The organism is Flavobacterium sp. FlaQc-48 (assembly GCF_044007335.1).
Taxonomy (GTDB): Bacteria; Bacteroidota; Bacteroidia; order Flavobacteriales; family Flavobacteriaceae; genus Flavobacterium.
In genome coordinates this window covers 230,262-345,604 of record NZ_JBIPCR010000006.1, presented here as the reverse complement: position 1 = coordinate 345,604, position 115,343 = coordinate 230,262, and the positions used below count along the sequence as shown (strand labels likewise).

Below are 115,343 nucleotides of genomic sequence, written 5' to 3'. Positions count from 1 at the left end.
TGTAGATGTTGGAAACGTAAATACATATCAGGTAACAGGTTTGGCAGCAGGAACAGTATATTATTACAGAATAAAAGGTAAAAATGGATGTGGTAATAGTGCAGCTTATTCAGCTACTCAAAATACAACAACAATAAGTACAGTTCCTACTGTTCCGGGATCAGTAACAGCATCCGGAAATTGGTGTACTCAGTTTACAATGTCATGGAATGCAGCGACTAATGCTATAACTTATGAAGTACAAATTTCTACGAATAATACATTTCCTGCTACTGCAGTTACTCAAACCTATACCGGAATTACCGCTACAACCTATACCTTTACAGGGTTAACACCCGGAACGGTTTACTATTACAGGGTTTTGGCGAGAAATGGTTGCGGACCTAGTGTTTATGGGGTGCCATCTCCAACATCTACTAGTACTATTGCAATTCCTGCAGTACCTACTATATCGGCTTCCGGGCCTTTGAATATTTGTCAAACCAGTAGCGTAACCTTAACTTCAAGTTCAGCCTCAAATAATGTATGGTCTACAGGCGAAACTACACAAAGCATTGTGGTTACATCAGCCGGAAGTTATACCGTAAAAGTAGTAAATGCCGGAGGTTGCGAAAGTGCTTTTTCTGTAGCAACAAACGTTACAATTTCTAGCTTACCAACAGCTACCGCCGGAGGGAGTACAACGATTTGTTCTAATAGTTCAGCCACAGTAACAGGTGCTTCGGCTGCAAATGGGACTATTCAATGGACTTTTAGTGGCGGTTCGGGCACATTATCTAACCCAACAACACTTACGCCAACGTATACCCCATCTTTAGGGGGAGCAGCACGAACAGTTATTTTAACCATGACGGTTACAAGTAATAATGCATGTTCTCCACAAATAGCAACAGCAAATTATACTATTAATATTCTGGATGCTCCAACAGCTACTACCTCAGGTTCCCAAACAATTTGTGCTAATGGATCTGCTACTGTTAGCGGAGCTTCTGCAACAAATGGAACTATTTTATGGACACACAATGGTGCCGGATCTTTGGTAGACGCTACAACACTTACACCAACTTACAATTCTGCAGCTGCAGACATAGGAAATCAAATTACATTAACAATGACAGTTACGGCGTCGCCAGCTTGCTCGACTCCTTATCTTGTAACAGCAACTTATCCAGTAATAGTAAATTACATTACTGCTTCTCCACAGTACAATTCTTCAGTGCAGCCAACTTGTGCCGTGCCGACTGGTACTATAGTTTTAAAAGGGCTGCCAAACAGGAACGATTATACAATTGTTCAAAGTGGTACTGTTTCAAATACCTATACAGGTGGTATAGGTGCTGATTTAACAACTTATACAATTACGGGACTAATTCCCGGAAGCTATAATTTTACTGTTAAATATCCGGGAAGTTGTACTTCGGCACCATTACAAAATCTTGTAATCAATTCTTTGGTAACGAATACCTATACAATAGCAGGAGGATGGTCAAATGGAACACCAACGGCAGAACAAAATATTATATTCGCAGATGATTTTTCTTCAACGGGTGATATAAATAGTTGTACGTGTCATATAAACGGAGGAAAAAACGTTACCATAAACACATTAAACACACTAGTAATTACGAATGGACTAGTGGTTGATGCGGCAGCAGGAACTACATTGACATTTAAAAACAACTCTAGTTTAGTTCAGGTTAATAATGTGGCAAACTCAGGTAATATTAGTTATGAACGTATAGCCCCGCCAATTTTCCAGAAGGATTATATTTACTGGTCTACACCGGTAAACCCTCAAAAACTCATTGATGTTTCGCCTTTAACAACCTACAATAAATACTTTGGTAACGATGGTACACAATGGGTAGTGACCGATAGACAAAGTAATATGGTTGTAGGTAAAGGGTATATTATTAGGGGTCCGGATACCTATAACAATAGCACAAAGCAATCTTACACTGCTCTTTTTAACGGCGTTCCTAATAATGGAGATTTAGAAGGAGAACTTCTGGTAGCTGGAAACTATTATGTAATTGGAAATCCATATCCATCTGCTTTAAGCGCTGATGCCCTCATCAGTCAAAATTCGATTCTAAATGGAACAATTTATTTCTGGACACATAATACCCCGGCAAAACCTACGCCAACTCAACAATATACTCCTGATGATTATGCCAGTTACAATCAGAGTGGTGGAGTATCAGCAAAATCAGACCCATTACATTCTGATATTCCAGGCAATGATAATGGTAAAAAGCCAACCGGGAAAATAGGTGCAGGACAAGCATTTTATGTAAATGCTGTAAGCGGTGGAAAAGTTAAATTTAACAATTCAATGCGATTAGGAGGGGCCAATAATAGTCAATTTTTTAGAACCGAAAATACGTCAAAGGCAACCGTTTTAGAAAAACATCGCATTTGGCTAAACATGACTAATACGGGTGGAGCGTTTAAACAATTATTAGTAGCATACATAGAAGGTGCAACGAATGAATATGATATCAGATATGATGGGGTTTCGCTTGATGCTAACCCATATCTGGATTTTTACAGTGTAAATAATGGAAATAAATATATGATTCAGGGCCGTGCCTTACCATTTACAAATTCAGACGTAGTTCCCTTAGGATATCGCACTATCATTCCAGGAGACTTTACCATTTCTATTGATGAAGTAGATGGGGATATGATTAATCAGGCAATTTATATAGAGGATAAAACTACCGGGGTAATACATGATTTACGTGCCTCAAACTATACGTTTACAACTGCTGTAGGAACTTTTACAGATCGTCTGGTTTTAAGATATACGAATACAACTTTAGGAAACGAAGATTTTCAGAATACTGAAAATGGTGTTCATGTTTCCGTAAAAAACAAAGTGATTGATATAGTATCCTCTAATGAAAACATAAAAGATGTTGCTGTTTTTGATGTATCGGGGAAACAATTGTACAACAAAAAGAACATTGAAAATTTAGAACTGTTAATATCTAATTTGCCATCGGGCAATCAGGTTTTGTTGGTCAAAGTAACTTTAGAGAATAATTATACAGCAACTCGAAAAATTGTATTCTAAATATTTAAAAACAAATAAAAAAGCAGTTATGGGATTATAAACCATAACTGCTTTTTCATTACTAAGAATCTTTATCAGGCACTCTTTCGCAAGTTTTGATTGGTATTCTGAATGGCCTTCTCATTTTTATAATCAATCCATTTCTGGCCTTTTACTTTTCGCATCAAAATATCAAAATAGCGCATAATGAGAACATTGTAAACGGCTTTTGATAAATGGGTAATATTCTTTGGAAATGCCCTTAAACTCATAGAAAATCCCGGTGTAAGATATTTCATATAGTGCCAGTATCCTTCCGGCATATATAACATTTCGCCGTGTTTTAGATTGGTAATAAATCCTTCGGCGTTTTTCAGGGCAGGGAATTTTTCATAATCAGGATTATCGAAATCAATGTCTTCCCTGGAGATTAAGGCATGAGGTACTTTGTACATATATTTAGACTGATCCGGGGCAAAAATCATGCATTGCTTTTCGCCATGAAAGTGAAAATGCAGAATATTCGAATAATCAATGTCATAATGCATAAATACTTTCGAGTTCTCTCCGCCAAAAAACAACATTGGCATCTGCTTTACCAGTTTTAAGCCAATATCCGGCCATAAAAAGTCATTGTTTAATGAAGGCACCTCTTTCATTAAATTATAAAGAAAGATTCGGTAGTTCGTAGGTTTTGATTCTAAAAGAGCAATGTAATCGCTCATTTTCATTTTGGTATGGGCTTCATTAAAACCATCTTCATGATTCACCGGTCTGTTATCGTACAAAGGGACAATAGTGTCTCCTGCGATTTCATTAATATAAGATAATTTCCATTTATGATAGGCAGGCCAATCTTCCGTTAGCTCTTCGACAACAACAGGTATTTGTTTTTTTACATATTGGGATATAAAATCAGCTTTTGAGATTTTTTTTACCCTTTCAATTTGCTTTAACTTCATATTTATAAATAAAAAAATTGCTTATAACTCTGGTCATAAGCAATTTAAAAATATTTATTAAGATTTTTTAACTCTATGAATTAAATTTTTGATCTAATCGAAGCTTCAAGATTTTTTTCAATAGTATGTCCCGGTCTTGACCATTTCGGTTTTTCTCCTAATGAAGCAAATTGAGAATCGGCAGCTTCGACGGTTTTAGGCTGAGAAACTTTCGTAAATGGTTTCTGCGGATTCAAACCTAACATTTCAAACATTTTCATGTCTTCGTGAACATCAGGATTTGGCGTAGTAAGCAATTTATCTCCTGCAAAAATAGAATTGGCGCCGGCAAAAAAGCACATAGCCTGTCCTTCACGGCTCATGGTGGTTCTTCCGGCGGATAAACGTACTTGTGTATCCGGCATAATAATTCTGGTAGTGGCTACCATACGAATCATTTCCCAGATTTCAACTGGTTTTTCCTCTTCCATGGGCGTTCCTTCAACCGCAACCAAAGCATTAATGGGCACAGATTCCGGCTGGGGATTTAATGTCGAAAGCGCTACAAGCATTCCGGCCCTGTCTTCGATACTTTCTCCCATTCCAATAATTCCGCCGCTGCAAACCGTAACATTCGTTTTACGAACATTTTCGATCGTTTGTAAACGGTCCTCAAAACCACGGGTCGAAATGACATCTTTATAATATTCTTCAGAAGTATCTAAATTGTGATTGTAAGCATATAAACCTGCTTCGGCCAGACGTTGCGCCTGATTTTCGGTAATCATACCCAGTGTACAACAAACCTCCATATCTAGTTTATTGATCGTACGAACCATTTCCAAAACCTGATCAAATTCTTCACCATCTTTTACGTTTCTCCAGGCAGCTCCCATACAAACGCGGGATGACCCGTTTGATTTTGCGCGTAAAGCCTGTGCTTTAACCTGGCTTACGCTCATTAAGTCATTTCCTTCAACACCTGTGTTGTAACGTGCAGCTTGCGGACAATAACCACAATCTTCCGGACAGCCTCCGGTTTTGATCGAAAGTAAAGTAGATACCTGAACTACGTTCGGATCGTGTTTCTGTCTGTGAATTGTTGCTGCTTCATACAGCAGGTCCATCATAGGTTTATTATAAATGGCGATTATTTCGTCTTTGGTCCAGTTGTGTTTGGTAATGCTCATAGATACATTGTTTTTGAAGCTTCAAAAGTAATTAAATTGTTCTAACCGGCAATATTGATTGCTTAAATGAAGATTTAGCAGGTATTTTCAAAAAACAAGCACTCTAAAATCATATAATTGTAAAATTTTATGATTTTAGAGTGCTAAAAAGTTTGATTTATTTTAAAAAATTAATCGGCGACATATTTATTATTCCAATACAACATCATCATTAAAGTGACAATTACTGACGAGGCTACGCCTTCAAACAATAAACAAATGCAATAAGTTGGAACGGATGGATTTCCTCCAAACATAAAAGTTTCAGATAATGTTTTTACATACGCATCTCCACCTCTGGCATAACTGTACACTAATAATCCAAAAACGCTCAATGCCACGCCAACTACAGAAGTTGCCATTGCAGAAACGGCATTTGACACAAAATTAGTTTCGCCTTCATGAAGGTTCATTCGCATCGTTTTATTGACACCGTAAAATATAAAAAACACATTTAGGGTACGTAAATAAAATAAATGAGCTAAACCTAAAACGTTCATCAATAAAAAATAAATGCCTATTCCGAGGAATATCAAAAAACCGTTGGTAATTTCTTTAGGTAATTTCATCGTGGTTATTTTTAAAGAAGTTAATAGTAAACATTTGATAAACAGAATTATATATCAAATTTACTAAAAAAAGAACTACGATGATTTGAAAAGGGTAAAAATATGAATGGATTGTTTTTTAGAGCTGGCGTATAAATGCCAAAGCACTTGTTTTGTCCTGATTTAATTGTGCTTTTAATAAATCTACCGATCCGAACTTTTGTTCTTCGCGAAGATATTGTAATAAAGAAACTTCAATTTTTTGGCCATAAATATCAGCATCAAAGTCAAATAGGTTTACTTCGATTGTTTGTTTTTGTCCGTTTACGGTTGGATTAAACCCAATGTTCATCATTCCAAAAACTTCTTTTTGATCTACAAGCGCTTTTACCACATAAACACCATTTTTGGGAATTAGCTTGTAATCTTCGTCAATCTGAATGTTAGCTGTTGGAAAACCAATCGTTCTTCCTAATTGTTTTCCTTTAACGACTTCTCCGGATAAAAAATAAGCATATCCTAAATATTCGTTGGCCAAATCCATATTTCCTTCGTTAAGCGCTTTTCTGATTTTGGTTGAACTTACAGAGACATCCTGAATTTCCTGTGCCGAAATTTGCTCCACTTCAAAACCGTATTCGGCCCCAAAAGCGATTAAATCGTCAATATTGGCAGTTCTGTTTCTTCCAAAACGATGATCATGACCAATAATTATTTTCTGAATATGAAATTGTTCCACTAAAATAGAATGCACAAATTCTTCTGCAGTTAATCTGGAAAAACTTTCGTTAAAAGGATGAATTACAAGGTTTTCAATTCCCGTTGCTTCCAGAAGCTTTGTTTTTTCAGCAATTGTATTTAAAAGCCTGATTTCTGATTTTTCCTGTAAAACCATTCTTGGATGCGGAAAAAAAGTTAATACTAAACTTTCATATTTTCCGTTTTCTGTGTTTTGAGTAATTCGTTCCAGAATTTTTTTGTGACCAATATGTACGCCGTCAAAGGTGCCAAGAGTTAAAATTGTTTTCTTGGTTGACTGAAAATCGTTTATAGAATGAAAGAGCTTCAAAACAAATAATTTAAGATGCTGCAAATTTATGTTATCTATTTTAAATTTTATACTAAGCTTAATTGATTTTTAATGAGATTATATTTCTTTTTGTGAAAATGGGGTTACTCGTCGATCAAAAAGCATTAATTGTCTTATAATGTGTAAGAATTTAATTTAATTCACTTAATTTTGATTTTCAAATATCACGAAGTATGAAAAAACAACTACTCCTATTAGTTATTATTTTTTGTTGTGTAAAAATTCATGCTCAAAGCGATGATTTGTGGCACAAGGTTTCTTCTGTTGCTACGGTAAAAAGAGCCAATGCTTCTGACCCGCAAAGATCATATTACAGACTTAATTCAGATTTTTTAAATATAAAACTCAATACATCAACAAATAAGTCATCCACTAACAGTACTTCAGAAATTACAATTCCAAATTCGAATGGGGTTATAGAAAGATTTACCGTTTGGGAATCTTCAAATTTTGAACCTGAACTGCAAGCAAAATATCCCGAAATACGAGCTTATGAAGGAAATGGATTAGACGATAAAACAGCTAAGATTCATTTTAGCCTGGACCCGGGCGGAATACAGACAATGGTACTTCGTGCCGATAAACCGTCTGAATTTATAGAGCAAAATCCGGAGGATAAATCCGTTTATGTTTTATTTACCTCAGAGAATAGTCCTAATTTAACTTCTCCGTTAGTTTGTAATGTTAATGATATTGCTAATACAAATAAGAATACTACAACTGCAAAAACGGCTGCAAATAATAGAGTTTTCAGGACATTCAGGCTAGCGCTTTCCTGTACAGGCGAGTACACCACTTTTTTTGGTGGCACAAAAGCCGGTGCATTGGCCGGAATGAATGCTACATTGACAAGAGTAAATGGTGTTTTTAATAAAGATCTTGCCGTAAAAGTAGTTTTAATTGCAAATAACGACGCCGTAATTTATGCAGATGCTGCCACAGATCCATACTCTAATGCCGGTAAGGGAACATCGACAGATAATTCAGATGGCAATGATTACTGGAGTAAAGAAGTTCAAAGTACGTTGACAAGCGTGATAGGAGAAGGAAATTATGATATTGGTCATTTATTTGGAGCCTCCGGCGGTGGCGGAAATGCAGCTTGTATAGGTTGTATTTGTGATAGTCCGACCCCATCAAATGTGATAGGAAAAGGAAGTGCTTATACCTCTCCATCTGATGGTAAACCTCAGGGTGATACTTTTGATATCGATTTTGTAGCACATGAAATGGGCCATCAATTTGGTGCCAACCATAGTTTTTCTTTTGATGGTACCGAACGCACAGGCGTAAATGTGGAGCCAGGAAGCGGATCTACTATTATGGGCTATGCCGGAGTATCTAAAGGGTATGATGTTCAGCCAAATTCAGATGATTATTTTGCGTATGTCAGTATTTTGCAAATTCAAAATAATCTCGCCTCAAAAAGCTGCGGAGTTAATTTACCACTCACCAATAATCCTCCTGTGGTCAATGCCGGTTTAGATTATACAATCCCAATGGGTACTGCATTCTTTTTAACCGGTACAGGTTCAGATCCTGATGGCGATACCCTAACTTACACCTGGGAACAATTTGATAGTGCCACATCGTCGACAACCGCAAACAGTAATAGCGTAGCTTATCCAACAAAACCAGACGGGCCTTTATTCAGGTCTTTCAATCCGGTAAGTTCTCCGGTTCGCTATTTTCCGGCTTTAAGTACAGTGCTTCAAAATAAATTAACGACCACCTGGGAATCTGTTTCGTCTATTGCAAGAACCTTGCATTTTACGTTAACAGCAAGAGATAATGCTCCTTTAGGAACGGCTCAGACGAATACGGATACGATGACTTTAAATGTAGTGGCTAACGCCGGGCCATTTACAGTTTCGTCTCAAAATAGCGATGATGTAAGCTGGCAAAAAGGATCAAGTCAGACCATAACCTGGACAGTTAATAATACAAATACTTTACAGGGTTCTTCAACGGTTAATATTAAATTGTCGTTAGATGGAGGTTTGACCTATCCAATTCTTTTAGCTTCAAACACGGCAAATGATGGTTCAGAAACCGTTCAGATTCCAGCCAGTATAGAGGCTTCAACCAATTGCAGGGTTTTGGTTCAGCCAACGGCCAACGTTTATTATGCTGTAAACCGCAAATCCTTTTCGGTTGGATATACTTCAACAACAACTTGTGATTCCTATAGTTTCGGAAGCGCTTTTGATATCCCTTATACCTCCACTTCAACTTTTACTACCAGAACGGTAAATGTACCGGCTTCCACCGGGACTGTCTCGGATGTAAATGTTTTGGTAAATGTAACACACGATAAACTATCTGATTTTGAACTTCAAATAGTAAGCCCGCAGGGAACAATTGTAAATTTGTACAATAAAAGCTGCGGAGGTATTCAGTCTACTTTAGCACTTCAGTTTGATGATGCGGGAGTTGAGCTGGATTGTTCTAAAACAACAAGTCAAATTGTTGTTCCGGTAGATTTATTAAATGCTTTCAATGGTCAAAATCCTCAGGGAACCTGGACTTTTAGAGTTCGTGATGCTGTTGTAGGGAACTTTGGAAAAATAAATTCGGCCTCAGTAAATATTTGTAACCAGACTTTTACCCTGGGAACACCTGTTTTAGAGGATGTAGAATTTGTTCTTTATCCAAATCCAAACAAAGGAAATTTTACAGTACAGTTTACAAGTGATTCTTTAAACAGGGCTCAGGTTTATGTACATGATATATTAGGTAAAAAAGTTTATTTTAAAACATTCGACCCTACATCTTTCTTCAATCAGAATATTCAGTTGTCAGATGTGGCTTCAGGAATTTACTTTGTAACTGTTATTGATGGCGACCGCAGAACGGTTAAAAAGATAATAGTTAATTAAATTCAGATAGAAAAATTCCAAATTTCAAACGGCGCTGTTATCCGATTGGAATTTGGAATTTAAAAATATTGGAATTCTAAGTTATGAGTTCGCTATTGCCATACAAACAATACTGATTTTAGCTCCCGGAATTTTTTGTAAGGCCCTGGAACAGGCTTCAAGAGTAGCACCTGTAGTTAAAACATCATCAACAATTAAAAAATGTTTATGCTGATTTTTTTCTATACAAGTTACATCAAACAGATTGTCAATATTATCAGATCTTCCTAAAAGATTTTTTTTAGATTGTGTTTTAGAGTATCTCTTTCGATACAAAATAGAATCGTTAAATTCAATCTCTAGCCCTTCTGCCAATGCTTTTCCAAAAGTAGTTACCTGATTGTACCCTCTTTCCTTAAATTTTCTTTTATGGAGCGGAACCGGAATTATAATGTCAAAAGGAATTTCTAAACCCAGTTCTTTCAAATCTTCGACATACCAATTTCCTAAAAGAGTTCCAATCTCTTCATGGCCTTTGTATTTTAAATTGTGAATGAGTTCCTGTACGATTCCTTTTTTATTAAAATACAAAAGTGCCGATGCATGCTCAATCGCAATCTTTCCGTAAAATTTCTTGACAGCTTCATTTTTTGGATCTAAATAATATTGGGTAAGAGGCATTTCATGACGACAAATGGTACATAAAACGGTTTCGTTATGAATTAAAATGGAACGACATCCCGCGCAAACTTTAGGGAAAAACAGGTTGATAATATAATTAAACACAAATAGAAGGAATTTAGTTACAAAAATAATCAAATCAAGGGCTCAATCTTTATAATTTTTCTTTTTTTTAAACGGACTTTTTATATTTTTGCATCACTATGGCAAAACAAGAAGATATATTTAAGAATGTGGTTTCGCACGCAAAAGAGTACGGATTTATTTTTCCGTCAAGCGAAGTATACGATGGATTGAGTGCAGTGTATGATTATGCACAAAATGGTGTCGAGTTAAAAAAGAATATCCGTGAATATTGGTGGAAATCAATGGTTCAGATGAACGAGAATATTGTAGGCCTTGATGCTGCAATATTAATGCATCCAACAACCTGGAAAGCTTCAGGTCACGTTGATGCTTTCAATGATCCGTTAATTGATAATAAAGATTCGAAAAAAAGATATAGAGCTGACGTTTTAGTAGAAGATTATGCTGAAAAGTTAAATCAAAAAGCTGAAAAAGAAATTGAAAAAGCAAAAGCCCGTTTTGGTGATGCTTTTAATAGAGAAGAGTTTATTACCACAAATGCTCGTGTTGTAGAATATCTTTCTAAGAAAAAAGAAATTCTTGAAAGACTTGCAAAAGGGATGAGCGAAGATCTTCAGGATGTAAAAGCCTTAATCGAAGAATTAGAAATTGCCGATCCAGAAACCGGTTCCAGAAACTGGACAGATGTAAAGCAATTTAACCTGATGTTCGGAACTAAACTTGGAGCTTCTGCAGATTCTGCAATGGATTTATATTTACGTCCGGAAACAGCTCAGGGTATTTTTGTGAACTTTTTAAATGTTCAGAAATCTGGACGTATGAAAGTTCCCTTTGGAATAGCTCAAACCGGTAAAGCATTTAGAAACGAAATTGTGGCCAGACAGTTCATTTTCCGTATGCGTGAATTTGAACAAATGGAAATGCAGTTTTTCGTTCGTCCCGGAGAAGAAATGGAATGGTATCACCATTGGAAAGAAACCCGCTTAAAATGGCATTTGTCTTTAGGATTAGGAAAAGAAAATTACCGTTTTCACGATCACGAAAAATTAGCACACTATGCAAATGCTGCTGCCGATATCGAGTTTAATTTTCCGTTTGGTTTCAAAGAATTAGAAGGTATCCACTCCCGTACTGATTTTGACTTGAAAGCGCACGAACAATATTCAGGTAGAAAATTACAATATTTTGATGCTGAACTGAATCAAAACTACGTTCCGTATGTAGTAGAAACTTCAGTTGGTTTAGATCGTATGTTTTTAGCTGTTTTTGCAACTTCATTACAGGAAGAAACTCTAGAAGACGGTTCAACAAGAACAGTCTTAAAATTGCCATCAGTTCTGGCGCCAACAAAAGCAGCCGTTTTACCATTGGTTAAAAAAGACGGATTACCTGAAATTTCTAAAAAAATCATCGAAGATTTAAAATGGGATTTCAATGTAGCGTATGATGAAAAAGATGCGGTAGGACGTCGTTACAGACGACAAGATGCTCTTGGTACCCCGTTTTGTATTACAGTAGATCATCAAACTATTGAAGACGAAACAGTAACCATTCGTCATAGAGATACAATGAAACAGGACCGTGTTAAGATTTCTGAATTAAAAGATATTATCGAAAACGAAGTTTCAATGAAAAACTGGTTGATGAAAATGTAGTTTTTTCTACTAACAATATGAAGATCCCAAATTCCTTAACGGAGTTTGGGATTTTTTTAATCCCAAAAGAAGTATTTCGTCGGTTTTTTTGGTAATTCATCTTTATGTTTTAACATTTGTTTGCTATATATTAACAATAGAATAGGAAAATAACTGAAATTCGTATTTTTAATTGCGAATAAAATGCTAAATAAAGTTTTTCAAAAGTATTGATGAAGCTAAGGTGATAGTCGTTGGGGATTTAGGAAAAATCAATAAAAATTAAAGTTGAAAAAGTATTCGTATATTATAATTGATGATGATGCTGAAAGCGTTTTGAAAACCAGAAATATTGCAGAGGGTTTTTCAGAATTGACTTTTATAGCAGCAGCAGCGAATTATCAGGAAGGATTAAGCCTGGTTTTAGAACATCGTCCGTCGATTGTTTTTCTGGAAATTGATCCCAAAGACATCTCCAGTAATTTATCGCTTGCTTTTATCAACGAACTCTATCGGTTTTTATCGCATTTGCCTAAAATAGTTATTACAACAGTTCAGAAAGAATTGGCTTTTGAGGCCATTCAATATGGGGTTTTTGATTATATATTAAAACCTCTTGTTTCCGTCGATTTGCTCAAGACCATTTTAAAGCTTAAAAAAAGTAATGTAGAAACAGATCCGGCCGAAGTAACGCCTGCAATACCTTCTTCAATAGTGCCATTTGCACAAATACCGTCAGGTATCGAAAAACCTCTTGTTATCTGTATTAAGTCCTATGGCGATTATCGCTATATAACATCAACAGATATTTGTTATTTCCAGGCTGATAATAACTCGACAGATATTTATTTGAATTCCGGTGAAATGATAACCGCTTTTAAAACATTAAAGCACTTTGAGGGCTTATTATCATACCCATTTATAAGAATTCACAATAGTTATATTATAAACCGAAATTATATTTCGAGAATTCATAGCGGAAATTCCCTTTGTTACATCAAAAACTCAACTAAAAAAATTCCGTTCTCTAAAACCTATAAATCAAATGTCGATTTAATTATCGCTGATTTTGTTGCAGGAAATTACTTAGAAGTCTAATAATTAAGCAATTACATTGATTTGATGCCCGTTTACTACCAATTGGGTACAGTTTACCATAAACTAGATTTTTTGTATAAATTTTTTTCGAATGTGGGTGTAGTTTTACACCATGATTAGCAATAGGCAGTCATTAAACCCATAACAAAAAAATCAAACATAAACACCTCAAATCATGAAAAAAGCAGCTTTAACATTCGGATTATTTTCTTTAGTAATGGTAGCAACTTCGTTTGCAACTCCGGAAACATCAAACGGGACTAGTCTAGAAACAACAATTCAGGGGGGTATCGCAAGACAAAACAGTGAAGTTGATCCAAGTGGCGGAAATGTTGTTGGAAAAAATAAAAAAAGAGATGACTTTCAGTTAGTTACTATTAGAGAAACAAATAATGTTGATCCAAGTGGCGGAAATGTTGTTGGTAAAAACAAAAAATTAGACTAAAATAAAATACATATAATTTTCAAAAAGGTTGTCTATCATGGGCAACCTTTTTTTGTGTCAATAGTTTTACTATTTTTGATGAAATGTAAAATTATAGTTGAAAAAAAATTACTCCATATTATTTTTTTCTATATTGTTTTTTTTTAGCTGCACTAAGAAAACACATACTAACGAAAATGATTCAGCCCTTAATCGAAACCTTAAGACTTATCTGTCTTTAGCCCAGGATGACAAATTACCTCTTGAGTATAAAATAGACTATAGCAAAAAAGCTTTAGGAATTGTTATGGATCAGAATAATGATTCTTTAAACAGAGCCAATTTGTTTAAAGTTGCTAATAGATTTTATAATGCTAATGATTTAGAAAGTTTTAAAAAAACAGTATGGATTGTCTTAGACAGGTCACAGCAGAGTAAAGATTCTATTTATATTGCTAAGGCATATACCTATCTTGGAGATTATTATAGTGATAAAGCCTTGTCTGATAGTGCTTTTGTGTACTATTTTAAAGCTGAAAAAATTTATTTTCGCCTTGACAGCAATTCTAATCTGGCAAAAATAAGATTGAGTAAGGCTTATTTGCAATTTGCCGAAGGAGATTATTTAGGAAGCGAAAAAGCCGTTTTTAATGCTTTGAAGGTGGTAGGGGGCAAAAACAATAATGAGATTGTGTATGAGGCCTATAATTTATTAGGGGCTATTTATAATCAATTAGAAGAATATAATAAATCTCTTGAATTTCATAATAAAGCATTGATGAGTATCGATGATCGATTTATCCCTGTCGAATTTCAGTCAAGAGCTACTTCATTAAATAATATTGGATATGTCTATAATAATATTAAAAACTATCAAAAGGCTAAGACATATTACGAAAGCGCATTAAAAGAAAAGAATCTGAAAGAGGATAAACCTTCTTTGTATGCTACGTTGATAGATAATTTAGCGTATGCAAAGTTTAAGCTTTCGGATAAAAAAGGCCTGCCGGATATGTTTTATGAATCAATTAAATTTAGGGATAGCCTAAAGCTTCCGGGAGGAGTGGTTTCAATTAAGCTCCATCTTTCTGAATTTTATGCTTATAATAAAGACACGGTAAAAGCCATGGAGTTCTCATTAGAATCCCTCCATGAATCAAAAAAGCTTAAAAGTTCCCGAAACGTTTTATCGTCTTTGAAGCAATTGGCTACAATTGATCCCAAAAATGCATCTGTTTATTCTGAAGAATACATTAGAATAAATGATAGCCTCCAAAAAGGAGAGAGACAAATGGGCGATAAGTTTACCCGTATCGAATATGAGACCAGCGAAATAAAAGATCAAAATTCAAATCTTCAGGAAAAGAATAAAACCCTGATATATGTTTTTAGTATCTGTACTTTAATAGGATTGTTTTTCTATGTTTACAAAACGCAGCAGGCAAAGAATCGCGAGTTACTTTTTAAGCAGCAACAGCAAGTTGCCAATGAGGATATTTACAACCTGATGATTTCACAGCAAAACGATATTGAACACACTCGTATTAAAGAAAAGAAAAGAGTAGCGCAGGAATTGCACGATGGTGTTTTAGGCAGGATGTTTGGCGTGCGGATCAGTTTGGATAGTTTAGATAAAATAGACGAGGCAGAAGCAGCTCCCAAGAGAAAAAAGTATCTAACCGAACTTAAGCATATTGAGGAAGATATACGGGAGATTTCGCATGATTTAAACCGGGAGAAAACAGAATTAATTAATAATTTTGTAGCTATTTTGAACAAATTGTTCGAAAACCAGCAAAATACGTATGAATCAAAATTAGTTACTTATTTTGATCCTCATATAAAATGGGATTTGGTAAGTAATGCCATCAAAATCAATTTGTACAGAATTGTTCAGGAAGCCCTTCAGAATTGTAATAAGTATGCAGATGCCAATACGATTACAGTTGAATTTAAAAGTGAGATTGATTATTTACTTTTATCAATCGCTGATGACGGAGTTGGGTTTAATGCCAAAAGAACAAAAAATGGTATAGGATTACATAACATAGAATACCGGGCAGCAGAATGCAATGGTACAGTAAGCATAAAATCTGTGAAAGGCCAGGGAACTCTTGTGATAATAAAAGTCCCAATCGATCAAAAAATTAACCTACAGAATAATGACAAATGATTCACAAAATCCTATTCCGCAATTAAGTAAGCGAAACATATTAATTGTTGACGACCATCCTTTTATTATCGAAGGATACAAGAATGCTATAACGCGCTACAACCCTAAGGAATATGAATTTCTTATTTCGCAGGCACATGATTGTAAATCGGGATATGATTTAATCGAAAACGAGAAAACCCCTCATTTTGATGTAGCTTTTCTGGATATTAGTATGCCTGCTTACGAAGAAAAGGATATTTTTTCAGGAGAAGATTTAGCAAAGTTAATCCTGAAAAAGATGCCCCATTGCAAAGTAATTCTATTAACAATGTATACAGAATTACTAAAAATCAAAACCATCATCAGAACGATACAACCTAATGGGCTGATCATAAAGAACGACCTTACTTTTGATGAATTGCTTTTTGCATTCGATAAAGTGATGAAAAATGATAAATATTACAGCCAGTCGGTTCAGAAAATGTTAAACCAGTCGGTTCATAATTCAATTGAAATTGATGAGTTTGATAAGCAAATTTTATTTCATCTTTCAAAGGGAACCGAGGTTTATGATATGCCACAGTACATACCCATATCTTTAAATGAAATTGAAAGACGAAGAGTGAGTCTAAAAGAACTGCTTAAAGTAAGATCCGGTTCTGATGATGACTTAATAAAAGAAGCCAGAAGCAAAGGCCTTTTTTAAATATATTCCAAAATAGAAAATCCCAAATTCCAATACATAACCGGCATTGGAATTTGGGATTTTCTATTTTGAATTTTAAATAAATTACTCACTCAAAGCATCCCAGCCACGAGCTTTTAAAGCAATTTTGGTATTGGCACGGGTTACCAGATGAATTCCTTCACTTTCGTCGGCCATGTGACCAATGATGGAAAAGTTTGGATTTCCTTTTATCTTGTCAAAATCATTAATGTCAATTGTAAACAGCAATTCATAATCTTCGCCGCCATTAATAGCAACTGTTGTGCTGTCAATATTAAATTCCTCACAAGTCGAAATAAACTGCGGATCTAACGGAAGCTTATCTTCGTATAAATTACAGCCCACTTTTGATTGTTTACAGATATGAATAATTTCTGATGATAAGCCGTCTGAAATATCAATCATCGAAGTTGGCTTAATTTCAAGAGCGTGCAATAAAGTACGAACATCTTTTCTCGCCTCAGGTTTTAACTGACGCTCGATTAAATAACTGTACATATCCAGATCCGGCTGACTGTTTGGGTTTACCTGAAACACCTGTTTTTCGCGTTCTAAAACCTGTAGCCCCATATAAGCAGCACCAATATCTCCGGTTACCACAAGCAAATCCGTTTGTTTGGCGCCATTTCGGTAGACAATTTCGTCTTCATTTGCTTCACCAATTGCAGTAATGCTTATAATTAGGCCTTTTTGTGATGAGGTGGTGTCTCCGCCAATAACATCAACTTTATACTCTTTTGCAGCATGCGTAATTCCTTCAAATAATTCTTCCAGGGCTTCTAACGGAAAACGGTTAGAAACGGCAACAGAAACCGTTATTTGCGTTGGTTTGGCATTCATGGCACAAATGTCAGACAGATTTACAACAACAGACTTATATCCTAAATGTTTTAAAGGCATATAAGCCAAATCAAAATGTACGCCTTCAATCAGTAAATCAGTCGAAACGACTACTTTTTTATCTTTGAAATCAAGAACCGCAGCATCATCGCCTATACTTTTTAAAGTAGATTCCTGAGTGACATCAAAATTTTTGGTTAAATGTTCAATTAAGCCAAACTCGCCTAATTGCGCTATACTGGTACGTTGCGGATTTTTATCTTCGATCATTTCTTTTTAAGTTCCAAAGTTTCTAAGGCGCAAAGGTACAAAGGTTTTATCGAATTAATGGGATGTTATCTCTGAACCTCTATTTATATGTAAAGACGCACTGCAGCACCCTCGCCTGTGAGAAATAGATAATTTATAAAGGTTTTCCAGATAAGTTTCTGCAACAGCACAAAAAAAATAACTATTTGTATTTCCTGTTGACAAACTGTTGTCACCAACCCTCAATACTTTTGAAGTGTTAAACAAATTAAAACTTTAAAATCATGAAAACATTAGCTGCCCAAGTAATTACTCCCGAAGATTTATTGAAACACTGGCAAGGTCATCGTGCTCTTACCCGTCGTGTGATTGAAGCGTTTCCTGAGAAAGATTTCTTTGAGTTTTCGATAGGAGGAATGCGACCTTTCTCTAAATTGACTGACGAACTTTTAGCAATTGCGGTTCCCGGACTAAAAGGAATTGTAAATAAAGAAGTGAAACCATTTACAGAAGAATCAGAGAAACTGATTTTTAAAGCACAATATCTGGAAAAATGGGATGAAGCAACTGCAGAAATTAATCAGTATTGGGAAAAATTATCGATTGAAGATTTTAATGAGACGTTTAATCTTTTTGGCCAGTATGAATTTCCGGTAATTCAGAATATCCTGTATTTTATAGATAATGAAGTGCATCACCGCGGACAAGGTTACGTATATTTAAGAGCCTTAAATATTGAACCTCCTTTTTTCTGGGAAAGATAGATTCTGAAAATCCCTAAATAAAAAACTCCTGAAGATGAAATTAAAATTCACTTTAAGGAGTTTTTTTTTATGACAGTCTTTTTAGGTAACTTTCAAGTAATTCCAGTGTTCTGGCCTTCAGTTTTTCAGGTTCCAGAATTGTGGCGTAATCGCCAAACATCAGGAACCAGCGCGGAAAACCTTCCTGAATATCACGGGACATAAAAGTCATTTCTACCTGGTCATCGATTTCTTTTTCAGAAACATAACCGTGATATTTTTGTTCGTAACGAAGATAGTTGACGATTTTTTTGGAGACTAAAATCCGGACTTTTGTTGTGGGAATTGTTTCGTTTTTTTTCAAATAAGTTTCCAGAGAATCATGTTCAATGGTAAAATCACATTCTGTTTTTTGAATTCCCTGAATTCTGTCGGTTCTAAATTGTCGGTAATCTTGTCGCAAATGACAGTAGCCCAGAAAATACCAGTTGTTATGATCATGAAAAACGCCAACAGGTTCAATATTCCTGCTGCTTGGTTCTTCTGCCTCAAGGGTTTTGTATAAAAGTAAAATTTGTTTTTTTTCTGCAATACTTTCAAACAAAATAGCCAAAGTATTAGGCGAACTGTCATGAAATAAGCGTTCATGATTTTGCATTAAAATTTTAGATTCAATATTCGAAACCCAGTCCTTATCAGAACTTTTTAAAACCGATTTCAATTTGTACATGGCCGAGGCATAGTGGGCCCCAAGAGCCGGATCAGTAAATTTTTGCATCAGTTTTTCGGCAGCGATAAAACTGCTTACTTCTTCGCGTGTAAACATGACAGGAGGCAAACGATAACCATCCATTAAAGCATAACCAACCCCGGCTTCACTGTAAATAGGAACTCCCGAAGCTTCAAGAGTTCGAATATCCCGATAAATAGTTCTTAAGCTAACTTCAAAACGGTTTGCCAATTCCTGAGCTTTCACAATTTTTTTAGATTGTAACTGAATTAGGATAGCGACAATTCGGTCGAATCGTTTTGGGGTTTCGTCAAGCATTTTTTTCTTTTAAAGGTACAATGGTTCAAAGATACAAAGGTTGAGAGTTTCAGGAATTAGAAAAGCTGTTACAAATTGGGACAGATTAATTTGTTCTGTGCACAAGATAACTTATAGCTCTAAAAGGGTAGTTTGTAATTTTGTTTTTTAACAAATAATTGTCTGAAAAATTGTACTTTTGTTCAGGGCACAAGTGGGCTAAATCACTTGGTAAAAACCATTTTGTACATATCTTACCGTAGACATGATGTATGATACAGAAGTCTTATTTTTTATTCATAATTATTTATCTTTAAGCTATGAGTATAGTAACAAAACCAAATCATATAGGGCGAAATCATATAGGGCGAAAAATTAGCCGTATTCGTGAACTAAGAGACATGAAACAGGAAGCTCTGGCACAAGCATTAGGGACAAACCAACAAGTCATATCTGCAATGGAAAATAGTGAGAGTGTTGAGGACGAAAAATTAATTGAAGTGGCAAAAGCCCTTGGTGTAACTGTTGAAGCTATTAAAAATTTTTCTGAAGAAGCTGTGCTGAACATTATTGGCAATACGTATCACGATAATGGTATTGTTAATGCCGGAACCAATTATAATTTTTATCCTCTTGATAAAGTGATCGAACTCTATGAGAGATTAGTACAGGTTGAAAAAGAAAAAAACGAATATTTAGAAAAATTACTAAAATCGAAATAAGGTTTTAGATTTGAAATAAAAAAGCTGTCTCATTGAGACAGCTTTTCTTATTATCGATATTTATATAAATCTAGAATCTGTATAAAAGCCCAAATTGTGGCTGATCGAAAATGTTTTCAAATAAATTAATATTCAAATTAAAAGTATCTGATGAAGGACCATTTTCAGGAGCAACGCTGTTGTATGCCAATACATTAGCTAATGTAAAGGTTACTGCAATGTTTTTGGTTACAAAATAATTCAGGCCAACAGTAATATCTGCTGTTACACTATTGCTGTCATCTGTATTTACCGGAGTTTCGATTTTATTGCGTCCGTAACCTAAACCGGCTTCAGCAAAAGCTTTAAAACGTTTTTTGTCTAATTCTAAAAAATAGTAACGCGCAAAAGCACCAATTCCGAATACATTGGTTTTTATGTCCGTTGCTTCTTCTTTATTGCTAGAGTAATTTAGTTTTGCTCCAACCGCAAATTTGTCATTTAACAAATACCCAAATTTTGGACTAAAGCCATAAAAATCATTATCACCGCCCGTGCTAATTTTAATAGAACCTTCGAGAAACATATCACCGTTTTGAAAAGTAATACCTTTCGCAGAGTTCATTTCAGAGTCTACCTCACCTTGTTGCGCATTGGCAAATGAAAAAGTTAACATCGATAAAATAATAAAAAATTTAGTTTTCATAATAATTGCTTTTAAATGTTGTAAGATTAAAGTTATGTTTTAATCATAAAACTTCCGGCAATTGTAATCAAATGGATCAAAAATGAAGTTATTGAGTTAATAATCCTACTTTTTTATAAGTATTTACGTGTTTATTTTAGCGGATTAATTAGTGGGTATTTGTGGGATTAAAAGATTTTTCAGAGGTATAATGGGTGATTTATTTAAACAAAAAACCCGATAACGTAAGTCATCGGGTTAAGTCTATATTCTATTTTCTAGATAAAAAACTTAGTCATTCAGTTTCAAAACAGCCATAAACGCTTCCTGAGGAATCTCAACGTTTCCTACTTGTCTCATACGTTTTTTTCCTTTTTTCTGTTTTTCAAGCAATTTACGTTTACGCGAAATATCTCCACCGTAACATTTTGCGGTAACGTCTTTACGGAGGGCTTTAATCGTTTCACGGGCAATAATTTTAGCCCCAATTGCAGCCTGAATCGGAATGTCGAATTGTTGTCTTGGGATTAGTTCTCGTAATTTCTCGGTCATTTTTTTACCGATGTTATATGCATTGTCTTCGTGAATCAGGGCTGAAAGTGCGTCAACCGTTTGCGCATTCAAAAGAACATCCAGTTTTACTAATTTCGAAGTTCTCATTCCAATAGGCGAGTAATCAAAAGAAGCATATCCTTTAGAAACTGTTTTTAAACGATCGTAAAAATCGAATACAATTTCGGCAAGAGGCATATCAAAAGTCAATTCAACACGTTCAGTTGTTAAATACGTTTGGTTGGTAATTAAACCACGTTTTTCGATACACAAACTCATTACGTTTCCAACAAAGTCAGCTTTTGTAATAATTGTTGCTTTAATATAAGGTTCTTCAACCCGGTCTAAACGGGATGGTTCAGGTAAATCTGAAGGATTGTTTACTACGAATGCAGTTTCAGGATCTTTTTTGGTATAAGCCAAATACGAAACGTTAGGTACGGTAGTAATTACAGTCATATCGAACTCACGCTCTAAACGTTCCTGGATAATTTCCATGTGAAGCATTCCTAAGAATCCGCAACGGAAACCAAATCCTAAAGCAGCAGAACTTTCTGGAGTAAAAACTAAAGAAGCATCATTCAGTTGCAATTTCTCCATAGAAGAACGCAGATCTTCATAATCTTCCGTATCTACAGGGTAAATTCCGGCAAAAACCATTGGTTTTACATCCTCAAAACCTGTAATCATATTGGTTGTTGGCGTTTTGGCATCAGTCAGGGTATCTCCAACTTTTACCTCTTTGGCTTCTTTAATTCCGGAGATTAAATAACCAACATCACCTGCGGAAATTACATTTTTAGGAACCTGATTTAATTTTAAAGTTCCAATTTCGTCAGCAAAATATTCATTGCCGGTAGCCATGAATTTAATCTTTTGCCCTTTTTTGATTTCACCGTTTACCACTCTAAAGATAACCTCGATTCCACGAAACGGATTGTATACCGAGTCAAAGATCAAAGCCTGTAATGGCTCGTCAACATTTCCTGATGGCGGCGGGATTTTTTCAATAATGGCAGCTAAGATATTCTCAACACCAAAACCTGTTTTTCCTGACGCATGAATAATATCTTCTAATTTACATCCTAATAAATCAATAATATCATCACTAACTTCTTCAGGATTAGCACTTGGTAAATCGACTTTATTCAAAACCGGAATAATTTCAAGATCATTCTCCAGTGCTAAATATAAGTTAGAAATCGTTTGTGCCTGAATACTTTGCGCAGCATCAACAATCAAAAGTGCGCCTTCGCAGGCAGCAATAGATCGGGAAACTTCGTATGAAAAGTCAACGTGACCAGGAGTGTCAATCAAATTTAAAATATATTCCTCGCCTTTGTAAGTGTATTCCATTTGAATGGCGTGACTCTTAATGGTAATTCCACGCTCACGCTCCAGGTCCATGTTGTCAAGCAATTGAGCTTTTTCTTCACGAGCTGTAACGGTTTGTGTAGCGCCCAATAAGCGGTCTGCCAGTGTACTTTTACCGTGGTCAATGTGTGCAATAATGCAAAAGTTACGTATCTTTTTCATTTTAATATATCAATTCTCTTAGCGAGTTTTAAGTAATTTCCGGGTATCAATTTGCGCTGTAGCAATTGCCTTAGAGCATGTTATTAAGGCGCAAAGATAGCGCAAAGTTTTGGATTCTGGAATGTTGAACGGCGATAGTTAGAATCTTGAATTTAAAACGGCTTCTAAAACTCAAAATTAAAGCCTTTTTCAGTCAGTTTTTTGTAAATTTCAGGATCAAATTTGTACAATTTGGCGGCACGATGCGAAACATCTTGTTGTTTTTCATCCAGCGGAACGAGCAACTTCATGTGAAGGATTTTTCTGCGAAAGTTGGATTTGTCCAATTCAACGCCTAATATTTCTTCATAAAGATGCATTAATTGCAAAAGAGCAAATTTTTCAGGTAAAAGATTAAACCCAATAGGAGCCTGACGAACCTGATTGCGTAGTTTCATCAAACTAAAATCCAGAATTTCATTGTGGTCAAAAATAAGATTCGGTATATCATTAATTTTAAACCACTTGGCTTCTTTTACAGTAATACTTGCCTTGATATTGTAATCTTCGCGATTGACCAATGTATAATAACCAATAGTTACCACACGTCTTTCCAGTACACGATTAGGATTTGTAAAAGCTTTTAGTTGTTCCAGGTATATGTTATCCAGACTGGTAAGTTCGTATACAATTCGGTGAGCGGCATCATCGGCACTTTCTTCTTTTTTCATATACCCGCCCAGAAGTCCCCATTTTCCAATGCTTTCCCCTTCGGCATGTTGTACCAGCAATACTTCAAGGCTCGCTTTGTTAAAACTGAAAATGGCGCAATCGATCGTGATTCCGTCTATTGCAGGCTGATGAAAGTCTGTAGTTGAATTCGTTTCAGATGTCTCTTTTGAAGGTAGGAATGCCATGCTTTTATAAGCGAATATTAAAATTCAAAATTAAATCCTTTTTCAGTAAGTTTAGTATAAATTTCAGGATCAAACTGGTATAATTTTGCAGCTCTGTGCGAGACATCTTGTTGTTTTTCATCTAAGGCAACCAATAATTTCATGTGCAGGATTTTGCGTCTGAAATTAGATTTATCCATTTCAACTCCCAAAATTTCTTCATATAAATGCATCAGCTGCAATAGCGTAAATTTCTCAGGTAAAAGGTTAAACCCAATCGGAGCCTGACGTACCCTGTTGCGAAGATGTTGCATACTATAGGATAAAATCTCATTGTGATCGTAAATCAAATCCGGAATACTGTCAATTTTATACCATTTGGCATCAGAGGCCGTAAAACCGGCTTTAATATTATAATCCTCTCTTTTTACCAAAGCATAATAGCCTATAGTAATCACACGCCGAAGCGGAAAACGGTCCGGATCTCCAAATGCTTTCAATTGTTCCAGATAAATATTGTCAAGACCCGTAAGTTCATTCAATAAACGATGTGCAGCATCATCCGTGCTTTCTTTTTTATAAATCCAGCCTCCCGGAAGTCCCCATTTTCCTTTACTGATTCCTTCTCCGTGTTGTACCAGAAGTACCTCTAAACTTCCTTTATCAAAACCAAATATGACACAGTCAATCGTGATCGCGTTCATTGCGGTTGGCTCGCTTTTTAAAGCTGAATCGTCGGATACATTTTTAACCATATACTATTTAAATTTTGACAAATTAAATAAATTAAATGAATAGTTGTCGTACTATAAGCTTTATATTTTTCTTAACAGATCAAATTTCTGACAATCAAGGATTTGAAATTTGATTAAAAAGGGTATTAAAAAATAATTATTCTTAAATGTCTGACTGTCAAATCGATAATTCGTTATTTTTTTGATATTTTTTTCTTCAATTTAAGGACTTATTTTGTTGTATTCATAAAAATTCAGTTGTAATAATCAGAATTGAAAAAAATTAACCCTAATATTTTGTTAATATAGAAAAAATGTTTTACACTTGTAGTCAAAATAACCATAAGATAAGTTCAGTTTGACTATAAGTTTTAAATGGACAAATCCTGGACTAACTTAAAATACCACCAAATGTTTTTTTTAGGAATTGATTTAGGAAGCTCTTCGATTAAATTATCAGTTTTCGATCCTGAGAACGGAACAACAATTGGTGCTGTTAGTGTTCCTGATTTTGAAATGCCAATTGTGGCCCCAAAATTTGGCTGGGCAGAACAAGATCCTGAATCCTGGTGGTCATATGTAAAAGACGGAATCAAACAATTGGGCACAAAATCTACTATTGATTTAAAGAAAATTGCCGGAATTGGTATTGCCTATCAAATGCACGGTTTGGTCTTAACCGATGAAAATTTAAATCCCGTTCGTTCTTCGATTATCTGGTGTGACAGTCGTGCCGCTGGTATTGGAGATGAAATTTATAATAAAATGGGTGCTGAAAATTGTCAAAATCAAATTTTAGGAAGTCCGGGAAATTTTACCGCTTCAAAACTAAAATGGGTCAAAGACAATCAGCCCGAAGTATTTGCAAAAGCAAAATACATAATGCTTCCGGGCGATTTTATAGCAGCGAAATTATCAAAAGTAGCCCAAATTAGTACTTCAGGATTATCAGAAGCCGCTTTGTGGAATTTCTCAGAAGGAAAACTGGCAACTGAAATCCTTTCTCAAATGGGATTGTCAGCAGATATTGTTCCTGAGATTGTTTCGAATTTTGGTATCCAGGCGATAATTCACTCTGATATTGCCCAGGAATTAGGATTAAATCCTGAGGCAAAAATAACGTACAGAGCCGGAGATCAGCCCAACAACGCCTTGTCATTAAATGTCTTAAAACCGGGAGAAATTGCAACAACAGCCGGAACTTCGGCAGTTGTATACGCCGTAAGCGACCAGGATGCTTACGACAAACAAAACAGAATCAATACTTTTTTACATGTTAATTATACCCAAACCGAAAAACGCAACGGAGTAATGTTATGCATAAACGGTTCGGGAATTTTATACCAATGGTTACGTAAAATTATGTCGGTTGACAGAGCTGAATTAATTGCTTACGAAAAACTAAATGCCGAAGCTGCAAAAGTTGACGCAGGAAGCAACGGACTTCGTTTTTATCCTTTCGGAAATGGTGTTGAACGTATTTTCAACAACAAAAATGCTACTTCGGGAATTCAGAATTTAAATTTCAACATACATCAGCCATCACATTTGGTACGCGCTGCCTGCGAAGGAATCGTGTTTGCAATGAATTATGGTTTTGATGTGATGAAAGAAGTGGGAGCTTCAGGAACGGTGGTGAGAGCAGGAAATTCAAACCTGTTTTTAAGTCCGGTTTTTAGAGAAATCTTTACCAATACAACACAAACCACTTTAGAATTATACAATACTTCAGGGGCCGAAGGTGCCGCAAGAGGAGCAGCTTACGGTTACGGATTTTACAATTCGCTTGAAGAAGCTTTTCAGGGACTACAATGTTTAGACCGAATTGAACCCAACAAAATCCTGACCACCCAGTATCAGGATTTATATCAGGAATGGAAAAATCAAATTAAAATAGAACAATAATAATGAGTACAACTAATCAATATTTTAAAAACATAGACACGATTAAATTCGAAGGAAGAGAAAGTGACAACCCATTAGCGTTTAAATGGTATGATGAAAATCGTGTCGTTGCCGGAAAAACGCTAAAAGAACATTTACGTTTTTCAATGGCCTACTGGCATACACTATGTAACACAGGAGGAGATCCCTTTGGAGCTTCTACTGAAACATTTGCATGGGATAAAAATGAAAATGTGATTTTAAGAGCCAAAGACAAAATGGATGCGGCTTTTGAATTCATGACCAAATTAGGACTGCCATACTATTGTTTTCATGATGTAGATGTGGTAGATGATGCTCCAACTTTGGCAGAATTTGAAACCCGTATTCAGACTATGGTCGAATATGCCAGACAAAAACAACAGGAATCAGGAATTAAATTGTTGTGGGGAACTTCAAATTTATTCAGCAATCCGCGTTACATGAACGGTGCAGCCACAAACCCAAACTTTGATGTTTTGGCGTATGCCGGAGCTCAGGCAAAAATTGCCATTGATGCAACGATAGCCCTTGGTGGTGAAAATTATGTTTTCTGGGGAGGACGCGAAGGGTACATGAGTTTGTTGAACACAGACATGAAAAGAGAACTGGACCATTTAGGCCGATTCTTAAATACGTGTAAAGATTATGCCCGTAAAGAAGGTTTTAAAGGAAACTTCCTTATTGAACCAAAACCAATGGAACCAACCAAACACCAATACGATTATGATGCTGCGACTTCATTAGGTTTCATTAATAAATACGGGCTTCAGAATGATTTCAAATTAAACCTTGAAGTAAACCACGCAACGCTTGCCGGGCATTCTTTCGAGCATGAATTGCAGGTAGCTGTTGATGCCGGAATGTTAGGAAGCATTGATGCCAACCGTGGAGATTACCAAAACGGCTGGGATACAGATCAGTTCCCAATCAATCTTCAGGAAGTGACCCAGGCGATGCTGGTTATCCTTGAAGGCGGTGGAATTCAGGGTGGTGGTGTAAACTTTGATGCCAAAGTGAGAAGAAATTCAATCGATTTAGAAGATAAATTCATTGCACATATTGCAGGAATGGATGTTTTTGCAAGAGGGTTAATCTGTGCCGATCACATACTACAAAATACAGATTACAGAAAATTACGCACGCAGCGTTACAGTTCATTTGACGGCGGAAACGGAGCGAAGTTCGAAAACGGGGAATTATCTCTTGAAGATCTTAGCAAAATCGCCCGTGCAAGTGGAGAACCTCAACCACTAAGTGGAAGACAGGAATTATTCGAGCAGATTATTTCGAATGCATATTAAAATTAAATGATAAGGTAACTAACTAAATTTAACCAATTCTTAATTATTATGAAAAGCAAATATTGTATAAAAACAACAATGCTTCCGTTTTGTATGGCGCTGCTGCTGAGCATCTTTACAACACAAACTGGTTTCGCTCAGGATGCCAAATTTGTAAGCGGAAATGTAACATCGGCAGATGACAATATGGGAGTTCCGGGTGCTACTGTTTTGGTTCAGGGAACAAAAATAAGTACTGCAACAGATTTTGACGGACTATATAAAATAGAAGCTAAAACCGGCGATGTACTGGTATTTAGTTTTATGGGATATAAAACACAAACCATTACTGTTGGAACTCAAAGAAAAATTAATGTTACGCTTAAGGCTGAAACTGCTGAACTTAAAGAAATTGTAGTGATCGGTTACGGTACACAAAAGAAAAAGGTAAATACAGCAGCAACTTCATTAGTATCCGGAAAAGATATTCAAAATGTTGCCAGTCTTGATGTAGTAAATGCTTTGCAGGGTCAGGCTTCAGGGGTAAATGTTACTTCGGCTTCAGGACAACCGGGTGCCGGAATGGTAGTAAACATTCGTGGAGTTGGAACCGCAGGAAACAGTACACCTCTTTACGTTGTAGACGGTGTAGTAGTGGATAACGGAATTGGCTATCTGGATCCTTCTGCAATAGAAAGAATCGACGTTCTTAAAGACGCTTCTGCAGGATCAATTTATGGGGCAAGAGCCGCAAACGGGGTTATTTTGGTAACAACAAAAAAAGGAAAAGAAGGCAAAATAAATGTAGCTTTTAATACCTACACAGGTTTTCAACAAGTAGCTAAAAAACTGGATTTATTAAACACTCAGGAATATACAACTATTATGAATGAAGCTCGTGTAAATTCTGGTTTAACACCTTTATACACGCCAGCACAAATCGCAGCTTTTCCAAATCATGATTGGCAGAAAGATTTATTTAATAATGGTGCAATGAAACAAAATCACTCCCTTACAATTAGTGGTGGTGATAAAAAATCTACCATTTCTACCGGATTATCTTATTACGGACAAGAAGGTTTAATTGGAGGAGTAACAAATCAATCAGATTACAATCGTGTTACTTTCAACGTAAACTCAACTTCAGAAGTAATTGAAAATCACTTGAAAATTGGAGAAAATTTCTCTTTCGCCAACATTAAAAGTTCAGGAGTTGCAGATCAGGGAATTTACAGCAATGGTATCAGAAGCTTTTTAAACGCAGCTCCAATCGATGCAGCTTACGATGCAAATGGCGATTTTGCTCATTCTGTTATTTCTGCAGATATCAGTAATCCATTAGGCTCATTGTACTACAATAACTTCAATGAAACTAAATCGAACCGTTACGTAGGGAATATTTTTGCAGAATTAAAATTCTTAAAAAACTTTACGTACAGGACAAGTTTCGGTGTTGATATGACGGATAGTAATTACCGTTCCTTCAGACCGGTTTATTCTCTTTCTTCAAACGACAACAATACGGTTTCAAGTGTGACACAAAATGCTACTAAATCATTAGGATGGATTTTTGAAAACACCATTCAGTACAAAGCTACAGTAGCCGGAGTACATAATTTTGATGTATTAGCAGGTACTTCTGCTAAAAAGAATACGTCAGATTTTATGGAAGGAACAGGCAGAAACTTAACTTTTGATGATTTTGCACATGCTTACCTAAGCAATGCTACAGATCAAACATCAAATACAGTAAAAGGAAACCGCGCAGATTATGCGATTCAATCGTATTTCGGACGTTTGTTGTACGATTACAATAACAAATATTTATTTACAGCAACCATCAGAAGAGACGGTTCGTCAAACTTTGCAGATTCAAACAGATACGGAAATTTTCCATCAGTTTCTGCAGGTTGGAATGTGGATAAAGAAGGTTTCTTCCCTGAAAATAAAGTAGTAAACAATTTGAAACTGAGAGCAAGCTGGGGACAAAATGGTAACGACCAGATTCCTGCTTTCTCTTATATGTCTACTATTAGTACATACAATAAAAACTATCATTTTGGAACTACTGATGAAACGTTACAAACAGGTGCGAGCCCGGATCAGCTTTCAAACAGAAACCTGAAATGGGAAACATCAGAACAATTAGATTTTGGTTTTGATGCTACCTTGTTCACTAATTTTACAGTAACGTTTGATTATTACGACAAGAAAACAAAAGACTGGCTGGTTCTGGCTTCTATCCCAACTTATGCAGGTGCAACAGCTCCTTATATTAACGGTGGAGATATTCAAAACAAAGGTGTTGAGCTTTCACTTGCTTACCGTACTAATTTTGGAAAAGACTGGAGTTTTTCTGTAAACGGAAATATTTCGCACAATGAAAATGAAGTTCTAAGAGTTGCAAACAGCGAAGGAATTATTCACGGAGAAACAAACTTATTGTTTCAGGGAACAGATGAGATGAACCGTGTTGAAGTAGGACAGCCAATAGGTTATTTCTACGGATTAAAAACGGCTGGAATTTTCCAGAATGCTGCTGAAGTTGCGGCAGGTGTACAACCTAATGCAGTACCGGGAGATGTACGTTTTGTAGATTTAAATGGTGACGGAAAAATTGATGCTGATGATAAAACTAAAATTGGAAATCCAAATCCTGATTTTACTTACGGTTTAAATTTTGACCTTTCATATAAAGCATTCGACTTATCAGTTTATACGTATGGAGTTGCAGGAAGTCAAAACGTTTTTGGAATTCACGATCCAACTCGTGCGTACACAAATTATACAACAGATGTGTTAAACAGATGGACTACAGAAGGAAGTTCTGACAGGGTTCCAAGAGTAACTTACGGAGCAGATGCGAACGGAAATTACACGAAATTCTCTGATTTGTATGTTCAAAATGCAGATTTCTACAGAATTAAAAGTGCAACTATCGGATGCGACTTGACAAAATTATCAAACAAGTTAAACTTCTTTAGTAAATTTAGAATATATGTTGCTGCTAATAACTTATTCACGTTTACAAAATATCAGGGAATGGATCCTGAAATTGGATTTGGAAATACTAACAGAGATAGTAATGGTAACTTAACGCAGCCATGGGCAAAAGGCATTGACGTAGGTTATTATCCACAGCCAAGAACATACATGATGGGTCTTAATGTTAACTTTTAAATGATGAAAACGATGAAAACATATATAAAATTATTTGCTGTTTCAAGCTTGTTCGTTTTAGGAGCTTGTTCGACTGATTTTTTAGACACAGAACCTTCTACAACTAAGGTTGAAGAAAATTTTTATAAAACCCCAAATGATGCTTATCAGGGACTAATTGCAATTTATGATGTATTACAACGTGAAGCTTACGGCGGACCCTTATTGATTAGCGAGCAGGCATCTGATGATTGCTTTGGAGGATATGGCGTTGCCGATGCACAGGCAGATATCGAATGGGACCGTTTTTTATACGTGACCAATAAAGATATGAATGCAGATGTTTGGAAAAATTCTTATTTAGGAATTTACAGAGCCAATATTTTATTAGAAAACCTAAGTAAAATAAACTGGGGAACAGATACAGCACTAAAAACAAGATACGAAGCAGAAGCTCGTTTTTTAAGAGCGCACTTCCATTTTCAGGCCGCTAAAATGTTTGGAGACATTGTTCCTTTAGATCATACTATTAAATCAACTGAGTTTCAATTGCCAAGACAAGGTGCTGAGGTAACGTATGCTTTAATCGCTAACGATTTGAAATTTGCTGCAGATAATTTGAATAATGATAATTACTCCCAAAAAGGAAATGCAAATTACGGACGTATTACAAAATGGGCTGCCGAAGCTTATTTGGCCAGAACCTTTTTGTTTTACACCGATTATTACAAAAAAGCTGATTTGGCCGGTGTAGTGACTAAAGCACAAGCTACAACCTATATTAATGATGTTGTGAGTAACAGCGGACATGGTTTGGTTACTGATTTTGCCAATCTTTGGTTAGCAGCTTCATTTGAAAATTTTGCAGGAGAAGACAATACCGAAATGGTTTGGGCTGTTCGTTTTAACGGTTCAGGAAAAGGAAACTGGGCGTTAAATGAAGGAAACCGTTTTCAGGTAAATATTGCACCTCGTGGAGGATCAATAGGAAGATATGCAACAGGTTGGGGCGGAGCAACTGTAAACCCAAAATTGTACAATGCGTATGAAACAGGAGATACACGCAGAGATGCTACAATTATTAATTATGCAGGTGAAGGTTTAAATTTTAATGCCGAAGCCAGAGAACAACGTCAATACACAGGTTATTCATGGAAAAAATATTGTCCGATCACCGATGCAGCAGGAACAGCAGTTGTAGAAGCAAACGGAGGAAATTTCCAAATTGATAATTACCAGGATTACGCTATTATTCGTTATGCCGATGTATTATTAATGGCAGCTGAGTTAAATTTAGGTACAAATGGTGCATTGGCTCAAGCCGATTTAGACAAAGTTCGTGACCGTGCTTTTAAAAGTACAACACATAGATTAACTGTTTCAAAAGCAGTTATTATGAATGAGCGTCGTTTAGAATTAGCGCTGGAAGGGCAACGTTATTTTGACTTAATCAGACAAGGTGTTGATGTTGCAAAAGCTGCAATAGACAATTCAGCAACTGATTCTCAATTTAATGTAACTTTTAGAACCGAAACTTTGGGGTGGTTACCATTACCACAATCTCAAATAGTTCTTTCAAACGGTACGATCACACAAAATCCAGGCTGGTAATTAACTAAAAACAAATCACTATGAAACGTATATTATATATCATAATAGCTGCACTAACCATCAGCTCAGGATTATTTTCCTGCGAGCCTGCAGAAGATCGCGATAGTTTGCCGGCAGTTACACTTACACCGGAAACCATTAAATTTTCGGTAACAAAAAGTGCGACCAATGCAAACGAAGTAACGTTAAAAAACGAAGATCCAACTGTAATTCCGTATTGGAAATATGTTGACGCAACAGGTAACGAACTGGGACATTCTAACAAAAGCGATGATCAGGTTACCTTTCCTTTTGCCGGTAAATATACCATTTACTACACCGCTTATACAAGAGGAGGTTCTGTAGAGGCAGCACCGGTAGTTGTAGATATTGCAAAAAATGACGAAACCTATTTCAGGGATCCAAAATGGGCAATGCTTACCAATGGAGTAGCCGGAAAAACATGGGTGTTAGATTTTGTAGACCCGGTTGGCTGGGCCGGATTAGATTTTCCATATAATCCAAAAGGTTCTGATTACTGGAACTGGTTTCCGGATTACGCCAGTAATTCCTGGGTAATGCCAAACAAAAATTGGGGTGAAATGCATTTTGACCTAAACGGTGGTTACAATACAAAAGTAACACAAACTGCTATTGCCAATGAAACACAAACCAACAAAACGGGAACATACTCGTTTGATATCGCCAACAATAAACTGGCTTTTAACGGAGGGGTAGAAATGCTTTACGGAGGAGATTATTACGGTGATGTAAGCAATTGGTACAGTGTAAAAGTAGTGGAACTTACTGCAACATCATTGCGATTAGGTGTAATTAGAGATAAAAGTAGAACTGGAGAAGGAATTTGTCTGATCGTTTTTCATTACAAGCTAAAGCCATAATGACTAAAAAAGTATAAAACAACCGGTAGGGGATTGAAACAGTCGCCTATCGGTATGTTTATATTTGTTTACATAAAAACTAAAATCTCTCGAAATGAAGCATAAAAGACAAAACTTAAATACAGCATTGGCCTCAGTAATGCTCATTGGAATTATCTTATTGGGGGCTTGTACTAAAAAAGAAGATGCTTTTGCTAACCGAAAAGTCTCTTTTAATTCAGATTGGAGTTTTCATTTAAATGATAGCATACAGGACAAAGATACTATTGGCGCTTCAACCAAATGGAGAACGTTAAGCGTTCCTCACGATTGGAGTATCGAAGGAAAATTTGACGAAAAAAGCCCTGCCGGATATGGAGGAGGAGCCCTTAACGGAGGTTTAGGCTGGTATAAAAAAACATTTAAAGTTGCTGCAGAAGACAGTACAAAAATAACATCAATTACTTTTGACGGCGTTTACAAAAACAGCGAAGTTTGGGTAAACGGACATTATTTAGGAAAACGCCCAAACGGATATATTGGTTTTCAATATGAAATATCTTCCTATTTAAATTATGGAGACAAAAACAACGAAATAATTGTTAAGGTTGACAATTCAAAACAACCCAATTCACGTTGGTATTCAGGATCAGGAATTTTTAGAAATGTCTGGATCGAAACCACAGATAAATTGCACGTTGCACAATGGGGAACTTACGTGACAACACCAAAAGTTACTGCCGAAAAAGCTTCACTGCATTTTGAAACGATAATTCAGAATCAGAACTCAGCTTCAAAAAAAGCAAACGTAACGACAACTATTTTTAAAGAAGATACCAAAGTAACATCGGTTACCCAAAATATAACAATTGCCGCAAACACGAATCAAACCATCAAACAAGAGACTCAGGTTGAAACCCCAATTTTATGGTCGGTTGAAAAACCGGAATTGTACACAGCGGTTACCGAAATTTCTGTTGATGATCAAATTGTAGATCAGTACAAAACCAATTTCGGGATCAGAGATTTTAAATTTGATGTCAATAAAGGTTTTATTTTAAACGGAAAACAAGTTAAGATCAAAGGAGTTTGCATGCACCATGATTTAGGCGCTTTGGGTTCTGCAATCAACACGCGCGCCATCGAACGTCAGTTAGAGATCCTGAAAGAAATGGGCGTAAACGGAATCAGAACTTCTCATAATCCTCCCGCTCCGGAACTTTTGGATTTATGTGATAAAATGGGTTTCATTGTCATGGATGAAGCTTTTGACATGTGGAAACAAAACAAAACCAAATATGATTATGCAAATGATTGGGACAAATGGCACGAAAAAGATTTAGTAGATCAATTGCGTCGTGACCGTAATCACCCAAGTATCTTTATATGGAGTATTGGAAATGAAATTCCGGAACAATGGAATGAAACGGGTGTTGAAATCGCAAAAGAATTGGCTGGAATTGTACGTCTGATCGATAAAACACGACCGCTTACAGCAGCGATGAATCCGCCGGTAAACATGAATATTGATGCCGTAACGTTACAGTTCGAAAAAAAGAATGTTCAGTTTAATGCCATTGCAAAATCAGGTGTTTTAGATCTTATTGGCTATAATTATGCGCATCAAACGTATGAATATCACCAAAAGAATTTTCCCGGAGTTCCTTTTATAGCAACAGAAACCACTTCAGGTTTACAAACCCGTGGTTATTATGATGCCGTTTCGGATACTATAAAAAAATGGCCGGTACGTTGGGACCTTAAATTTACAGGAGGAAATCCGGGCAATACTGTTTCAGCTTACGATCAGGTTCAGGCACCTTGGGGTTCTACACACGAAGCAACCTGGAAAGTGATTAAAAAATATGATTTCCTTTCCGGAATGTACATCTGGACAGGTTTCGATTATATCGGAGAACCAACTCCGTACGAATGGCCATCCATCAGTTCGTATTTCGGAATTGTAGATTTAGCCGGTTTTCCAAAAGATGTGTATTATATGTACCAAAGCGAATGGACAGACAAAACCGTTCTGCACATTTTCCCGCATTGGAACTGGAAAGCAGGACAAACTGTAGACGTTTGGGCCTATTACAACAAAGCCGATGAGGTTGAACTTTTCCTTAACGGAAAATCAGTTGGAGTTCGCAGCAAAAAAGGAGATGATTTACACGTGATGTGGCGAATACCTTTTCAAGCCGGAACTTTAAAAGCAGTTTCCCGTAAAAACGGAAAAACAGTTCTGGAAACCGAAATCAAAACAGCCGGAGATCCATCAAACTTAAAACTAACAGCAGACAGAAGCACTATCAAAGCCGACGGGAATGATTTGTCGTTTGTAACCGTAGATATTCTCGATGCAAAAGGGACTTTAGCTCCAAATGCGAATAATGAAATCAATTTCTCCTTAAAAGGAAATGGAAAAATCGTAGGCGTTTGCAGTGGAGATCCGGTAAGTCACGAATCATACAAAGGTTCGAAACACACCGCTCTTAACGGAAAATGTTTAGTCATTGTTCAGTCTGATATTAAAACAGGAAGACTGGAATTAACCGCTAAAGCAAATGGATTAAAACCCGCCACAATTGTAATTACGGCAGAATAATAAGTTACGTTCCTAACAGGTTTCCAAAACCTGTTAGGTATGGGTAGATTTTTATTAAAATATTAAATAAAATACCTAACAGGTTTTGGAAACCTGTTAGGATAACTAACATCTAGAATTAGTAACCAATGAAAAACTCAAAACTAACCGCATTGTTTTCGATCTTCCTGTTTGGATTTCTTGTAACGCCAAAAGCGTCTGCACAAATCCAAAATGCAGATGTGCTTAATGCTCCAATAGATATCAGCAAGGATTTTCAGAATTACCTGAACACCTTTTATTTCGCTGATGAATTGACCGCTTTTGATCCTGCAACAGGAAAAGGAACGATTAAATACCTGAGATACAATTATAAAACACGTCAGGCCTTCAACAACATGATGATGAAACCTGATACTGTTGCAGCAAACGAATTTCCAACTACAGAATATGAAGCTTCGCCATTATTGCCGTTTGAAATTCAGTTTGTTTCAGACAGAACTATCAGAATCAAAACGACTTCAGGGCCACAATTTCATCCTCAAAAAGAATCCTTAATGCTGGTTAATGGCGTTGCGCCAAATCACCCTGAATTATGGAAATATTCTAAAATCGAAGGCGGTCATAGTTATACCAGTAAGCATGGAAGAGTAGAGATTTTGACAAAACCGTGGCACGTAAAAATTTACGATGAAACCGGAAAATTACTAACAAGTACACTTCACGATTCTGATTTTAAAAATACCTATACACCAACACTTCCGTTCTCGTATGTGCGCAGAAACAGCGATTATTCCAGAAGCATGGGTGCTGCATTTAGCTTAGAGCCGGACGAAAAAATATTTGGTTGTGGAGAATCTTTTACCCAATTCAACAAACGCGGACAAAAAGTAGTGCTTTGGACAGATGATGCCAATGGAATCCAAAACGAAACCATGTACAAGCCCGTTCCGTTTTATATGAGCAGCCGCGGTTATGGCGTTTTCATGCACCATTCAACACCTATTACCGTTGACTTTGGAAGATATTATTCAAGTGCCAACGAAATGTATATTGGCGATGATGAAGCCGATTTGTTTTTCTTTATAGGAGAACCAAAAGACGTTTTAGACCAATACACAGATTTAACCGGAAAAGCGGCCATGCCACCACTTTGGTCATTTGGTTTCTGGATGAGTAGAATCACGTATTTCTCTGAAAAAGAAGGACGTCAGGTAGCTAAAGATTTACGCAAATATAAAATTCCAACAGATGTTATCCACTTTGATACCGGTTGGTTCGATGTAGACTGGAGAAACAATTATGAGTTTTCTAAAGACCGCTTCCCGGATGCTCAAAAAATGATGTCAGATCTAAAAGACGATGGTTTTCATGTGTGTTTATGGCAATTGCCGTATTTTTCCCCGAAGAATACCTTGTTCAACGAAATCATGGACAAGAATTTAGCCGTAAGAGATCGCAAAGGAAATCTTCCGTATGAGGATGCTGTATTGGATTTCTCAAATCCGGAAACGGTAACCTGGTATCAGGCAAAACTGAAACATTTATTTGATCAGGGCGTTTCGGTTTTCAAAGTTGATTTTGGAGAAGCGGCACCACCGGACGGGATTTATCATTCAGGAAGAACAGGTTTCTACGAACACAATTTATATCCGTTACGATACAATAAGGCTGTAGCCGAAATTACCCAGAAAGAAAAAGGTTATACTTTAATCTGGGCAAGAAGTACCTGGGCAGGATCTCAGCGTTACCCGCTACATTGGGGCGGAGATGCCGAAACTACAAACGGCGCAATGTCGGCAGAATTACGTGGCGGACTTTCATTAGGATTAAGCGGATTTAGTTTTTGGAGCCATGACGTGGGAGGATTTGCCACAAAATCACCGGAGAATTTATACAGAAGATGGGCGCCTTTCGGGATGTTTACTTCTCACGTAAGAAGCCACGGAGAACCTCCGCGCGAACCGTGGTTGTACAGCAAAGATTTCCTGGAAGGATTTAGAAAAGCCGATAATATGCGTTACGAATTAATGCCATACATCTACGCCCAGGCAAAAGAAAGTTCGCAAAAAGGATTACCAATGATGCGTGCCTTATTTGTAGAATATCCAAATGATCCGGGAGCATGGTTAGTTGATAACGAATATTTATTTGGATCAAGCATGTTGGTTGCTCCACTTTTTGAAGAAGTTACAGAAAGAGATGTTTATCTTCCGGAAGGAACATGGATTGATTACCAAACCAAAAAAGTGTACCAATCAGGCTGGCATAAAATAAAAGCCGGAGAAGTGCCAATCGTAGTTTTAGTAAAAGACGGAACCGCATTGCCTCACATCGCGTTGGCACAATCTACAAAGGATATGGATTGGAGTAAATTAACTTTGAAAGTATATGCAAGCGACAAAACAACTTCGGCGACAGCCAAAGTATTTTTACCGGACGGCGATACAGTACAAGAAATAAAAGTAACCAAAAACGGAAACAATTTTGACGTAACTTCAAACCCACTAAACGGAAAAACAACTCTAAAAACAGAGTGGATAAAATAAATCATTTGCTTTTATACCATAGCGATTTAATATCGGTAGATAAAACAGAAAACCGATTTCAATGTCCCGTCAGGGACGACATGTTCTTATCAGGTATATTCCCTAACGGGAAAAATGACTATGATGCTTGATATTGCTACCGATATTAAATCCCTACGGGATAAAAAATGATAAAAAAATTAAAAATTGGTTAATCTGTCAGATTTGCTTGAAAAAAAATAAACACATAGAAACATAGGATTTTGCAAACTTTAAATAAGTAAACAAAAAAGCACACTTTCACACATAGCTATGTGTGTTAATACAAGTGAAACGCCTGTTATAAGATTACAAAATACTATGTCTCTATGTGTTAGAAAATATTTCCAATTAGAATAAAAATAAGTTTTTGTTGAGTTTCTAAATCGGGTGAAAGCACAAGCAACACCCGATTTATTAAAAATGAATTAAGAAAAATATCATGAAAAATTACCTGCTTCTTCCCGCTTTAATCCTTTCAGTTTCGATTGGATACAGTCAGAAAAATAAAAATGCTTACGAACTGGCCTCGCCAAACGGGCAAAACAAAATCAAATTTGAGTTAGTAAAAAACGCTCCCAAATATGCCGTTTCACACGGAAAAACCGAAGTGATTACACCATCAGATTTAGGATTTTTACTAAAAGGAAATGAAGATTTCAGTTCCAATTTCGAAATCAAAAATGTAAAAAACTCAACCTTTGATGAAACCTGGGAACAAGTTTGGGGAGAAAAGAAAAATATCAGAAATCATTACAATCAATTAGTAGTAGAGTTACAGCAAAAAAGCGGTAACAAACGTAAACTTGAAATTCAGTTTCGTGCTTTCGATGACGGAGTTGCTTTTAGATATGTATATCCAAAACAAAATGTAAAAGACAGTATTTTCATTATGGATGAAAAAACGACTTTTAACTTAAAAGAAGATGGAAAAGCATGGTGGATTCCGGCCAACAGAGAAAACCGTGACGAATATTTATTTGAAGAAGCACCGGTTAGTAAACTGGATACCGTTTTGACCCCATTAACAATCGAAAGCAAAAGCGGATTGGCATTAAGTTTTCACGAAGCCAACCTGATTGATTTTGCGAGTATGACTTTGGTAAACAATGTTGGAACTCAATTAAAATCGGATCTTGTGCCTTGGTCAGACGGCGTGAAAGTGCGTGTAAAAGATACCTTTACCTCTTCATGGAGAACGATTCAGATTGGAGAAAAACCAACAGATTTAATTACATCATATTTGATTCTAAACCTTAACGAACCAAATAAACTAAAAAATACAGACAGTTATTTTAAACCCTACAAATATTTAGGAATCTGGTGGGGAATGCACATTGGGAAATATACTTTCTGGGAAAGTGATAAACAAGGAGCAACCACAAAACACGCCGAAGAATATATTGATTTTACGGCAAAAGAAGGATTTCATCATTTACTGATCGAAGGATGGAACAAAGGATGGACACCGGGTTGGTATGAAAATCGTATGCACATGTTCAGTTTTACGAAAAATGCAGACAATTTCGACCTGGAAAAAGTAGTAGAATATGCAAAGAAAAAAGATATCGAATTAATTGGATATCATGAAACAGGTTCAAACCTGATTAATTATTTACAACAAGTTGATGAAGGTTTTGCCTTATATAAAAAACTTGGAATTCATACCGTAAAAATTGGTCATGTAGGTTCTAAATTAAACATGAAAGAAATGCACTTCGGGCAATTTGGAGTAAACTATTTCAGATACATTTTAGAAAAAGCAGCACAATATGATTTAGCCGTTTTATACCACGAATCAATCAAAGATACCGGAGAACGCAGAACTTTCCCTAACATGGTTTCGAGAGAAGCAGCACGCGGACAGGAATACAATGCCTGGAGCGAAGGAAATCCGCCAAATCATTTAAGTATCATTCCGTTTACAAGATTACTTTCAGGACCAATGGACTTTACACCCGGAATTTTTGATGTTGAGGTAAAACAAGGTTATCCCGGAAAAAGAATTCAGGGAACAGTGGGGCAGCAATTGGCCATTTATGTAACAACATATTCTCCAATTCAAATGTTGGCCGATCTTCCTGAAAATTACGAAGGAAAACCAGCATTACAATTCCTGAAAGATGTACCAACAGACTGGGAAGATACAAAAGTATTAAACGGAGAAATTGGTCAATACATTACAACCGTTCGTAAAGACAGAAACAGCGCCGATTGGTTTTTAGGAAGTATCACAAATGAAAACCCAAGAGATCTTGAAATTTCATTGTCATTCCTAGATAAAAATGCCACATACGAAGCACAAATTTATGCTGATGCCGCAGGAACAGATCAAAAACACAATCCGGAAGCAGTAGCAATTTCAAAGAAAACCGTTAAAGCTTCAGACTCGCTAAAATTACATTTAGGCGGAGCAGGAGGAACAGCAATTAGATTCAAAAAACTATAATTTAAGAGATATCCTAACAGGTTTTAAAAACCTGTTAGGTATTATTATTACAGGGTATTATTACTATAAAGATTAGTTTCAAAAAATATAATTTATAAAAATTTCAAACCCGACACCTTTTAAAGTTGTCGGGTTTAATAACCACAATTTTTTTAAATGAAAAACCTCTTTCTACATATTATTTTTCTTTTGTCGGTCAATTTGGTGTTATCACAGCAAAAGCAATATCCTTTTCAGAATCCTCAATTAGATACTGAAAAGCGTATTGATAATTTGTTATCGCTGATGACGCTTGATGAAAAAGTTCAGGCTTTAAGCACGAATCCGTCGGTAAAAAGATTGGGAGTTGTGGGTACAGGACATGTAGAAGGATTACACGGTTTAGCACTTGGCGGACCGGGAGAATGGGGCGGAAAAAACAAACAACCCGTAACAACCACCACTTTTCCTCAGGCTTATGGTTTGGGAGAAACCTGGGATGTTGATTTGTTACAAAAAGTCGCGAATGTTGAAGGTTACGAAACACGTTATGCATTTCAAAGATACCATCGTGGCGGCTTAGTCGTTCGTGCGCCAAATGCTGATATCGCAAGAGATCCGCGTTGGGGACGTACCGAAGAAAGTTATGGCGAAGATGCTTTTTTTAACGGAACCATGACCGTTGCTTTTGTAAAAGGATTGCAGGGAAATAATTCCAAATATTGGCAAACAGCTTCGTTAATGAAACATTTTCTGGCGAATAGCAACGAAGATGGCAGAACCTATACGTCATCTGATTTTGATGAAAGACTTTGGCGTGAATATTATGCGTTGCCTTTTCAAATGGGCGTTGTCGAAGGAGGTTCGCGCGCTTATATGGCGGCGTACAACAAAGTCAACGGAATTCCGGCAATGGTACATCCGATGCTGAAAAATATTACCCAAAAAGAATGGGGACAAAACGGAATTATTTGTACCGATGGAGGTGCATTCAAATTATTACTTTCAGATCATAAATATTACGCAGACAAATATCTTGGCGCTGCCGCAGCCATAAAAGCAGGAATTAATCAGTTTCTGGATGAATTTACAGAAGGCGTTTACGGAGCACTTTCGCACGGATATTTAAAAGAAAAAGATATCGATGCCGTTATTCGCGGTGATTACAGGGTGATGATTCAATTGGGAATGTTAGACGTTTCAGATGAAAATCCATACGCAAAAATCGGAACAGAAAAAGATACAATCGATCCCTGGAAAACCGAAGTACATAAAAAAATCGCTCTCGAAGCCACACAAAAATCGATCGTTTTGCTTAAAAATGATTCGGGATTATTGCCTTTACAAAAAGACAAATTAAAAACAATTGCCGTAATCGGACTTCATGCAGATGAAGTGTTGTTGGATTGGTACAGCGGAACTCCGCCTTATACCATTTCTCCTTTACAGGGAATTAAAAATAAACTGGGCAGCAATGTTGAAATTCTTTACGCTAAAAATAACATTGATGGCAAAGCAGTCTCAATTGCTAAAAAAGCAGATGTTGTGATTGTAATCGCAGGGAATCACCCGGTTTGTAACGCAGGTTGGGCAGATTGTCCCGTTCCTAGTGAAGGAAAAGAAGCTGTCGATCGTCAATCCTTGACATTGGAGCAGGAAGATTTAATAAAACTCGTGTATCAGGCGAATCCTAAAACGATTGTCGCTTTGATCAGCAGTTTTCCGTATGCGATAAACTGGACACAAGATCACGTTCCGGCCATTGTACACATGACGCAAAACAGTCAGGAAACCGGAACCGCTTTGGCCGATGTTTTATTTGGAGATTATAATCCTGCGGGCCGTTTGACACAAACTTGGGTAAGAGATATTACCGATTTGCCTGAATTATTAGATTACAATATCCGAAATGGCAGAACCTATATGTATTTCAAAGGAAAACCTTTATATGCTTTTGGCTACGGATTGAGTTATACGACTTTCAAATACAATGCTGTTGAAACCAATTCAGAAAACAGTACTAAAAATGGAGAAATAAAAGTAACCGTTTCTGTTACCAATACAGGAAATAAAGATGGAGACGAAGTAATTCAATTGTATGTAAAACAATTAAATTCAAAAGTAGAACGTCCGGAAAAAGAATTAAAAGCATTTCAGCGGGTTTTCTTTAAAGCCGGAGAAACCAAAAATGTTTCCCTGACTTTAAAAGCGAAAGATTTAGAATATTGGAACACAGCCAAACAGCAATTTGAATTAGAAAATAATTCCATTGAAATTCAGATCGGAAGTACTTCGGATAACATTCATCAAACTAAAAAAATAACAGTTAAATAATTCTAATGAAAAGAAATTTAATACTACTGTCTGCTTTATTTTGTCTCATCAATATTAATTTGTTTGGACAAAATGCGACTGCTGAAAACCGAATCATAAAAGTCGATTACAATAAAACTTCAGGGGCATTAAACACCATGTTTAAAGAATGTATCGGCGCCGGAAGAGCAAATGAAGGTTTGCGTGCCGACTGGCAACAACAATTAGCGATGACCAAAAAAGAATGCGATTTCAAATACATCAGAATGCACGGTTTATTGTCTGATGATATGGCAGTTTACAGCGAAGATTCAAAAGGAAATCCCCAATACAATTACCAATACATTGATGCTTTATATGATTTTTTATTGAGTATAAAAATGAAACCTTTTGTAGAATTGGGTTTTATGCCGTCAGCGTTAGCGAGCGGAAATCAAACCATTTTCTGGTGGAAAGGAAATGTTACGCCTCCAAAAGATTATAAAAAATGGGAAGATTTAATTCGAAATTTAACCCAACATTTTACGGAACGTTACGGAGCTGAAGAAGTAAAAACCTGGTATTTTGAAGTTTGGAATGAACCTAATTTATCTCCGGGTTTCTGGACAGGAACTCAAGCCGAATATTTCAAATTGTATGAGACCACAGCACGTGGTATAAAAAGCGTAAATCCGGTTTACAAAGTGGGCGGTCCGGCAACAGCAGGAGCAGCATGGGTTCCGGAAACAATAGATTTTTGTGCGAAGAATAATGTTCCGTTAGATTTTATTTCCACACATACGTATGGTGTAAAACAAGGATTTCTGGACGAATTTGGGACTACGGGAACTGTTTTAAGTAAAGACGAATCAAGTATCAGCGGCGATGTTATAACCTCACGTAATCAAATTTCAAATTCGGCTAAGCCAAAATTAGAATTGCATTATACAGAATGGAGTTCTTCGTATACTCCCGCAGATCCTGTTCACGACAGTTATCATTCGGCAGCTTATATTTTGCAAAAGCTAAAACAAGTGGGCAATGCGGCAAACTCGATGTCGTATTGGGTTTTTACCGATATTTTTGAAGAAGCAGGACCAAGATTTACGCCATTTCACGGAGGTTTTGGATTGTTGAATACACAAGGAATCAAAAAACCGGCTTATTTCTCGTATTCCTTTTTGAATAAATTAGGCGAAACAGAACTTCAAAACAAAGACACTTCTTCATGGGCAACTAAAAATGCAAAAGGAGATGTTCAGTTGTTGTTTTGGGATTTTACCAATACACATCCGGGAGATTCCATGAATAATCAAACGTATTACATAAAAGATTTGCCATCTCAGTCAAAAGGAATTGTAAAAATTGAAGTAGCAGGTTTGCAGAAAGGGAAATATAATTTAGAAATTTACAAAGTTGGATATAAAGTCAATGATGCTTACGCCAATTACTTAGCTTTGGGGAAACCAAGTCAGCTAACCCGCGAACAAGTAAAAAACATAAAAGATAAAAACAACGGCGCTTTGATTGCATCAGAAAAAGTAACAATTGATTCAAAAGGAACTTTTAGCAAAGACTATAAAATAAATGAAAATGATGTTGTTTTATTCAATTTTGTAAAATTATAATACTTTAAAAACGAACTATCTAAAAACTAAAAATAAATTATTAAGCATGAAAAACAAAATTATATACCTCTCAGTAGCGATTGCTTTTGTAGCATTTACTTCTTGTAAAAAAAGTGAAGAGCAAAGTTCCGGTTCTGATGCTGAAAATTCAGTTCAGAAAGAATATAAAGGCAAAGAAATAGGTTCAGAATTCGATGCCGAAATTGACAAATTAGTTTCTCAAATGACATTGGAGGAAAAAATTGGAATGTTGCACGGAAACAGTATGTTTACCAGTGGCGGTGTAAAACGTTTGGGAATTCCAGAACTTAAAATGGCGGATGGGCCACTAGGCGTTCGTGAAGAAATTTCTCGTGACAACTGGGCTCCGGCAGGTTTAAAAGATGACTTTGCAACGTATTACCCAGCCGGTGGAGGACTAGCTGCAACATGGAATGCTGAAATGGCATATACATTTGGTAATAGTGTTGGACAGGAATTGCGCGCCAGAGATAAAGACATGTTACTTTCTCCGGCGATTAATATTGTGAGAACACCACTTGGAGGAAGAACGTATGAATATATGTCTGAAGATCCATTTTTAAATAAAAAAATTGCAGTGCCGTTAATCGTTGGTTTACAAGATAATGATGTAATGGCTTGTGTAAAACATTTCGCAGCAAACAATCAGGAAACCAATCGTGATTTTGTTGATGTAAGAATGGACGAACGTACACTTCGTGAAATTTATTTGCCAGCTTTTGAAGCTTCTATAAAAGAGGCGCATGCTTATGCTGTGATGGGTGCTTACAATAAATTCAGAGGCGAATATTTATGTGAGAACGATTATATGCTGAACAAAATCCTTCGTGACGAATGGGGATTCAAGGGTGTTGTAGTTTCAGATTGGGCTGCAGTTCATTCAACAGTAAAATCATTACAAAGCGGATTAGATATTGAAATGGGAACACCAAAACCATTCAACGAATTTTTCCTTGCCGATAAACTAATTGCTGCCGCAAAAAACAAAGAAATCTCAGAAGCAGAATTAGACAAACACGTAAAAAGAATTTTACGCACTTTATTCCAGGTGAAAGCAATGGGCGGAAAAGACCGTGTAAAAGGAAGCATCGCAACCGAAGCACATTATCAGGATGCTTATAAAATTGCTGCAGAAGACATCGTTTTATTGAAAAATGACAACAATGCATTGCCATTAAAATTAGACGGAGTAAAATCTATTGCCGTAATCGGAAACAATGCAACAAAGAAAAATGCCTTAGGAGGATTTGGTGCCGGAGTCAAAACCAAAAGAGAAATTACACCTCTTGAAGGTTTAAAAAACAGATTACCATCTTCGATTAAAATTAATTATGCCGAAGGATATTTAGAACGTTACGACGAGAAAAACAAAGGAAATTTAGGAAACATAACTTCAAATGGTCCTGTAACCATCGATCAGTTAGATCCGGCGAAAGTATCAGAAGCTGTAGAAGCCGCTAGAAAATCAGATGTTGCGATTATTTTTGCAGGTTCAAACCGTGATTATGAAACAGAAGCTTCAGATCGCAGAACCTTAAAATTACCTTTCGGACAAGAAGAACTAATTCAGAAAGTATTAGCCGTTAACCCAAGAACTATTGTCGTAATGGTGGCCGGAGCGCCTTTTGATATTGATGCTGTAAGTAAAAAAACATCCGCTTTAGTGTGGAGTTGGTTTAATGGTTCAGAGGGAGGAAACGCTTTGGCAGATGTAATTTTAGGAAAAGTAAATCCATCAGGAAAATTACCCTGGACCATGCCAAAACAAATTATGGATTCTCCTGCGCATGCTACAAACAGTTTCCCTGGAGGAAAAACCGTAAACTATGCCGAAGGAATTTTAGTAGGATACCGTTGGTTTGATACTAAAAAAGTCACCCCGTTATATCCTTTCGGATTTGGATTATCATACACCACTTTTGCTTTCGATAATGCAAAAACAGATAAAGCTTCTTATGCAGAAAATGAAACCATCTCAGTATCTGTTGATGTAAAAAACACCGGAAAAGTAGACGGAAAAGAAGTGATTCAGTTATACACTTCTAAATCAGATTCGAAAATTACACGTGCGGCACAGGAGTTAAAAGGATTCAAAAAAGTATTAGTTAAATCAGGAAGTTCTGAAACCGTAACTATTAAAGTTCCGGTAAAAGAATTAGCATATTATGATGTAGCTGCGAAAAAATGGACAATTGAGCCAGGAAAATATACTTTGAAATTAGGAAATTCTTCAAGAGATATTAAAAAAGAAGTTGTCGTAACAATTAAATAAAGCTTGAAATAGTAATGCTCTTTGATTTTTATTAAAGAGCATTATTTTAACCCATTGCGTGTAATTTTTTTAACGCATAGAAACATAGAATTATGGAACTCAAAAAAGGCGTTTCACTTGCATTAACACACATAGCTATTTGTGAGAAACGAGTTTCTTTTTGATTTCCTTTTTTCGAAATCATAAAAATCTATGTTTCTGTGTGTTTAAATATTTTTATGAATTACACCCAATGAGTTATTTTAATAAATAGAAATGAAGTTACCTGAATAAAACTGAGAACTAACTATTAAACCAAACCACAAATGAAAAACACTGTAAAAGGTTACCTGTTAAGCACCGCTTTATGTTTTTCTTTTTTAAGTCTTTGGGCTTGCAGTTCTGATAAAGAAGAGACAAAAAAAGAAGAAATAATTGAAGTTGCCGGTTTATATCCGAGTTACAATACAAATCCAATTGCGGCTGATGCAACCGGAATGTCAAGTAATGCTGTACAATTAGCAGCCAAAATAAAACTAGGCTGGAATATTGGAAACACCTTAGAAGCAACCGGCGGCGAAACCGCCTGGGGCAATCCAAAAGTAACCAAAGCCCTGATTGATGCCGTTAAAGCAAATGGATTTAATGCCATTAGAATTCCGTGTTCCTGGAACCAGTATTTAGAAAATCCGGCAACAGCCAAATTAAAAACAGAATGGTTGGACAGAGTGAAAGAAGTGGTGCAGTATTGCGTTGACAATAATATGTATGTAGTCGTTAACATTCACTGGGATGGTGGATGGTTAGAAAACAATATCACCGAAGCCAAAAAAGCAGAAAATAATGCCAAACAAAAAGCCTTTTGGGAACAAATCGCAACACATTTAAGAGGTTTCGATGAGCATTTGCTTTTTGCCAGTGCAAACGAACCTGCTGTTGAAGATGCTGCGCAAATGGCTGTTTTAACTTCCTATCACCAGACCTTTATTGATGCTGTTCGTTCTACCGGAGGTAAAAATGCCTACAGAACAGTAGTCGTTCAGGGACCAACAACAGATATCGAAAAAACCAATAAATTAATGACCACTTTACCAACTGATAAGGCAACAAATCGCATGATGGTCGAAGTGCATTATTACGCACCATGGAATTTTGGAGGTTTAACCAAAGACGAATCCTGGGGCAAGATGTTCTATTATTGGGGAACAAATTACCATTCGACGACCGATACAGAGCGAAATGCAACTTACGGAGAAGAAGCCGATCTGGAGAAAAACTTCAAACTCATGAAAACACAATTTGTAGATAAGGGAATTCCGGTTTTGTTGGGAGAGTTTGGCGCCATTCGCCGTACTACTTTAACAGGCGATGCCTTGACTTTGCATTTGGCTTCAAGGGCTTATTATTTGAAAACAGTGGTAAAACAAGCTAAAGCAAATGGGTTATTGCCTTTCTATTGGGACGAAGGAAATTTAGGGAACAACGGTTTTGGGATTATAAACAGAACCAATAATACCGTTTTCGATACCCAGGCATTAAATGCCATGATCGAAGGATTACAATAAAAACAGGAACTCATCATATAAGTGATATAAAAAAATATAAGCGCAAACCTATACAAGGCTTAAATTTTTTTATATCATTTTTATGGTTTAAACAATAAACACATGAAGAAAAAAATAATCTTTCTTTTTTTACTATTCGGCACCATAGCACACGCAAATGTTAAAATGCCTTTGTTATTTTCTGACGGAATGGTTTTACAGCGGAACAAAGAAATCCCGGTTTGGGGCCGGGCAGAACCAAACGAAAAAGTCGAAGTTCATTTTAACAAACAAACCAAAACCATCCAGGCCGATAAAAACGGAAAATGGATGATAAAACTAGTTGCTGAAAAAGCAGGTGGGCCATTTGAATTAATTGTTACGGGAAAAAATAAAATTGTCATCAAAGATGTTTTGGTGGGCGAAGTATGGATTTGCAGCGGACAATCCAACATGGAATTTCAGATGTACAAAACCATGAACGCTGATAAAGAAATGGCAGATGCTGATTATCCCATGATTCGTCATTTTGGTGTTGCCCAGGATTTAAGCGGAACACCAAAAGAAGATTTAAAAGCAGGAAAATGGTTGGTTGCAAACAAAGAAAATAGCCGTGATTTTACTGCCGCAGGTTTCTTTTTTGCTAAGAAATTATATGCGGAATTAAAAATCCCAATCGGGATCATCAATACTTCCTGGGGCGGAACTAATGTAGAAACCTGGACAAGCCGTGAAGCATTCGAAAAAAGTGATGACTTTAAAGCTATGATTGCCGATGTCCCACAAGTTGACCTGGATGCGGTTTTCGAAGTTTACAAAAAATCAGTTCTCGATAATCTGAAGAAAATTCAGGGGTTTGATGTTTCGATGGAAAAGGAGAACCAATTTAAGGATTTCAATTTTGAGGATAAGAAGTGGCCGGAAATTAAAGTACCATCTTTATGGGAAAACCAACAAATAGGCAATATCGATGGCGTAGTATGGATGCGAAAAACAATTACCCTGTCTGCTGAACAAGCTAAAAGCGAAGCTGTTTTACATCTTTCAAAAGTAGACGACGAAGACATAACTTATGTAAATGGCGTTCAGGTAGGAACCAATAAAATTTGGGAAACACTTCGGATTTATAAAATTCCTGCCGGAGTTTTAAAAGAAGGCAAAAACGTAATTGCTGTACGAATTGCAGATTATTCAGGTGGTGGCGGAATTTACGGCGATCCTGCCGATTTAAAAATTCAATTCAAAGACACCAATATACCACTCGAAGGACTTTGGAAATTTAATGTTGTACAGGTAAAAATCGCGATTTCGCCAAACACTTATCCATCATTATTATACAACGCTATGGTAAATCCGTTGATTCCGTATGCGTTTCAGGGCGTTTTATGGTATCAGGGCGAAGCCAATGTCTGGAGGGCAAAACAATACAAAAAGTCATTTCCATTAATGATCAACGATTGGAGAACAAAATGGAATCAAGGCAACTTCCCTTTTTATTTCGTGCAATTGTCTACTTTCAATGAATTTAACGGAAACAGTAAAGTAGGCAGCCGTTGGGCAGAACTTCGCGAATCACAACTTGAAACCCTAAAATTACCCAATACCGGAATGGCCGTCACCACTGACATTGGTAATGCAAAAGACATTCACCCAACCAACAAACAAGACGTAGGTTTGCGTTTGGCGGCAATTGCATTGAATAATGTTTATGGCAAAAAACAAATCTATAGCGGACCAATTTTTACATCTCAGGAAATAAAAGGAAACGAAATTATCCTTACTTTCGATAATATCGGAAGTGGGTTATCAACTTCCGACAATTCAGGAAATGTAAAAGGATTCGAAATCGCCGGTGCCGACAAGGTTTTTCATTCCGCGAAAGCGACCATAAAAAACAACAAAGTCATCGTTTCGAGCGAAAACGTGCCAAATCCCGTTGCCGTTCATTACGGTTGGGCAGATGACGATACCGAAATCAACCTTTTTAATAAAGAAAAATTTCCAGCGTCGCCTTTCAGAACCGATAATTGGGAAATGATTACAGCAAACGAAATATATAAGGTTAGTAAATAAGTTAGAAGTAAAAGGTGAAAAGTTCCGTATTAATGACTTATTTTGAGGTAATTATTAGGGCGTGACCGGATTTACAAAAGCGCTCATATTGTGTTTACGGATCCTAACAGGTTTCCAAAACCTGTTAGGTATAATTGTCAAAACAGGCTGAAAAATACAATACCTAACAGGTTTTGGAAACCTGTTAGGATAATAAACCTGACGAAAATTTCAGAAAAGAGTTCCGGAGGAACTACATTTTTGTAGCAACGGATTAAAATCCGTTGATGAATAAACGAACGACATATTTGTAGCGAAGAAACGACACATATTAAACATTATAAAATGAATCAAAATCTCACAAAAACATTTCTCATTTTACTATTCACTTTTTTCTGCATAAACATGTCGGCCCAATCGAGTCATGTTTTGTGGTACAATCAACCTGCAGAATTTTTTGAAGAAAGTCTCGTTTTAGGAAACGGAAAAATGGGAGCAACCGTTTTTGGCGGTGCAAATTCAGATAAAATTTATCTGAACGACGCCACACTTTGGTCGGGCGAACCCGTAAATGCGAATATGAATCCCGAAGCCTACAAAAACATTCCGGCTATTCGGGAAGCGCTAAAAAATGAAAACTACAAACTTGCAGAAGAATTAAACAAAAAAATTCAGGGCAAAAACTCCGAGTCATTTACACCGTTAGGGACATTAGAAATCAATAATTCCGAGAAAGGAAAAGCAGCCCATTACTATCGGGAACTGGATATCTCGAATGCAGTATCCAAAGTGAGTTATGAAATGAACGGTATAAAATTTACCCGTGAATATTTTGTTTCGGCACCGGACCAAATCATGGTAATCAAATTGACAAGCAGCGCAAAAGGAGCTTTGAATTTTGATATTAATTTAAAAAGCTTACTAAAATCAAATGTTGAAGTGAGAAGCAATATTCTCGTAATGACCGGATTTGCCCCCATTCATGAAAATGCAGGATATTCGGTTTTACCAAAATATCAAAAAATTACTGAAAGAGGAACAAGATTCACCACTTTAATTCAGATCAAAAAAACAGACGGAAAAATTACAAGTTCCAGAGAATCTTTAAGCTTAAAAGACGCCACAGAAGCCATTATTTATGTTTCTGTTGCAACAAGTTTTAATGGTTTTGACAAAAATCCGGCAAATGAAGGAGTAGATGATATATCAATTGCCTTGCAAAATCTGAATAAATCATTTGCAAAAACATTTGATCAATTAAAAGAAAGCCATACAAAAGACTATCAAAAATTCTATAATCGTGTGACTTTAGATTTAGGAAAAACAACTGCTCCGGATTTACCAACAAACGAACGTTTACTGCGCTACGCTGACGGAAAAGAGGATAAAAACTTAGAAATCCTCTATTTCAATTATGGCCGTTATTTGCTTATAAGCAGTTCCAGAACCTTGGGCGTTCCTGCCAATTTGCAAGGCATCTGGAATCCGTATCTAAATCCGCCATGGAGCAGTAATTATACGATGAATATCAATCTCGAAGAGAACTATTGGCTTGCCGAAAATACCAATCTTTCCGAAATGCATTTGCCGCTTTTGAGCTTTATAAAAAATCTTTCAGTAACCGGAAAGGTAACTGCGAAGACTTTTTACGGAGTCAGTGAAGGTTGGGCAGCAGCTCATAATTCTGATATTTGGGCCATGACAAATCCGGTGGGGCAATTTGGGAAAGAAGATCCAAGCTGGGCGTGCTGGCCATTGTCCGGAGCCTGGTTAAGCACCCATATTTGGGAACATTATGTTTTTACACAGGATAAAAATTACCTGAAAAATGAAGGGTATCCTATAATGAAAGGTGCAGCACAATTCTTTTTAGGCTGGATGGTAACCGATAAAAATGGAAATTTAATTACATCACCATCCACTTCGCCTGAAAATAAATATATAACACCGGATGGTTTCATTGGAGCAACAATGTATGGCGGAACCGCTGATTTGGCCATGATAAGAGAATGTTTCGATAAAACGATAAAAGCTTCAAAAGTTTTAAATACAGATGCCGATTTCAGAGCAAAACTAGAAGCGGCACTTTCTAAATTCCATCCCTATCAAATAGGTAAAAAAGGAAATCTGCAGGAGTGGTATTTTGACTGGAATGACGAAGATCCAAAGCACCGTCATCAATCGCAATTGTTCGGACTTTTCCCCGGAGATCATATCACGCCGGAAAAAACACCCGATTTAGCAGCAGCTTCAAAAAAGACATTGGAAATAAAAGGCGATGAAACCACAGGCTGGTCAAAAGGCTGGCGTATCAATCTTTGGGCAAGACTTTGGGATGGAAACCGTGCTTATAAAATGTTCCGCGAATTGCTAAGATATGTAGATCCTGACGGAAAGAAAACGGACAAACCGAGAAGAGGAGGAGGAACGTACCCGAATTTATTCGACGCACATCCGCCATTTCAAATCGACGGAAACTTTGGAGGGGCTGCAGCCGTTGCCGAAATGCTGGTTCAGTCAGACGAAAACGAAATCAGATTATTACCCGCTTTACCGGACGCCTGGGAAACGGGGTCAGTAAAAGGAATTTGTGCCCGCGGAGGATTTGAAATCGAAATGAATTGGGAGAATAAAATCCTGAAAAAAGTGACGGTTTCATCTAAAACAGGAGGGAAAACAACCTTGATTTCCGGAGATAAAAAACAAAATATCACGTTGAAAAAAGGAGAAAAACTAGAAGTAAACTGGTAAAATAGTTCTAAGCGCAATCTTTTGTCAAACCCGACCGGTTTATAAAACCTGTCGGGTTTCCTATTTTGAAAACTAATATCAGCCTGAGCAAAGTCGAAGGCTTGTTTTGTAGAAAAGGGCTTCGATTTCGCTTAGCCTGACAATTCAATTATTTTTTCTCAGAAGCTTCATTCGACTTTTCTTCCGAACTTTTAGCATGTTCTTCTTTAAAAGTATCATACCATTTTTCGATAGAAGGATAAACGAAAGCAGCTACTTTTTTTATCGGATTATAAAAAAAATATTTATCGAGAGTTTCTTTTTTAGCAAACGTTTCATTGAAGTTTATTTTCTCAAAAAGAGCAATAAAAACACTCATAATCAGAATTGTTTTCAAAATTCTGAAGAAACCTCCGCCCAATTTATTTGCCCATCCCAAAAAAGCAAAATCAGCAATTCCGGTAAGGATTTTGGCTAAGAAATAAACACCAATTACCACCAGAATAAAAGTCAGAATAAAAGCAGTGATTTGTATCGTGTTCGGATTCCAGGAAACATGTTTCATGATCAGTTCTTTCATAAAAGAAGAGAATTTAATCGCAATGTAAATTCCTAACAACAAAGAAATAAAAGAGGCCACTTCTACAAAAAGACCGTTTTTGATTCCTTTGTATAAACTAAAAGCCAAAAGTGCCCCAACAATAATATCAAAAAAACTCATGTTTTCTGTTCGTTTAATTAAGGCGCAAATATAAAAGAATTATCTGCTTTTTAAGGCTCAGAGGCTCAAAGATGCAAAGGTTTAAAGGTTTTATTTTTGGATGCTTGTTAGTATTCAAAATTGGCTATGTGTGAAAAACGAGTTTTTTTAATATAAACCTTTTTTATAAAGTTAAATATATGTTTCTATGTGTTTAAAGAACATATGCACAAACAAAAAATCAGCGTTAATCCGCTTAATCCGTGGCCCATTTATTTAATAATGTATGACAAATCTTTAATTTTAGGTCTTTGGATTTGAAGTTCCTATCTTTGCCGTAATAATTTTAGAGCTATGATAGTAGGAATTAAGTTTAAATAATCTTTAAATCATTCTTCAGTCTAAAATCTAAAATCTAAAATCACAAATAAAAATGTCCAGAGATACACAACTAAAAGAGCGATGGGAAAAGCTCGTCGATATACTATCTAACCAGTTTTCGCAAGGAGAAGACTTAGATTTAGATGCCATAATTTACCTGATTGGAGTTCAGGAACTTGGAAAAGTACACCGCGAATTCAAAAAAGATGAGAAATTAAACCTGATGCACATCGCTATTTGCCGATTATTAGAGCCATACGGGTTTTACGAATTCGATTTTTTTGATGCAGAAGGATGGCCACATTACAAAGTAAAAGAAGAATTACCGCCATTAAAAGCGGGAGAGCAATCGGTTTTAATGAAAGAAGCCATTGTAAATTATTTTTTAGAAAGAGAACTTATTGAGTAGGTCTTAATTGTGGTCGTAATTTGCAGTGCCTTTTAAACGGTAGCTGAAAACGAATTTTAAAAAGAGAGAGATGTGCAGATATGCAATGGTTTCCTATAAACCACATTATGCTTGTTTTAATTGTCAGAAGACATTTAAGCGAAGACTGATGACTGACATAGAAAGAGGCGAGAAATCCCTTCTGGAAGCAAAATGCCCGCAATGCGGAGACTTAATGGCCAATATGGGACTTGATTTTGAATCGCCAAAAAAAGACGATCTGAAAAAATGGAAGCATATTAAAAGTTTGTACAGCGTTGGAATTACTTTTCATTCCTGTGGTTGCAGCGGTCCGGGTTATATTCCTAATTCAAAAGAAAAACTGATCGAATATTTTGAAGACCTAAAAGACACTTATCTTAAAAATATTGATTTTTGGCGCACCAGAACAGAACCAACGAATAAAATCGAACACAATAAAGATAACCAGAGAAACCGGGCGAAATTAAGTACTATTTCATCAGTCTATGAAAAAGAGATTGTGAAAAATCAGGAAGGAATAGATTTTTGGCTCAAAAAAGTGCAGGAAATCGAAAGTAAAATAAGTCTAATAAAATAGTTGTGATTGAATATCATAACTTGTAAAGGAAACTTTAAACTTTAAACACCATACTTGGAACAAATTCATTAAATTTGTTCCCTCAATTATTGAAGGAAAATGATAGACAAGATAAAACAACATATAGAGGAAGCAAAAGCCTTTAATGATAAAAATAAAGAATCTTTAGAGCAATTCCGTATTAAATATTTAGGTAGTAAAGGGCTGTTAAAAGAACTTTTTACAGAGTTCAAAAACATTCCAAACGATCAGAAAAAAGACTTTGGACAAGTAATAAACACTTTAAAAGCGGTTGCAGAAGAAAAAGTTCGCGTAATTCAGGAAGAACTGGAAAGCAAACAAGAAGTAAAAGGAATGTTTGGCGATTTAACGCGTGCGGCAGAACCGGTAATTATTGGTTCACGTCACCCGATTTCGATTGTTAAAAATCAAATTATAGATATTTTTGCCAACATTGGTTTCAATGTTTCCGAAGGTCCGGAAATCGAAGACGACTGGCATAACTTTACCGCATTAAACCTTCCGGAATACCATCCGGCGCGTGATATGCAGGATACCTTTTTCATTCAGACCAATCCTGATGTGTTGTTGCGTACGCATACATCATCTGTTCAGGTGCGTTATATGGAAAATCACAAACCGCCAATCCGTACGATCTCTCCGGGACGTGTTTTTCGTAACGAAGCCATCTCATCACGCTCGCACTGTATCTTTCATCAGGTAGAAGGATTGTACATTGACAAAGACGTATCTTTTGCCGATTTGAAACAAACATTACTTTATTTTACAAAAGAAATGTTCGGGAAATCGAAGATTCGTTTACGTCCGTCCTATTTCCCGTTTACAGAACCAAGTGCCGAAATTGATATTTATTGGGGTTTAAAAACCGAAACCGATTACCGTATCACAAAAGGAACAGGTTGGCTGGAAATTGGAGGCTGCGGAATGGTAGATCCAAACGTTCTTAAAAATTGCGACATCAATCCGGATGAATTCAACGGTTTTGCTTTCGGAATGGGAGTAGAGCGTATTGCGATGTTATTGTACCAAATTGGTGATATTCGTATGTTTTACGAAAATGACGTTCGTTTCTTAGAGCAATTCAAAGCAAATATATAATTTAAGCCAAAAGTCATAAAGTCGAAAGTCGAAAGTCCCATAGTAATGACTTTATGATTTTCGACTTTATGACTTTTAAACTTTTGACTGATATGAAAGCAGATATAACAATCCCCGAAGTAGAAAACGTATTTCTTGCCGCTGTTCAGGAATGGAGCGACGATTTTATGGAGAAAGTGTGGTACGCTTATCTTGTAAACGACAGCGACTTTAATTTAGACAGCGTAATGGTCGTTTCAAAAGCATTTGGAACAATAGATGGCGAAATGAAAAAAACATCTGTTCTTCGTCACGCCTTTGTGGAAGTTCCGGCTGTTTCGGTAGTAAAAATCGAAATGATAGAAAAGAGCTTGTTGGTTTTAAACAACGAGTTCATGGTAACTTTTTTCATCGGAAATACTTTATACGATAAAAAATTCATCTTCAAATCAAACTTAATCAATGAGAATAAAACGGAAGAAGTGCCGATTTTGTTTGTTGAAGGGGTTATGGTGAAGTAGTATTTAGATGCAAGAAGCAAGATAATAGATTATAGAGAATAGAATAAAGAAGAAAGAGCCAAGATCTAAATAACTAGTCTTGGCTCTTTTTATATTCTCAAAGTATAGAAGTCTATTTTCTTTACTCTTGTTTCTATTTTCTAAAAAAAAAAGTTTAATCCAAAGATTCTGTTAGTTTTTTGAAGACTGATTTAGCATCCTTTCCTTCATATAAAACGGCATAGACGGCATCTATAATTGGAGTTTTTGCACCATAACCCTGATTTAGTTTATAAGCACTTTTTGTTGCATAATACCCTTCGGCAACCATACTCATTTCCATCATGGCACTTTTTACGGTGTATCCCTTTCCAATCATGTTTCCGAACATTCTGTTTCTCGAGAAAACGGAATATCCTGTAACCAATAAATCGCCCAAATAGGCCGAATCATTAATGTTACGTTTCATTTTATGTACTTTTCGGATGAATTTTTTCATTTCACGAATCCCGTTACTCATCATTACCGACTGAAAGTTATCTCCATAACCCAAACCATGAGCAATTCCGGCAGCAATCGCATAAATGTTTTTAAGCATCGCAGCGTATTCAGTACCAATAATGTCATCAGAAATTTTGGCTTTAATGTAGTTTCCGGATAATGACTTAGCCACAATACTGGCTTTATCAGGATCTCCACAAGCGATTGTCAGGTAAGAAAGTCTTTCTAAAGCCACTTCTTCTGCGTGACAAGGACCTGTAATAACACCAATATTGTAATAAGGAATATCGTATTGAATATGAAAATGTTCTCCAACGATTAAACTTGTTTCAGGAACAATTCCTTTAATGGCCGAAAAGATAATTTTATCAGTCAAAGAAACCGTTAAGTTCTTTAATTCAGCATCTAAGAATGCAGACGGAATAGCGAAAATTACATAATCAGCATATTCGATCGCTTCATTTATATTACTGGTTAATTTTAATTTATTGGTGTCAAATTCAACCGAACTTAAATAATTCGGATTGTGTTTGTATTTCTGAATGTGTTCGATGGCAGACTCATTGCGCATATACCATGCAATTTCGGAAAGATTAACGCATAACATTTTTGCAATTGCCGTTGCCCAGCTTCCTCCTCCGATTACTGCAAATTTTAACTTTTCGCTCATTATTTTAATAATTTAAAACAAAAGTACTTAATAATGTAGTAATAATACAAAATCTGATTTAAGAAATTTGAAAATGATTTTCAAAGTTTCTTTATTTTTCACATGAGATCGATTGAATGTGTTCCGGGATTTTTTTCTTGCAAAAGAAATTAAATGAATTAAAAAATCAGTACATTAGGTTGAAATTTCTTTCAAATATGGCTAATAAATTTTTTAATCTTGTTTTGGTTTTTACAACAGGACTTTCTTTTTCACAAAACGCAGATCCGGTTTATTTCGATAAAAAATGGAAAGAAACTTCTAAATCAGAAGCTTCCTTTTATAGAATTATGCCCTCAAAACAAATAGGTGATTTAATTTTAATAGAAGATTTTTATATCAATAATACACCTCAGTTTCAAGGCTATTCTTTGAAAAGTGATCTGGATAGTTATGTGGGAGATATTGTCTGGTACGATGAAAACGGCTTTGATTCGTCAGTTTATCAGTATTATAATAATTCCAGGACTTCTGTCTTGACGTATTATTATCCAAATGGGAAAAAACGCAAAACGATTCAATATAAAAAAGGTAAAAAAGAGGGACAAACTATCGTTTACCATCAGGATGGGACCATTTTAATGAAAGGGAACTATCTTGACGGAAAACCAGCTGAGGGAGATTTTGAAGAAGTGAGAAACTGGGACGACTACAGAAGCAACAACTCAGAAAGAGAAACTAATGAGGGTAATGAAGTTCTGGTCGAAACAGCACCTGTAATGGTTGTAGATAATCAGACTGGAACTAAAAAACAGGTTATTAAGAAAATAGTGAAGAAAAAAATATTCTGGATCAACTCAAAACAATTGGCGCAGGAAACCTGGTACGATATCGAATATGGACAAATGCATCCTTTTAAACAAGTCAATTACGATGTGATAGGGCAGGTGCTTCAAACCATCGGTCAAAGTGATTTCCAGGAATATGGTAATGACATTTCGAATGGCATCGTATATCATTATTATGAACAAAATAATTTTGCAGTAGCCATTAAATCAAAAACCGGTTATAAAGCAGGACAAAAATCAGGCGAAGAGATTAAATATTATCCCAACGGTAAAATTCAGGAATTCACTAAATATAATGCGGGTGAAAAAGTCGGAGATGAAATCGTTTATAATAAAGATGAAACGGTAATGAATAAACGAACCTATAAAAACGGAAAACCTTTTGAAGGTAATTTCGATGAAAATTTCTTCGGAGGTTTAGTCATAAACCAGCACTATATAAAAGGTTTAAAAGAAGGAGAAGCAATCGTAAAGACAGAAAATGACAGTATTGTTGCCAAAGGTATGTACAAAAACGATAAACCTTATAACGGAACCTTCGTTGTAGAAACCGGAGAAGATCGTCAGGAGGTAATTCAGGTAACGAATTTTAAGAAAAACGGATTACAAAAAGTTTTTAATTACAATATCGATAATGTTATTAAAACCTACACATGCTTGAATGATGTGGTAAACGGTGAAACTATTTTTTATGAAGACGGAAAAGTTACCGGAAAACTGGAATACAAAAACGGTTTGCCGTATGACGGGAAATTAGTAGAATCTCAAACAGCAACAATATATAAAAACGGAGCAATTACGGAAGAGATTTTCTACAGAAGTAAATATGAAAGAACAGACGAGAATAATATTCTGAAATCCATATATTTTGAAAACGGCAAAAGAATAAAAATCATAAATCGTTCTTTTTTAATTACTTCGGACAGACAGGATTCTTATGAAGGAGTTTATAAAAATGAAAAACCGTATTCAGGATATTTTGCAACAGATTTCAATGAATTTAACTATGTCGATTATTATGAAAATGGAACCATAAAATATCAATATTCGAACAATTATTTAGAAAACCTGGAAAAGTATCAATACCCCAATTATGATATAAAATCGACGTATAAAGACGGGAAAATAGCAGACGGAGTAGAATACATAAAATTAGACCGTCAGTTTATTTCGAAATACTGGAAAAACGGAATTTTACAGAGCTTTGATCTGGATCTTTTTGCGATACATTATTTTAACCGTTTTCATTTTGAATTGAAAAATGATACAATCGAAATTACCGAATTGAATAAAGAAAAAACCGGAAAAATTCGCAGGGAAAAAGTAGGCAATAAATATGTAAGCCAATTAATTATTGCGGATGAAGTCGTGATGTCTATTTCATCTTTAGAAATAAATGATGTGATTCCGGAAGTGGCCGGAAGTGTTTTTTATTATGAATCAGAGAATACGGTTGAAGCTAAAATTTTAGAGGCTAAAGAAATAGATCATGAAAGTCTAAAAGAATCAGAGATGATCTATGGGATATTTGTATCAGGCATAAATGGATCAAAAACAATGGAAGAAAACTTCCATACAATAGCTGATAATTTCTCAAAAGGAATAAACATTGAGGACATGTTTGGTAAAGCGGATAATATTCAGGAACTAACAGGTTTACGATTTAATAAAGCAAAAAAGCCGGAAACCGGAATCCTGATTTTAAAAAACAAAAACAATCTTTATGATTTAAAATTATTTATGGAGGGAAAAGTTTTAGAGGAAAAAAAGAACAGTAACATACAAAACATCAAAAAAGAAATTGAAATTCTGACATCAAATTTTGAGAAGCAACTGAATAAGGATTTTAAATAAGTCAATATCTTTTAAATTTAATAAGATCACTTAAAAAAAAAGGATAAAAAAAATTTCAAGTTAACACAATAAAAAGAAAATCCTTACGTTTTACTGATTATAAATTAGAATTTTAATGAGTTTAGCAAAAATTGAGTTAGTTAGTTTTGTTTTAGTATTGTAAAAAGGCGTTCCTGAAAATTCAAGAACGCCTTTTTTAAGTATAGACAAATTCCAATAACACATCTGAGAGTATTGGAATTTAAGTACTAATAACTCATTTCAACAATTGATTTCACCTTATCTAAAGTAATCAGTTGTTTTTCTCCTAAACCTTTCCATCCTCTTTCATCAAAACGGTTTACAATGAAATCTGCTGTTTTGCTGTAATCATCTGTGTATTGAGAAAGTTTAGTATCCATGCCCATAGTATGGAAAAATTCAACTGTTTTGTTGATTGCTTCCTTAGCCACCTCTTCATCAGAACCTGTTAGGTTAAAAATTCTTCTTCCGTATTGCGCTAGTTTCTCTTTTTTAGTATCAAACATTACGTTATACAAACTTGGGCCAATGATTGCCAAAGTTCTGGCGTGATCGATTCCATATAAAGCAGTTAACTCGTGACCAATCATGTGAGTTGCCCAGTCAGACGGAACCCCTTTTTGAATCAGGCCGTTTAACGCCATTGTACAACTCCACATAAAATTAGAAGCCAAAGCATAATCCGTTGGATTTTCTACCACTTTTGGTCCCACTTCGATCAAAGTTTGTAGAATTCCTTCAGCAATTCGATCTTGCAAATACCCTTCGTGAGGATATGTTAAGTATTGCTCCATAACGTGAGTATACGCATCCACAACACCATTTTGTAATTGTCTTTTTGGTAAAGAAGCAATTACTGTTGGGTCACAAATAGAGAATTTCGGGAACATGGCACTTCCGCCAAAAGCCAGTTTTTCCTGAGTTGCCTGAATTGTAACCACAGCTCCGGAATTCATTTCACTTCCGGTTGCCGGCAAAGTCAAAACAGTTCCAAAAGGCATTGCGTTTTCTTTAATCAACAAACGTTTTTGTAAAATATCAATTGGGTTTCCCTCAAAGTTTACTGCCGCCGAAATAAATTTTACTCCATCAATAACAGATCCGCCACCAACAGCCAGAATAAAATCTATTTTTTCTGCCTTAATTACTTCAACCGCTTTCATTAAAGTTTCGAAATGCGGGTTTGGCTCAATTCCGCCAAATTCTACAATATCAAAACCTTTTAAGTTGTTGATTACCTGTTCGTGAATTCCGTTTTTAAAAATACTTCCTCCACCATAAGCCAAAAGGATTTTTGCCTCTTTTGGTACTAAAGTCGAAAGTTTTTCTATTTGCCCTTTTCCGAAGATTAAATTCGTCGGATTGTATAATTCAAAGTTTAGCATGTTTTTTTTATAGTTTCTGAGATGCTAAGTGGCTAAGTTTCTACGTTTTTTACTCTTAGTGACTTAACATCTTTTTTATTAATATTACTGAGATGCTAAGTTGCTAAGTTTTTAATCTTAGTGACTTAGCCACTTAGTGCCTTAGCATCTTATTTATTTAATTTTTCTAATAATTTACCAGCCACCAATTTAGATGATGCCGGGTTTTGTCCTGTAATCAAAAGTCCGTCTTCTACAGCATAAGGTGCCCAGTTTGGCCCTTTTGAGAATTTACCACCATTTTGAGTTAAAGCATCTTCTAATAGAAACGGAACTACTTTGGTTAAACCTACCGCTTCTTCCTCCTCATTAGTAAATCCGGTTACTTTTTTACCCTTCACTAAAAACTCACCGTTTACTTTTACGTTTTTCAAAACTGCCGGAGCGTGACAAACAAAAGCTACAGGTTTTTTATGGGTGTAAAAAGATTCGATTAAAGCAATTGAATTTTTATCCTCTACTAAATCCCAAAGTGGTCCGTGGCCTCCCGGATAAAATACGGCATCGTAATCTTTTTGATCAATAGTCGAAAGTTTATGTGTGTGTGTTAATTTTTCCTGTAAAGTTTTATCAGCATCAAAACGTTTTGTGTCTTCGGTTGCAGATGCCGGATCAGCACTTTTAGGATCTATTGGAGGCTGACCCCCAAGCGGAGTTGCAATCGTGATTTCTACTCCCTGATCTAATAATTCATAATAAGGTGCAGCCAATTCTTCTGACCAAAATCCTGTTTTTTCTCCTGTATTGCCCAGTTTATCGTTACTGGTCACAACAAATAATACTTTTTTCATACCTTTTTTAGTTGTTTTTTGAGCTATAGCCGTTGAGCTAAAAGCTGTTAATGTTATAATCGCGAGTAAAGCTATCTTTTTCATAAGTTTAAATTTTAATCAAATTTACGACTAAAGTGATATCAGTAAAAATAAAATAAACTATGTTTGTTATTAAAATATTTATATCATGGTCAATCTAGAATGGTACAGAACATTTAAGTCCGTTTATAAAAACGGCAATTTTTCTATAGCGGCAAAAGAATTGTTTATGAGTCAACCTGCTGTAAGTCAACAAATATCTATGTTAGAGGCTCATGTTGGTTATAAATTATTCAATCGAAAATCTAAAGGTGTCGAACCAACGGAATACGCTAAGTTACTTAATAATTTAATTATTGATGCTCTCGATCGTTTAGAAAATGTCGAGAATGGGTTTCGGGCAAAAGCGCATGATTCTGTCCGGTTAATTTCTGTTGGAATTTCTAAAGACCTCTTTAATAGTTGCGGAAGTGTCTTAATCTCCAAATTTGATTTTATCGATTTTACTTTTGCAGAAGATGATGCCCTTTTTGCGCTGGTAGATGCTAAAAAACTCGATTTTGCCATTACCACAAAAAGATTTGATACGTTTGATACCATTTATGAAATTGTTGGAAAAATAAAATTAATAATGGTGGCTCCAATAAGTCTGGATGCAGCAGAATTTCGTCAGAAACTAAAAGCAGACAATTTTACAGAAACAGAACAATGGCTCAACGAGCAAAAATGGTATTGTAATGATGCCAGAATTTCGCATATCAAAATATTCTGGCTCCATGCTTTCAGTAAAAAAAGACCGTCAATGGTGCCTAATTATATCATTCCGTCTGAATCTGAAATGCTCGAGATGCTTTCTAAAAATTCCGGGGTTGCCATAACCTGGAATTGTAATGCGAGAAAATATATTAAAGAAAACAAATTGCAATTGTTGTGGAATAGTTTTCACGTGCCCGAAGAATATGTATACTTATTAACGGCTAAAAACAATACTTCGAGTTCTTTTTTTGAAGCTATAGCGAAAGAATTAAAGCTTTTTTTGGGTAACAGGTTGTAATTGTACCCTTTATGTCTTTATTCTTCAAATAAAATATTAATGACAAAATTCTAAAATAAGCATAATGTGAAAAAAGCAGCAAATTTTTTAGTCCTCCTTACAATTTTTTTTATAACTAATTCCTGCAGTGAGCAACTGGAAGCGATAACAAATTGTTTGGGAGAATCGGCACAGGTTGAGATCAAATATTCTCTCGATCCGGTAAATGCCAGGAAAATTAATTATTCTATTAAATATACCGGAAGCGGAACGTTAAATTCTGTAAAATGGACATTTGGTGATGGAACAACAGAGACTGTCACCGGTACAAAAGTAACCCATACTTATGAAACAGTGGGGAGTTATGAAGTTATAGCAGATATAAAACTCAGAAAAGAGACTATAGACTGCAACATAACCCCAAAGAAAGTTGTAACGGTGAACTAATAGGAAATTTTAATTAGTAAGAGCCAGTTTTATGATTTATGCTGAAGCAATAGATTATAAAATTGGCTCTCATTCGTTATATTTGTGAGATATGATTTTTTAATTATGGAAAATTTTCAAAATATAAGAATTGCTGTTGATGCCATTGTTTTTGGATATAAAAACAACAATTTGTATGTGCTTTTAATTGAGCAGAAATTTGGTTCTGCCGATAAATATTGGGCGTTGCCAGGCGGATTAGTAAAACAGGACGAATCGCTTAGCAATGCTGTAATTAGAGAATTGCATGAAGAAACCAATGTGCAGCTTACTTTTATGGAACAGTTATACACTTTTGGAGACGATGTTTACAGAGATTCCAGAAACCGTGTCATTTCTGTTGCATATTATGCTTTGGTAGATGCCTCTAATCTGGAAATAAAAGCCGATACGGATGCCGAAAGGGTACAATGGTGCAAAATAGATGAAATTCCTGCTTTGGCTTTCGATCATAATGTAATATTAGAAACAGCCATCTCAAGATTAAAAGCAAAACTAACGTATGAACCCGTTGGGTTTGATTTGCTTCCCGAAGAATTTCTGTTTTCAGATCTTGAAAATCTCTATTGTACCATTCTGGAGAAAGAAATTGACCGACGAAATTTTAGAAAAAAGATCCTCAGTTATGGCTTTTTAGATCAGACAGATCGTTTTTCGCCCATAAAAAGCGGTCGTCCTGCAAAACTTTTTAAGTTTAATAAATTGAAATACAGTGAATTAATTGAAAAAGGCTTTCACTTTGAAATAAAGTTTGCGTAATTTTTACACAAAACAAATTGTTTATTAAAAATTTAATTCTACATTTGCGTATAATTAACGCAAACTAAAAAACTATGATACTTAACCTAGACCCAAAATTCACTCCGATCCTTAATCAGGAAGCAATCCAATTTCAAAGTTTTACATTTTCTGGAGGAGAACCTCATATTAAAATCAATCCTGATTTTGATCACAATGAAAAAGTAACCATCACACACCGATTAAATTCATTCAATGATTTAGGGTTGTTGTGTATCACAGTAGATGCTTTGCGCAGAATGGATGTTGAAGTAATCGATTTGTTTATTCCGTATTTCCCGGCAGCAAGACAAGATCGCGTGATGATTAAAGGAGAATCTCTTTCTGTAAAAGTATATGCTGATATTATAAACGCACTTCAGTTAAATAAAGTTTTTGTTTTTGATGCGCATTCTGAAGTTACCCCGGCATTGGTAAACAATTGCGAAGTGATTCCAAACCATACTTTTATCCAGCAAGTTTTAAAGGTAATTGGCGAAAACGTAAAACTAATTTCTCCGGATGGCGGCGCTTTGAAAAAAATCTACAAAGTTTCTGAGTTTTTAGGTGGGGTTGATGTAGTAGAATGCAGCAAAAGCCGTGATGTAAAAACAGGAAAACTATCTGGTTTTAAAGTATACGAAGACGATCTAAACGGAATTGATTGTTTAATCGTTGATGATATTTGCGACGGTGGAGGAACTTTTGTTGGCTTAGCCGAAGAATTAAAAAAGAAAAATGCCGGAAAATTATACTTAGCCGTAAGCCACGGAATCTTCAATAAAGGATTTGAAGTTTTGAATTGCTTCGATAAAATATTTACTACCAATTCAGTAAAAGATTTCGAAGGCGAAAGTGTACAAGTAATCGGACTGGACAAGTTAGTTTAAAAAGGTTCAAGTTATTCATAGCAACGTGAAACTTGAAACCTGAAACAAAAAAAAGCTATTAACCGTTTCAAGTTTAAGATTCCAAGTTTCACATTTCGTGCAAACCTGAAACAAAGAAAAACCTGAAACAAAACCACAAAAACGATGAGTGATGATTTAAAACCAAGATTCATTGAGTCTTTAAAAAGAAACAATGATCAGATTAGAGAAGACAGAGCCAAAACAATTGGGGAGGATTCAGAATTAATTTACAGACGCAGAGTTGAAGATATAGAACTGAAGATAAAAAGATTAGAAAGAGAGCAGGAAGGCCTTATTGATATAAGTCCGCTCGATAAAAACAGTTTGACTTTTGCCGATTTTCAACCCGAAGCATTTGTGCAAAAAGATATGGAATTGTCATTAACGATCAGAAATTTAAACATTCAGTTTGAAGTGACAAAAAAGAGATTCGAATATTTATTTGGTAAAACATTTTAGTTATGGGAGGTACAAGATATGACTTAGGCGCTCGTTTAAGCAGAGCAAAAGAAGCAGGTTACGGATTTAAATCTGCAAGTGAGATTTTTACGCAAAATTCTTTAGGAATGGCGCATGAATCTATGAATCCAAACGGCATTACGTTTAGAGAAGCCAGGGATTCTGAAGTGCATCCGAATACAGTTCCCATTATTTTGGGGCTGGATGTTACGGGAAGTATGGGACATATTCCGCATGAATTGATCAAAGAAGGACTTCCAAAATTAATGGGAGGAATTATTCAGGGCGGCGTTCCGGATCCGGCACTATTGTTTTTAGGAATCGGAGATCATGAATGCGACAGATATCCGTTGCAGGTTGGACAATTTGAGTCTGGCGATCAGGAACTGGATATGTGGCTGACCAGAACCTATATCGAAGGTGGAGGAGGAGGAAATGCAGGTGAAAGTTATTTATTAGCCTGGTATTTTGCAGCATTCCATACCAAAACCGATGCTTTCGAAAAAAGAGGTCAGAAAGGATTGTTGTTTACCGTGGGGGATGAACCTAATCTGGAAACACTTCCGGCATCAGCGATAAAAGAAATTATGGGTCAGGGACAGCAAACGTATACGCATCTTGAATTACTAAAAGCAACTCAAGAGCGTTACGAAGTCTATCATATTAGTGTATTGCATTCTGATCAGGCCATAAGAGCAAATGTAGCCTGGAAAGAATTACTCGGACAAAATTGTTTGTCTATCGAAGATCATAAAGAAATTCCGAATGTAATCAGGAAAATCATTTGTGATAAACATAAAAGTTCAGGATTAGGTTTAGGAACAATTCCGCCTGACGGATTAGATAATATAGAAATGCTTTAAATGTTTAACGCATAGAAACATAGATTTTTTTTAGTGATGAAAAGAAAATAAAAAAACTAGTTGCTCACACCTGGAAACTATGTTTGTTTAAACTAGTGAAACGCCTTTTAAAGTTTCAAAAAATCTATGTTTCTATGTGTTTAAATAATATTTTACAAAATGAAAACAGCACAAATAGTTATAGGTTTAGGATTTGGTGATGAGGGAAAAGGAATTACAACAGATTTTCTGGCGAAGCAAAATCCTGAATCTATAGTTATTCGGTTTTCAGGAGGACAACAGGCGGCACATACGGTAATGATTGGCGATAAAAAACACGTTCATTCGAGTTTTGCCAGCGGCGCACTTCGCGGTTTGCCTTCTTATTATAGTGAACATTGCACGATTCATCCTGTTTTTTTATACAACGAAAGAAAAGAACTCGAAGAATTAGGAGGGAATATTGAACTTCACATTCATCCTTTAGCCAAAATTACAACACCTTTTGATGTTTGGCAGAACAGAAACAATGTTAAGAATTTAGATCACGGAACATGTGGCAAAGGAGTTGGTGCCACAATGAAACGTAATGAAGGCCCATACAAATTATACGCGATAGATCTGATAGCGCCCCGCCAAATGCTTTTGGCAAAACTGGAAAAAATCGCCTATTATTACGGTTTTCTAAATGAAAGTGAAATCGATGAAGAAGTCAGTCATTTTCTTGAAATCGTTGATGAAATAAAATGGAATATCAGCGATTACAGTTTTTTAGAAAAGTACTCCAATCTTATTTTCGAAGGAAGCCAGGGAATCCTGCTCGACATGGATCACGGTGTTTTTCCGAATGTAACGTATGCCAATACAACTTCAAAAAATGCTTATGAAATCTGTCAGAAATTAAAAATTGAAGCTATCGAAGTGTATTATATTACAAGAAGTTATGCAACCCGACATGGAAGTGGCTGGATGGGTAACGAAAGAGAATTAAAATTAAAAAATAACGAAGAAGAAACCTGTCTTTACAACGATTTTCAAAAAGAATTGAGAACTGGCGATTTAGATTATGAACTTTTAAATTATAGTTTAATACTAGATACCGCTTACAGTCCAAATGCAAAAAGAAATCTGGTGGTAACCTGCATGGATCAGATCGAAGTGGATTATAAATTTGAAAAGCTGACTACTGATTTTAATGAAATTTATGGATCATTTTCACCCGACTCACAAGATTTTAAACAGTTGACGTCTTTGTTTCAATAAGAAAAAAAAATGAAATACAATATAGAAAATATAGCCGCAGAAAGTAAATTTTTATTTTTCTGGGGACATCAGCCCAATAAAGACGGAAGCATTTCTAAAACCTGCTTTAGTCAATGGTGGTTAAGTTCGTTTGAAGTCGATAAAGTGACTTATAAAACGGCAGAACACTGGATGATGGCCAAGAAAGCAGAATTATTTAAAGACGATGCAGTTTTGCAGAAAATCCTTCAGGCTAAATCTCCTGCTGAAGCCAAAAAGTTTGGTAGAGAAGTAAAGAATTACAATGAAACCCTTTGGCTGGCTGCGAGATTTGACATTGTGAAAGAAGGGAATTATCATAAATTCAGTCAGCATCCGGACTTAAAAACTTTTTTACTAAATACCAATGACAGAGTCATAGTCGAAGCCAGTCCTGTCGATGCCATTTGGGGAATAGGAATGGCCGGTGATCACAAAGATGTTCTGAATCCTGCGAAGTGGAGAGGTCTAAATTTATTAGGTTTTGCTTTAATGGAAGTTAGGGATGAATTACAATAATTGAATTATGGAAACAACAAGATTATATCGTCCGGTAGGATTGAAGGAAATGGAGTTAATTGCAGAGACCGATTACAAGTTGTTTCCGCCAAGATTAGACTGGCAACCTATCTTTTATCCGGTAACCAATCAGGCATATGCTGAACAAATTGCCCTGGAATGGAATACTGTTGATGAGTTTTCCGGATTTATTGGAATTGTAACAGCATTTGAAGTTAAAAGTACTTTTTTAGAGCAATACGAAATTCAAAATGTAGGAGACAAAAATCATAATGAACTTTGGATTCCATCTGAAGATTTAGCCAGTTTCAATGCTAATATCATTAATGGGATAGAAGTAATTAATGTGCATTTTACAGATCGTTCTTTGGTAAGTGAAAATGCCGGATTAAGAGACAAGCTAAACAGATTTAAAAAATGATTTTAGAAATTCTCAAAGCCGATATCACAGAAATTCAGGTTGATGCCATTGTCAATGCAGCCAATACTTCTTTGTTAGGCGGCGGCGGAGTTGATGGAGCAATTCACAGAAAAGGCGGAAAAGCCATATTAGATGGATGCATCCAGATTCGAAATAAACAAGGTGGCTGTAAAGTAGGAGATGCGGTAATTACGACAGCGGGTAATTTGCCATCAGAGTATGTAATTCATACCGTTGGACCGGTTTGGAATGGAGATAAAGAGGAAAAAAAGAATCTGCTTAAATCTTGCTATCAAAATAGTTTAGAACTGGCTTTACAAAACAATATTAAAACAATTGCTTTTCCAGGCATTAGTACCGGCATTTATCGGTTTCCAAAAGATAAAGCGGCAGAAATTGCGGTAAAATCAGTTCGGAATTTTGATAGGATTTCAGAACTAGAGAAAGTAATATTTGTTTGTTTTGATGACGAAAACTATCAGATTTACAAACATTTATTAGAGAAAATAAATTAAAACTAATAGAATTGATGTATTTGATGTTCCGTATAGAACATTTCATCGATAAATTAAAAAATGAAAATAGAATTAAAAAAATATGATGAGCAAGTAACAGTATGGCCAAAATCAGGCTATCATATAATGGCTCAATATGACGAGGAAGAAATAATAGTGTATCAATCCTACCGAAAAGATATCGGTGAATTTGCTGCTAAAAACCAGTTTTTTGGTGGCGAATTTAGCCTTACCCGAATGACCTGGATAAAACCCAATTTTTTTTGGATGATGTACAGAAACGGATGGGGAACCAAAGAAGGACAAGAGGTCGTACTGGCAATTCACCTTAAAATTTCGGCATTCCATACCTATTTGCAAAATGCAGTTTATTCCTCTTACGATGCATCACTTGGAATGAGCCGAGAAGAATGGCAAACACAGGTGAAAACATCTTCGGTAAGATTGCAATGGGATCCTGATCACGATCCCTACGGAAATAAGTTAGAAAGAAGAGCCATTCAGATTGGTTTACGAGACGACTTTATAAAATCTTTTGCTAAAGAAGATATTCTCCTAATTGAAGATATTTCGGAATTTGTGAAAGAGCAATATTCCTTTGTTCAGAATGGGGAATTAGAAAAATTAAGAGTTCCTGCCGAAAAGCCATTCGTTTTTAAGGATGAAGAACTGAATAAGAAACTTAAAATCTCTGGAAATCATGAATGAGAAAACAGCAAAAACGGTGAGTAAATTTCTAAGTTTAGTACTTAGACATTCGCCAGAAAAAATAGGATTAAAACTAGACGAAAATGGTTGGGCAGATGTTGAGGAATTAATTGAAAAATGTAATAAGAAAGGAAGTCAAAATCAAATGACTGCTGAACTTCTGGATTACGTAGTAGAAAACAATGATAAAAAACGTTTTGCTTTTAATGAAGATAAAACAAAAATCCGCGCCAGTCAGGGACATTCGATTTCCGTTGAATTAAACCTGAACGAGGCAGAACCTTCGGAATATTTATATCACGGAACTGTTGCAAAGTTTTTGGAAAGCATTAAAAAAGAAGGCTTGCAAAAAATGAGCCGTCAGCATGTTCATCTTTCCAAAGACAGAGAAACGGCGATTAAAGTAGGAGGAAGAAGGGGAGTTCCTCAAATTCTGACAGTAAGAAGCGGTGCCATGCACAGGGACGGATTTAAATTTTATTTGTCCGAAAATAATGTCTGGCTAACAGATGAGGTTCCGGCAAAATACATAGAGTTTAAACCATAAACAGGTTTTTAAATCCCATTCAAATTAAAAAAAAAGTAATTATGATACTAGAAGCAGCAATAGGCGATGCATACGGTGCAGGTTTTGAATTTCGAGATTTAGATTTTATTTCTCAAAACAACGATTTAACTCAATATCATAAACACGGACTTTATACTGAAATCTATAAACGGTATACAGACGATACTCAAATGGCAATTGCAATTTCGGAATTGTTATTAGAAGAGGACAGCTGGAACGAGATTAAAGTTGCTGATAAGTTTGTCGAAGTATTTCACAGGGATAAACGAAGAGGATATTCAGACAGGGTTTACAATGCTCTAGACGCCAGCAAAAACGGCGCTGATTTTATTAAAATAATCAACAACGGAAGCAACGGAAACGGTTCTGCCATGAGAGCGTATGGCATTGGTTACGTAAAAGATATTCATCAGTTGATGGAATTTTGCGAAATTCAGGCCAAAACGTCTCATCATACGGCAGAAGGTATAAGTTGTGCAAAGCGTATCGCTTTGGCCGTTCATTATTTTAAAAACAATTTAGGTGACGGTTCGACTTTGATTGCGTTTTTAAACGAAACTTTAAAAGAGAACGAAAACTATAAAATTACGTCTCCAATTGATATGCATGGTTATCCAACCACACAAGCAGTTATAAAAATCGTATCTGAAGCCACTTCTATGAAAGATTGCCTGAAAACAAGTATAGATTATGGAGGAGATACAGATACTGTTGCTGCTCTGTGTATGGCGATTTTAAGTCACAAACAAAATTGTGATAAAGCGCTGCCTTCGTTTTTATATGAAGAGTTAGAAAACGATAAATTCGGAAAAGATTTTCTAATTGATCTGGATTTGAAACTGGCTCATAAGTTTAAATAACCATTGAGCGATGATCATCGGGTTGTAGTATTTACCACAAAAAGATAATTTTATCATGAAAAGAACTTTAGTTATTGGAGATATTCACGGAGGCTTAAGAGCTTTAGTTCAATTGCTGGAAAGGGTAGAAATAACCGAAAATGACAAGATTGTTTTTCTGGGTGATTATGTCGATGGCTGGAGCGAATCAGCACAAGTTATTGATTTTCTGATACAATGGTCCCAAAAACAGGATTGTATCTTTATACGGGGAAATCATGATGTTTGGTGTCATGAATGGCTCATGAATGATGTAATAAATGACATTTGGTTTTTGCATGGAGGAAAATCAACCATCGAAAGTTATCAGAACATGGATCCTTTACGTAAAGAGAAACATCTTGAATTTTTTGCGAATATGAAAGATTATGTAGTAGATGAACATCAAAATTTGTTTATTCACGCTGGTTTTTCATCCATGCATGGTCCGGAAAAAGAACATTATGCCACTAATTTTTCCTGGGACAGAACACTTTGGGAAATGGCATTAACAATGGACAGGAGAATTACAAAAGATTCACTTTCGTATCCTAAAAGATTATTGCTCTTTAATGAAATTTATATTGGCCATACGCCAACACTTCATTACAATATTGACATTCCCATGCAAGGATGCAATGTCTGGAATATCGATACCGGTGCAGGTTTTTATGGCAAATTAACGTGTCTTGATACAGCAACAAAAGCATTTTGGCAAAGTGATATAGTACAGAATCTGTATCCAACAGAAAAAGGAAGAAATAAATAGATCATGAAGAAAATTTTTAGAGCTCCCGAAGAAATTCCGTTGCAAAGTGAGTTAAAAACCATTTTTCTGGCAGGATCTATAGAAATGGACAAAGCCATAAACTGGCAAAAGAAATGTGAGGAACTATTACAAGACGATTATATTATTTTTAATCCCAGAAGAAATGAATGGGACAGTAGCTGGTCACAAACTATTGAAAATGATAATTTTAAGGAACAGGTAAATTGGGAACTTAATGCATTAGAAAAAGCAGATATTATCATTATGTATTTTGCAGGGAATACAATGTCGCCAATATCCCTACTGGAGTTTGGTCTTTATGCCCAATCGAATAAAATGAAAGTAGTGGCCGAAGAAGATTTTTGGCGTAAAGGGAATGTCGATATTGTCTGCGAAAGATATGCGGTAGAACAGTTTAAAACACTGGAAGCGCTAATTCAGAATTTAGTACAGAAAAAAATATAAACACACTATTTCAGCTAAGCATTAAAAAGGGATCCTAAAATACCATAACGGCTGAAAAAGAGTAATAAATAGAACGATGAATAATAAAATAGAATCCGGTTTATTTGGTGTAGCAATTGGGGACGCACTGGGTGTTCCGGTTGAGTTTAAAACAAGGACCTATTTAAAAGAAAACCCGGTTGTTGACATGATGGGCTTTATGTGCTGGCATCAGCCACCGGGAACCTTTAGCGATGATAGTTCACTGGCTTTTTGTACTGCCGAAAGTTTAAGTAAAGGTTTTGACATAGAAGATATGGCGCTGACTTTTGTTAAATGGATGCAGGAAGGATACTGGGGAGCTCATCATAAAGTATTTGATATTGGTGGAACTACAAGGCATTCTTTAGCCAGAGTAGCAAAAGGAGAATCGGCCAGGAATTCAGGTAATTTTTTTGATGAAGATAATGGGAATGGTTCGTTAATGCGTATTTTGCCGTTAGTCTTTTATCTTCAGAAAGAAAAAGATATAGAAGTCATTTATCAAAAGGTAAAAGCAGTTTCCTCTATAACTCATGCTCATTTTCGTTCCGTGTTTGCCTGTTTTATTTATGTTGTATATTGTTTGCAGATTTTAAAAGATAAAGATAAATTCGAAGCTTATATTAAAATGCAACAGGTTCTTTCAGGGTTTCTGGTAGATAAAAAATATAATCCTGTTGAAATTCAGCTATTTGACAGGGTTTTGAATAATGATATTTCTCAGTATCCGGAAGATAATATTCATTCTTCGGGATATGTGCTGGACAGTTTACAAGCGAGTTTATGGTGTTTTTTAAACTCAGATTCTTATGAAGAAACAGTTCTAAAGGCGGTCAACCTGGGTGGAGATACCGATACAACGGCTGCTATTGCAGGAGGATTGGCTGGAATTTATTACGGAACTGAAAATATTCCTGAAAAATGGATTGAACAGGTGGCGAGAGCCAATGATATAAAAGATTTAGCAGAACGATTATCAAAGAAAATAAATTAATAGAAAATTAAACCTTTGCGATTCTCTGTAAATCTTGGTGAAACAAAATGACTATGAAAATTTTTAAATAATTAAAATATATGAACCCACTATTATTAACCGATGGTTACAAAGTTGACCACAGAAGACAATACCCGGACAAAACCACATTAGTATATTCTAACTGGACACCCAGAAAATCAAGAATTGAAGGTATTGATGAGGTGGTATTTTTCGGATTGCAATATTTCATCAAAAAATATATCATTCATGATTTTGATGCTGATTTCTTCAAACAGCCAAAAGAAGAAGTAGTTAAAAAATATGCCCGAAGAATTAATAATTATTTAGGCGAAAACCAGGTGGGTACCAAGCATATCGAAGATTTACACGATTTAGGATATATCCCGATGGTTTTTAAAGCCCTGCCGGAAGGAGCAAGCGTTCCTTTAAGAGTACCAATGTTTACGATGTACAATACGATTCCGGAATTTTTCTGGCTGACGAATTATTTCGAAACGTTGCTTTCTGCGGTGGTTTGGCTGCCTTGTAACTCGGCAACAATTGCTAAAGAATATAGAAAAGTATTAGACAAATATGCTGATCAGACTTCTTCTGTACCGGAATTTGTAGATTGGCAGGCACATGATTTCTCTATGAGAGGAATGGGCGGAATAGAAGCAGCAATCACTTCTGCAGCAGGACATTTGTTGAGTTTTACGGGTTCAGACACGATTCCGGTGATTGATTTTTTCGAAGACTATTACAATGCCAATTCTGATAAAGAGTTAATTGCAGGTTCAGTTGCCGCAACGGAGCATTCTGTAATGTGTATGGGGACTACTGAAGGAGAATGTGAAACTTTTAAAAGATTAGTGACTGAGGTATATCCAAAAGGAATTGTATCTATCGTTTCTGATACCTGGGATTTATGGAAAGTTTTAACCGAATATTTACCACGATTAAAGGAAGATATTGTAGCAAGAGAAGGTAAAGTGGTTATTCGTCCTGACAGTGGAGATCCGGTTGATATTATCTGCGGAAATCCAAACGGAAAAACAGAACAAGAGAAGAAAGGCGTGATTGAACTGCTTTGGGATGTTTTTGGAGGTACAACTAATGCAAAAGGATATAAAGAGCTGATCCCTCAAATTGGGGCTATTTATGGTGATAGTATAACGGTGGCAAGAGCGACTCAGATTTGCGAAAGATTAAAAGAAAAAGGGTTTGCTTCTACAAATGTGGTTTTAGGAATAGGTTCATTCACGTACCAATACAATACCAGGGATACTTTTGGTTTTGCCATGAAAGCAACATACGGAGAAGTTGACGGAGAAGGAAGAGCGATCTTCAAAGATCCAATCACAGATGACGGAACTAAAAAATCAGCCAAAGGATTGATGAAAATTGACTTAATTGATGGTGTATATCATTTAACGGATAATGTTTCCTGGGAAGAAGAAAAACAAGGTGAATTGAAAGAAGTTTTCAGAGACGGAAAACTTTTGGTTGATTTGGCTTTGAGCGATATCAGGTCCAGAGTTAAAACTCAAATTAGCGTAACACTTTAAAACTTAAAAAGCCTGAATTTAAAATTCAGGCTTTTTTTATATTCTGTTTATTATTCCGGGGAATGACAGACTGTGTGATTTTTATTTCTTATAAAAATTATTGTGATCAATATATTCCCAGACTTTTGGAGGCAAAAGCGGCTGGATATTTTTCCCTTCCTTAATACTGTTTCGAATAAAAGTAGACGAAATCTCTACAATTGGGGCATCAATAATATGAACTCTCGGATGCGACTTTAATTCAATATTTTCCTCCTCTTCGGTAATTCTCGGATAAACATAAATGTCATAATGATCCAGAATCACCTCGTAGTTTTTCCATTTATGAAGCGTTTTCAAATTGTCTTCGCCCATAATTAAGGAGAAATCATGAGTGGGATACTTTTCATGCAAATGAACCAGAGTATTTACTGTATAGTTAGGCTGAGGTAATTTGAATTCAATATCCGAAGGCCTGATTTTAGGATAATCTTCTGTAGCCAGATAAACCATTTGCAAACGTTGATGATCGTCTAATAAAGTTGCTTTCTTTTTTAACGGATTGTGTGGCGTAACGACCATCCAGATCTGATCTAAGTCGGCAAACTCGGCCATGTGATTGGCAATGATCAAATGACCAACATGAATGGGATTATACGTTCCGAAATAAAGACCTATTTTCATATAGCGTTTTGTTTCACAGAGATTCGCGAAGTTTTCGCAAAGGTGCACAAAGTAAGTATAAAATTTTGCGTATCTCCGGGCTTTTCTTAGTGAATCTTTGTGTAATAAAATTATTTATTTACGAACTCTTTCACTAATTGGTAAGCTTCTTCTTTTGCAGTATCCAGGTCGTAGTTTTTGATAATCGTATCAAACTGTGGTGCTGTTGCCAGTTCAACTGATGCTTTTGCAATTCGCATATTGATTTTGTCATCACTTTCTGTAGAACGCTCTTTTAATCTTCGTTTAAGTTCATCCACACTCGGAGGTTTTACAAAAACGGCTAAAGTTTGCTCTGGAAATTTGTGTTTGATACGCAATCCGCCGGCTACATCAATGTCAAAAATTACGTTTTTGCCTAAAGCCCAGATACGTTCAATTTCGGCTTTTAAAGTACCGTAAAAATTATCACGATATACTTCTTCCCATTCCAGGAAATTTTCGGCTTTAATGTGCTTTTTGAATTCTTCAAGCGAAATAAAATAATAATCTTTTCCGTGTTCCTCTTCTCCGCGTGGGTCGCGTGAAGCGGCTGAGATCGAAAATTCTAAATTTAAATCTTCTTTCCCTAGTAAATGTTTTACTATAGTTGTTTTTCCTGATCCTGAGGGTGCTGAGAAAACAATTAATTTTCCTTTGTTCATTCTTTATGCTTTAGGCTTTAAGCAATATGCTTTAAGCTTTTATTCGTTTCGTTTTTCTGCTGTAGCCTACAGCGTAAAGCGTATTGCGTTTACAACACGTTCAAAACCTGTTCTTTAATCTTTTCCAATTCATCCTTCATCATCACCACCAGTTTCTGCATTTGGGCATGATTCGATTTAGAACCCATAGTATTGATCTCGCGACCCATTTCCTGAGTTATAAAACCTAGCTTACGGCCATTAGCTTCAGTGCCTTTTATAGTTTCTAAAAAATAATCTAAATGATTTGTTAAACGCACTTTTTCCTCCGTAATATCCAGTTTCTCTAAGTAATAAATCAACTCCTGTTCAAAACGATTTTCGTCAACATTCACTTTCAATTCTGATATTGCAGTTTGCAAACGATCCTTAATAGCCTGAACACGTTCCGGATCAAGAGCCAAAGCGTCATTCATATATTGGCGGATATTCCCAATTCTTAGGTTGAATTCTTTTTCAAGGGATTCTCCTTCGTCTTTTCTAAAAGTCAGTATATTTTGTAATGCTTCTTCAATGATCACCTGAATTTGTTCCCAGTCGTTTTCATCGATTTCCTCACGTTCCGTTTTTAGCGTATCAGGCATACGAACGGCCATTTTCATTAATTCTGTTTCATCGGCATCCGGATAAACTTCCTTAAGCTGGGCAATGTAGTTTTTTACAACAGGTACATTTACTTTGGTCGAAGTCTGTTCAGAAGTACTTTCAATGTAAATCCCGAAATCAATCTTTCCTCTTTCAAGTTTCGTAGAGATTTGGGTTCTTAAACCTAATTCCATTTCGCGATAAAGCGACGGCATTCTTACGTTTAGATCTAAACCTTTACTATTTAAGGATTTTACTTCAACGGTAATTTTTTTTGTAGGCAATTGCAAAGAAGCTTTGCCAAACCCTGTCATAGATTGTATCATATAATTGAGTATAAAGGCGCAAAGATAAATAAAACTTTGCAGTGTTGGGCTGTAAATCACTAATCTGTTTTATGCTGAACAACTTAAAGTTTTTTCGCTACAAATTGCACAAATTCAGACCAATTTAATGAGTGCTATTCTAACTTTTTTAGCGTCAAAATTTTCATTTGGGCGTTCCCTCCGGTCGGGCTATCCGCTCCCAATCTTTTTTTGAGCAGAAAAAGCTCAAAAAAAGGATTTCCGCTTCTATCCCTAACGCACAAACCTGTATGCTTTAAAGCTTTATTGTTCTAAAGCTTTCATTACCTGCAATGTTACAGGCTGGGTGTTGCCAATATAAATTTTACCATCAATAATAAAAACCGGACGGCTTAAAAAAGTGTAATGTTCTAAAATGTATTTTTTATAATCCGCTTCAGTCAAAGATTTGTTTTTCAAATCCATTGATTTGTATAATTGTGCTTTCTTGCTAAACAAAGCCTCATAACTTCCTGCAAGCTGATACATTTCCTCCAGTTCTGTTTCAGTAATTGGATTTTGTTTAATGTCGTGAAAAACAAGATTATTGTCTTTTGGCAGGCTTTTAATAATTTTTCGGCAGGTATCGCAAGAAGCTAAATAGTATATTTTGTTCATGATCTTTAAATTTAAGAGACTACAAAGAAAATTCATTTAAAACTGAAAATTGCCTAATTTTAGAAAAAAAAATAAAATTATGAATTCAGTTTTTGAAGTACAGAAAACCATTAGAGAAATTCTCCTAAAGGTTTTAGACCATCATTCGCTAGAACAATTGAACAAAATTCCATCAGGATTTAGTAATAACCTGATTTGGAATATTGCACATTGCATCTCGTCACAACAGGTTTTGATTTATAAATTATCAGGTCTGCCAACCCTGGTTTCTGAAGAATTTATTGCAAAATACAGAAAAGGAACCAAGCCTGAAGGTAATGTTTCTCAGGCTGAAGTTGACGAAATAAGATCCTTTTTATTGACCACGTTGGATCAGACCGTGAAGGATTTTGAAGATACTCTTTTTGTCAACTATAATGAATACACAACCAGTTTAGGCTTTACGCTGAAAAATATAAACGGGGCACTGGATTTTAATAATTATCATGAAGGTATTCATACCGGAATTATAATGAGTATTAGAAAGTTTGTTTAAAATAAAAAATCCCGCAATTGCGGGATTTTTTATTACTCTATAATGGTTTCAATAGTAACTTTCATAGCACCTGCACCTTTGTTTTTGGTGATTTCCATAAAAGCTCTTTTGGATAAATCAAGTTCTCTTGTTTTGACAAACGGACCACGATCTGTAACTTTAACGATGACAAATTTTCCGTTTGCTTCATTTGTTACTTTTATTCGGGTTCCAAAAGGTAGTTTTTTGTGTGCTGCAGTATATTTACTATTGTTGAATCGAATTCCGCTGGCTGTTTTTTTTCCGTTAAACCGGTCAGCGTAGTAAGAAGCATGTGCATTCTTTTTATAAGGCTTTAGTTTTAAACCTTTGTCAGTGAAAACAGAATCAGTTGGAATGGCAAGTATATCTGGTTTTACAATTTTTACTGTATCCTGAGTGATTTTAGGTTTAGGTTCTGTTACTGGTTTTGTTTGACTTATGACATAAGTAAAACAACTTAAAAAAGTTATGGTAAGCGTAGTAAGTATAATATATTTTTTACTTCTCATGTTTTATTTTTTTTCAGACTTGGGGAGTTTGTACAAATAATATGCCGAGATAAAAAAAGCCCTAAAGTTTAGGGCTTTTATTGGTTTTTACAACCAAAGGTTCCATGGGATTCTGCTTAAAATAAGTAATAATCCGATTCCGTAATAGATAGCAAAAGTCTTAAATTTAGCTTCGCTATTAATTAGTTTTTTATGTTTAGACCATCCAATAGTAATTAGGGCAATAGCTATCAGGTTGATTAATGGGTGTTCTAATGATGTTAATCGTAGTTCAGCATTAGACATTTGTCCAAAGGCCGCTTTTCCAAATGGAGATACGAAATAAAGAATTATTCCAATTAATAACTGAGTATGGGTTCCAATTAAGGCAAACAAGGCAATTTTGCGATCTTTAGGGGTAAAGTCTTTTTTAGAACTAAGTCCGATTATAGCATTTACGACTGCAATTAATAAAAGTAATAGTGCTAAATAAGCCCAGCCAGAATGCAATTTTTGTATAAAATTGTACATAAATTATTTTTTTTGTTAAAACAAATATAGCAAAAAAGGGTATAAAAAAAACGGCATCAGACTAAAAGTCAATGCCGTTTTTGGTATTTATTTAGATTCTAAATATTAGAAATCGTAACGGAATGTAAAGTTCCAAGTTCTTCCGTAACCGAAGTAAACTTTATTACCTGTAGCAATTCCATTATACAAAGCTCCTGCTTGTGCATAAGTAACTGCTGGAGTAGTTCCTACTGCAGGTGTTTTGATATCATCAGCAAAAACATTTGTAAATGACTCATTAATAAAAACTTTGTCAAATACGTTGTTAACGTTTAATCTGAAATTAAATGCGTTGCTTTTGTTAGCTCCAAATCTAAGTTTATAAGATACACCAGCATCTGTAGTAGCAAAACCAGGTAATTCTAATGCACCTTTATTAGTTGCACTTAAAAAGTTAACTGGGCTAATATTACCATATAATTTTTCACTATAGTTTAGGTTAGCATCAACATTTAAACCATTTAAAACTTCGTAAGCTGCTCCAACGGCTACTGTAGTTTGAGCGTTGTTTCCAACTTTTACTCCATCTAAGTATAATGTTTGAGCAGATCCGCCTGATATTGGATTGTTTGAGGCATCAAAACGGTTGCTGGTTGCATTACCTTTATATTTGTAATCTCCAACAGAAATCATAGCGTTTAGTTTTAACTTTTCAAATAATCTTGCATTCATATCTAGCTCTATACCTTTGTGTGTTTCATTAACACCTGAGAATGTATAAAAACCTCCTGGATTAGTTGCTGCATCAGCATCAGTTGAAGTTGTAAATCTATCATCCCAACTCGTATAATAAGCATTTAAGTTTGCATTGAAAATTCCAGAGCGGAAACCATAACCTAGTTCTACCGCTTTAATTTTTTCGTTTGTAAGATTATCGTTGATAATAGAAGCATTATTAGGGAAAACAGCATTAAAGAATGGTTGTTTTGAATACATACCAGCATTTGCAAATACATTATGTTGTTCGTTAATGTTGTAGTTTGCACCAACTTTAATATCTCCACCAGATATGTTTTTGAAATCAGTTTCAGAAAGTGGATTTGTTGTTAAGTATTTAAAATGATCGATTCTTTTGTATCCTTGTTGAGAAACTGCTCCTTGAAGGAAAGCTGTAAAGTTGCCACTTGAATATTCTAATTGTGTAAATGCACCATAGTAATTTACTTCACTGTCATTCCAGTAGTTAACTCTTTCTTGGTAATCAGTGCTTGCAAATGGATTTCCGCTTGGTCTTGGCGCATAAGTAGTGCTAAAATACCCTGGATTTGGATTTGCATTAACATTTGTAGCATCTCTGTAGTTTGTTGCTCCAAATAAATCGATTAAGTTTTGATAGTGAATCCCTTTGTAAGTTCTTCCTTCAACACCAAAGTCTAAAGTAAATTTGTCAGAAATTTTTTTGTCCAAGTTAATAACACCACCATACCAGTTGTGAGAGTTAACTGAAGCTATTTCTGTGATACCAGTGTTTGTCACTGTAGCACTTCCTGAAGCAGAACTATTTTGGTATTGTCCATTAGTAGCTGTTCTTGTACCTAATGTAGTTGGTTTTCCAGAGTTCCAATTTTGGATTAAATCAAAATTAATTGTTCCATCTGCATTTCTTAGTGAATTATTGGTTGAATAAGCATTGTTTCCTTTAATACCACCGTTAGTAGTAGTTCCACCACCACGACCCCATGAACCGTAAACAACAGTAGATAGTTTTGTTGTTTCGTTGATGTCATAATCCCAGTTTAGAGACATAACTGGTTTGTGATAATAATTTGTTTTCAAATTATATTCTTCACCGTTTCTCATCCCCCAATCAGAGTTGTATTTTATGTTTGGTGTTTTACCGTCACTTCCGTATTTTAAGAAATCACTTAATAGAGGAGAAGTTGATCTTTGATCGTGCCATTGAGGCGCTCCTGTAAATGTGAATTGAAAACTATGTTTGTCGCTTGCCTTATATCCAAATGCAACGTAATAGTTGTATCCTTCAAATTGAGTTCCGTCAACATATCCGTTTCCTTCAGTTCTGCTAAATAAAACAGAAGCTGAAAGTCCGTTTTTCATTACTCCTGTGTTGTAAGATGCTTGTGCTTTTAAGTAGTTGTCATTACCAAAACTAGATGAAACAGATCCGCCTTCTTTCATGTCAGACGTTTTTGTAACAAAATTGATTGTTCCTCCTACTGAAGAAATAGCCAGTTTAGAAGCTCCAAGACCTCTTTGTACTTGAACTGCAGAAGTTACATCAGATAAACCTGCCCAGTTACTCCAGAAAACAGCACTGTTTTCCATGTCATTGATTGGAATACCATTAACCATAACGGCAACGTTTTTTTGATCAAATCCACGAATAGCAATTCTTGAATCTCCATATCCGCCTCCTGCTTTCGAAGCATATACAGATGGAGTGTTTTTTAAAATTTCAGGCAATTCCTGAGAACCTAATTTCTCCTGAATTTCAGCCGCTTTTATAGTAGAAACAGCAACAGGAGTTTTTCTGTCTCTTGCTATATCTACAACACCGCTTTTTACAACAATTTCACTTAATTCATTAGAATTAGATACTAAAGTAATTTTTCCTAAATTCGTAGTTGAACCGCTAGCTACTGTAAATTTAATGGTTTGATTTTCGAAACCTAAGTAAGAAATAACGATTTCTCCTGTACTAGTTTTTGCATCGATAGTGAACTTACCATCAAAATCCGTAGAAGTAGCAACTGTAGATCCTTTGATCGCTACATTTGCTCCCGGCAGTGAAGCCACGCCGTCGGTAATCATACCTGTAATTTTTCCTTGAGAAAATGCGGTTGAAACTATCATGAACAATAGTCCAGTGAGTAACCAATTTTTCATTGTCTTCATTTGTTATTAGTTTATTGTTTTTGGCAAAATTATAACAATTAAATCAGATAGTGTTATCAAAATGTTAAGAAAAATAAGTTTTGTCTAATCTGTTGCGTATTAAAATGATTTTTTCTTTTTTCATTAAAGAAAATAACGATCTTTTGAATAATTGTAGTGCTATTTTGTTAAAATCGTAAATATTTAAATTGTCCTGTAGTGCTAAACTTGCAATAATCAGCACATTAAGTGGTTTTGGAGATATTTTTATACGAAAAAACGCCTTAATTTGTGTTTAAATTAAGACGTTTCAGCAAGTTGTGATTTTTTCGAAAAAAAATTATTTGTGCTTCAAAAAATGATTTAACAAAAATGAAGTGGAACTGTCGTGATCTTTTACTGTTTTGGTATTAATTTCCTCTAAAATAGAATTGGCCAGTTGCTTTCCAAGTTCTACTCCCCATTGGTCAAAACTAAAAATATTCCAGATAACCCCCTGAACAAATATTTTGTGTTCGTATAAGGCGATTAAAGATCCTAAGCTTTTTGGGGTTAACTTTTGAATTAAGATTGTATTGGTGGGTTTGTTTCCTGTAAAAACTTTAAAAGGGGATAAGTAAGCAGCTTTTTCAGCAGGCAGTCCTTGTTTAGCAAATTCAGCCTGAACCTGTGCTGCAGTCTTACCGTTCATTAAAGCCTCAGTCTGAGCAAAAAAGTTAGACATTAATTTATCATGATGATCTTCGTTTCCGTATAGAGGTTTTACGAATCCAATAAAATCAGTTGGGATTAATTTTGTTCCCTGGTGAATCAATTGAAAAAAAGCATGTTGTGAATTCGTTCCGGGTTCTCCCCAGATAATAGTTCCGGTTTGGTAATTTACCGGCTTTCCGTCGCGGCCAACACTTTTTCCGTTACTTTCCATAGTTGCTTGTTGCAAATAAGGAGCCAGTTTCTGTAGATATTGTGTGTAAGGAATTAAAGCTTCACTTTCGGCACCAAAGAAATTGTTATACCAAACGCTTAGTAAAGCTAAAATTACCGGAATGTTTTCGTCAAATTCTGTAGCTTTAAAATGTTCGTCCGTTTCATGGGCTCCAACTAATAATTGATTGTAATTGTCAAAACCAATTGCTAAACTAATACTTAATCCAACGGCGCTCCATAATGAAAATCTTCCTCCAACCCAGTCCCACATTGGAAAAACGTTGTCAGGATTAATCCCGAATTCGGTTACTTTTTGAATATTGGTAGAAACGGCAACGAATTGTTTTGCGATATCTTGCTGTGAAGCTGATTTTAAAAACCACTCTTTGATAGTTTCAGAATTGGTTAAAGTTTCCTGGGTGGTAAAAGTTTTAGAAACAATTACAAAAAGTGTTGTTTCCGGATTTAATTTTTTGATTATTTCGTTTACGTGATCACCATCAACATTGGAAACAAAATGAACGTTTAAATGATTCTTGTAAAATTGTAACGCTTCAACTGCCATAACAGGTCCAAGGTCAGAGCCTCCAATGCCAATATTGACAACATCAGTAAAAGCTTTTCCGGTAAAACCTTTTCTTTCTCCTGAAATAACTTCGTGACTGAATTGTTTGATTTTATTTTTTACTTCGTAAACTTCCGGAATTACATTTTCGCCATCGACTTTAATAACGGATGATTCCGGAGCACGCAAAGCGGTATGTAAAACAGCTCTGTTTTCTGTTTGGTTGATTATTTCCCCGCCAAAATATTGAGCAATCGCATCTTTCAGTCCAATTGAATTTGCCAATTCTAATAAAAGAGAAATGGTTTCCTGACTAATATTGTTTTTAGAATAGTCAACTAAAAAGTCATTCCATTGTAAATTGAATTTTTCAACACGGTTAGCGTCTTGCTGAAATAATTCCTGTATTGTCGTTTCGTGAATTGCGTTATAATGATTCTGCAGATTTTTCCACGCTTCAGTCCCGGTTGGGTTTGTTGTGTTTAAAGCCATTTGTATTTTATATTGAAGATTTTGTTTTTTAGAAAAACAAAAATACTGAAATAACTTTTAATACCTGAAAGGTTCACGATTATATAACAATTAGTTACGAAAACGTTTTATGGGATTATTCACCCTGAATTCGTGTGGATATTATAATAGCACCGCCATTTTCTTTTTCATTATATATTATGCGGCTGCTGTTTTTGTTTAAAAAGTTCACACTTATAATGTCAGATTTTTTGAAAGGCAATAATATGGTGTCTTGTTTTTTGTTGTATTTAAAGGGAATTCCGTTTATTACAATTAAAGGAGATTTTTCAATTTGATCTTCTTCAAATGCACGATTGACAGATTGTAAAACGAAATATTTATTCTCCTTTGTATCATTTAAAACAAAAGCCTGCGGATTAGAACATCCAAATACTAATGCTGATGAGAGTATCAATAAAGTTTGTTTCATTAAACTGATGTGATTTGGTAAATGTTGGTTTTTAGAAAAAAAGGATCTGCCAAATCTTCCACCAGGGTTTTTTGTCGACTTCAATAGTTTTTCTGGCAGCATTAATTTCTATTCTTTTTGGTGTTTCAGTTTTTATTTTAGCATCATCAAAATACATTTCTCCATTTTCATTCATTCCAATAGGCGATTTTGTTCTCTCTTTCCAGCCTTCGGTTTGTAGTTCCGGAATTAAACTGGAGTTGATTTTATCGCTAAATTTTTTCCGTGCTTTTTCTATAATTTCTTCTTCTAAGTTTGAAGATGAATTTTTAAAAAGTGAAATGGAATTGTCTGGAATATTTAAAAGAAAAACTTGTGTTTTGCCTCCGATTTTCTGAATATCCAATACTTTAAAATACGCAATAGTATCTAAAAGAAAATGACCCGTTTTTGCTGAATCAGGATTAAATTTTGATAAATCTTTTGGATGTGCACTCGCAATTAAATACCGCAAATTACCAGAAAGGCCGCCGCCCATAGAAGTCATGTCGGTAAAACCTTTCTCCTGAATGATTTGTCCAACTTTATAATTTAAAATTAAGTTTTTAGATAAATTCGTGTCTCTGTAATATAGTCTTAAACCTGAAAAAGTTTCATTATAAATTGCTTTAAGACGTGCGTTTTTCATTTTTCTTTTTCTGTATGAAATTACAAGTTTCCAATACTGTCCAGTTCTCTTTTCAACGGCTCCATTTGTTTCATGAAGCGGTTTTTGTCTGATCCTGTCAGGGATTCTCCGGTTGGTAAGTTAAGGCGAAGTGCATCAACCTGTACACCGTTTTTCCAAAAACGGTAGCAAACATGAGGGCCTGTTGCCAGTCCGGTACTTCCAACTAATCCTATAGTTTGTCCTTGTGTAACTCTTTGTCCTCTTTTAACTAAAATTCTGGACATGTGTAAATATTGCGTAGAGTAGGTTCCGTTGTGTTTTACTTTTACGAAGTTTCCGTTTCCGGCTGTATATCCGGTTGCTTCAACAACTCCTGATGCAGTAGTTGAAATTGGTGTTCCGGTTGGAGCAGCATAGTCAGTTCCTTTGTGTGCTTTCCAGGTATGCTGTACAGGGTGAAATCTGTTGGCTGTAAATCGGGATGTGATCCGGCTAAATTTAATGGGCGTTTTCAGGAAGAAATTCTTTAATGTTTTTCCTTCATCATCATAGTATTCTACTTTGCCTGAAAGCGTGTCTTTCTCAAATGGAAAGGCATATACGATCTTACCTTTGTATTCAAAAAATGCCGCTTCAAGATCTTCAACGCCATCATATGTTTTGCCGTTTATAAAACGTTCCGTAAAAATTAAGCCGTAGCGATCTCCTTTTTTAAGTTTAAAAAAGTCAATCGACCACGAGAATACTTTTGTAATTCTGCTGGCGAGTGCCGTTTCAACACTTTCGTTTCCTAAGGTTTCAGATAATGAGCTTTTTAAAACCCCGCCAATAATTTTGCGTTTTAAGGTAACCGGTTTTATTTTTTTATATGCTTTTGCAATGCTGTCCCTGAAATCGACTACATAATACGTTAGCGGATTGGGCTGATAAATAAAAACCTGTAGTTTGTTTGTCTTATTTTTTGATCTAAGTATAGTATAAGGTTTGTTGTAGCGAATGGTGCGTACATCAAAAGTGTCTTTTATTTGCTCTACAATATCATAGACTTTTTTGTCCCCGATATTTTGGCTTTGTATGATCGACCCGAAAGAATCTCCTTTTTTTATAGTGTCATTAACAACATTAAAGTCAGTATAATTAAACCCAAATTCTACCTTTTTGGTCTTGGGCTTGCTGATTTTAGGTGCTACTTTTTCCTCGGTTTTATTGCATGAAAATACTGAGAATAAAAGTATTATAAGTACGAATGCTTTTTTCAAACTTTTAAAATTTTTAAGAAAATTAAGCGGTTGCTTCATTTCCCCAATTGGACAATTCTTCTTCGGTCCACAATTTAGGAAAAAAGATGCGTCTTTGGTATTTTGGATGCATATATTTTTGCCAGTCACTTCCGCCTGTAGCTTCGCCGTTTCCTTTTCCGCTTTCCAGAATATATTTTCTTGCAGTATTAAGGTGCTGCATAACCCAGGTAATATTTACGGTTTTGTCGTAATGACGCATCGCCTGGATAAGTTCGTCGCTTTGTTGGTCTTTTTCGGGTAACTGGGTGAATTTTTGCCAGATGTTTTTTGTTTTAAAAGTAGACATCTGTCTCAAAAACTGATCTTTATATTTGTTTTCGAATTCCTGAAGCAGGTAGGATTTCTCGCCCGTGTGATAATCTTTTCCGGCAGCCTGCCAATACAAATGTTCGAAAGTGGTTTCTAAATCTGTATTTTCGTCAAAATTTGCTTTGTATCTTCGATCGGTTAAATTAATAACGTCTGTCGAAGCAAATTCAATCAGTCTGTATTGGGCACTTTGAAAACCACTTGCAGGAGTTAGGGTGTTTCTGAATTTCATATACTGATCTACTTCCATTCCGTTTTCCATAATACTAAACGAATTGGTAAGCATGTCGAAATATCGCGTAATTCTTGATAATCTCTCACTGAAAAAATCAACCTGAATGTTTTGCGTGTCTGCAATCTGGTCAATTTCCCACAAAATCATTTTAAAAATTAATTCGTTTACCTGATGATACATAATAAAGACCATTTCATCCGGAAGCGTAGTACGTTGTATTTGTAAATTTAAAAGAGCGTCAGTTTGAATATAATCCCAATACGTAATTGGTTTTGACCAAAGCAATCCTTCTAACTGAACATCAGTTTTTTGATTAATAGCTTGGAATTTAAGGTCAATTTCTTTTAAAATTGATTCTGAATTATCAGTAAGATTCATTATTTTTTTACTTTAAATGGATTTTTTAATCCTTTGTATTCATCGAGATCTGCTTTAAGTGACCCTACAGCAAGATCTGCTTTTATTCTAATTGGAACTTTGTTGTCATCGTCTGTTATCCAAAGTGTTACGCTTTCTTTTTCTTTAAAAACTCTTCCGGTTTGTACCAAAGGTTTGAACATCATTGTAGAAACGGTTCCAAATTTAGTTGTAATATCCTGACGACCTACATACTTTAACTTAAATTTTGTGATTTCTTCATCAAAAAACATGTCAATTGTAATGGCTTCCCCGGATTTAAGTTTATCAATATTGGGATGATTTCTTAAGTAATAAAAAGACGAAATAATGTCCTGGACATTATCTGTTAAAACAATAGTCTTTTCTGTTTTACGTTTGTAATCTTTTACTAAAATTCTGTTTTCGCTTTGGTTAAAAAAACCTTCCTGATTTTTTGTGTAACCTCCTTCATCAATTTTTCGAACATAGCGGTACGGCTCTCCGGTTTGTTTGTCAAAATAACTTTCGTATAAATCTTCGACTTTAAAGAAAAATTTTGACATTCCGGTTGTGTAACCTTTACCCACGGCATGAAACACTTTTTTATTGTTTATGGTGGCGTCTTTTATTTCGAGTGTCGCGTACCCTGCGTTTACAATTCCGTAATGAATTCTGAATTTGAAGTATTCTCCGGTATCAAAAGCATCTTCCTTTTGAGTATCGAAACTAAGTGTCGTGAGAACTAATATGAGTAGGACTAATTTTTTCATAGTACAATTTTTACATTTCATTATAAAGATAAATAAATGCAAATTCTATTCCAAATGTACCAAAACAAAAAAACTCAGTCAAGGAATGACTGAGTTTTTATGCTATTAACTAACCAAAAAACTATAAATTATGAAATTTATATCAATTCAGAAGGAAACCACCCCTTCTTGATTTGCGAGTGCAAAGATATGCAGAAAGTTCAAAAAATAAATAGCAAAAAGCAAGTTTAACATAACATTTGCATAAAAAGCATCACTTTACAGAGAATTTTTCGATTTAATGTAAAAATATTGCGATTTTACAATGTTCCTCTCAATTCCTGCTCTCTTTCAATTGACTCAAAAAGGGCTTTAAAGTTCCCTGCGCCAAATCCTTTAGCTCCCATTCTTTGAATAATTTCAAAAAATAATGTTGGTCTGTCCTGAACCGGTTTTGTAAATATTTGTAATAAGTACCCATCTTCGTCGGCATCGACCATAATGGCTAACTTTTCAATTTCATTAATATCTTCTTTCATCATATCCATGTGTACTCCTAATCTTTCAGGAATTGCCTGGTAGTAGGTGTGAGGTGGTGCAGATAAAAATTCAACTCCGCGTGCTTTCAATTGCGATACTGTTTTAATAATATCGTCAGTTGCAATGGCAATATGCTGGATTCCGGGTCCGCCGTAGAAATCCAGATATTCTTCGATTTGTGATTTTTTCTTTCCTTCGGCTGGTTCGTTGATTGGAAATTTAATTCTTCCGTTTCCGTTAGACATTACTTTACTCATCAAAGCAGAATATTCTGTGGTGATTTGTTTGTCATCAAACGACAGGAAATTCACAAACCCCATTACCTCTTCGTAGAATTTTACCCAGGTATTCATTTCGTTCCAGCCTACATTTCCAACCATGTGATCAATGTATTTTAATCCTGTTGGTTCCGGATTGTAGTCTGATTTCCATTCTTTATAACCTGGAAGGAAAACACCATTGTAATTTTTTCTTTCTACAAATATATGTACTGTTTCTCCATAAGTGTAAATTCCGGAACGAACCACTTCTCCAAATTCATCTGATTCTACAGTGGGTTCCATAAACGAACGGGCACCGCGTTTCATCGTTTCCTCGTAAGCGCTTCTGGCATCTTCAACCCAAAGAGCAGCGACTTTTACTCCATCACCATGTTTTTTAAGATGTTCGTGAATTGGTGAATCCTGTGATAATGGTGTTGTTAAAACTATTCTGATTTTGTCTTGTTTCAAAACATAAGAGGCTCTGTCTCTTACTCCGGTTTCTAACCCGGCATAAGCCAGTGACTGATATCCAAATGCAGTTTTATAATAATGTGCAGATTGTTTTGCATTTCCGACATAGAATTCTACATAGTCGGTTCCTAATAATGGAAGGAAATCTTGTGCTCCTTCGAAGATTTTTTCTAATCCGTATTCTACTGATTTAACTTCTTTACTCATTGTGTTTATTTGTTTAATCGGTTAATCGTTTAATTGATTGAACCGAAATGTTTTTAAGATTTGTTTTTTACCGCAAAGAGCGCTAAGTAAAAATCGCAAAGTTCGCAAAGTTGATTATAGCGATCTTTGCGTAAAGTCCTTGCGAACTTTGCGGTTAGATCGATGCATAAACTTATTCAGTCCAGGACTTATAATATTGCCCGTCATCAAGACCCATTGCTTCTTCTGTAACCATAAGCGGACGGAAAGTATCAACCATTACGGCTAATTCGTGGGTTTCTTTATGTCCAATACTACGCTCCATTGCACCTGGTGCGGGACCGTGTGGAATTCCTTTTGGATGTAATGTGATATGGCCTTGCTCAATATTATTACGGCTCATAAAATCACCATCAACATAATACAGTACTTCGTCAGAATCTATATTGCTGTGATTGTAAGGCGCCGGAATTGCTTTCGGATGATAATCGTAAAGTCTTGGGCAGAATGAACAAACGACAAAAGTAGCCGTTTCAAAAGTTTGATGCACTGGTGGTGGCTGGTGCACGCGTCCCGTTATAGGTTCAAAATTATGAATAGAGAATCCGTATGGAAAGTTATAGCCATCCCAACCCACAACGTCAAAAGGATGTGTGGCATAAACCACTTCGTGAATCATACCTTCTTTTTTGATTTTAATTAAAAAATCGCCTTTTTCGTCGTGCGTTTCCAATTCGTTTGGCAAAATAAAATCACGTTCGCAAAATGGCGAATGCTCTAAATGCTGACCGGATTGGTTTTTATAACGTTTTGGAGTATAAAAAGGAGAATAAGACTCAACATAAAAAAGTCGGTTTTCTTCTGTTTCAAATTCTATTTGGTAAATAATGCCACGTGGAATAATAAGGTAATCGCCATATTCAAAGGGAATATTTCCTAACATGGTTCTTAGCTTTCCTTTTCCTTTATGGATGAAAAGCATTTCATCGGCATCGGCATTTTTATAGAAATAATTTCGAAGTGATTCTTTTGGAGCGGCCAGTCCAATGATGCAGTCTTTGTTGACTAACATGGCTTTGCGGCTGTCCAGAAAGTCATTTTCCGGTTTTAATTCAAAACCTTTAAAAAGTAATGATTTTATGTTCTTTCCAATTGCAATTTTAGGTTCAACTGAGTAAGAATTTAAAATTTCTTTGACCTGTGTAGGTCTGTGAACATGGTAGGACAGTGATGAATGCCCGTGAAAACCTTCGGTACCAAACAGTTGTTCGTAATAGAAACCTCCGTTAGGTTTTTCGAATTGGGTGTGTCTTTTTTGTGGAAAGTCTCCGAGTTTATGATATAATGGCATGGCTTTTCTATTAGATAATTTGTAAATTAGATAATTCGAAAAATTTGAATTGTGTGAACAGATAATCAGCTCAATTTTTGTAATTGACTCATTATCTCAATTCGGTAGCTTTATTCAGGATTTCTCTTGATAAGGAATTGAAGATGCTCTAATAAACCTGTCCATTTTGTTTTCATTATAACAAATGTCGTAATTTTTATTGATCAAAATTACATATTATATTATTTATAACATAAAATATTTATAAAAAATCAGATTAAAACATAAATCCGATACTAAACCACGTAAAGCTTTTTGACGTTTCCGGCGACCAGGATTGTTTGATCTCGATTGGACCTATTATAGTTTCTAATCCATAACCAACAGCATATCCTGAATATTTAGGCATTGAGATCCAATCGACAGTAGTAAAAATGTCATCTCCTAAGTTGGCGAAATTTGCAGAAAGATTAACGTGATTCTTTTTGAAAATTTCATAATCTAAAGTAATGTCAGTTTTTATGAAACTATTTCCGGCGATACTTAGAAAGTCATATCCGTAAAAATAATTGAAATTGTTGATTTTGCTGTAGCCGTAACCTCCAAATATAAAATCAAAAAACGGAACGCTGTCACTGCCGATATTAAACCCGGCATCGGTGCCAACTTTGATGGTTGCTTTTTTAAATAAAGTTTTGGCAAAAGCAATTTCGGCCTTTGCGATTGAGAAAGGTTTAAACTGTTGGGTATAATCTGATGAAGCTAAATAAGTCTGGACATCTCCGGAAAAATACAATCCGGAATGTGGGTAATATTTATTATCAAAAGAATCATATTTCAGATATCCAAAAACGCTGAAGTAATTACTTTTCTCAATAATATTTTCTGTGTTCGAAAGCGTTGGTGAGTTTATTTTTAGGTATTTGTATTCCAGACCTCCGCCCATTAAAAATTTTTGGACAAAAATAGTTTGAAAATAGGCCTGATTGGTAACATCTAAAAAGTCAACATTAATCAAATTCACATTTGGATTTTCTGTTTTTAAATTGCTGATGCTTGTAGTAACATTTCGATTAAATTGATTTAACCGGGACCTGAAACCAAAACTAATATTAAATCCATTCTCAACATAATAGTTTAAATCGTATCTGAAATTATCCCCCAAAATAATATCCAGCGATGTCACGTCGTTTTTTAGAAAGGTCTTTTTATGGGTAAGATTTAATAAAATAGCACTTTTGTATAAGCCATCGTAATGTAAGCCAAGTTTTAAAAAAGTTTGTGTTGGATTTTCCCTTAAGACCAGATCAAGATCATCTTGTTTTCCGTCTGGTTGTAAACAATACGAAATAGTACTGAAGTTTTGTGTCGCATTCAGATTGTTGATTCCTGTTTTAAGATCATCATAAGTAATGGTACTTTCCGGTTTAAAGCGAAGCTTTCCACGAATGTATTCCCGGGTATAATTTTCTAAGTGGTCGCTATTTATCTTTTTAATTTCTAAAGTATCAGTCGCTATTTTTAGTTTTGGTTTTTTGTAGAAATTGTCTTCATTCACTAATCCTTTGATTTTTTCATAAACCGCAAAAGCAGCTTCTTCACCTTTTCTAATGATTTGTTCCCCCTTATCAAATGAAATAACGCCATAATCACGTATGTCCGGTTTTATATAAACATCGGTATCTTTTATTTTGTTTTTCATTTTATCGATCGATTGCAGATTGGTAATCTGAACCAAAATCCGGGTAGCATTTTTAAGGTTTTTTCTTTTCATTAAATCATCCTGAACATCGACCCCAATAATAATATCGGCACCAAGATTACGAACTTCCTGTATGGGATAATTATTAACAACACCTCCGTCTACCAGTAAATTGCCATCGATTTCTACAGGAGTAAAAAGCGAAGGAAAAGCGGCACTCGCCATCATAGCCTGAACGAGGTTTCCTTTATTAAGCAAAACTTCCTCTCCGGTTTCGATATTAGTACCTATACATAAAAATGGAGTTGGGAGTTTATTGAAATCTCTTACGTGGCGTACATTTCTTGTGAGGCTGCTTAATAAATTATAATTGTACATTCCTTTTGAAAGCGCTTCGGGGATACCAATTCTAAAATTGCTAAAAGGCAGAACGATAGCGTATAATTCATCATTTTTTTTGCCATAAAAGTTTTTGGAGGAACGCGGAATATAATCGTTAATTAATTCGTCGAAGTTGGTTCTTTTGAAAATAGAATCTATTTGAGAAGCATTATAACCTGATGCATAAAGTCCTCCTATTACAGATCCCATGCTGGTTCCGCCAATATAATCAATTTTAATCCCGGCTTCTTCCAGAACTTTTAAAACACCAATGTGTGCAAATCCTTTTGCACCACCACCGCTTAAAACCAATCCAATTTTGGGTCTTTTGATGCTGTCTTGTTTCTTATCCTGTGCGAAAGTATTCTGTAAACTGAATAAAAAAAGTATTAAAAATAGTAATGGCACGCCCCAAATAGTTCTGACCGCTATCAATTTAGAGTAGAATCCTTTTGACCGTGTATTTAAAGTGGACAGCTGATTTAGGCGCATAAAAGATTACGAATTGGTTTTGTAAAAGTCGACAATTTTTTTGGCTTTTGATACTCCTATGACCTCTGATATTTCTTTTTCGGTAGCTAATTTTAATCTTTTAACACTTTTGAAATGTTGTATTAACGAAAGCATTGTTTTTTCGCCTATTCCGGGAATGCTTTCAACCGAGGAATTCAGTGCTGCTTTACTTCGTTTATCCCGATGAAAAGTGATTCCAAATCGGTGGGCTTCGTTTCGTAACTGCTGAATTACTTTTAAGGTTTCAGATTTTTTATCTAAATATAACGGAATCGAATCTCCAGGATAAAATAATTCCTCAAGACGTTTAGCGATCCCAATAATGGCAATTTTTCCTCTTAGTTCTAATGCGTCAATACTTTTTAAGGCAGCCGAAAGCTGTCCTTTACCACCGTCAATTATAATAAGTTGCGGTAATGGCTCATTTTCGTCTAATAATCTTTTGTAACGACGGTACACAATTTCAGTCATCGAAGCAAAATCGTCCGGACCTTCGACGGTTTTTACATTAAAATGGCGATAATCTCTTTTGCTTGGTTTTCCGTCTTTAAATACAACACAGGCTGCAACCGGATTTGTTCCCTGGATGTTTGAGTTGTCAAAACATTCTATATGTCGGGGCTCAGTTGGTAAACGCAAATCTTTTTGCATTTGCGCCATGATGCGGTTAGTATGCCTGTCCGGATCTACGATCTGCAATTGTTTCAACTGTTCAATTCTGTAAAACTTAGCGTTTCGTATCGATAAATCTAAAATCTGTTTTTTATCTCCGAGTTGCGGAACGGTTGTTTTGATGTTTTCGCCCAGATCGATTTCAAAAGGAACAATGATTTCTTTTGAAAGTAACTGAAAACGTTCACGTAATTCTATAATGGCAAGTTCTAATAATTCCTCATCCGTTTCATCCAGTTTTTTCTTCATCTCTAAAGTATGGGAACGAATAATTGATCCATGCGAAATTTGAAGAAAGTTGACATAAGCGGCACTTTCATCAGAAACAATCGAGAAAACATCAATATTGGTGATTTTTGGATTTACAATCGTAGATCGCGATTGGTAATTTTCAAGCACTTCGATTTTTTCTTTGATTTTCTGAGCTTCTTCAAAACGCAAATCCTGTGCATATTGTGTCATCAAACGTTTAAAATCTTTCATACTTTCCTTGAAATTTCCTTTCAGGATTTCACGGATCGCATCAACTTGTCTTTGGTATTCTTCCAACGGTTCCAAACCTTCGCAGGGACCTTTGCAATTGCCAATATGATACTCCAGACAAACTTTGAATTTACCTGAATCGATATTTGATTTACTTAAATCATAATTGCAGGTTCGCAACGGATACAATTCCTTGATTAATTCCAGAATCGTATGTACTGTTTTGAAACTGGTGTAGGGACCAAAATATTCAGATCCGTCTTTGACCATTCGTCTGGTCGAAAATATTCTTGAAAAAGGTTCTCTTTTAATACAAATCCAGGGGTAACTTTTATCGTCACGAAGCAACACATTATATCTTGGCTGCAAGGTTTTGATTAAGTTGTTTTCTAACAAAAGCGCATCGGTTTCGGTAGGAACGACAATGTGCTTTATGGTTACGATTTTTTTAACCAGTACATTTGTTTTGGCCGTGTCGTGAATTTTATTGAAGTAAGAGGAAACTCTTTTTTTTAAATTTTTGGCTTTTCCAACATATAAGATCTTCCCTTCTTTATCGTAATATTGATATACACCAGGATTGTCTGGTAAAGTCTGAATTTGAAGATCTAAGGACGGTTTTTGCATGCTGCTTTATTTCTGAAGATAGCTGAAAAGCATTTTTAAAAATCATTTTGATTTCAGAAAAAAAGCTTAACACTGATTTAGTTTCAAATTTACGAAATCAAAAGAATAATTTCTATATTTAGATTTTATAATTCTACATGAAAAATAGTACCCCCCTGGTTATTTTTGGCGAATCGATTTTGCCCGGAGAAAACAAAACAATAAACGTTGAAATTGCGAGGTTACATACAACCACTAAACTGAATATTCCGGTTATTGTTCGTCGGTCAAAAATCGAAGGCCCTGTCGTTTTATTCTCAGCCGGAATTCATGGTGACGAAATTAACGGTGTCGAAATCGTTCGTCAGATTATCAGTAAAAAAATCAATCGCCCTGCAAAAGGAACTATTATTTGTATTCCGATTATCAATATGTACGGTTTTGTGAATAAATCCCGTGAGTTTCCTGACGGAAGAGATTTAAACCGCGTTTTTCCCGGAAGCAAAAAAGGTTCTCTGGCCAGTCGTTTTGCCTACCATATTGTGGCCGAAGTTTTACCGATTATAGATTATGCCGTCGATTTTCATGCCGGTGGCGCCAGCCGGTTTAATGCACCGCAAATTCGAATTACCGAAAATAATCCCGAGTTGAAAGTTCTGGCAGATGTTTTTAACGCGCCTTTTACTTTATACTCTAAAAATATAAACGGCTCTTTTAGGAATACTTGCGAAAAAGCCAATATTAAAATGTTACTTTTTGAAGGCGGAAAATCATTGGATATTAATAATGTAATTGCCAATGAAGGCGTGATGGGAGTAAAGCGTTTGCTGCATTATCTGAATATGCTTGATCCAAAACAAGTAGTCGAATATGCTGTAGATCCATCAATTTACATTAAAAATTCAGTTTGGCTGCGTGCTAAATGTTCCGGTTTGCTGCACGATTATAATCTGATTGGAAAATATGTAACGAAAGGTTCTATTCTGGCCATCATTACAGATCCGTTTGGTAAATTTGAACAGAAAGTAAAAGCACCGCACGACGGCTTTGTAATCAATGCGAACCACTCGCCAATCGTGTACGAAGGGGATGCAATTTATCACATGTCTAAAAACAGCTCTGAAAATGCCGACGAATAAAAAAGAATTACGACTGCACTATAAAAACCTCCGAAAACAATTAACCACTGATGCTATTGAAGAAAAGAGTCTGGCGATAGCCAATAATTTAATTCAATTAGCGGTATGGGATAAAACGTATTATCATGTTTTCCTTCCTATTGAGGAACAAAAAGAAGTCAATACCGAATATGTTTTGCATTTGCTTTCCGGAAAAGATAAAGAAATTGTAGTTTCGAAAAGTGATTTTGAAACCACGGGAATGACTCATTTTTTATTGACAGATAATACCAGAATAAAAAAAAACGAATATAATATTCCGGAACCTGTAAATGGTTTGCAAGTTCCAACCTCTAATATTGATGTTGTATTTGTGCCGCTCCTGGCTTTTGATGTTTTTGGAAATCGCATAGGTTACGGAAAAGGTTTTTATGATAAATTTTTATCCGAATGTAAACCGGAAACCATCAAAATTGGGCTTTCTTTTTATGAAGCCGAAAATCAAATTGAAGATATCTTTGAATCGGATATAAAATTGGATTTTTGCGTTACCCCTTTAAAAATATACACTTTTTAGTTTTTTGTCCTGGTAAGTGGTATAAGATAATTTAAGTTTACTTTTAATAATAATTTAAATTTGCTTATATCATTTATAGGGTAAAACGGGATGTCGCTTAAATGTTTTTTTGGTCATAAAATATTTAACAGGAATCTTGGCATTAAATTTGGATTGCGGGAAATGCAGATAATTTTCTTAGTACATCCGGAATGCTAATTATTATTTGAGAAAAAATCAATTACTAATTCCTAAAATTTATTTTAAATGAAAAATAAACCTTTTTATTTGATGGCATTCCTTGTCTTTGTTTTATGTAGCTGTAAAAAAAGCGATTCAGCAACAGAACAATATTCAACAGAACCGGCAGATATTGCAGTTACTACTACAGATGCTCCTGCCGAAGAAAATATTTCAGATCCTAATACTGAAAGTTACAACGGATTACAAGAAAATCCTTTTGAGTCTCCAAAAAAAGCACCACTTTCTACTTTTTCTATAGATGTTGATAATGCATCTTACACCAATATTCGACGTTTTATCAACGAAGGGCAAAAAGTACCTAAAGATGCCGTTCGTATCGAAGAGATGATGAATTTCTTTAAATATAAATATCCACAGCCTGAGGGGCAAAACCCCTTTTCTATTAATACAGAAGTAAGTGATTGCCCATGGAATAAAAACCATCAGTTACTGAAAATCGGTTTACAGGGAAAAAACATTCCAATGACGAATCTTCCCGCGTCCAACCTTGTTTTTCTGATTGATGTTTCGGGTTCGATGAACGATGCTAATAAGCTTCCGTTATTGAAAGAATCGATGAAAATCCTGGTAAAAGAACTTCGTTCAAAAGATAAAGTTTCGATTGTGGTATATGCAGGTTCAGCAGGGGTTGTTTTGTCCCCGACATCGGGAGATAATAAAGACGAAATTATGAATGCTTTTGATGAATTGAGTGCAGGCGGAAGTACCGCTGGTGGCGAAGGAATTGAGCTGGCGTATAAATTAGCGCAGGAAAATTTTATTAAAGAAGGCAATAACAGAGTTGTAATTGCAACCGACGGCGATTTTAATGTTGGAGCCTCATCAGATGCCGACATGGAAAAGCTAATTGAAGAGAAAAGGAAATCCGGGGTGTTTTTAACGGTTTTAGGTTTTGGAATGGGGAACTATAAAGACAGTAAAATGGAAGTTCTGGCAGATAAAGGAAACGGTAATTATGCTTATATCGATAATATCCAGGAAGCCAGCCGTTTTCTGGGAAAAGAATTTAAAGGATCGATGTTTGCCATCGCAAAAGATGTAAAAATTCAGATTGAATTTAATCCAAAACATGTTCAGGCTTATCGTTTAATTGGTTATGAAAACCGCAGATTAAAGGACGAAGATTTTAAAAATGATGCTGTCGATGCAGGAGAATTAGGAAGCGGGCACACTGTAACGGCGCTTTATGAAATTATACCAACAGGAGTTGAAAGTGATTATGTCCCATCGGATTTAAAATATACCAAAGTTAAAGCAGAAGATTCTAATTACAGTGATGAATTGGCAACCATTAAATTCCGTTACAAGAAACCTGATGGGGATAAAAGTATTGAACTTGTAAATACAATAGCCAACAGAAAAGTAGCGCTGGCCAGCAGTTCATCTGATTTTAAATTCACAACAGCAGTTGCCTGGTTTGGATTAAAATTAAAAGAATCAAAATTGATAAGCAATTCATCATCTGCCGATATTAGAAGTTTAGCAAAAGAAGGATTAGCGTATGATGAGGAAGGCTACAGAGCAGAGTTTGTACGATTAGTTGATGCGGTAAAATAAATCTTCTAAAAATTAAAATCCCAAATTCCAATTCTAAATTGGGATTTGGGATTTTTTTTGTTTTAAATTTTCAGAAATTTTATTTTACTTCTTTGATAGTCGAGCCATCAATCCAGCCTTCAGTTCCGTCTGTTAGTTCAATTTTCTTCCATTGCCCTAAACTTTCCGTTACATATACTTTTGCGCCTTCGTGCAATAAGAAAATAGCGGCACCGGCTTTTTGTGGCTCACTTCGAACTTCGCTTAATTCTGCAAAAACAATAGCGGGGCGATCATTGTCGAAATGGTTTTTTTCAGACATTCCGGCGGAGGCACTTAATAATAATGCAACGAAAAGAACAAACATTCCAATGAAATATATTCTTTTTGAAATCGTAAGCTGAGAGAAATAATACCCTATAAACATCAATAGAAAAGTAAAAGCAATCCCAACAGATATTTTAGCCCACATATTGTAATTGAAAATTCCTGTAAAGTTTTGGATCAGTTTGGCAAAACCTACTTTAGGTACTTCTTTAATCTCGTCAATGGTTAGCTTTTTAGCGAATTTTAAATTGTTTAAAACGTCAGGATCATGAGGTTTTAAAACTAAAGCTTTTTCATAGTTGTATATCGAAGGTGCTACTTTATTAAGCTTATAATAGCTGTTTCCTAAGTTAAAATACAATTCTGCTGATTGTTGTTTGTCTTCTTTAATTATGCTTTCATAGGCATCAACAGCTTGTTTGTATTGTCCCTTTTGGTACAAAGCATTTCCTTTTTCAAAGCTGCTTTGAGCAAAGAAAGCCTGAGTGATTAATAAAAAAAGATATACTATATTTTTCATTTTATTTTCTTTAAACCCGGTGGATTAGATTTTTTTAAACTTAGTAATGCAACTTTTCGACCTTAAATTAACTCAATCTGTAGCCGTTTTCTTGGCGTACTTTGCGGTAAAAATTAATTCAGGTTAAACGATCTGTTTTTCTAATGCTGAAATAATCAAAACAGCTTTGTCATAATCCTGTTGAATTGATGCGCTTGATGCCGGGGCATAACGGGCAAATTCACAGTTTTCTGTCAGTTCGATAAAGCTTTGGACAGTTTCCGGATTTGCATTTCTGGACAATAACAATTCACGTATATTATCTTTGCTCATTTCTGAGGTTTCGATATGCAGTTTTGCTTTCAGGAAATTGTGCATGGCTTTTTCCAAAGCAATATAAAACGCTTCTTTATTGTTCAGTTGTTTCTTCGCCTGAGATAAATATTTTTTCGCAAGCTTATTGTTCATTCTAATTCTGTTTCCTGTTACATCGCCATCAATTGCTTCTTTTCTCTTTTTACCCAAAATAATAAACGGGATAATAGCGAAAGGAAGGAACAATAATGTATAATACAAATTAGAACCGTAAAAATCATTTCTGGCAATAGCAACTAAAGTTGTTTTAGGTTTGATGTATTTAAACTGTTCTGTTTTAGAAATTACATTTTTAGAAGCATTTGCGCTTGCATTTGCTTCCGCCTGCATTGGACCATCTAAAACATCAATCATAATTTCCTTAGAAGTGATTGTTTTATAGCTGCCTGAATTCAAATCAAAATAAGAAAACTGCATTGGTTTTATGGCATATTTTCCTTTGTATTGTGGAATTATGGTGTACTTGTCTGTAATTTTACCTGACATTCCTGAAAGTGAAGTAGTCACTTTTTCATCATGAACAGGATCGTACATTTCCAGTGCATTTGGCACAACAGGTTTTGGCAAAGTAAACAATTTCATGTTTCCTGTTCCTGCAGCACTAACAATTAAGTCAAGACTTTCTCCGTTTTTCAATGTTGTTTTAGAAGGGGTAACAGTAAAATCAAATTTACCAACAGCACCACCAAAACCTTCTGGTTTACCAGATTCAGGAAGCGGTCTTACATTAATGGTTTTGGCTCCTGCCGAAACCACTTTGTTGTCATCTGTTATAATCATTTGCCCAAACATATCGCGACGATTTGTTGGTAATTGTACACCTATGTCTAATGAAAGCGGTTCAATAGTAAGTCTTCCTGCTTTTTGAGGATATAGAATGGTCTTTTTTAAGACCACAAAATAACATCTTTCTCCCTGATAACTTCCTTGTTCAACAGACAATTGCCTGATGTCAATATTCTGATTCCAGAAGTCATTGTATTTAGGTTTCGCCAATTCTTTAAAACCGGTTACATTGATATTATTGAAGTATAATTTATATACGACAGTAATAGGTTCATTCAGGTATGGAGATGTTTTTGATATTTCAGCTACAAGATTTAGCATCTCATTTCCGGATCCCTGAGGTCTGTCGTTAGGATCTCTTTCCTGTGCTACAGCATTGGTAACGACGATTTTTATAGGCGAAGTTTTATAGGTCTGCCCATTATAATCAATCGCAGCTTGTTTTATGTTTAGTGTTCCTTTTTTATCAGGTTGTAAAATATAAGAGTATATTTTTTGAAAAGAACTTCTTCCGTTTACCCAGGACTGACTTATTTGCTGACTTGGTCCTGCTACAATTTTGAAACCATCAAATGAAGGCTGGTCGAAATTATCTCCATCAACATTCATGATAAAGTCAATTCGAAGTCTTTCGTTTACTCCAAGTGTATTTTTACTTACTCTGGCTTCAAATTGAACTTGAGCCATAAGCCCTTGAAAAGTGAATAGTAATAGAATTAAATATCTTTTCATTAATTGTTTAATCGTTTTTTTGAATGTTTTATTGTTCAGTCGTTTTTTTGAATGTTTAATTTTTGTGCAAATAAACAAATTAACTATTAAACGATTCCATTTTATTTTACCAGTCTTTTTCTGTTTTCCTAGGATTGCCTTTTACTTTTTGAGCGTTAACTTTATCCTGGATTTTCTTTTCCTCGTTGTTTACGGCATCCAGTAAATTTTGAACCCGTTCTTTAGAGATTCCGCCAGGCTGTGGTTTTGGTTCTCCGTTGTTGTCCGATTTGTCATCTTTCTTCGGATCATTTTTACCATCTTTCTTATCCTTGTCTTTATCGCCTTTGTCGTCTTTCTTGTCTTTATCTTTATCCTTGTCCTTGTTTTTATCCTTGTCCTTATCTTTGTCTTTATTTTTATCCTTGTCCTTGTCTTTGTCCTTATTCTTGTCTTTGTTTTGATCGTTTTTAGGAGGGTTTTCTTTTAGCTTTTGTTTGGCGTACGCATAATTATAACGTGTTTCATCGTCGGTTGGATCATTGCGCAAAGCTTCTTTGTAAGCTTCAACAGCTTGTGTGTAATTTTTCTCTTTCATGAAAACATTTCCAAGATTGTGAAATGCTTTATGTTTTTCAGGTCTTGTTTTTGCATTTTTTATAGCTTTTGCGTAAGCATACTTAGCCTCAGAAATCTGGTTCTGTCTGTAAATCGTGTTTCCCAGATTATAAGGGGCAGTGGCACGTTTTGGAAATTTTGATTCTGAAACCCTGTAATTCGCCTCAGCATCAACAAATTTATTCTGCTTATATTCTTCATTGGCATCAGGCAATGTCTTGTCCTTTTCCTGAGCTGAAACGGCTAAAGAAAACGTTAGTAAAATATAAAGAAGTAAATTTTTCATTCTAATTTTTTTATTTTTTTGTTCCAAATTTAATAGAGAACAATTATTTCTTTTCGTTAAATAAATTCAACTCTTTTATCCAGTTTGTTTTTCTTTCTAAAAGGAAAATATCAACAAACAATAATAAGAAGGCAAAGCCGATAAACCATTGAAATTGCGATTGAAAATCGGCCATTTGCGTCGCTTCAAATTCTGTTTTCTGAATGTTGTTTAAGGCATTTTTAATGTACTCTAAAACTTCCTTGGTACTTCCTCCATAAACATAACCGCCCTTGGTGGCTTTTGCAATGGTTTTTAAACCTTCCTGATTTAGTTTTGTAATAACGGTTGCTCCGTTTTGATCTTTTTGAAAGCTTCTTACAATTCCGTTTTCTTTTAACGGAATGGTGCCTCCTTTTTCTGTTCCAACTCCAATGGTAATGATTTTCATGCCCATTTTATTGGCTTCCTCAGCAGCTGCGGAAGCGCCTTCAGAATGATCTTCACCATCCGAAATCAAAATCAGTAATTTGCTGGTTTTGCTTTTCTCATCAAAATAAGTCGATGACAATTTAATCGCCTCATCCAGTGAGGTTCCTTGCGATGAAACCATATCCGGCGTCATACTTTGCAAAAACATTTTGGCAACACTATAATCAGATGTAATTGGTAAAACCGGGAATGCGCTTCCGGCATACGCTACAATTCCTATTCTGTCACTTCCTAAGTTATTGATGATTTGAGAAACCAGTTGTTTACTTTTCTCTAAACGACTTGGTGCCACATCTTCGGCAAGCATACTTTTAGAAACGTCTACAGCAAAAACAATATCAATACCTTCGCGTTTTACAGTTTCCATTTTTGTTCCAATCTTCGGATTTACCAATCCGATAATTAAACAGGCAAGTGCCAAAAGTATTACGGATAATTTTAATACCGGTTTAAAAACAGATCGCTCCGGGCTTAGTCTTTTTACCATTTCCAAGTCACCAAATTCGCGTTGTTTTTTTCTTTTCCAATACATATTGAAAAGAAAAACACACACCACAATTGGGAGTAATAATAAAAGATATAAATATTTTTTTTCGTCTAATTCCATTTTAAATTTTAGATTTCTGAATTTAGATTTTAGATTTTTTTTAATCCAAAATTAAATGAAGCTTCTGTAAACTGTATTTCTTAAACCAACTTCCAACAATAATAAAAAGGCTGCGAGTAAAACAAAAACTCTGTATTTTTCATCGTAATCGTAGAATTTTAATTCCTGAATTTCCGTCGTTTCCAGTTTGTTGATCGAATTGTATATTTCGGCTAATTTGTCATTACTAGTTGCTCTGAAATAAGTTCCGTCGGTTTTACGGGCAATACTTTTCATTAACTGCTCATCAATCTCTACTTTTTGCATTTTGAACAAAAATCCTCCGTTTGGCGCAAAAGCGTATGGAGATTCAGCCATTCCGTTACTTCCCAAACCAATAGTATATACTTTAATTCCGTATTGTTTTGCAATGTCTGATGCGGTTTCCGGTTCGATAAAACCGGCATTGTTTACACCATCAGTCAATAGGATAATAACACGGCTTTTTGCTTTACTGTCTTTAAGGCGGTTTACGGCTGTTGCCAGTCCCATACCAATTCCTGTTCCGTCTTGTAGTGCCGTATCGTATTTAATTTCTTTTATTGCTTCTAAAATAATGGCTTTATCGCTCGTAACGGGAGTTTTAGTATACGCTTCTGAGGCATATAAAACCAATCCGATTCTGTCATTTGGTCTTTCTTCAACAAAATCTGCTGCCACTCTTTTTAAAGCTTCCATACGGTTTGGCTTTAAGTCTTTGGCCAGCATACTTCCGGAAACGTCTATTGCCATTACAATATCAATTCCTTTAGTCGTTTTAGTCTGATTGCTGATGTCGACTGTTCTGGGTCTTGCCAAAGCTACTATCAGGGAACTTAAACCAATAATCCTGAAGACATATAAACATGGTTTTAGCTTCGTTAATAGCGATTCGCTGTTTTTGAAACCTTGGATCGAGCTCATTTTTAAAGTAGCCGATTGCTGGTTTCGTTTCCAGAAAAACCAAGCAATTGCGATTGGGATTAATAGAAAGAGCCAAAAAAATTCCGGATTTAAAAAAGTTATCTTATTCATTAGTTGCTTGCCTTTCTTAGTTCAACAGAATTTAAAATTCGGTCTGTAATATCATTTGCATATTGATCGCCTTCCTCATGTATAATCAGAATTTGTTGTAATCCCTGATCTTGTTTAAAAAGTAAAATTTCATAATATGCCTTTGTACTTGTTTTATCAGCAGGATTAAAAACAGTCATTGTTCCGTATCCTTTTAGGCCCTGAATGCCTTGGTTTGTTTGAAAATCTTCTTGTTTTACAATAATATTTTGTCCGCCCTGAGCTTCAATAACTTTTAAGGAACCTTCTAAAGCTTTTGCTAAATCGATCTCTGTTGGGGTTTTGAACATACTGGTTGAAACGGTAATATAAAAATTACCGGCCATGCTTCCAAAGCCAAAAAGCTGCATCTCTTTAATTAAGGCCATGGTTTCTTTTGGAAGCACTTTCTGGGCATCCATTCGTTTTAGAACTTGTGGTGTTTCAAGCAAAACACCCGGGTTTCCGTATTCACTTTTTACCCATTGTCCTTCCAGTAATTCTTTTGAAGGGTGTCCAAAAACATTATCTTTTACATAACTAAAACCTTTAGTAGCGATAAAGAAGGTAGTAGTACCAATTAATAAAACCAAAACAGTTCCCACTGCAATCGCGATACGCTTGTTGCGTTTCTTTAATAACTGGAGTTTGATTTGTTTTTGTTTTTGTGCTTCATTTAATAATTGATCTTCTTCGGCCGGAACTTCAGTAGGGATCGCATTGTCAAGTGTTAAAATTACTTTCTGGATTTTATTTCGATCTTCGGTAATTTCAAAATCCAAAGGTTTAGATTTTGCAAATTTCACTAAATCGGCCTGACGTAAAACACGCTCTAAATTCTCAACAGTTTCAGGCGTTAATGTCATTTTCTTTTTAGTAGAAGCTGTTCTGATTGCCTGGATTAGTTCAGAAGTAGTGCTTTCCATTGCCGGAATATGAATGGCTTCTTCGATATAGTTACGTGCAATATCGGTCAGTTCGCTATAATATTCTTTAATTTCGCCTTTTTGAACAAGTTCTTTTTGCTCCAGATTATTCAATAAACTTGTAGCTTTTTCAATTGGCGTTTTATAAACTTCTTCTTCGATTTTTTTCTGTTGGCGTTTTTTAACATACCAGTATACAAAAGCACCAATTCCGAGAATAATTGCAAGGGCTAAAATATATTTCCACCAATCACCAATGCCATTGTCAACAGCGGTAATGTCTTTAATGTCATACATTTTTTGTTGCAGTGTATCTACTTTTACATTGGCCACTTCAACACGAATAGAATCAGATGAAAAAGGTTTTTTGTCAATTAAAATCTGAACGCTTGGAATCACATATTTTCCGGAATCAAATTGTGTTAAACCATATTTTTTGATCAGTTCGTAGGTGTCATTTTTTTTAACAGTATCAACAGGATACGATTGGATTACTTCTAAAGCACCAAACTTTTTCTGTTTAGGAAAAACTACCTTCAATTTTGAACTGACAATCGTTTTAAGGGTTAGCTTAAACTCGGCACCAATTTTATTTTTTGTAGTATCAATGCTGGTCTCTACTTGTTTTTGCTGTGCAAAAATAGCGGAGGGAAGTAAAAATAAAAATATGTAAAATTTTAATTTCATTTGATTTTTTTAATTTCAGATCTTATTCTAAAATGAATGCTTAAAAATGACGCGGATTTTATTTTGGATATTTATATTTTTTAAAATCTAATATTCTAACCATTTAAGAAGTCGAATAATCTAAAAATTATCTTGACTTGAAATACCCCAGTAATTTAGTCACATAATTTTCATCAACTCTTGTGTTTACGACTCCTGCTCCGGATTTGCTAAAAATTTCCTTGAAATAATTGACTCTTTCATGATAATGTTTCTCGTAATTCATTCTTACCGTTTTTGAACCTGTATCGACCAATTGAATTTTTCCGGTTTCAGCATCCAGCATGGTTACCATTCCTAAGTTTGGGATTTTTTCTTCACGGATATCATAAACACGAACACCGGTAATGTCATGCTTTTTAGAAGCAATTTTTAAAGTTTGTTCGTAGTTTTCGGACATGAAATCAGAAATCACAAAAACAATAGCTTTCTTTTTTTGGGTTCCTGACAAAAATTTTAAAGCAGCTCCAACATCTGTTTTTTGGCTTTTTGGTTCAAATTCGATTAATTCACGAATGATTCTTAAAACGTGCGAACGACCCTTTTTTGGCGGGATATACAATTCGACATTATCAGAAAATAATATTAAACCGATCTTGTCATTGTTTTGTGTAGCCGAAAAAGCCATCGTTGCCGCAATTTCGGTGACGATGTCTTTTTTGAATTGACTTTTTGAACCAAAACCCTCAGATCCCGAAATATCAACCATTAAAACCATGGTTAATTCGCGTTCTTCTTCAAAGACTTTTACGTGGGCTTCGTTATAGCGTGCAGTTACATTCCAGTCAATGTTACGAATGTCATCGCCATATTGGTATTGACGTACTTCACTAAAAGTCATCCCTCGTCCTTTAAATGAAGAGTGATATTCTCCCGAAAAGATGTGATTACTCAGTCTTTTGGTTTTGATTTCTATTTTCCGTACTTTTTTTAAAAGCTCTTTTGTATCCATTTTATTTGTTTAAAGTTTAAAAGTTTCAAGTCTCAGGTTTACGTTACAACCACCTGAAATCTGAAACGTTAAACAAATTTTTAAGGTACTTCAATCTCGTTTACGATTTTGTTGATAATGTCTACAGAAGTAATATTTTCGGCTTCAGCCTCATACGTTATCCCGACTCTGTGACGTAAAACATCATGTACAACGGCACGAACATCTTCCGGAATTACATATCCGCGACGTTTGATGAAAGCGTAACATTTGGCTGCATTGGCTAAATTGATACTTCCACGTGGCGATGCTCCGAAACTGATAAGAGGTTTTAAGTCGGCTAATTTGTACTTCTCCGGATAACGGGTAGCAAATATGATATCTAAAATATATTTTTCGATTTTTTCATCCATGTAAACTTCACGAACAGCTTCCTGCGCACGCAAAATTTGTTCTACAGAAACTACCGGGTTTACTTTTTCGTAAGATCCTTTTAAGTTTTGACGAATTACGAAACGCTCTTCATCAATTTTTGGATAATCAATTACGGTTTTTAGCATAAAACGGTCAACTTGTGCTTCAGGAAGTTGGTATGTTCCTTCTTGCTCAACAGGGTTTTGAGTTGCAAGTACTAAAAACGGACGGTCTAATTTGAAAGTAGTGTCGCCAATCGTAACTTGTTTTTCCTGCATCGCCTCTAAAAGTGCCGACTGAACTTTTGCAGGAGCACGGTTAATCTCATCGGCAAGGACGAAATTAGCGAAGATTGGCCCTTTTTTAATCGAGAATTCGTTTGCTTTGATGTTGTAAATCATTGTTCCGACAACATCGGCAGGTAATAAGTCAGGAGTAAACTGGATACGGCTAAAAGAACCCTGAACTGCTTGCGATAATGTATTTATCGCTAAAGTTTTGGCCAATCCAGGAACACCTTCTAATAAAATATGCCCTTGTCCCAGAAGTCCAATTAATAAACGTTCGACCATATGTTTCTGGCCCACAATAACTTTGTTCATTTCCATTGTAAGAAGGTCTATAAAAGCACTTTCTCTTTCAATTTTTTCATTTATCGCTCTGATGTCTAAAGTCGTTGTATTTTCTTCCATATAAATATTTTTAAAACCTTTTTAAAACCGTGATTTTTATGCCTTACTTTTGAGAGTGCAAATTGAATATTTTTTGAGAAGTAAGATGTTAAAGAATGGTTAAAACTTCGACCAAAGCGCTAATTTTAAGGACGAATTGTGATTCTATTTTTATATTTTTAAGAACTTTGATGATTATGCTTTAGAAAAGCATATTTATTACCAAAAATAACGCAATTAAACCATGAGTAAAACAGCATTATCGCCTATAATTTCGGGCACTATGAATTGGGGAGTATGGGATAAAAACCTTACAACTAAAGAAATGGAAAACCTGATACAGCTTTGTATCGAAAACAAAATTACTACTTTTGATCACGCCGATATCTACGGTTCCTACACTACCGAAGCCGATTTTGGAAAAGCATTTCACAACAGTAAAATTTCACGTGAAAAACTACAATTAATCACAAAATGCGGAATTCAGATGATTGCTGAAAAACGCCCGGAGAATAAAATAAAACATTACGATTACTCCAAAGAATATATTATTTGGTCTGTCGAAGAATCTCTCAAAAAATTAAAAACAGATTATGTTGATGTTTTTTTATTACACAGGCCAAGTCCGCTTATGCAGGCGGATGAAATTGCCGAAGCAGTCGAGCAATTAAAATCAGAGGGAAAAATTATTGATTTCGGACTTTCAAATTTTACCAGTTCTCAAACGGAACTGATTCGTCAGAAAACAGAAGTGAGTTATAATCAGGTACAATTTTCTGCAACGCATTATGATCCAATGACAGATGGAAGTTTAGATTATATGCAAACACACGGAATCCGGCCGTTATCATGGAACCCGCTTGGAACTGTTTTTAGAGAAGATACCAAACAAACACGCCGTTTGAAAAAATTACTGGCAGATTTGGTTCAAAAGTATGGGTTTGGATCTGATACACTTTTGTTGTCCTGGATTTTAAAACACCCGGCAAAAGTAATTCCAATCGCCGGAACCGTAAATATTGCCAGAATCCAATCGCTGATGAAAGCAGTTGAACTGGAAATGAACAAAGAAGACTGGTTTGCTATCTGGACCGAAAGTATGGGTGATGATGTAGCGTAAGATTTAAGCTATTTTTTAATTATATATTGTAAGAAAAAATTATATTTTTGCTGTTGTGTGTTACTGGACATTAGTTGTAGCACATAACAGTTTTAAAATAATAATTTAAATAATAAATTAAATAATAAATTAAAATGGCAAATATTAGATTATTCCCAACCATTGAAGAGGTTTTTGTAGATCCGACAAGTTTTCACAAAGCAATGTTTTTTCCACTATTAACAGTTGAATTAGATTCTATAAACAAAGGTATTGGAAAGGTTCATTTTATTACAGTATATGGTAATGGAGATCCGGAAGTAGAAATTTTAGATGGTAATTTTGGTTACAATTTTATCAAGTTCAAAAGAATAGGAGATAAATATAAGTTTGAAGGGGACTTCAGCCAAATGCCTAAATTTGAAAAAGCTGTTGAATGGTATCATGAAGCAGAAATAATCTATAAGGAACATAAAGATAAATATCTGCATAAAACTGAATTTGTAAAAAATGAAGATAAACGAAGTTTTCATTATTACTATTATATAAAAGGTGTTATTAATTATTGGTTAACACGCGACATGTATTTAGAAACAGGAAAGTTTATTCAGGGAAATAGTTATTCTGATGGATGTAGTGCTCATGAAAGAGAAATATACGAATCTTTGGGAGGAGAATATAATGATGAGTATGGACTTGAATATTTAGAAGAATTGCTGGATGGGCTAGAAGGTAATATTGATAGTTTGAATTTTGTTGGAAGTGTTACGGGATATAATTATTCGGAATTAGGCGAAGACGAAATTCTGTTATTTGTAAATGAAGATAAAAGTGAGGTCTTTCAGTATTTTTGTTGGAGTTAAAGTTAATTACTGTGAAGGGGATCTGTTTTAAACAGGACATTCTGAAATGATATATTTAGAGAAATTTAATCAAACGCATTATTCTGAATTAATCAACAGTATTAGTGATGCCCGGGAATTAATGCAGTTTGCAGGTCCGGAATTTATGTTTCCGCTAACGGAAGGACAAATTAAGAAATCACTTTCGGATATAAACAGAATTGCTTTCAGAGTTGTAAACGCTTCAAATGGTTCGACTATAGGACATTGTGAAATTTACTTTACAGATGATTTTGCGAAGTTGGGAAGAATTTTGATTATGGATAAAACACAAAGAGGCAAAGGTTTTGGCGAACAAATCGTAAAGTTGCTTTTAGATTTTATTTCTAAAAACAGGAAACAAACAAAAGTTGAACTCAATGTTTTTGATTTTAATGTCAATGCTATAAAATGTTATGAAAAGGCTGGATTTGTTATTAATCCGGATAAAAAATTGATCCGAAAAGTAGAGGATGAAAGCTGGATAGTACTAAATATGATTTTAGATTTAGAAAATCGGATAAAGAAAAATTAAAATATGTCACAGATTAAAAATCAGTATAATATTTTTAATCTGTGGCTAAAAAAATAAAAACACGAATGAAAAAAACAGTTTTAATTACTGGAGCCACAAGCGGAATTGGAAAAGCAACTGCACAAATACTGGCTAAAAATAACTATAAAGTTGTCCTTTGCGGACGAAGAAAAGAACGTTTAGAAGAGCTTGAAAAAGAACTTTCTGCTTTTACAGAAGTATATTCTTTGTCTTTTGATGTTCGTGATAAAAATGATGTTCTTGAAAAAATAGCTTCTCTTCCTGCTGCATTTTCAGCTGTTGATATTTTGATCAACAATGCCGGAAATGCACACGGTTTAGATCCCGTTCAAACCGGCAATTTAGACGACTGGGATGCTATGATTGATATTAATGTGAAAGGACTTTTGTATGTTTCGAAAGCGATAATTCCGAAAATGACATCCAAAAATTCCGGACATATTATCAACATTGGTTCAACAGCAGCAAAAGAAGTCTATCCAAACGGAAATGTGTATTGTGGTACAAAACACGCTGTCGACGCCATTACACAAGGAATGCGAATTGATTTAAATCCGTTTGGAATCAGGGTAGGAGCAATTCATCCCGGAATGGTTGCGACAGAATTTAGTGAAGTCCGTTTTAAAGGTGATGCAGAAAGAGCTTCAAATGTATATAAAGGGTTTGATCCGTTACAGGCAGAAGATATTGCCGATATAATTCATTTTGTGGTTTCAAGGCCATACCATGTAAATATTGCCGATTTGGTAGTGATGAGTACCGCTCAGGCGTCGTCAACGATAGTTAAAAGAGACTAATTTAGATTTTTAGACTAACTTAGACTTCTTAGGGTTGAAGTTTATATAATTCGAAAATCTGAGAAGTCTAAAAACTCAACATCAAAAATGTCTGGCATTCTAAGAAGTCTAATAATCTAAGTAGTCTAAATATAATGATCAACAAGCGCCTTCTAATAAAAAATCTACTTGCACATAATGACGAGAGCAGTTTTTATGATAAAAAAAGGCAGCTGAATTTGCATTCACGTGAAGGAAAGGGAAAGTTTCTGAAACACATCTGCGCCTTATCCAATTCAAATCCTGCCAATAATTCTTATATTGTTGTGGGAGTCGAAGATCAGGACAATGAAATTGTTGGAGATGATTTTTTCGATGACAGCCGAATTCAGAATCTGGTCAATGCTTTTCTGGAAAATCCGCCCAAAATTCAATATGAAAATGTACCTTTTCCAAATCTTCCCAAAGACAAAGTAATCGGTTTGGTTACCATTAAACCCAAAAGCAAAATTTCTTATTTCAAAAAAGGGATTCATACCATAGTTGCCAATAGTGCTTTTATACGACGCGGCAGTAACTCGGTTCCGGTTGAAGGTGAAATTGAAAAAAATTATCAGAATACCGAAACTGTCATTGGCATCGAAAATAGTTCCCGAAATAGTATTCAGTACACTTTAGACGGTGTTTTTGATTTTATGAATTTCAGGCACAAAGACATGTCGCCTAAATATCATGTTTTTAAAGAATTGTTTGTGATTTGCTGGGCAGGAGTTCCTAATAAATCCCGTGATAAAACATTTCTGTCCCGCGTAGATATCGAATTGATCAACGAGCAAATTAAGCTTTTTTATTCGGCTCAGGATGTAGTGACGATTGTTTTTGATGATGATACCTTTACGATTACGGAATATGTCCCGCTAGGTCTGAACGATAAAACAAGCTATTACCCTTTAGAGAAACAAACGATTCATTTTTTTGACAATGGTTATTATAAAATTGATCGTGAAATGCTTTTTCAGCCCCCTGAATTCAATCGGAAAATGCTTTACCATATCTATAATTCGAATGTGGCCTTGCTTCTAAAATTGCAAAAAGGAATTGCCTTGTCTGATCGTGAATTAAAAGATCTGGAAAATCTTCCTTCTACTTTTATGATTTGCTATCTGAATGGTTTTGATGATGCCAAACAAAAGCTAATTGATGCGAAATTACTTTTGAAACCGTTTGGACAGATCTATCTGTCCTTTAAAGAAGCTTTGCGGATTTTGCGTAAAATGAAATATGATTTTCAGGAAGGGTCCCGATAGGTCAAAGGTTCAAAGTAGCAAAGAGGCAGAGGTTTTATAGATGATGTCTGGCTTCGGGGAAATTTTAATTTCAGAATTAATGATAAATTAAATACGGGTTAATTTGATCATACGGAAATAAAATCTCTTTTGGGCCATCTGCATACGAAGCCGCTTCATAGGAGTTGTAATATAAAAGTAAGCCCTGACTTGTATAAAAAATATTTTGCGGCAACTGGAATTTGTCATTTTCGAACATCAGGCCTGTGGCATTGATATTTGATTTTTCGGGAATCTTATATTTCTTTCTGAATTCTTTTTCGGCGAAAGCTGTAAAATCATTTTTGTTTTTAAATAATTGACTGCCTGAAATAGTTTTTCCTGTTTTGGGATTAAATAATAAAGAAGTAAAGCCCTGATAGCCATGTGCTCCTCCTGTAAAAGTGTAATGGTCAATTTTTATATTTAAGATCTGATCAGATTCAAATTCAATATCTCCTTTTATTTTTCCTTCCCAGCCAAAAGTTTCACTTGGGAATTTTTTATGCATATCTTCATAAGAAGCAATAAAAGATGCTGCTAAGGTATTGTAGTCATTCGCTTTTGTAGTGTCTTCTTCAAAATAAATGATTTCTTTAATAACCGAAAACACTTTTTTGTTGATGTTGTCTGCTACAATCGGAATATTTTTTGCGATAGGAATGTTAATAGTAACCTTTGGACAATCGTTTTTGCAAGGCAATGTGGATTCTTTTTCAAATGTCTCATTTTCAAATGAAAGCTCTTTGTTGCAACTTGTAAGTAGTGTAAACAAAAAGACTAAAAAAGTGTAATGTTTCATGTCAAAAAGTGTTAATTATATACAAAGGTA

Annotated in this window: 95 protein-coding genes (1 of these 95 only partly in view); 54 read left to right on the top strand and 41 right to left on the bottom strand. The window is 35.4% G+C overall.

Annotation, left to right across the window (positions count from 1 at the left end; all coding sequences use genetic code 11):
* Nucleotides 1–3,079, top strand: partial view of a fibronectin type III domain-containing protein gene (locus ACHRWY_RS12825; RefSeq protein WP_395355089.1) — the 3' portion only. It extends 1,742 nt beyond the left edge of the window; the window shows 3,079 of its 4,821 coding nt (coding positions 1,743–4,821); its start codon lies off the left edge, out of view; its stop codon occupies nucleotides 3,077–3,079.
* 74 nt (nucleotides 3,080–3,153) lie between these two features.
* Here ACHRWY_RS12825 and ACHRWY_RS12820 read toward each other — a convergent pair whose 3' ends face one another.
* The 4 genes from ACHRWY_RS12820 to ACHRWY_RS12805 all read right to left on the bottom strand — a co-directional run bounded on the left by ACHRWY_RS12820 (nucleotide 3,154) and on the right by ACHRWY_RS12805 (nucleotide 6,845).
* Complete coding sequence (locus ACHRWY_RS12820; protein ID WP_395355087.1) at nucleotides 3,154–4,020, bottom strand: cupin-like domain-containing protein; 867 nt, start codon at nucleotides 4,018–4,020, stop codon at nucleotides 3,154–3,156.
* An 80-nt stretch (nucleotides 4,021–4,100) separates the two neighbouring features.
* Nucleotides 4,101–5,189 carry a biotin synthase BioB gene (gene bioB, locus ACHRWY_RS12815; protein ID WP_395355086.1) on the bottom strand — a complete coding sequence of 363 codons (1,089 nt, stop codon included), beginning with the start codon at nucleotides 5,187–5,189 and terminating at the stop codon, nucleotides 4,101–4,103.
* Nucleotides 5,190–5,359: 170 nt separating this feature from the next.
* Nucleotides 5,360–5,797 (bottom strand): hypothetical protein, encoded by a 438-nt coding sequence (locus ACHRWY_RS12810; RefSeq protein ID WP_395355084.1) that lies wholly within the window; start codon nucleotides 5,795–5,797, stop codon nucleotides 5,360–5,362.
* A 118-nt stretch (nucleotides 5,798–5,915) separates the two neighbouring features.
* Entirely contained in the window at nucleotides 5,916–6,845 is a 930-nt protein-coding gene (locus tag ACHRWY_RS12805) for a bifunctional riboflavin kinase/FAD synthetase (protein ID WP_395355083.1), read from the bottom strand.
* A 194-nt stretch (nucleotides 6,846–7,039) separates the two neighbouring features.
* Between ACHRWY_RS12805 and ACHRWY_RS12800 the strand changes: the two genes are divergently transcribed.
* Nucleotides 7,040–9,745 carry a reprolysin-like metallopeptidase gene (locus ACHRWY_RS12800; RefSeq protein ID WP_395355082.1) on the top strand — a complete coding sequence of 902 codons (2,706 nt, stop codon included), beginning with the start codon at nucleotides 7,040–7,042 and terminating at the stop codon, nucleotides 9,743–9,745.
* Between the two features lie 81 nt (nucleotides 9,746–9,826).
* Here ACHRWY_RS12800 and ACHRWY_RS12795 read toward each other — a convergent pair whose 3' ends face one another.
* Nucleotides 9,827–10,510 (bottom strand): ComF family protein, encoded by a 684-nt coding sequence (locus ACHRWY_RS12795; protein WP_395355080.1) that lies wholly within the window; start codon nucleotides 10,508–10,510, stop codon nucleotides 9,827–9,829.
* Nucleotides 10,511–10,608: 98 nt separating this feature from the next.
* On the opposite strand from ACHRWY_RS12795, the gene ACHRWY_RS12790 reads away from it, so the two are divergent.
* The 5 genes from ACHRWY_RS12790 to ACHRWY_RS12770 all read left to right on the top strand — a co-directional run bounded on the left by ACHRWY_RS12790 (nucleotide 10,609) and on the right by ACHRWY_RS12770 (nucleotide 16,509).
* Complete coding sequence (locus ACHRWY_RS12790; RefSeq protein WP_395355078.1) at nucleotides 10,609–12,147, top strand: glycine--tRNA ligase; 1,539 nt, start codon at nucleotides 10,609–10,611, stop codon at nucleotides 12,145–12,147.
* Nucleotides 12,148–12,414: 267 nt separating this feature from the next.
* Nucleotides 12,415–13,224, top strand: a complete 810-nt coding sequence (locus ACHRWY_RS12785; RefSeq protein WP_395355077.1) for a LytR/AlgR family response regulator transcription factor — start codon at nucleotides 12,415–12,417, stop codon at nucleotides 13,222–13,224.
* A gap of 175 nt (nucleotides 13,225–13,399) precedes the next feature.
* Complete coding sequence (locus ACHRWY_RS12780) at nucleotides 13,400–13,669, top strand: 3-oxoacyl-ACP reductase (RefSeq protein ID WP_395355075.1); 270 nt, start codon at nucleotides 13,400–13,402, stop codon at nucleotides 13,667–13,669.
* A gap of 97 nt (nucleotides 13,670–13,766) precedes the next feature.
* Nucleotides 13,767–15,821 (top strand): ATP-binding protein, encoded by a 2,055-nt coding sequence (locus ACHRWY_RS12775; RefSeq protein ID WP_395355073.1) that lies wholly within the window; start codon nucleotides 13,767–13,769, stop codon nucleotides 15,819–15,821.
* The gene (locus ACHRWY_RS12770) at nucleotides 15,811–16,509 is read left to right on the top strand and encodes a response regulator transcription factor (RefSeq protein ID WP_395355071.1); all 699 of its coding nucleotides are present in this window, start codon (nucleotides 15,811–15,813) and stop codon (nucleotides 16,507–16,509) included. Before ACHRWY_RS12775 ends, ACHRWY_RS12770 begins: the two co-directional genes overlap by 11 nt.
* Nucleotides 16,510–16,593: 84 nt before the next feature.
* On the opposite strand, the gene thiL is transcribed toward ACHRWY_RS12770, so the two are convergent.
* Nucleotides 16,594–17,640: a thiamine-phosphate kinase gene (thiL, locus tag ACHRWY_RS12765; RefSeq protein WP_395355069.1), complete on the bottom strand. Its 1,047-nt coding sequence runs from the start codon at nucleotides 17,638–17,640 to the stop codon at nucleotides 16,594–16,596.
* Nucleotides 17,641–17,903: 263 nt separating this feature from the next.
* Between thiL and ACHRWY_RS12760 the strand changes: the two genes are divergently transcribed.
* Entirely contained in the window at nucleotides 17,904–18,383 is a 480-nt protein-coding gene (locus ACHRWY_RS12760; RefSeq protein ID WP_395355068.1) for a DinB family protein, read from the top strand.
* A gap of 67 nt (nucleotides 18,384–18,450) precedes the next feature.
* On the opposite strand, the gene ACHRWY_RS12755 is transcribed toward ACHRWY_RS12760, so the two are convergent.
* Nucleotides 18,451–19,410, bottom strand: coding sequence for a helix-turn-helix transcriptional regulator (locus ACHRWY_RS12755; protein WP_395355066.1), 960 nt, complete (start codon nucleotides 19,408–19,410; stop codon nucleotides 18,451–18,453).
* 299 nt (nucleotides 19,411–19,709) lie between these two features.
* Between ACHRWY_RS12755 and ACHRWY_RS12750 the strand changes: the two genes are divergently transcribed.
* Complete coding sequence (locus tag ACHRWY_RS12750; RefSeq protein ID WP_395355064.1) at nucleotides 19,710–20,111, top strand: helix-turn-helix domain-containing protein; 402 nt, start codon at nucleotides 19,710–19,712, stop codon at nucleotides 20,109–20,111.
* Nucleotides 20,112–20,181: 70 nt separating this feature from the next.
* Here ACHRWY_RS12750 and ACHRWY_RS12745 read toward each other — a convergent pair whose 3' ends face one another.
* The 4 genes from ACHRWY_RS12745 to ACHRWY_RS12730 form a co-directional block, all read right to left on the bottom strand.
* Entirely contained in the window at nucleotides 20,182–20,796 is a 615-nt protein-coding gene (locus tag ACHRWY_RS12745) for an outer membrane beta-barrel protein (protein WP_395355062.1), read from the bottom strand.
* Nucleotides 20,797–21,066: 270 nt separating this feature from the next.
* On the bottom strand, nucleotides 21,067–22,863 hold the full coding sequence (gene lepA, locus ACHRWY_RS12740) for a translation elongation factor 4 (RefSeq protein ID WP_395355060.1): 1,797 nt from the start codon (nucleotides 22,861–22,863) through the stop codon (nucleotides 21,067–21,069).
* A 164-nt stretch (nucleotides 22,864–23,027) separates the two neighbouring features.
* Nucleotides 23,028–23,759, bottom strand: a complete 732-nt coding sequence (locus ACHRWY_RS12735) for an NrtR DNA-binding winged helix domain-containing protein (protein WP_395355058.1) — start codon at nucleotides 23,757–23,759, stop codon at nucleotides 23,028–23,030.
* 17 nt (nucleotides 23,760–23,776) lie between these two features.
* On the bottom strand, nucleotides 23,777–24,493 hold the full coding sequence (locus tag ACHRWY_RS12730) for an NUDIX hydrolase (RefSeq protein WP_395355056.1): 717 nt from the start codon (nucleotides 24,491–24,493) through the stop codon (nucleotides 23,777–23,779).
* A gap of 390 nt (nucleotides 24,494–24,883) precedes the next feature.
* On the opposite strand from ACHRWY_RS12730, the gene ACHRWY_RS12725 reads away from it, so the two are divergent.
* The 14 genes from ACHRWY_RS12725 (at nucleotide 24,884) to ACHRWY_RS12660 (ending at nucleotide 53,426) form a co-directional block, all read left to right on the top strand.
* Nucleotides 24,884–26,377: a xylulokinase gene (locus tag ACHRWY_RS12725; protein ID WP_395355054.1), complete on the top strand. Its 1,494-nt coding sequence runs from the start codon at nucleotides 24,884–24,886 to the stop codon at nucleotides 26,375–26,377.
* A gap of 2 nt (nucleotides 26,378–26,379) precedes the next feature.
* On the top strand, nucleotides 26,380–27,699 hold the full coding sequence (gene xylA, locus ACHRWY_RS12720) for a xylose isomerase (protein WP_395355052.1): 1,320 nt from the start codon (nucleotides 26,380–26,382) through the stop codon (nucleotides 27,697–27,699).
* 48 nt (nucleotides 27,700–27,747) lie between these two features.
* Nucleotides 27,748–30,858 carry a SusC/RagA family TonB-linked outer membrane protein gene (locus ACHRWY_RS12715; RefSeq protein WP_395355051.1) on the top strand — a complete coding sequence of 1,037 codons (3,111 nt, stop codon included), beginning with the start codon at nucleotides 27,748–27,750 and terminating at the stop codon, nucleotides 30,856–30,858.
* Between the two features lie 12 nt (nucleotides 30,859–30,870).
* Nucleotides 30,871–32,448 carry a RagB/SusD family nutrient uptake outer membrane protein gene (locus ACHRWY_RS12710; protein ID WP_395355050.1) on the top strand — a complete coding sequence of 526 codons (1,578 nt, stop codon included), beginning with the start codon at nucleotides 30,871–30,873 and terminating at the stop codon, nucleotides 32,446–32,448.
* 20 nt (nucleotides 32,449–32,468) lie between these two features.
* The gene (locus tag ACHRWY_RS12705) at nucleotides 32,469–33,329 is read left to right on the top strand and encodes a hypothetical protein (protein WP_395355048.1); all 861 of its coding nucleotides are present in this window, start codon (nucleotides 32,469–32,471) and stop codon (nucleotides 33,327–33,329) included.
* A 94-nt stretch (nucleotides 33,330–33,423) separates the two neighbouring features.
* Nucleotides 33,424–35,913: a glycoside hydrolase family 2 TIM barrel-domain containing protein gene (locus ACHRWY_RS12700; protein WP_395355046.1), complete on the top strand. Its 2,490-nt coding sequence runs from the start codon at nucleotides 33,424–33,426 to the stop codon at nucleotides 35,911–35,913.
* Between the two features lie 128 nt (nucleotides 35,914–36,041).
* A complete protein-coding gene (locus tag ACHRWY_RS12695; RefSeq protein ID WP_395355045.1) occupies nucleotides 36,042–38,441 on the top strand; it encodes an alpha-xylosidase in 2,400 nt (799 codons plus the stop codon).
* Between the two features lie 460 nt (nucleotides 38,442–38,901).
* Nucleotides 38,902–40,908, top strand: a complete 2,007-nt coding sequence (locus tag ACHRWY_RS12690) for a glycoside hydrolase family 97 protein (protein ID WP_395355043.1) — start codon at nucleotides 38,902–38,904, stop codon at nucleotides 40,906–40,908.
* A 156-nt stretch (nucleotides 40,909–41,064) separates the two neighbouring features.
* A complete protein-coding gene (locus ACHRWY_RS12685) occupies nucleotides 41,065–43,221 on the top strand; it encodes a glycoside hydrolase family 3 C-terminal domain-containing protein (RefSeq protein ID WP_395355041.1) in 2,157 nt (718 codons plus the stop codon).
* A 5-nt stretch (nucleotides 43,222–43,226) separates the two neighbouring features.
* On the top strand, nucleotides 43,227–44,807 hold the full coding sequence (locus ACHRWY_RS12680; protein WP_395355039.1) for a glycoside hydrolase: 1,581 nt from the start codon (nucleotides 43,227–43,229) through the stop codon (nucleotides 44,805–44,807).
* Nucleotides 44,808–44,853: 46 nt separating this feature from the next.
* Nucleotides 44,854–47,100 (top strand): glycoside hydrolase family 3 C-terminal domain-containing protein, encoded by a 2,247-nt coding sequence (locus tag ACHRWY_RS12675; protein WP_395355037.1) that lies wholly within the window; start codon nucleotides 44,854–44,856, stop codon nucleotides 47,098–47,100.
* A gap of 305 nt (nucleotides 47,101–47,405) precedes the next feature.
* Complete coding sequence (locus ACHRWY_RS12670) at nucleotides 47,406–48,644, top strand: glycoside hydrolase family 5 protein (protein ID WP_395355036.1); 1,239 nt, start codon at nucleotides 47,406–47,408, stop codon at nucleotides 48,642–48,644.
* A 102-nt stretch (nucleotides 48,645–48,746) separates the two neighbouring features.
* Nucleotides 48,747–50,696: a sialate O-acetylesterase gene (locus ACHRWY_RS12665; protein WP_395355034.1), complete on the top strand. Its 1,950-nt coding sequence runs from the start codon at nucleotides 48,747–48,749 to the stop codon at nucleotides 50,694–50,696.
* A gap of 324 nt (nucleotides 50,697–51,020) precedes the next feature.
* A complete protein-coding gene (locus tag ACHRWY_RS12660; RefSeq protein WP_395355031.1) occupies nucleotides 51,021–53,426 on the top strand; it encodes a glycosyl hydrolase family 95 catalytic domain-containing protein in 2,406 nt (801 codons plus the stop codon).
* A gap of 148 nt (nucleotides 53,427–53,574) precedes the next feature.
* Here the strand turns inward: ACHRWY_RS12660 and ACHRWY_RS12655 are convergent, their stop codons facing one another.
* The gene (locus ACHRWY_RS12655; RefSeq protein WP_395355029.1) at nucleotides 53,575–54,126 is read right to left on the bottom strand and encodes a CvpA family protein; all 552 of its coding nucleotides are present in this window, start codon (nucleotides 54,124–54,126) and stop codon (nucleotides 53,575–53,577) included.
* A 412-nt stretch (nucleotides 54,127–54,538) separates the two neighbouring features.
* On the opposite strand from ACHRWY_RS12655, the gene ACHRWY_RS12650 reads away from it, so the two are divergent.
* The 4 genes from ACHRWY_RS12650 to ACHRWY_RS12635 all read left to right on the top strand — a co-directional run bounded on the left by ACHRWY_RS12650 (nucleotide 54,539) and on the right by ACHRWY_RS12635 (nucleotide 57,112).
* A complete protein-coding gene (locus ACHRWY_RS12650) occupies nucleotides 54,539–54,895 on the top strand; it encodes a hypothetical protein (RefSeq protein ID WP_029270935.1) in 357 nt (118 codons plus the stop codon).
* A gap of 148 nt (nucleotides 54,896–55,043) precedes the next feature.
* Nucleotides 55,044–55,493, top strand: coding sequence for a hypothetical protein (locus ACHRWY_RS12645; RefSeq protein ID WP_395355027.1), 450 nt, complete (start codon nucleotides 55,044–55,046; stop codon nucleotides 55,491–55,493).
* A 99-nt stretch (nucleotides 55,494–55,592) separates the two neighbouring features.
* Complete coding sequence (pheS, locus tag ACHRWY_RS12640; protein WP_395355026.1) at nucleotides 55,593–56,612, top strand: phenylalanine--tRNA ligase subunit alpha; 1,020 nt, start codon at nucleotides 55,593–55,595, stop codon at nucleotides 56,610–56,612.
* 92 nt (nucleotides 56,613–56,704) lie between these two features.
* Complete coding sequence (locus ACHRWY_RS12635) at nucleotides 56,705–57,112, top strand: hypothetical protein (protein WP_055094074.1); 408 nt, start codon at nucleotides 56,705–56,707, stop codon at nucleotides 57,110–57,112.
* A gap of 154 nt (nucleotides 57,113–57,266) precedes the next feature.
* Here ACHRWY_RS12635 and ACHRWY_RS12630 read toward each other — a convergent pair whose 3' ends face one another.
* Nucleotides 57,267–58,262, bottom strand: a complete 996-nt coding sequence (locus tag ACHRWY_RS12630; RefSeq protein ID WP_395355024.1) for an NAD(P)H-dependent glycerol-3-phosphate dehydrogenase — start codon at nucleotides 58,260–58,262, stop codon at nucleotides 57,267–57,269.
* Nucleotides 58,263–58,459: 197 nt separating this feature from the next.
* Between ACHRWY_RS12630 and ACHRWY_RS12625 the strand changes: the two genes are divergently transcribed.
* Entirely contained in the window at nucleotides 58,460–60,943 is a 2,484-nt protein-coding gene (locus ACHRWY_RS12625) for a toxin-antitoxin system YwqK family antitoxin (RefSeq protein WP_395355022.1), read from the top strand.
* 248 nt (nucleotides 60,944–61,191) lie between these two features.
* Here ACHRWY_RS12625 and ACHRWY_RS12620 read toward each other — a convergent pair whose 3' ends face one another.
* Complete coding sequence (locus ACHRWY_RS12620; protein ID WP_395355020.1) at nucleotides 61,192–62,349, bottom strand: iron-containing alcohol dehydrogenase; 1,158 nt, start codon at nucleotides 62,347–62,349, stop codon at nucleotides 61,192–61,194.
* Nucleotides 62,350–62,498: 149 nt separating this feature from the next.
* Nucleotides 62,499–63,263, bottom strand: coding sequence for a type 1 glutamine amidotransferase domain-containing protein (locus tag ACHRWY_RS12615; RefSeq protein WP_395355019.1), 765 nt, complete (start codon nucleotides 63,261–63,263; stop codon nucleotides 62,499–62,501).
* 85 nt (nucleotides 63,264–63,348) lie between these two features.
* Here ACHRWY_RS12615 and ACHRWY_RS12610 point away from each other — a divergent pair, with 85 nt between their 5' ends.
* The 17 genes from ACHRWY_RS12610 (at nucleotide 63,349) to ACHRWY_RS12530 (ending at nucleotide 76,397) form a co-directional block, all read left to right on the top strand.
* Nucleotides 63,349–64,254 carry a LysR family transcriptional regulator gene (locus ACHRWY_RS12610; RefSeq protein WP_395355017.1) on the top strand — a complete coding sequence of 302 codons (906 nt, stop codon included), beginning with the start codon at nucleotides 63,349–63,351 and terminating at the stop codon, nucleotides 64,252–64,254.
* A gap of 66 nt (nucleotides 64,255–64,320) precedes the next feature.
* Nucleotides 64,321–64,680 carry a PKD domain-containing protein gene (locus ACHRWY_RS12605; protein ID WP_395355015.1) on the top strand — a complete coding sequence of 120 codons (360 nt, stop codon included), beginning with the start codon at nucleotides 64,321–64,323 and terminating at the stop codon, nucleotides 64,678–64,680.
* A gap of 105 nt (nucleotides 64,681–64,785) precedes the next feature.
* Nucleotides 64,786–65,478 carry an NUDIX hydrolase gene (locus ACHRWY_RS12600; protein ID WP_395355014.1) on the top strand — a complete coding sequence of 231 codons (693 nt, stop codon included), beginning with the start codon at nucleotides 64,786–64,788 and terminating at the stop codon, nucleotides 65,476–65,478.
* 74 nt (nucleotides 65,479–65,552) lie between these two features.
* Nucleotides 65,553–66,386, top strand: a complete 834-nt coding sequence (gene prs, locus ACHRWY_RS12595) for a ribose-phosphate diphosphokinase (RefSeq protein ID WP_395355013.1) — start codon at nucleotides 65,553–65,555, stop codon at nucleotides 66,384–66,386.
* A 144-nt stretch (nucleotides 66,387–66,530) separates the two neighbouring features.
* On the top strand, nucleotides 66,531–66,866 hold the full coding sequence (locus ACHRWY_RS12590) for a hypothetical protein (protein ID WP_031455095.1): 336 nt from the start codon (nucleotides 66,531–66,533) through the stop codon (nucleotides 66,864–66,866).
* Nucleotides 66,867–66,868: 2 nt separating this feature from the next.
* Nucleotides 66,869–67,729, top strand: a complete 861-nt coding sequence (locus ACHRWY_RS12585; RefSeq protein ID WP_395355012.1) for a hypothetical protein — start codon at nucleotides 66,869–66,871, stop codon at nucleotides 67,727–67,729.
* 159 nt (nucleotides 67,730–67,888) lie between these two features.
* Complete coding sequence (locus tag ACHRWY_RS12580) at nucleotides 67,889–68,971, top strand: adenylosuccinate synthetase (RefSeq protein ID WP_395355010.1); 1,083 nt, start codon at nucleotides 67,889–67,891, stop codon at nucleotides 68,969–68,971.
* Between the two features lie 9 nt (nucleotides 68,972–68,980).
* Nucleotides 68,981–69,508 (top strand): NADAR family protein, encoded by a 528-nt coding sequence (locus ACHRWY_RS12575; protein WP_395355009.1) that lies wholly within the window; start codon nucleotides 68,981–68,983, stop codon nucleotides 69,506–69,508.
* 7 nt (nucleotides 69,509–69,515) lie between these two features.
* Complete coding sequence (locus tag ACHRWY_RS12570) at nucleotides 69,516–69,929, top strand: ADP-ribosylation/crystallin J1 (protein WP_395355007.1); 414 nt, start codon at nucleotides 69,516–69,518, stop codon at nucleotides 69,927–69,929.
* Complete coding sequence (locus tag ACHRWY_RS12565; protein WP_395355005.1) at nucleotides 69,926–70,444, top strand: O-acetyl-ADP-ribose deacetylase; 519 nt, start codon at nucleotides 69,926–69,928, stop codon at nucleotides 70,442–70,444. Before ACHRWY_RS12570 ends, ACHRWY_RS12565 begins: the two co-directional genes overlap by 4 nt.
* Nucleotides 70,445–70,504: 60 nt before the next feature.
* On the top strand, nucleotides 70,505–71,152 hold the full coding sequence (locus ACHRWY_RS12560) for a DUF4291 domain-containing protein (protein ID WP_395355003.1): 648 nt from the start codon (nucleotides 70,505–70,507) through the stop codon (nucleotides 71,150–71,152).
* Nucleotides 71,145–71,699, top strand: coding sequence for an RNA 2'-phosphotransferase (locus tag ACHRWY_RS12555; protein ID WP_395355001.1), 555 nt, complete (start codon nucleotides 71,145–71,147; stop codon nucleotides 71,697–71,699). The genes ACHRWY_RS12560 and ACHRWY_RS12555 overlap by 8 nt, the downstream gene beginning before the upstream one ends.
* Before the next feature lie 41 nt (nucleotides 71,700–71,740).
* Nucleotides 71,741–72,580: an ADP-ribosylglycohydrolase family protein gene (locus ACHRWY_RS12550; protein WP_395354999.1), complete on the top strand. Its 840-nt coding sequence runs from the start codon at nucleotides 71,741–71,743 to the stop codon at nucleotides 72,578–72,580.
* Between the two features lie 55 nt (nucleotides 72,581–72,635).
* Entirely contained in the window at nucleotides 72,636–73,367 is a 732-nt protein-coding gene (locus tag ACHRWY_RS12545) for a metallophosphoesterase family protein (protein ID WP_395354998.1), read from the top strand.
* Nucleotides 73,368–73,370: 3 nt separating this feature from the next.
* Nucleotides 73,371–73,832: a nucleoside 2-deoxyribosyltransferase domain-containing protein gene (locus ACHRWY_RS12540; protein ID WP_395354996.1), complete on the top strand. Its 462-nt coding sequence runs from the start codon at nucleotides 73,371–73,373 to the stop codon at nucleotides 73,830–73,832.
* A gap of 76 nt (nucleotides 73,833–73,908) precedes the next feature.
* On the top strand, nucleotides 73,909–74,847 hold the full coding sequence (locus tag ACHRWY_RS12535; protein ID WP_395354995.1) for an ADP-ribosylglycohydrolase family protein: 939 nt from the start codon (nucleotides 73,909–73,911) through the stop codon (nucleotides 74,845–74,847).
* 80 nt (nucleotides 74,848–74,927) lie between these two features.
* The gene (locus ACHRWY_RS12530) at nucleotides 74,928–76,397 is read left to right on the top strand and encodes a nicotinate phosphoribosyltransferase (RefSeq protein WP_395354994.1); all 1,470 of its coding nucleotides are present in this window, start codon (nucleotides 74,928–74,930) and stop codon (nucleotides 76,395–76,397) included.
* Nucleotides 76,398–76,478: 81 nt separating this feature from the next.
* On the opposite strand, the gene nadD is transcribed toward ACHRWY_RS12530, so the two are convergent.
* The 4 genes from nadD to ACHRWY_RS12510 form a co-directional block, all read right to left on the bottom strand.
* Complete coding sequence (gene nadD, locus ACHRWY_RS12525; protein WP_395354993.1) at nucleotides 76,479–77,060, bottom strand: nicotinate (nicotinamide) nucleotide adenylyltransferase; 582 nt, start codon at nucleotides 77,058–77,060, stop codon at nucleotides 76,479–76,481.
* Between the two features lie 110 nt (nucleotides 77,061–77,170).
* Entirely contained in the window at nucleotides 77,171–77,743 is a 573-nt protein-coding gene (gene gmk / locus ACHRWY_RS12520) for a guanylate kinase (protein WP_395354991.1), read from the bottom strand.
* 89 nt (nucleotides 77,744–77,832) lie between these two features.
* Nucleotides 77,833–78,693 carry a YicC/YloC family endoribonuclease gene (locus ACHRWY_RS12515; RefSeq protein ID WP_041518608.1) on the bottom strand — a complete coding sequence of 287 codons (861 nt, stop codon included), beginning with the start codon at nucleotides 78,691–78,693 and terminating at the stop codon, nucleotides 77,833–77,835.
* A 282-nt stretch (nucleotides 78,694–78,975) separates the two neighbouring features.
* Entirely contained in the window at nucleotides 78,976–79,329 is a 354-nt protein-coding gene (locus ACHRWY_RS12510) for an arsenate reductase family protein (RefSeq protein WP_395354990.1), read from the bottom strand.
* A 79-nt stretch (nucleotides 79,330–79,408) separates the two neighbouring features.
* Between ACHRWY_RS12510 and ACHRWY_RS12505 the strand changes: the two genes are divergently transcribed.
* Nucleotides 79,409–79,864 carry a DinB family protein gene (locus ACHRWY_RS12505; protein ID WP_395354989.1) on the top strand — a complete coding sequence of 152 codons (456 nt, stop codon included), beginning with the start codon at nucleotides 79,409–79,411 and terminating at the stop codon, nucleotides 79,862–79,864.
* A 32-nt stretch (nucleotides 79,865–79,896) separates the two neighbouring features.
* Here ACHRWY_RS12505 and ACHRWY_RS12500 read toward each other — a convergent pair whose 3' ends face one another.
* The 13 genes from ACHRWY_RS12500 to uvrC all read right to left on the bottom strand — a co-directional run bounded on the left by ACHRWY_RS12500 (nucleotide 79,897) and on the right by uvrC (nucleotide 97,002).
* Nucleotides 79,897–80,394, bottom strand: coding sequence for a septal ring lytic transglycosylase RlpA family protein (locus ACHRWY_RS12500; RefSeq protein WP_395354987.1), 498 nt, complete (start codon nucleotides 80,392–80,394; stop codon nucleotides 79,897–79,899).
* A gap of 87 nt (nucleotides 80,395–80,481) precedes the next feature.
* Nucleotides 80,482–80,904: a hypothetical protein gene (locus ACHRWY_RS12495; RefSeq protein ID WP_395354986.1), complete on the bottom strand. Its 423-nt coding sequence runs from the start codon at nucleotides 80,902–80,904 to the stop codon at nucleotides 80,482–80,484.
* A 105-nt stretch (nucleotides 80,905–81,009) separates the two neighbouring features.
* Entirely contained in the window at nucleotides 81,010–83,799 is a 2,790-nt protein-coding gene (locus tag ACHRWY_RS12490) for a TonB-dependent receptor (RefSeq protein ID WP_395354984.1), read from the bottom strand.
* A 319-nt stretch (nucleotides 83,800–84,118) separates the two neighbouring features.
* Nucleotides 84,119–85,762 carry a glucose-6-phosphate isomerase gene (gene pgi / locus ACHRWY_RS12485; RefSeq protein WP_395354983.1) on the bottom strand — a complete coding sequence of 548 codons (1,644 nt, stop codon included), beginning with the start codon at nucleotides 85,760–85,762 and terminating at the stop codon, nucleotides 84,119–84,121.
* 115 nt (nucleotides 85,763–85,877) lie between these two features.
* Entirely contained in the window at nucleotides 85,878–86,213 is a 336-nt protein-coding gene (locus tag ACHRWY_RS12480) for a hypothetical protein (protein WP_395354982.1), read from the bottom strand.
* Nucleotides 86,214–86,244: 31 nt separating this feature from the next.
* On the bottom strand, nucleotides 86,245–86,880 hold the full coding sequence (locus tag ACHRWY_RS12475; protein ID WP_395354980.1) for a hypothetical protein: 636 nt from the start codon (nucleotides 86,878–86,880) through the stop codon (nucleotides 86,245–86,247).
* A gap of 20 nt (nucleotides 86,881–86,900) precedes the next feature.
* The gene (locus ACHRWY_RS12470; RefSeq protein WP_395354979.1) at nucleotides 86,901–88,121 is read right to left on the bottom strand and encodes a peptidoglycan DD-metalloendopeptidase family protein; all 1,221 of its coding nucleotides are present in this window, start codon (nucleotides 88,119–88,121) and stop codon (nucleotides 86,901–86,903) included.
* A gap of 22 nt (nucleotides 88,122–88,143) precedes the next feature.
* The gene (locus tag ACHRWY_RS12465) at nucleotides 88,144–89,085 is read right to left on the bottom strand and encodes a tryptophan 2,3-dioxygenase family protein (RefSeq protein WP_395354977.1); all 942 of its coding nucleotides are present in this window, start codon (nucleotides 89,083–89,085) and stop codon (nucleotides 88,144–88,146) included.
* Nucleotides 89,085–89,855: a DUF3108 domain-containing protein gene (locus ACHRWY_RS12460; protein WP_395354976.1), complete on the bottom strand. Its 771-nt coding sequence runs from the start codon at nucleotides 89,853–89,855 to the stop codon at nucleotides 89,085–89,087. The genes ACHRWY_RS12465 and ACHRWY_RS12460 overlap by 1 nt, the downstream gene beginning before the upstream one ends.
* Nucleotides 89,856–90,154: 299 nt before the next feature.
* A complete protein-coding gene (hppD, locus tag ACHRWY_RS12455; RefSeq protein ID WP_395354975.1) occupies nucleotides 90,155–91,315 on the bottom strand; it encodes a 4-hydroxyphenylpyruvate dioxygenase in 1,161 nt (386 codons plus the stop codon).
* Nucleotides 91,316–91,487: 172 nt separating this feature from the next.
* The gene (locus ACHRWY_RS12450; protein ID WP_095953875.1) at nucleotides 91,488–92,645 is read right to left on the bottom strand and encodes a homogentisate 1,2-dioxygenase; all 1,158 of its coding nucleotides are present in this window, start codon (nucleotides 92,643–92,645) and stop codon (nucleotides 91,488–91,490) included.
* 256 nt (nucleotides 92,646–92,901) lie between these two features.
* On the bottom strand, nucleotides 92,902–95,115 hold the full coding sequence (locus ACHRWY_RS12445) for a patatin-like phospholipase family protein (RefSeq protein WP_395354973.1): 2,214 nt from the start codon (nucleotides 95,113–95,115) through the stop codon (nucleotides 92,902–92,904).
* Nucleotides 95,116–95,205: 90 nt separating this feature from the next.
* Complete coding sequence (gene uvrC, locus ACHRWY_RS12440; RefSeq protein WP_395354971.1) at nucleotides 95,206–97,002, bottom strand: excinuclease ABC subunit UvrC; 1,797 nt, start codon at nucleotides 97,000–97,002, stop codon at nucleotides 95,206–95,208.
* A gap of 137 nt (nucleotides 97,003–97,139) precedes the next feature.
* On the opposite strand from uvrC, the gene ACHRWY_RS12435 reads away from it, so the two are divergent.
* From ACHRWY_RS12435 to ACHRWY_RS12425, 3 genes are all read left to right on the top strand, one after another.
* The gene (locus tag ACHRWY_RS12435; RefSeq protein ID WP_395354970.1) at nucleotides 97,140–98,120 is read left to right on the top strand and encodes a succinylglutamate desuccinylase/aspartoacylase family protein; all 981 of its coding nucleotides are present in this window, start codon (nucleotides 97,140–97,142) and stop codon (nucleotides 98,118–98,120) included.
* Complete coding sequence (locus ACHRWY_RS12430; RefSeq protein ID WP_395354969.1) at nucleotides 98,107–98,676, top strand: 5-formyltetrahydrofolate cyclo-ligase; 570 nt, start codon at nucleotides 98,107–98,109, stop codon at nucleotides 98,674–98,676. The genes ACHRWY_RS12435 and ACHRWY_RS12430 overlap by 14 nt, the downstream gene beginning before the upstream one ends.
* A 246-nt stretch (nucleotides 98,677–98,922) precedes the next feature.
* Complete coding sequence (locus ACHRWY_RS12425) at nucleotides 98,923–100,476, top strand: von Willebrand factor type A domain-containing protein (protein ID WP_395354967.1); 1,554 nt, start codon at nucleotides 98,923–98,925, stop codon at nucleotides 100,474–100,476.
* A gap of 79 nt (nucleotides 100,477–100,555) precedes the next feature.
* Here ACHRWY_RS12425 and ACHRWY_RS12420 read toward each other — a convergent pair whose 3' ends face one another.
* From ACHRWY_RS12420 to ACHRWY_RS12385, 8 genes are all read right to left on the bottom strand, one after another.
* Nucleotides 100,556–101,302: a tetratricopeptide repeat protein gene (locus tag ACHRWY_RS12420; RefSeq protein ID WP_395354965.1), complete on the bottom strand. Its 747-nt coding sequence runs from the start codon at nucleotides 101,300–101,302 to the stop codon at nucleotides 100,556–100,558.
* Between the two features lie 123 nt (nucleotides 101,303–101,425).
* On the bottom strand, nucleotides 101,426–103,174 hold the full coding sequence (locus ACHRWY_RS12415) for a BatD family protein (RefSeq protein WP_395354963.1): 1,749 nt from the start codon (nucleotides 103,172–103,174) through the stop codon (nucleotides 101,426–101,428).
* A 106-nt stretch (nucleotides 103,175–103,280) separates the two neighbouring features.
* Nucleotides 103,281–104,057: a tetratricopeptide repeat protein gene (locus ACHRWY_RS12410; RefSeq protein ID WP_395354961.1), complete on the bottom strand. Its 777-nt coding sequence runs from the start codon at nucleotides 104,055–104,057 to the stop codon at nucleotides 103,281–103,283.
* Between the two features lie 43 nt (nucleotides 104,058–104,100).
* Entirely contained in the window at nucleotides 104,101–105,135 is a 1,035-nt protein-coding gene (locus ACHRWY_RS12405) for a VWA domain-containing protein (RefSeq protein WP_395354960.1), read from the bottom strand.
* A gap of 51 nt (nucleotides 105,136–105,186) precedes the next feature.
* Entirely contained in the window at nucleotides 105,187–106,188 is a 1,002-nt protein-coding gene (locus ACHRWY_RS12400; RefSeq protein WP_395354958.1) for a VWA domain-containing protein, read from the bottom strand.
* On the bottom strand, nucleotides 106,188–107,819 hold the full coding sequence (locus ACHRWY_RS12395) for a hypothetical protein (RefSeq protein WP_395354956.1): 1,632 nt from the start codon (nucleotides 107,817–107,819) through the stop codon (nucleotides 106,188–106,190). Before ACHRWY_RS12395 ends, ACHRWY_RS12400 begins: the two co-directional genes overlap by 1 nt.
* A 127-nt stretch (nucleotides 107,820–107,946) precedes the next feature.
* Nucleotides 107,947–108,810, bottom strand: a complete 864-nt coding sequence (locus tag ACHRWY_RS12390; RefSeq protein ID WP_395354955.1) for a DUF58 domain-containing protein — start codon at nucleotides 108,808–108,810, stop codon at nucleotides 107,947–107,949.
* A gap of 80 nt (nucleotides 108,811–108,890) precedes the next feature.
* Nucleotides 108,891–109,895: a MoxR family ATPase gene (locus tag ACHRWY_RS12385; RefSeq protein WP_007807095.1), complete on the bottom strand. Its 1,005-nt coding sequence runs from the start codon at nucleotides 109,893–109,895 to the stop codon at nucleotides 108,891–108,893.
* A 223-nt stretch (nucleotides 109,896–110,118) separates the two neighbouring features.
* On the opposite strand from ACHRWY_RS12385, the gene ACHRWY_RS12380 reads away from it, so the two are divergent.
* The 5 genes from ACHRWY_RS12380 to ACHRWY_RS12360 all read left to right on the top strand — a co-directional run bounded on the left by ACHRWY_RS12380 (nucleotide 110,119) and on the right by ACHRWY_RS12360 (nucleotide 114,493).
* Entirely contained in the window at nucleotides 110,119–110,994 is an 876-nt protein-coding gene (locus ACHRWY_RS12380; protein WP_395354953.1) for an aldo/keto reductase family oxidoreductase, read from the top strand.
* A gap of 134 nt (nucleotides 110,995–111,128) precedes the next feature.
* The gene (locus ACHRWY_RS12375) at nucleotides 111,129–111,836 is read left to right on the top strand and encodes a hypothetical protein (protein WP_395354951.1); all 708 of its coding nucleotides are present in this window, start codon (nucleotides 111,129–111,131) and stop codon (nucleotides 111,834–111,836) included.
* A gap of 46 nt (nucleotides 111,837–111,882) precedes the next feature.
* The gene (locus tag ACHRWY_RS12370; RefSeq protein WP_395354950.1) at nucleotides 111,883–112,389 is read left to right on the top strand and encodes a GNAT family N-acetyltransferase; all 507 of its coding nucleotides are present in this window, start codon (nucleotides 111,883–111,885) and stop codon (nucleotides 112,387–112,389) included.
* Nucleotides 112,390–112,454: 65 nt separating this feature from the next.
* Nucleotides 112,455–113,207 (top strand): SDR family NAD(P)-dependent oxidoreductase, encoded by a 753-nt coding sequence (locus ACHRWY_RS12365; RefSeq protein ID WP_395354948.1) that lies wholly within the window; start codon nucleotides 112,455–112,457, stop codon nucleotides 113,205–113,207.
* Between the two features lie 134 nt (nucleotides 113,208–113,341).
* Complete coding sequence (locus tag ACHRWY_RS12360) at nucleotides 113,342–114,493, top strand: ATP-binding protein (protein WP_395354946.1); 1,152 nt, start codon at nucleotides 113,342–113,344, stop codon at nucleotides 114,491–114,493.
* Between the two features lie 76 nt (nucleotides 114,494–114,569).
* Here ACHRWY_RS12360 and ACHRWY_RS12355 read toward each other — a convergent pair whose 3' ends face one another.
* The gene (locus ACHRWY_RS12355) at nucleotides 114,570–115,313 is read right to left on the bottom strand and encodes a PdaC/SigV domain-containing protein (protein ID WP_395354945.1); all 744 of its coding nucleotides are present in this window, start codon (nucleotides 115,311–115,313) and stop codon (nucleotides 114,570–114,572) included.
* Nucleotides 115,314–115,343 lie beyond the last annotated feature (30 nt).

Bases quoted from the DNA above. Each gene is read 5' to 3' on its own strand.
- ACHRWY_RS12820 (WP_395355087.1), bottom strand. From the start codon at position 4,020: ATGAAGTTAAAGCAAATTGAAAGGGTAAAAAAAATCTCAAAAGCTGAT.
- bioB (WP_395355086.1), bottom strand. From the start codon at position 5,189: ATGAGCATTACCAAACACAACTGGACCAAAGACGAAATAATCGCCATT.
- ACHRWY_RS12810 (WP_395355084.1), bottom strand. From the start codon at position 5,797: ATGAAATTACCTAAAGAAATTACCAACGGTTTTTTGATATTCCTCGGA.
- ACHRWY_RS12800 (WP_395355082.1), top strand. From the start codon at position 7,040: ATGAAAAAACAACTACTCCTATTAGTTATTATTTTTTGTTGTGTAAAA.
- ACHRWY_RS12790 (WP_395355078.1), top strand. From the start codon at position 10,609: ATGGCAAAACAAGAAGATATATTTAAGAATGTGGTTTCGCACGCAAAA.
- ACHRWY_RS12780 (WP_395355075.1), top strand. From the start codon at position 13,400: ATGAAAAAAGCAGCTTTAACATTCGGATTATTTTCTTTAGTAATGGTA.
- ACHRWY_RS12770 (WP_395355071.1), top strand. From the start codon at position 15,811: ATGACAAATGATTCACAAAATCCTATTCCGCAATTAAGTAAGCGAAAC.
- thiL (WP_395355069.1), bottom strand. From the start codon at position 17,640: ATGATCGAAGATAAAAATCCGCAACGTACCAGTATAGCGCAATTAGGC.
- ACHRWY_RS12760 (WP_395355068.1), top strand. From the start codon at position 17,904: ATGAAAACATTAGCTGCCCAAGTAATTACTCCCGAAGATTTATTGAAA.
- ACHRWY_RS12755 (WP_395355066.1), bottom strand. From the start codon at position 19,410: ATGCTTGACGAAACCCCAAAACGATTCGACCGAATTGTCGCTATCCTA.
- ACHRWY_RS12750 (WP_395355064.1), top strand. From the start codon at position 19,710: ATGAGTATAGTAACAAAACCAAATCATATAGGGCGAAATCATATAGGG.
- ACHRWY_RS12745 (WP_395355062.1), bottom strand. From the start codon at position 20,796: ATGAAAACTAAATTTTTTATTATTTTATCGATGTTAACTTTTTCATTT.
- lepA (WP_395355060.1), bottom strand. From the start codon at position 22,863: ATGAAAAAGATACGTAACTTTTGCATTATTGCACACATTGACCACGGT.
- ACHRWY_RS12735 (WP_395355058.1), bottom strand. From the start codon at position 23,759: ATGGCATTCCTACCTTCAAAAGAGACATCTGAAACGAATTCAACTACA.
- ACHRWY_RS12730 (WP_395355056.1), bottom strand. From the start codon at position 24,493: ATGGTTAAAAATGTATCCGACGATTCAGCTTTAAAAAGCGAGCCAACC.
- ACHRWY_RS12725 (WP_395355054.1), top strand. From the start codon at position 24,884: ATGTTTTTTTTAGGAATTGATTTAGGAAGCTCTTCGATTAAATTATCA.
- xylA (WP_395355052.1), top strand. From the start codon at position 26,380: ATGAGTACAACTAATCAATATTTTAAAAACATAGACACGATTAAATTC.
- ACHRWY_RS12715 (WP_395355051.1), top strand. From the start codon at position 27,748: ATGAAAAGCAAATATTGTATAAAAACAACAATGCTTCCGTTTTGTATG.
- ACHRWY_RS12710 (WP_395355050.1), top strand. From the start codon at position 30,871: ATGAAAACATATATAAAATTATTTGCTGTTTCAAGCTTGTTCGTTTTA.
- ACHRWY_RS12705 (WP_395355048.1), top strand. From the start codon at position 32,469: ATGAAACGTATATTATATATCATAATAGCTGCACTAACCATCAGCTCA.
- ACHRWY_RS12700 (WP_395355046.1), top strand. From the start codon at position 33,424: ATGAAGCATAAAAGACAAAACTTAAATACAGCATTGGCCTCAGTAATG.
- ACHRWY_RS12695 (WP_395355045.1), top strand. From the start codon at position 36,042: ATGAAAAACTCAAAACTAACCGCATTGTTTTCGATCTTCCTGTTTGGA.
- ACHRWY_RS12690 (WP_395355043.1), top strand. From the start codon at position 38,902: ATGAAAAATTACCTGCTTCTTCCCGCTTTAATCCTTTCAGTTTCGATT.
- ACHRWY_RS12685 (WP_395355041.1), top strand. From the start codon at position 41,065: ATGAAAAACCTCTTTCTACATATTATTTTTCTTTTGTCGGTCAATTTG.
- ACHRWY_RS12680 (WP_395355039.1), top strand. From the start codon at position 43,227: ATGAAAAGAAATTTAATACTACTGTCTGCTTTATTTTGTCTCATCAAT.
- ACHRWY_RS12675 (WP_395355037.1), top strand. From the start codon at position 44,854: ATGAAAAACAAAATTATATACCTCTCAGTAGCGATTGCTTTTGTAGCA.
- ACHRWY_RS12670 (WP_395355036.1), top strand. From the start codon at position 47,406: ATGAAAAACACTGTAAAAGGTTACCTGTTAAGCACCGCTTTATGTTTT.
- ACHRWY_RS12665 (WP_395355034.1), top strand. From the start codon at position 48,747: ATGAAGAAAAAAATAATCTTTCTTTTTTTACTATTCGGCACCATAGCA.
- ACHRWY_RS12660 (WP_395355031.1), top strand. From the start codon at position 51,021: ATGAATCAAAATCTCACAAAAACATTTCTCATTTTACTATTCACTTTT.
- ACHRWY_RS12655 (WP_395355029.1), bottom strand. From the start codon at position 54,126: ATGAGTTTTTTTGATATTATTGTTGGGGCACTTTTGGCTTTTAGTTTA.
- ACHRWY_RS12650 (WP_029270935.1), top strand. From the start codon at position 54,539: ATGTCCAGAGATACACAACTAAAAGAGCGATGGGAAAAGCTCGTCGAT.
- ACHRWY_RS12645 (WP_395355027.1), top strand. From the start codon at position 55,044: ATGACTGACATAGAAAGAGGCGAGAAATCCCTTCTGGAAGCAAAATGC.
- pheS (WP_395355026.1), top strand. From the start codon at position 55,593: ATGATAGACAAGATAAAACAACATATAGAGGAAGCAAAAGCCTTTAAT.
- ACHRWY_RS12635 (WP_055094074.1), top strand. From the start codon at position 56,705: ATGAAAGCAGATATAACAATCCCCGAAGTAGAAAACGTATTTCTTGCC.
- ACHRWY_RS12630 (WP_395355024.1), bottom strand. From the start codon at position 58,262: ATGAGCGAAAAGTTAAAATTTGCAGTAATCGGAGGAGGAAGCTGGGCA.
- ACHRWY_RS12625 (WP_395355022.1), top strand. From the start codon at position 58,460: ATGGCTAATAAATTTTTTAATCTTGTTTTGGTTTTTACAACAGGACTT.
- ACHRWY_RS12620 (WP_395355020.1), bottom strand. From the start codon at position 62,349: ATGCTAAACTTTGAATTATACAATCCGACGAATTTAATCTTCGGAAAA.
- ACHRWY_RS12615 (WP_395355019.1), bottom strand. From the start codon at position 63,263: ATGAAAAAGATAGCTTTACTCGCGATTATAACATTAACAGCTTTTAGC.
- ACHRWY_RS12610 (WP_395355017.1), top strand. From the start codon at position 63,349: ATGGTCAATCTAGAATGGTACAGAACATTTAAGTCCGTTTATAAAAAC.
- ACHRWY_RS12600 (WP_395355014.1), top strand. From the start codon at position 64,786: ATGGAAAATTTTCAAAATATAAGAATTGCTGTTGATGCCATTGTTTTT.
- prs (WP_395355013.1), top strand. From the start codon at position 65,553: ATGATACTTAACCTAGACCCAAAATTCACTCCGATCCTTAATCAGGAA.
- ACHRWY_RS12590 (WP_031455095.1), top strand. From the start codon at position 66,531: ATGAGTGATGATTTAAAACCAAGATTCATTGAGTCTTTAAAAAGAAAC.
- ACHRWY_RS12585 (WP_395355012.1), top strand. From the start codon at position 66,869: ATGGGAGGTACAAGATATGACTTAGGCGCTCGTTTAAGCAGAGCAAAA.
- ACHRWY_RS12580 (WP_395355010.1), top strand. From the start codon at position 67,889: ATGAAAACAGCACAAATAGTTATAGGTTTAGGATTTGGTGATGAGGGA.
- ACHRWY_RS12575 (WP_395355009.1), top strand. From the start codon at position 68,981: ATGAAATACAATATAGAAAATATAGCCGCAGAAAGTAAATTTTTATTT.
- ACHRWY_RS12570 (WP_395355007.1), top strand. From the start codon at position 69,516: ATGGAAACAACAAGATTATATCGTCCGGTAGGATTGAAGGAAATGGAG.
- ACHRWY_RS12565 (WP_395355005.1), top strand. From the start codon at position 69,926: ATGATTTTAGAAATTCTCAAAGCCGATATCACAGAAATTCAGGTTGAT.
- ACHRWY_RS12560 (WP_395355003.1), top strand. From the start codon at position 70,505: ATGAAAATAGAATTAAAAAAATATGATGAGCAAGTAACAGTATGGCCA.
- ACHRWY_RS12555 (WP_395355001.1), top strand. From the start codon at position 71,145: ATGAATGAGAAAACAGCAAAAACGGTGAGTAAATTTCTAAGTTTAGTA.
- ACHRWY_RS12550 (WP_395354999.1), top strand. From the start codon at position 71,741: ATGATACTAGAAGCAGCAATAGGCGATGCATACGGTGCAGGTTTTGAA.
- ACHRWY_RS12545 (WP_395354998.1), top strand. From the start codon at position 72,636: ATGAAAAGAACTTTAGTTATTGGAGATATTCACGGAGGCTTAAGAGCT.
- ACHRWY_RS12540 (WP_395354996.1), top strand. From the start codon at position 73,371: ATGAAGAAAATTTTTAGAGCTCCCGAAGAAATTCCGTTGCAAAGTGAG.
- ACHRWY_RS12535 (WP_395354995.1), top strand. From the start codon at position 73,909: ATGAATAATAAAATAGAATCCGGTTTATTTGGTGTAGCAATTGGGGAC.
- ACHRWY_RS12530 (WP_395354994.1), top strand. From the start codon at position 74,928: ATGAACCCACTATTATTAACCGATGGTTACAAAGTTGACCACAGAAGA.
- nadD (WP_395354993.1), bottom strand. From the start codon at position 77,060: ATGAAAATAGGTCTTTATTTCGGAACGTATAATCCCATTCATGTTGGT.
- gmk (WP_395354991.1), bottom strand. From the start codon at position 77,743: ATGAACAAAGGAAAATTAATTGTTTTCTCAGCACCCTCAGGATCAGGA.
- ACHRWY_RS12515 (WP_041518608.1), bottom strand. From the start codon at position 78,693: ATGATACAATCTATGACAGGGTTTGGCAAAGCTTCTTTGCAATTGCCT.
- ACHRWY_RS12510 (WP_395354990.1), bottom strand. From the start codon at position 79,329: ATGAACAAAATATACTATTTAGCTTCTTGCGATACCTGCCGAAAAATT.
- ACHRWY_RS12505 (WP_395354989.1), top strand. From the start codon at position 79,409: ATGAATTCAGTTTTTGAAGTACAGAAAACCATTAGAGAAATTCTCCTA.
- ACHRWY_RS12500 (WP_395354987.1), bottom strand. From the start codon at position 80,394: ATGAGAAGTAAAAAATATATTATACTTACTACGCTTACCATAACTTTT.
- ACHRWY_RS12495 (WP_395354986.1), bottom strand. From the start codon at position 80,904: ATGTACAATTTTATACAAAAATTGCATTCTGGCTGGGCTTATTTAGCA.
- ACHRWY_RS12490 (WP_395354984.1), bottom strand. From the start codon at position 83,799: ATGAAGACAATGAAAAATTGGTTACTCACTGGACTATTGTTCATGATA.
- pgi (WP_395354983.1), bottom strand. From the start codon at position 85,762: ATGGCTTTAAACACAACAAACCCAACCGGGACTGAAGCGTGGAAAAAT.
- ACHRWY_RS12480 (WP_395354982.1), bottom strand. From the start codon at position 86,213: ATGAAACAAACTTTATTGATACTCTCATCAGCATTAGTATTTGGATGT.
- ACHRWY_RS12475 (WP_395354980.1), bottom strand. From the start codon at position 86,880: ATGAAAAACGCACGTCTTAAAGCAATTTATAATGAAACTTTTTCAGGT.
- ACHRWY_RS12465 (WP_395354977.1), bottom strand. From the start codon at position 89,085: ATGAATCTTACTGATAATTCAGAATCAATTTTAAAAGAAATTGACCTT.
- ACHRWY_RS12460 (WP_395354976.1), bottom strand. From the start codon at position 89,855: ATGAAAAAATTAGTCCTACTCATATTAGTTCTCACGACACTTAGTTTC.
- hppD (WP_395354975.1), bottom strand. From the start codon at position 91,315: ATGAGTAAAGAAGTTAAATCAGTAGAATACGGATTAGAAAAAATCTTC.
- ACHRWY_RS12450 (WP_095953875.1), bottom strand. From the start codon at position 92,645: ATGCCATTATATCATAAACTCGGAGACTTTCCACAAAAAAGACACACC.
- uvrC (WP_395354971.1), bottom strand. From the start codon at position 97,002: ATGCAAAAACCGTCCTTAGATCTTCAAATTCAGACTTTACCAGACAAT.
- ACHRWY_RS12435 (WP_395354970.1), top strand. From the start codon at position 97,140: ATGAAAAATAGTACCCCCCTGGTTATTTTTGGCGAATCGATTTTGCCC.
- ACHRWY_RS12430 (WP_395354969.1), top strand. From the start codon at position 98,107: ATGCCGACGAATAAAAAAGAATTACGACTGCACTATAAAAACCTCCGA.
- ACHRWY_RS12425 (WP_395354967.1), top strand. From the start codon at position 98,923: ATGAAAAATAAACCTTTTTATTTGATGGCATTCCTTGTCTTTGTTTTA.
- ACHRWY_RS12420 (WP_395354965.1), bottom strand. From the start codon at position 101,302: ATGAAAAATATAGTATATCTTTTTTTATTAATCACTCAGGCTTTCTTT.
- ACHRWY_RS12415 (WP_395354963.1), bottom strand. From the start codon at position 103,174: ATGAAAAGATATTTAATTCTATTACTATTCACTTTTCAAGGGCTTATG.
- ACHRWY_RS12410 (WP_395354961.1), bottom strand. From the start codon at position 104,057: ATGAAAAATTTACTTCTTTATATTTTACTAACGTTTTCTTTAGCCGTT.
- ACHRWY_RS12405 (WP_395354960.1), bottom strand. From the start codon at position 105,135: ATGGAATTAGACGAAAAAAAATATTTATATCTTTTATTATTACTCCCA.
- ACHRWY_RS12400 (WP_395354958.1), bottom strand. From the start codon at position 106,188: ATGAATAAGATAACTTTTTTAAATCCGGAATTTTTTTGGCTCTTTCTA.
- ACHRWY_RS12395 (WP_395354956.1), bottom strand. From the start codon at position 107,819: ATGAAATTAAAATTTTACATATTTTTATTTTTACTTCCCTCCGCTATT.
- ACHRWY_RS12390 (WP_395354955.1), bottom strand. From the start codon at position 108,810: ATGGATACAAAAGAGCTTTTAAAAAAAGTACGGAAAATAGAAATCAAA.
- ACHRWY_RS12385 (WP_007807095.1), bottom strand. From the start codon at position 109,895: ATGGAAGAAAATACAACGACTTTAGACATCAGAGCGATAAATGAAAAA.
- ACHRWY_RS12380 (WP_395354953.1), top strand. From the start codon at position 110,119: ATGAGTAAAACAGCATTATCGCCTATAATTTCGGGCACTATGAATTGG.
- ACHRWY_RS12375 (WP_395354951.1), top strand. From the start codon at position 111,129: ATGGCAAATATTAGATTATTCCCAACCATTGAAGAGGTTTTTGTAGAT.
- ACHRWY_RS12370 (WP_395354950.1), top strand. From the start codon at position 111,883: ATGATATATTTAGAGAAATTTAATCAAACGCATTATTCTGAATTAATC.
- ACHRWY_RS12365 (WP_395354948.1), top strand. From the start codon at position 112,455: ATGAAAAAAACAGTTTTAATTACTGGAGCCACAAGCGGAATTGGAAAA.
- ACHRWY_RS12360 (WP_395354946.1), top strand. From the start codon at position 113,342: ATGATCAACAAGCGCCTTCTAATAAAAAATCTACTTGCACATAATGAC.
- ACHRWY_RS12355 (WP_395354945.1), bottom strand. From the start codon at position 115,313: ATGAAACATTACACTTTTTTAGTCTTTTTGTTTACACTACTTACAAGT.